This is a genomic window from Candidatus Symbiopectobacterium sp. NZEC127 (assembly GCF_025962675.1).
Lineage (GTDB): Bacteria > Pseudomonadota > Gammaproteobacteria > Enterobacterales > Enterobacteriaceae > Symbiopectobacterium.
Window position 1 is genome coordinate 2069006 of the sequence record NZ_JAGFPG010000001.1, and the last position, 115343, is coordinate 2184348.

At 54.7% G+C, this 115343-nt stretch carries 97 protein-coding genes and 1 riboswitch (2 of these 98 running past the window's edge); of the genes, 41 read left to right on the top strand and 56 right to left on the bottom strand.

Features of this window, described 5'->3' with window-relative positions; all coding sequences use genetic code 11:
- Positions 1-1183, bottom strand: partial view of an ABC transporter permease subunit gene (locus J5069_RS09530; RefSeq protein WP_264643575.1) — the 5' portion only. It extends 1001 nt beyond the left edge of the window; the window shows 1183 of its 2184 coding nt (coding positions 1-1183); its start codon is at positions 1181-1183; its stop codon lies beyond the left edge, outside the window.
- Between the two features lie 388 nt (positions 1184-1571).
- On the opposite strand from J5069_RS09530, the gene ppk1 reads away from it, so the two are divergent.
- Entirely contained in the window at positions 1572-3635 is a 2064-nt protein-coding gene (ppk1, locus tag J5069_RS09535; RefSeq protein ID WP_264643576.1) for a polyphosphate kinase 1, read from the top strand.
- A 9-nt stretch (positions 3636-3644) separates the two neighbouring features.
- The gene (ppx, locus tag J5069_RS09540) at positions 3645-5177 is read left to right on the top strand and encodes an exopolyphosphatase (RefSeq protein WP_264643577.1); all 1533 of its coding nucleotides are present in this window, start codon (positions 3645-3647) and stop codon (positions 5175-5177) included.
- A gap of 191 nt (positions 5178-5368) precedes the next feature.
- Here ppx and J5069_RS09545 read toward each other — a convergent pair whose 3' ends face one another.
- The gene (locus J5069_RS09545; protein WP_264643578.1) at positions 5369-7321 is read right to left on the bottom strand and encodes a methyl-accepting chemotaxis protein; all 1953 of its coding nucleotides are present in this window, start codon (positions 7319-7321) and stop codon (positions 5369-5371) included.
- A gap of 636 nt (positions 7322-7957) precedes the next feature.
- On the opposite strand from J5069_RS09545, the gene J5069_RS09555 reads away from it, so the two are divergent.
- Together J5069_RS09555 and mgtE are read left to right on the top strand one after the other, a co-directional pair.
- Entirely contained in the window at positions 7958-8422 is a 465-nt protein-coding gene (locus J5069_RS09555) for a DUF1456 family protein (protein ID WP_264643579.1), read from the top strand.
- Positions 8423-8534: 112 nt separating this feature from the next.
- Entirely contained in the window at positions 8535-9959 is a 1425-nt protein-coding gene (gene mgtE / locus J5069_RS09560) for a magnesium transporter (protein ID WP_264643580.1), read from the top strand.
- Here mgtE and galK read toward each other — a convergent pair.
- Both galK and galT read right to left on the bottom strand, forming a co-directional pair.
- Positions 9948-11123, bottom strand: coding sequence for a galactokinase (galK, locus tag J5069_RS09565; protein ID WP_264643581.1), 1176 nt, complete (start codon positions 11121-11123; stop codon positions 9948-9950). The genes mgtE and galK overlap by 12 nt on opposite strands.
- Positions 11110-12171, bottom strand: coding sequence for a galactose-1-phosphate uridylyltransferase (gene galT / locus J5069_RS09570; protein ID WP_264643582.1), 1062 nt, complete (start codon positions 12169-12171; stop codon positions 11110-11112). Before galT ends, galK begins: the two co-directional genes overlap by 14 nt.
- A gap of 236 nt (positions 12172-12407) precedes the next feature.
- Here galT and galR point away from each other — a divergent pair, with 236 nt between their 5' ends.
- From galR to baeR, 8 genes are all read left to right on the top strand, one after another.
- On the top strand, positions 12408-13418 hold the full coding sequence (gene galR, locus J5069_RS09575) for an HTH-type transcriptional regulator GalR (protein ID WP_264643583.1): 1011 nt from the start codon (positions 12408-12410) through the stop codon (positions 13416-13418).
- Between the two features lie 220 nt (positions 13419-13638).
- Positions 13639-14829 carry a NupC/NupG family nucleoside CNT transporter gene (locus tag J5069_RS09580; RefSeq protein ID WP_264643584.1) on the top strand — a complete coding sequence of 397 codons (1191 nt, stop codon included), beginning with the start codon at positions 13639-13641 and terminating at the stop codon, positions 14827-14829.
- Positions 14830-14985: 156 nt separating this feature from the next.
- On the top strand, positions 14986-16239 hold the full coding sequence (locus J5069_RS09585) for an MdtA/MuxA family multidrug efflux RND transporter periplasmic adaptor subunit (protein ID WP_264643784.1): 1254 nt from the start codon (positions 14986-14988) through the stop codon (positions 16237-16239).
- Entirely contained in the window at positions 16239-19358 is a 3120-nt protein-coding gene (locus J5069_RS09590) for an MdtB/MuxB family multidrug efflux RND transporter permease subunit (protein WP_264643585.1), read from the top strand. Before J5069_RS09585 ends, J5069_RS09590 begins: the two co-directional genes overlap by 1 nt.
- Positions 19355-22438 (top strand): multidrug efflux RND transporter permease subunit MdtC, encoded by a 3084-nt coding sequence (gene mdtC / locus J5069_RS09595; RefSeq protein ID WP_264643586.1) that lies wholly within the window; start codon positions 19355-19357, stop codon positions 22436-22438. The genes J5069_RS09590 and mdtC overlap by 4 nt, the downstream gene beginning before the upstream one ends.
- A 51-nt stretch (positions 22439-22489) precedes the next feature.
- Entirely contained in the window at positions 22490-23917 is a 1428-nt protein-coding gene (gene mdtD, locus J5069_RS09600) for a multidrug transporter subunit MdtD (RefSeq protein ID WP_264643587.1), read from the top strand.
- A gap of 7 nt (positions 23918-23924) precedes the next feature.
- Positions 23925-25295 (top strand): two-component system sensor histidine kinase BaeS, encoded by a 1371-nt coding sequence (baeS, locus tag J5069_RS09605; RefSeq protein WP_264643588.1) that lies wholly within the window; start codon positions 23925-23927, stop codon positions 25293-25295.
- Between the two features lie 7 nt (positions 25296-25302).
- Positions 25303-26031, top strand: coding sequence for a two-component system response regulator BaeR (gene baeR / locus J5069_RS09610; RefSeq protein ID WP_264643589.1), 729 nt, complete (start codon positions 25303-25305; stop codon positions 26029-26031).
- A 42-nt stretch (positions 26032-26073) separates the two neighbouring features.
- On the opposite strand, the gene J5069_RS09615 is transcribed toward baeR, so the two are convergent.
- Both J5069_RS09615 and J5069_RS09620 read right to left on the bottom strand, forming a co-directional pair.
- Positions 26074-26901 carry an isochorismatase family protein gene (locus tag J5069_RS09615; RefSeq protein ID WP_264628171.1) on the bottom strand — a complete coding sequence of 276 codons (828 nt, stop codon included), beginning with the start codon at positions 26899-26901 and terminating at the stop codon, positions 26074-26076.
- 36 nt (positions 26902-26937) lie between these two features.
- Positions 26938-27570, bottom strand: coding sequence for an NADPH-dependent F420 reductase (locus tag J5069_RS09620; RefSeq protein WP_264643590.1), 633 nt, complete (start codon positions 27568-27570; stop codon positions 26938-26940).
- 160 nt (positions 27571-27730) lie between these two features.
- Here J5069_RS09620 and J5069_RS09625 point away from each other — a divergent pair, with 160 nt between their 5' ends.
- The 4 genes from J5069_RS09625 (at position 27731) to yegS (ending at position 32563) form a co-directional block, all read left to right on the top strand.
- Positions 27731-28663, top strand: coding sequence for a LysR family transcriptional regulator (locus J5069_RS09625; RefSeq protein ID WP_264643591.1), 933 nt, complete (start codon positions 27731-27733; stop codon positions 28661-28663).
- Between the two features lie 153 nt (positions 28664-28816).
- Entirely contained in the window at positions 28817-29758 is a 942-nt protein-coding gene (locus tag J5069_RS09630; protein ID WP_264643592.1) for a glutathione S-transferase family protein, read from the top strand.
- 150 nt (positions 29759-29908) lie between these two features.
- Positions 29909-31273, top strand: coding sequence for a tRNA 5-hydroxyuridine modification protein YegQ (yegQ, locus tag J5069_RS09635; RefSeq protein WP_264643593.1), 1365 nt, complete (start codon positions 29909-29911; stop codon positions 31271-31273).
- Positions 31274-31663: 390 nt separating this feature from the next.
- Positions 31664-32563: a lipid kinase YegS gene (gene yegS, locus J5069_RS09640; protein ID WP_264643594.1), complete on the top strand. Its 900-nt coding sequence runs from the start codon at positions 31664-31666 to the stop codon at positions 32561-32563.
- Between the two features lie 7 nt (positions 32564-32570).
- On the opposite strand, the gene psiE is transcribed toward yegS, so the two are convergent.
- The 5 genes from psiE to J5069_RS09665 all read right to left on the bottom strand — a co-directional run bounded on the left by psiE (position 32571) and on the right by J5069_RS09665 (position 40401).
- Positions 32571-32978 (bottom strand): phosphate-starvation-inducible protein PsiE, encoded by a 408-nt coding sequence (gene psiE / locus J5069_RS09645; protein WP_264643785.1) that lies wholly within the window; start codon positions 32976-32978, stop codon positions 32571-32573.
- Positions 32979-33265: 287 nt separating this feature from the next.
- Positions 33266-36340 (bottom strand): efflux RND transporter permease subunit, encoded by a 3075-nt coding sequence (locus tag J5069_RS09650; protein WP_264643595.1) that lies wholly within the window; start codon positions 36338-36340, stop codon positions 33266-33268.
- On the bottom strand, positions 36340-37425 hold the full coding sequence (locus tag J5069_RS09655; protein WP_264643596.1) for an efflux RND transporter periplasmic adaptor subunit: 1086 nt from the start codon (positions 37423-37425) through the stop codon (positions 36340-36342). The genes J5069_RS09650 and J5069_RS09655 overlap by 1 nt, the downstream gene beginning before the upstream one ends.
- Positions 37426-37599: 174 nt before the next feature.
- Complete coding sequence (arcA, locus tag J5069_RS09660; RefSeq protein WP_264643597.1) at positions 37600-38874, bottom strand: arginine deiminase; 1275 nt, start codon at positions 38872-38874, stop codon at positions 37600-37602.
- A 15-nt stretch (positions 38875-38889) separates the two neighbouring features.
- Positions 38890-40401 (bottom strand): amino acid permease, encoded by a 1512-nt coding sequence (locus tag J5069_RS09665; RefSeq protein WP_264643598.1) that lies wholly within the window; start codon positions 40399-40401, stop codon positions 38890-38892.
- 420 nt (positions 40402-40821) lie between these two features.
- On the opposite strand from J5069_RS09665, the gene J5069_RS09670 reads away from it, so the two are divergent.
- Positions 40822-41790, top strand: a complete 969-nt coding sequence (locus tag J5069_RS09670; protein ID WP_264643599.1) for an acyltransferase family protein — start codon at positions 40822-40824, stop codon at positions 41788-41790.
- 57 nt (positions 41791-41847) lie between these two features.
- On the opposite strand, the gene thiD is transcribed toward J5069_RS09670, so the two are convergent.
- Positions 41848-42663, bottom strand: a complete 816-nt coding sequence (thiD, locus tag J5069_RS09675) for a bifunctional hydroxymethylpyrimidine kinase/phosphomethylpyrimidine kinase (protein ID WP_264643786.1) — start codon at positions 42661-42663, stop codon at positions 41848-41850.
- The gene (thiM, locus tag J5069_RS09680; RefSeq protein ID WP_264643600.1) at positions 42660-43463 is read right to left on the bottom strand and encodes a hydroxyethylthiazole kinase; all 804 of its coding nucleotides are present in this window, start codon (positions 43461-43463) and stop codon (positions 42660-42662) included. The genes thiD and thiM overlap by 4 nt, the downstream gene beginning before the upstream one ends.
- Before the next feature lie 37 nt (positions 43464-43500).
- Positions 43501-43597: riboswitch (TPP riboswitch) on the bottom strand.
- A gap of 561 nt (positions 43598-44158) precedes the next feature.
- Here thiM and J5069_RS09685 point away from each other — a divergent pair.
- Positions 44159-44557, top strand: a complete 399-nt coding sequence (locus tag J5069_RS09685) for an H-NS family nucleoid-associated regulatory protein (protein WP_264643601.1) — start codon at positions 44159-44161, stop codon at positions 44555-44557.
- Between the two features lie 256 nt (positions 44558-44813).
- Here the strand turns inward: J5069_RS09685 and J5069_RS09690 are convergent, their stop codons facing one another.
- Together J5069_RS09690 and J5069_RS09695 are read right to left on the bottom strand one after the other, a co-directional pair.
- Entirely contained in the window at positions 44814-45212 is a 399-nt protein-coding gene (locus J5069_RS09690; protein ID WP_264643602.1) for a VOC family protein, read from the bottom strand.
- 175 nt (positions 45213-45387) lie between these two features.
- On the bottom strand, positions 45388-46302 hold the full coding sequence (locus tag J5069_RS09695) for a DMT family transporter (RefSeq protein WP_264643603.1): 915 nt from the start codon (positions 46300-46302) through the stop codon (positions 45388-45390).
- Between the two features lie 120 nt (positions 46303-46422).
- On the opposite strand from J5069_RS09695, the gene J5069_RS09700 reads away from it, so the two are divergent.
- Positions 46423-46980, top strand: a complete 558-nt coding sequence (locus J5069_RS09700) for a helix-turn-helix domain-containing protein (protein ID WP_264643604.1) — start codon at positions 46423-46425, stop codon at positions 46978-46980.
- Positions 46981-47030: 50 nt separating this feature from the next.
- On the opposite strand, the gene J5069_RS09705 is transcribed toward J5069_RS09700, so the two are convergent.
- Together J5069_RS09705 and J5069_RS09710 are read right to left on the bottom strand one after the other, a co-directional pair.
- Positions 47031-47807, bottom strand: a complete 777-nt coding sequence (locus J5069_RS09705) for a DUF3750 domain-containing protein (RefSeq protein ID WP_264643605.1) — start codon at positions 47805-47807, stop codon at positions 47031-47033.
- Positions 47808-47991: 184 nt separating this feature from the next.
- Positions 47992-48210 (bottom strand): helix-turn-helix domain-containing protein, encoded by a 219-nt coding sequence (locus J5069_RS09710; protein WP_264643606.1) that lies wholly within the window; start codon positions 48208-48210, stop codon positions 47992-47994.
- A gap of 106 nt (positions 48211-48316) precedes the next feature.
- On the opposite strand from J5069_RS09710, the gene J5069_RS09715 reads away from it, so the two are divergent.
- The 3 genes from J5069_RS09715 (at position 48317) to J5069_RS09725 (ending at position 50641) form a co-directional block, all read left to right on the top strand.
- Entirely contained in the window at positions 48317-48571 is a 255-nt protein-coding gene (locus J5069_RS09715) for a helix-turn-helix domain-containing protein (protein ID WP_264629206.1), read from the top strand.
- Between the two features lie 171 nt (positions 48572-48742).
- Positions 48743-49132, top strand: coding sequence for an SHOCT domain-containing protein (locus J5069_RS09720; RefSeq protein ID WP_264643607.1), 390 nt, complete (start codon positions 48743-48745; stop codon positions 49130-49132).
- Between the two features lie 198 nt (positions 49133-49330).
- On the top strand, positions 49331-50641 hold the full coding sequence (locus J5069_RS09725; RefSeq protein ID WP_264643608.1) for a glycoside hydrolase family 28 protein: 1311 nt from the start codon (positions 49331-49333) through the stop codon (positions 50639-50641).
- 48 nt (positions 50642-50689) lie between these two features.
- Here J5069_RS09725 and J5069_RS09730 read toward each other — a convergent pair whose 3' ends face one another.
- Positions 50690-51460 carry a YdcF family protein gene (locus J5069_RS09730; protein WP_264643609.1) on the bottom strand — a complete coding sequence of 257 codons (771 nt, stop codon included), beginning with the start codon at positions 51458-51460 and terminating at the stop codon, positions 50690-50692.
- 99 nt (positions 51461-51559) lie between these two features.
- On the opposite strand from J5069_RS09730, the gene J5069_RS09735 reads away from it, so the two are divergent.
- The 7 genes from J5069_RS09735 to J5069_RS09765 all read left to right on the top strand — a co-directional run bounded on the left by J5069_RS09735 (position 51560) and on the right by J5069_RS09765 (position 58691).
- Positions 51560-52435: an AraC family transcriptional regulator gene (locus J5069_RS09735; RefSeq protein ID WP_264643610.1), complete on the top strand. Its 876-nt coding sequence runs from the start codon at positions 51560-51562 to the stop codon at positions 52433-52435.
- 36 nt (positions 52436-52471) lie between these two features.
- Entirely contained in the window at positions 52472-52879 is a 408-nt protein-coding gene (locus J5069_RS09740) for a DUF2000 domain-containing protein (RefSeq protein WP_264628323.1), read from the top strand.
- A gap of 196 nt (positions 52880-53075) precedes the next feature.
- Entirely contained in the window at positions 53076-53711 is a 636-nt protein-coding gene (locus J5069_RS09745) for a glycoside hydrolase family 25 protein (protein ID WP_264643611.1), read from the top strand.
- A gap of 527 nt (positions 53712-54238) precedes the next feature.
- A complete protein-coding gene (locus J5069_RS09750; protein WP_264643612.1) occupies positions 54239-55348 on the top strand; it encodes an FIST N-terminal domain-containing protein in 1110 nt (369 codons plus the stop codon).
- Between the two features lie 43 nt (positions 55349-55391).
- On the top strand, positions 55392-56468 hold the full coding sequence (locus tag J5069_RS09755) for a sensor histidine kinase (RefSeq protein ID WP_264643613.1): 1077 nt from the start codon (positions 55392-55394) through the stop codon (positions 56466-56468).
- On the top strand, positions 56459-57556 hold the full coding sequence (locus J5069_RS09760) for a response regulator (protein WP_264643614.1): 1098 nt from the start codon (positions 56459-56461) through the stop codon (positions 57554-57556). The genes J5069_RS09755 and J5069_RS09760 overlap by 10 nt, the downstream gene beginning before the upstream one ends.
- A complete protein-coding gene (locus J5069_RS09765; RefSeq protein ID WP_264643615.1) occupies positions 57549-58691 on the top strand; it encodes a response regulator in 1143 nt (380 codons plus the stop codon). The genes J5069_RS09760 and J5069_RS09765 overlap by 8 nt, the downstream gene beginning before the upstream one ends.
- 28 nt (positions 58692-58719) lie before the next feature.
- On the opposite strand, the gene J5069_RS09770 is transcribed toward J5069_RS09765, so the two are convergent.
- The 3 genes from J5069_RS09770 to guaB all read right to left on the bottom strand — a co-directional run bounded on the left by J5069_RS09770 (position 58720) and on the right by guaB (position 63033).
- Positions 58720-59709 carry a DUF6896 domain-containing protein gene (locus tag J5069_RS09770; RefSeq protein ID WP_264643616.1) on the bottom strand — a complete coding sequence of 330 codons (990 nt, stop codon included), beginning with the start codon at positions 59707-59709 and terminating at the stop codon, positions 58720-58722.
- A gap of 171 nt (positions 59710-59880) precedes the next feature.
- Positions 59881-61458, bottom strand: a complete 1578-nt coding sequence (gene guaA, locus J5069_RS09775; protein ID WP_264643617.1) for a glutamine-hydrolyzing GMP synthase — start codon at positions 61456-61458, stop codon at positions 59881-59883.
- Positions 61459-61569: 111 nt separating this feature from the next.
- Positions 61570-63033 (bottom strand): IMP dehydrogenase, encoded by a 1464-nt coding sequence (gene guaB, locus J5069_RS09780; RefSeq protein WP_264643618.1) that lies wholly within the window; start codon positions 63031-63033, stop codon positions 61570-61572.
- Between the two features lie 181 nt (positions 63034-63214).
- Between guaB and xseA the strand changes: the two genes are divergently transcribed.
- Positions 63215-64591, top strand: coding sequence for an exodeoxyribonuclease VII large subunit (gene xseA, locus J5069_RS09785; RefSeq protein WP_264643619.1), 1377 nt, complete (start codon positions 63215-63217; stop codon positions 64589-64591).
- Here the strand turns inward: xseA and J5069_RS09790 are convergent, their stop codons facing one another.
- The 11 genes from J5069_RS09790 to ndk form a co-directional block, all read right to left on the bottom strand.
- Positions 64592-64822, bottom strand: coding sequence for a zinc ribbon domain-containing protein (locus J5069_RS09790; RefSeq protein WP_264643620.1), 231 nt, complete (start codon positions 64820-64822; stop codon positions 64592-64594).
- 19 nt (positions 64823-64841) lie between these two features.
- The gene (locus tag J5069_RS09795) at positions 64842-65801 is read right to left on the bottom strand and encodes an AEC family transporter (protein ID WP_264643621.1); all 960 of its coding nucleotides are present in this window, start codon (positions 65799-65801) and stop codon (positions 64842-64844) included.
- Positions 65802-65891: 90 nt separating this feature from the next.
- Positions 65892-67376 (bottom strand): ribosome biogenesis GTPase Der, encoded by a 1485-nt coding sequence (der, locus tag J5069_RS09800; RefSeq protein ID WP_264643622.1) that lies wholly within the window; start codon positions 67374-67376, stop codon positions 65892-65894.
- Positions 67377-67520: 144 nt separating this feature from the next.
- Positions 67521-68702: an outer membrane protein assembly factor BamB gene (gene bamB, locus J5069_RS09805; protein ID WP_264643623.1), complete on the bottom strand. Its 1182-nt coding sequence runs from the start codon at positions 68700-68702 to the stop codon at positions 67521-67523.
- A 10-nt stretch (positions 68703-68712) separates the two neighbouring features.
- Positions 68713-69333 (bottom strand): YfgM family protein, encoded by a 621-nt coding sequence (locus tag J5069_RS09810; RefSeq protein WP_264643624.1) that lies wholly within the window; start codon positions 69331-69333, stop codon positions 68713-68715.
- A gap of 13 nt (positions 69334-69346) precedes the next feature.
- A complete protein-coding gene (gene hisS / locus J5069_RS09815; RefSeq protein ID WP_264643625.1) occupies positions 69347-70621 on the bottom strand; it encodes a histidine--tRNA ligase in 1275 nt (424 codons plus the stop codon).
- A gap of 118 nt (positions 70622-70739) precedes the next feature.
- Entirely contained in the window at positions 70740-71861 is a 1122-nt protein-coding gene (ispG, locus tag J5069_RS09820; RefSeq protein ID WP_264643626.1) for a flavodoxin-dependent (E)-4-hydroxy-3-methylbut-2-enyl-diphosphate synthase, read from the bottom strand.
- Between the two features lie 40 nt (positions 71862-71901).
- A complete protein-coding gene (rodZ, locus tag J5069_RS09825; RefSeq protein WP_264643627.1) occupies positions 71902-72888 on the bottom strand; it encodes a cytoskeleton protein RodZ in 987 nt (328 codons plus the stop codon).
- Entirely contained in the window at positions 72878-73669 is a 792-nt protein-coding gene (pilW, locus tag J5069_RS09830; RefSeq protein WP_264643628.1) for a type IV pilus biogenesis/stability protein PilW, read from the bottom strand. The genes rodZ and pilW overlap by 11 nt, the downstream gene beginning before the upstream one ends.
- A 188-nt stretch (positions 73670-73857) precedes the next feature.
- Complete coding sequence (locus tag J5069_RS09835; protein WP_264643787.1) at positions 73858-75066, bottom strand: bifunctional tRNA (adenosine(37)-C2)-methyltransferase TrmG/ribosomal RNA large subunit methyltransferase RlmN; 1209 nt, start codon at positions 75064-75066, stop codon at positions 73858-73860.
- 190 nt (positions 75067-75256) lie between these two features.
- Positions 75257-75688 (bottom strand): nucleoside-diphosphate kinase, encoded by a 432-nt coding sequence (ndk, locus tag J5069_RS09840; RefSeq protein WP_264643629.1) that lies wholly within the window; start codon positions 75686-75688, stop codon positions 75257-75259.
- 380 nt (positions 75689-76068) lie between these two features.
- Between ndk and J5069_RS09845 the strand changes: the two genes are divergently transcribed.
- The 4 genes from J5069_RS09845 (at position 76069) to J5069_RS09860 (ending at position 80769) form a co-directional block, all read left to right on the top strand.
- A complete protein-coding gene (locus J5069_RS09845; RefSeq protein ID WP_264643630.1) occupies positions 76069-77625 on the top strand; it encodes a PTS transporter subunit EIIC in 1557 nt (518 codons plus the stop codon).
- 13 nt (positions 77626-77638) lie between these two features.
- Positions 77639-79018 (top strand): 6-phospho-alpha-glucosidase, encoded by a 1380-nt coding sequence (locus J5069_RS09850; protein WP_264643631.1) that lies wholly within the window; start codon positions 77639-77641, stop codon positions 79016-79018.
- Positions 79019-79104: 86 nt separating this feature from the next.
- On the top strand, positions 79105-79956 hold the full coding sequence (gene sseA / locus J5069_RS09855; RefSeq protein WP_264643632.1) for a 3-mercaptopyruvate sulfurtransferase: 852 nt from the start codon (positions 79105-79107) through the stop codon (positions 79954-79956).
- A 21-nt stretch (positions 79957-79977) separates the two neighbouring features.
- The gene (locus J5069_RS09860) at positions 79978-80769 is read left to right on the top strand and encodes a MurR/RpiR family transcriptional regulator (protein WP_264643633.1); all 792 of its coding nucleotides are present in this window, start codon (positions 79978-79980) and stop codon (positions 80767-80769) included.
- 35 nt (positions 80770-80804) lie between these two features.
- Here J5069_RS09860 and sseB read toward each other — a convergent pair whose 3' ends face one another.
- From sseB to trmJ, 11 genes are all read right to left on the bottom strand, one after another.
- Positions 80805-81605, bottom strand: coding sequence for an enhanced serine sensitivity protein SseB (sseB, locus tag J5069_RS09865; protein WP_264643634.1), 801 nt, complete (start codon positions 81603-81605; stop codon positions 80805-80807).
- A gap of 29 nt (positions 81606-81634) precedes the next feature.
- Positions 81635-82933, bottom strand: coding sequence for an aminopeptidase PepB (gene pepB / locus J5069_RS09870; RefSeq protein ID WP_264643635.1), 1299 nt, complete (start codon positions 82931-82933; stop codon positions 81635-81637).
- Between the two features lie 115 nt (positions 82934-83048).
- Positions 83049-83249, bottom strand: coding sequence for a Fe-S cluster assembly protein IscX (gene iscX, locus J5069_RS09875; protein WP_264643636.1), 201 nt, complete (start codon positions 83247-83249; stop codon positions 83049-83051).
- Positions 83250-83261: 12 nt separating this feature from the next.
- Positions 83262-83597 (bottom strand): ISC system 2Fe-2S type ferredoxin, encoded by a 336-nt coding sequence (gene fdx, locus J5069_RS09880; RefSeq protein ID WP_264643637.1) that lies wholly within the window; start codon positions 83595-83597, stop codon positions 83262-83264.
- A 2-nt stretch (positions 83598-83599) separates the two neighbouring features.
- The gene (hscA, locus tag J5069_RS09885; protein WP_264643638.1) at positions 83600-85450 is read right to left on the bottom strand and encodes a Fe-S protein assembly chaperone HscA; all 1851 of its coding nucleotides are present in this window, start codon (positions 85448-85450) and stop codon (positions 83600-83602) included.
- 88 nt (positions 85451-85538) lie between these two features.
- Positions 85539-86057, bottom strand: coding sequence for a co-chaperone HscB (gene hscB / locus J5069_RS09890; protein WP_264643639.1), 519 nt, complete (start codon positions 86055-86057; stop codon positions 85539-85541).
- An 88-nt stretch (positions 86058-86145) separates the two neighbouring features.
- Positions 86146-86469: an iron-sulfur cluster assembly protein IscA gene (gene iscA, locus J5069_RS09895; RefSeq protein ID WP_264643640.1), complete on the bottom strand. Its 324-nt coding sequence runs from the start codon at positions 86467-86469 to the stop codon at positions 86146-86148.
- Between the two features lie 72 nt (positions 86470-86541).
- Positions 86542-86928, bottom strand: coding sequence for a Fe-S cluster assembly scaffold IscU (gene iscU / locus J5069_RS09900; RefSeq protein WP_195315164.1), 387 nt, complete (start codon positions 86926-86928; stop codon positions 86542-86544).
- A 24-nt stretch (positions 86929-86952) separates the two neighbouring features.
- Positions 86953-88167, bottom strand: a complete 1215-nt coding sequence (locus tag J5069_RS09905) for an IscS subfamily cysteine desulfurase (RefSeq protein ID WP_264643641.1) — start codon at positions 88165-88167, stop codon at positions 86953-86955.
- Positions 88168-88241: 74 nt separating this feature from the next.
- Complete coding sequence (gene iscR / locus J5069_RS09910) at positions 88242-88736, bottom strand: Fe-S cluster assembly transcriptional regulator IscR (protein ID WP_222157767.1); 495 nt, start codon at positions 88734-88736, stop codon at positions 88242-88244.
- A gap of 164 nt (positions 88737-88900) precedes the next feature.
- Positions 88901-89635, bottom strand: coding sequence for a tRNA (cytosine(32)/uridine(32)-2'-O)-methyltransferase TrmJ (trmJ, locus tag J5069_RS09915; protein ID WP_264643642.1), 735 nt, complete (start codon positions 89633-89635; stop codon positions 88901-88903).
- Positions 89636-89767: 132 nt separating this feature from the next.
- On the opposite strand from trmJ, the gene suhB reads away from it, so the two are divergent.
- From suhB to J5069_RS09935, 4 genes are all read left to right on the top strand, one after another.
- On the top strand, positions 89768-90571 hold the full coding sequence (suhB, locus tag J5069_RS09920; RefSeq protein WP_264643643.1) for an inositol-1-monophosphatase: 804 nt from the start codon (positions 89768-89770) through the stop codon (positions 90569-90571).
- A gap of 183 nt (positions 90572-90754) precedes the next feature.
- A complete protein-coding gene (locus J5069_RS09925; RefSeq protein WP_264643644.1) occupies positions 90755-91879 on the top strand; it encodes an ABC transporter substrate-binding protein in 1125 nt (374 codons plus the stop codon).
- 3 nt (positions 91880-91882) lie between these two features.
- Positions 91883-92959, top strand: coding sequence for a FecCD family ABC transporter permease (locus tag J5069_RS09930; RefSeq protein WP_264643645.1), 1077 nt, complete (start codon positions 91883-91885; stop codon positions 92957-92959).
- The gene (locus tag J5069_RS09935) at positions 92956-93759 is read left to right on the top strand and encodes an ABC transporter ATP-binding protein (protein ID WP_264643646.1); all 804 of its coding nucleotides are present in this window, start codon (positions 92956-92958) and stop codon (positions 93757-93759) included. Before J5069_RS09930 ends, J5069_RS09935 begins: the two co-directional genes overlap by 4 nt.
- Positions 93760-93951: 192 nt before the next feature.
- On the opposite strand, the gene J5069_RS09940 is transcribed toward J5069_RS09935, so the two are convergent.
- The 8 genes from J5069_RS09940 to glyA all read right to left on the bottom strand — a co-directional run bounded on the left by J5069_RS09940 (position 93952) and on the right by glyA (position 105784).
- The gene (locus J5069_RS09940; RefSeq protein WP_264643647.1) at positions 93952-95082 is read right to left on the bottom strand and encodes an ABC transporter substrate-binding protein; all 1131 of its coding nucleotides are present in this window, start codon (positions 95080-95082) and stop codon (positions 93952-93954) included.
- A gap of 129 nt (positions 95083-95211) precedes the next feature.
- Positions 95212-96270, bottom strand: coding sequence for a nickel/cobalt transporter (locus tag J5069_RS09945; RefSeq protein WP_264643648.1), 1059 nt, complete (start codon positions 96268-96270; stop codon positions 95212-95214).
- A complete protein-coding gene (locus tag J5069_RS09950; RefSeq protein WP_264643649.1) occupies positions 96261-96935 on the bottom strand; it encodes a DUF1007 family protein in 675 nt (224 codons plus the stop codon). The genes J5069_RS09945 and J5069_RS09950 overlap by 10 nt, the downstream gene beginning before the upstream one ends.
- A gap of 207 nt (positions 96936-97142) precedes the next feature.
- Entirely contained in the window at positions 97143-98291 is a 1149-nt protein-coding gene (locus J5069_RS09955; protein WP_264643650.1) for a 3-phenylpropionate MFS transporter, read from the bottom strand.
- A 134-nt stretch (positions 98292-98425) separates the two neighbouring features.
- Positions 98426-99304, bottom strand: a complete 879-nt coding sequence (locus tag J5069_RS09960; RefSeq protein WP_264643651.1) for an alpha/beta hydrolase — start codon at positions 99302-99304, stop codon at positions 98426-98428.
- On the bottom strand, positions 99298-101250 hold the full coding sequence (locus tag J5069_RS09965; RefSeq protein WP_264643652.1) for a tetratricopeptide repeat protein: 1953 nt from the start codon (positions 101248-101250) through the stop codon (positions 99298-99300). Before J5069_RS09965 ends, J5069_RS09960 begins: the two co-directional genes overlap by 7 nt.
- Positions 101251-101325: 75 nt before the next feature.
- Positions 101326-104217, bottom strand: a complete 2892-nt coding sequence (locus J5069_RS09970) for an autotransporter outer membrane beta-barrel domain-containing protein (protein WP_264643653.1) — start codon at positions 104215-104217, stop codon at positions 101326-101328.
- A 313-nt stretch (positions 104218-104530) separates the two neighbouring features.
- Positions 104531-105784 (bottom strand): serine hydroxymethyltransferase, encoded by a 1254-nt coding sequence (gene glyA, locus J5069_RS09975; RefSeq protein ID WP_264643654.1) that lies wholly within the window; start codon positions 105782-105784, stop codon positions 104531-104533.
- Between the two features lie 325 nt (positions 105785-106109).
- On the opposite strand from glyA, the gene hmpA reads away from it, so the two are divergent.
- From hmpA to pemA, 3 genes are all read left to right on the top strand, one after another.
- Complete coding sequence (gene hmpA, locus J5069_RS09980; RefSeq protein ID WP_264643655.1) at positions 106110-107300, top strand: NO-inducible flavohemoprotein; 1191 nt, start codon at positions 106110-106112, stop codon at positions 107298-107300.
- 333 nt (positions 107301-107633) lie between these two features.
- Positions 107634-109271 (top strand): pectin acetylesterase PaeY, encoded by a 1638-nt coding sequence (paeY, locus tag J5069_RS09985; RefSeq protein WP_264643656.1) that lies wholly within the window; start codon positions 107634-107636, stop codon positions 109269-109271.
- A 96-nt stretch (positions 109272-109367) separates the two neighbouring features.
- Positions 109368-110468, top strand: a complete 1101-nt coding sequence (pemA, locus tag J5069_RS09990) for a pectinesterase PemA (protein ID WP_264643657.1) — start codon at positions 109368-109370, stop codon at positions 110466-110468.
- Positions 110469-110514: 46 nt separating this feature from the next.
- Here the strand turns inward: pemA and glnB are convergent, their stop codons facing one another.
- The 5 genes from glnB to purL all read right to left on the bottom strand — a co-directional run.
- A complete protein-coding gene (gene glnB, locus J5069_RS09995; RefSeq protein WP_195315181.1) occupies positions 110515-110853 on the bottom strand; it encodes a nitrogen regulatory protein P-II in 339 nt (112 codons plus the stop codon).
- A gap of 103 nt (positions 110854-110956) precedes the next feature.
- Positions 110957-112294 carry a two-component system response regulator GlrR gene (gene glrR, locus J5069_RS10000; RefSeq protein ID WP_264643658.1) on the bottom strand — a complete coding sequence of 446 codons (1338 nt, stop codon included), beginning with the start codon at positions 112292-112294 and terminating at the stop codon, positions 110957-110959.
- 14 nt (positions 112295-112308) lie between these two features.
- Positions 112309-113016, bottom strand: a complete 708-nt coding sequence (gene qseG, locus J5069_RS10005) for a two-component system QseEF-associated lipoprotein QseG (RefSeq protein ID WP_264643659.1) — start codon at positions 113014-113016, stop codon at positions 112309-112311.
- 3 nt (positions 113017-113019) lie between these two features.
- On the bottom strand, positions 113020-114456 hold the full coding sequence (locus J5069_RS10010; protein WP_264643660.1) for a sensor histidine kinase: 1437 nt from the start codon (positions 114454-114456) through the stop codon (positions 113020-113022).
- Between the two features lie 662 nt (positions 114457-115118).
- On the bottom strand, positions 115119-115343 hold the 3' portion of the coding sequence (gene purL / locus J5069_RS10015) for a phosphoribosylformylglycinamidine synthase (RefSeq protein ID WP_264643788.1). Its footprint extends 3660 nt past the window's final position; only the last 225 of its 3885 coding nucleotides appear in the window; its start codon lies off the right edge, out of view; it ends in the stop codon at positions 115119-115121.

Sequence of the window (115343 nt, forward strand, 5' to 3'; positions counted from 1 at the left end):
AGCCGATATCGGGGTAAGGATTATCGACACGATAGGCATACCATTGCGTTGGCGTCTCAAGCAGTAGCGCTTTGCCGTGCGCCGAAAACACCATGCGCTGTGCCTGTGCGGCAACCTGCTGGGTTAATACAGCGGCAGATTGCTTGCTGGCAAACAGTGAAAGCGCCCCCTGCGGCGTCAGGGTGGCAAATACCCGACGCAAGGCTTCCGGCACCAGTTGCATGCCTTGGGTTTCGCGCTGAGGAAAATCTCGAATCTCGGTCAGGCGCAGACCATCCGCGCCAGGCACGTCAAACCACTGAAATATTTTACCACTCTCGGTATACACCAGCAGTGAATAACCGCCGGAGAACAGCGCCAGCCGCCACGGCCCGGCAGAGGGCAAAGTCGCCGTGCCTGAAAGCGTCAGCGTCTCGCCACTGACGCGCCATGAGCTCAGTTGGTTGCCGCTTAAGCTGTAGATAACATCACCACGGGGCGTCAGCACCAGGTCGTCAACCGGCGTATCGCCGAGTGCCACACTGGCGACAGGCTGCACACTGTCAGCGGAAATGCGGCCCATGGACAAGCGGTTATCCTGCGTCACCCACACGGCGACCGCGTCCACCACCGTGGCGGCAGCGTTAGCGGCCATCGGCGGTGTGGTTTCGCGCAGTGCCAGCGCCAGATGACGTAGCGGTGTGCCATCCGCCGTCAACGGCAGGGGCGTCTTGCCAAACGGATAGCGCCAGGCAGGCTGTGCATTACCGGCGAGCGGAATAAAGGGAGCGACAATCGTGATGTGGCCGGTGGCAGAGAGCAGCGCGTAATGGGGCCGCCCTTCGCCGAAGGCGACGGCACGGGTAATGGGCGTAACGCTCAGTGCGGTGCGCGGTAGAGATTGCGCGCCAGCAAACACCATAAACTCGCCAAAGCCACGTTGATCAATGCGATAGCCTAAGGAACCGTCATCGCTGATCCCGACCGCGGCAGACGGCGCCGACGCCACGCGCGGCGACGCGGCGTACTGTGTCACCGAGGGGGAAACAAACAGCGGTGCAACCACGTACAGCAGATAGAAAAAGATCAGCACCAACGCCATCATCACCAGCAGGCCACTGCCAACCACGATATGCTGCGTTACGCGATCCAGACGCCGCCGTCGGGCATCCTGATAGGCAAATCTGCTGTCTGTTTCTGCCATTATCCCTACACCACCCGTCAGGTTCTGTTAGTGAATGGCGAACAAAAAGCCCTGCGTCGCCCATCCCGCACGATTGAGGTTGTCTCAAACACCGTGGCGGATTGCTTTTCTCTTCCCCATGATGAAATCGGGGTAGCATATGTTGCCTTTACACTCATAATATGACAATGGTAAGACGTTCTGTAAGAACGATTTTAATGCACGTCCACACCGGACGCGGCATCCAGGTCATTTTGTAAACAAAATAACCGTAATCCTTCAGCAATGAGACGGCGTCGCGTAAAAAATGGGTTGCAAAGAACAAGATAGCGCCACGTCGTCATAAATCCGCCATCATTGGCGTGTAGAGAGTGGGTGCAGCGTCAGTAAACGATTTAACGGAGTGACAATGAGTCAGGACAAGCTCTTCATTGAGAAAGAACTAAGTTGGTTATCCTTCAACGAACGCGTGCTGCAAGAGGCAGCGGATCAGAGTAATCCGTTAATTGAGCGCATGCGCTTTTTGGGCATCTACTCCAACAACCTCGATGAATTTTACAAAGTGCGCTTCGCCGATCTGAAAAGACGGATTCTGATCAACGAGGAACAAGGCTCCGCCGGCGGTTTACGCCATTTGCTGAGTAAAATTCAGGCACGCGTACTGAAAACCGATCAGGTGTTCGATAATCTGTACAACGAACTGCTGTTGGAGATGGCGCGCAACCACATTTTCTTGGTGAATGAGCGTCAGGTCTCCCCGCTTCAGCAGGAGTGGCTGCGCGACTATTTTCGCCAAAACCTGCGTCAGCACATCACGCCGATTCTGATCCTGCCAGAAACCGATCTGGTGGAGTTTTTGAAAGATGACTACACCTATTTGGCGGTAGAGATTATTCGCGGCAACGAGATTCGCTATGCGCTGCTGGAGATCCCGTCGGACAAGGTGCCGCGCTTTATCAACCTGCCGTCAGAATCATCGCGCAGAAAAAAAACCATGATTTTGCTGGATAATATTCTGCGCTACTGCCTGGATGATATCTTCAGAGGCTTCTTTGACTACGATGCGCTCAATGCCTATTCCATGAAAATGACGCGCGATGCCGAGTACGATCTGGTCACGGAAATGGAGTCCAGCCTGCTGGAATTGATGTCTTCCAGCCTGAAACAGCGCCTGACCGCCGAACCGGTGCGCTTTGTCTATCAGCGCGATATGCCGGATGCGATGGTGGACATGCTGATGCAGAAATTAGGCATCTCCTCCTACGATTCCATCATTCCCGGCGGGCGTTACCACAACTTTAAAGACTTTATCAGCTTCCCCAATATTGGCCGCCCGAATCTGGAAAACAAGCCGCTGCCGCGCCTGCGCCATACCCGCTTCAGCCATTTTCGCAACGGGTTTGATGCCATTCGTGAACGTGACATATTGCTTTATTACCCGTATCACACCTTTGAGCACGTACTCGAGCTGCTGCGTCAGGCGTCGTTCGATCCGAGCGTACTGTCGATCAAAATCAATATTTATCGCGTAGCGAAAGATTCGCGCATTATCAACGCGATGATCCACGCTGCACACAACGGCAAAAAAGTCTCCGTGGTGGTGGAATTGCAGGCGCGCTTTGATGAAGAAGCAAATATTCAGTGGGCCAAGCGCCTGACGGAAGCCGGTGTACACGTGATTTTCTCGGTGCCGGGGCTGAAAATTCACGCCAAGCTGTTCCTGATTTCCCGCCGTGAAGGGGAAAACATCGTGCGTTACGCCCACATTGGCACCGGCAACTTTAACGAAAAAACCGCCCGGCTTTATACCGATTATTCACTGCTGACCGCCGATGAGCGCATCACCAATGAAGTGCGCAGCGTGTTCAACTTTATCGAGAACCCTTATCGCCCGGTCAGCTTTGAGTATTTGCTGGTATCACCGCAGAACTCACGCTCCCGGTTGCGCAAACTGATCGATAACGAAATCGCCAACGCGCTTGAGAACATTCCCGCAGCGATTACGCTCAAGGTCAACAATCTGGTCGATAAAGATCTGGCCGAAAAACTGTATGAAGCCTCTGCGGCAGGTGTAAAGATCAACCTGCTGGTGCGCGGCATGTGTTCGTTGATCCCCTCACTGCCCGGCATCAGCGAGAATATTCAGGTCATCAGCATTTTGGATCGCTATCTTGAACACGATCGGGTGTATGTGTTCCATAATGGAGGAGACGACAAAGTGTATATCTCCTCAGCGGACTGGATGACACGTAATATCGATTACCGTATCGAGGTGGCAGCAGAAGTGCTCGATCCTGCGCTGAAAAAACAGATATTGGACACGCTGGATCTGCTGTTCAGCGATACGGTTAAAGCACGTATTATTGATAAAGAGCTGAGTAATCGCTATGTTGCACGCGGCAACCGGCGTAAAGTCCGCGCGCAGACGGCCATTTACGAGTACCTCAAGGCCCTTGAGCAACCCGACGAATAGGCAAGAAAAATGCCCCTGATACAAACCGATACCGATAAAGAAACACCGCAGGAATTCGCCGCGGTTGACCTTGGTTCCAACAGTTTCCATATGGTGGTTGCCCGTGTGGTCAACGGTGCATTGCAGGTGTTGAGCCGCCTTAAACAGCGGGTGCATCTGGCGGATGGTCTCGACAGCAACAATATGCTGAGCGAAGAGGCGATGGAGCGCGGCTTAAGCTGTCTGGCGCTGTTTGCTGAGCGGCTGCAAGGTTTTTCGCCTGACAACGTTTCCATCGTGGGCACCCATGCCCTGCGTGAAGCCGCCAATGCGCAAACCTTTTTGCGCCGCGCGGCCGACATTATCCCTTATCCGATCGAGATCATTTCCGGCCATGAAGAAGCGCGCCTGATTTTTATGGGCGTTGAGCACACTCAGCCGGAAAAAGGGCGCAAGCTGGTGATCGACATCGGCGGCGGCTCCACCGAGTTGGTTATCGGGGAGAATTTTGAGCCGATTCTGGTCGAAAGCCGGCGTATGGGCTGTGTCAGCTTCGCACAGCAATTTTTCCCGAACGGTGAGATCAGCGAGCAGAATTTCCGGCGCGCGCGTTTGGCAGCGGTACAAAAGCTGGAAACCCTCTCCTGGGAATACCGCATTTATGGTTGGGATTACGCCTTGGGCGCGTCCGGCACCATCAAATCCGCCCATGAAATTCTGGTGGAAATGGGTGAGAAAGACGGTCTGATCACCCTGGAACGGCTCAATATGCTGCGCGATCAGATATTGCAGTTTAAGACCTTCAAATCCCTGAGTTTGCCGGGCATGTCGGAAGACCGGCAATCGGTGTTGGTGCCTGGACTGGCGATTCTGTGCGGGGTTTTCGATGCGCTGGCCATCAAATCGCTGCGTCTGTCGGACGGCGCGCTGCGCGAAGGGGTGCTGTATGAAATGGAAGGCCGTTTCCGCCATCAGGATATTCGTATCCGCACCGCGCTCAGTCTGGCTAGCCACTACAATATCGACAGGGAACAAGCGCGTCGGGTACGGGAAACCACCGAGTTGCTGTTTACCCAATGGGCGGCGCAAAACCCGTCGCTGGTGCATCCGCAGTTAGAAGCGATCCTGAAATGGGCCGCCATGCTGCACGAAGTCGGCCTGAGCATCAACCACGCGGGCATGCAGCGCCATTCCGCCTACATTCTGCAAAATACCAACCTGCCCGGCTTTAATCAGGAACAGCAGTTGATGCTGTCATTGATGGTGCGCTTGCAGCGCAAAGCCATCAAGCTGGAAGAACTGCCGCGTTTTAACCTGTTCAAGAAAAAACAGTATTTGCCGATGGTGCAGATTCTGCGGCTGGCAAGCCTGCTCAACAACCAGCGGCAGGCAACCACGCCGCCGGATTCGCTGCGCCTTGGCACCGATGATAACCACTGGACGCTCACCTTTCCGCAGGGCTATTTCGCGCAGAACGCGCTGGTACAGCTCGATCTGGAAGCCGAGCAGGCGTACTGGCTGGATGTCACTGGCTGGAAATTGCTGATCGAAGAAGCGAACTAACGCCCTGCGCTCCCTTTAGGGGGAGGGAATCAGACTGATGTCCAAGTCACTTCCTTCCTCGTCATCCTCGGCGAAAGCCGGGGATCTCTGCGAGAGGAAACGCGTTTCACCTGCATGAGATTCCCGCTTTCGCGGGAATGACGGTGAAAGTAGGCTGTTTTTCAGCAATCGCGCAGGCGTTTCCCACTGCGCTAAGCGTCAGCCAGAAGATAAGGGGTATTTTCAGCAACCGGTTCAGCAACGTCTACGCGAAAACGCCCGACCAGTTCTGTCATATCCGCCACTTGTCCATCCAGCATCTGACTTGCCGTCGAGGCTTCAGCCACCAGCGTGGCATTCTGCTGGGTGACCTGCTCCAACTGGCTCAATGCCACGTTGATCTGGGCGATTCCCAGAGATTGCTCGCCCGCCGCGATGGCGATATCCCCCACCAGCGCTTTTACTTTGCTGGTGCCGTCGATAATCTCATGTAAGCCGCGATGCGACTGCGACACCAGCGCACTGCCCTCCTCCACGCTGGAAAGGCTGTCGGCGATCAGCGCCCGGATTTTATTGGCTTCATCGACGCTACGCTGCGACAGTTGGCGCACTTCGGTTGCCACCACCGCAAAACCACGCCCGTGCTCTCCCGCTCTGGCCGCTTCCACCGCCGCATTGAGCGCCAGCAGGTTGGTCTGAAACGCGATGGCGTCAATCCCCGTGACGATTTCGGTAACGCGTTGACTGGTTTGCTGGATCTTGCTCATGGCGTCGCGAGCTGATGAGGTAATATCACCAATAGTGCGCACCTGCTCATCGACCGTGCTGGTCAGTTCGCGTGCCTGAGCAGCAAAATCGGCGGTCTGCTGTACGGTGGCGGTAATCTGCTCCATGCTGCTGGCGGTTTCCACCAGCGAAGCCGCCTGCTGCTCCGTGCGTTGCGCCAGATTATGATTGCCGTAAGCAATTTCATTGCTGGCCCGTCCAATGGTGGTAGCGCTGTTTTTGATTTTTATCACCAGATTCGCGATGCTCTCCAGCGATTGGTTATAGGCTCCATTAAGCCGTGACAGCTCATCGGTTCCCGGCACGGACAGGCGCTGCGTCAAGTCTCCGCCCATCTCGGCGATGGTGGTTAAGGTATCCTGCAACTGTCGGTTGATGCTGCGCATAATCACCGCCGCCAGCGCCAGCGCCAACCCGATCGCCAGCAGCGTGCCGCTCAGGTAGATGATCCAGGCCCGCTGTGCAGTAGCAGACAAGCGCTGGACATCGCCAAGCAGCGTGGTAACCGCCTGTTCTTCGATACTTTTAAGCTGTTCGATTTTCTGTGTTTGCAATGAAAACCACTGAGCCCCATCGATATTCCATTCCCCTTGCGGTGCGGCGATCGCTCGTTGGCGCAGTGCCTGCGCGTCTTGCGCCAGGCTGGAGCTTATTGCACGGTCAAACGCCTGGCGCAGTGATTCCGATGCCAGGGTTCTGAAACTGGCAATATAGGCATCGCCGCGTCCTACCAATTGGTTCAGGCGAACAAACATGCCCTCACCAAAACGGTTGGCAGAAAAAACGTTAGCCAGCACCGCGCGCTCAATCCCCGCCTGCTCCTTGGCATTCAGCAGGCTGTAATACGCGGTAATTTGCTGGGTGATCCCTGCATCGCGCACCAAATGCGCCATCAGTCCAATCCCTTCCAACAGCGCCGTCACTTTTTCGCTATAGGCACCCAGCGCGGCATTCACCGGTATCGACATGCTGTTTACCTGACCCCGGAGCGTCTCCAGTGTGTTGAGCGAATCCGCCACCTGGGTAAAGTTTTTAGCCACATCGCCGCCTAACCAGGTGGTATCCATGTCGCGGTAACGCTGCTGAAAAGCGGTAGCGGCTTTGTCCGTGTCCTGACGCTGCGTCTGCAACTCGGGGCCAAAAGCGTTGCCCTGACTGCCAAAATAACCGGCGCTCATCCCTCGTTCCCGTTGCAGTTGATGCACCAACTCTCCCGCATCTCGCGCTAATTGGATCTGCTTTTCCATCCGGTTCATTTCACGTTCTGTCTGACGACGCTCATTCATTCCCAATGCGCTGAGCCACAGCAATGCCAGTACCATGGGTAACAGCGCGAGGAGGAATTTATTACGTATCGAAATGCGGTGAAGTATCTGCATTATTAAAAGCCGCTCCGTATTCCCTTTAAGGGCAGGTTTACTGTGTCAAAACAACGAACATCACGCCTGCCCATCTGCGTCGATAAGCAAGGCTTATTCTTTAGTGTCGGTATCGATGACCGGCGTTGCGCCGATTTATTATGTATGGCACAGAAACCCTAAATATTCACGATGGCGCGCGCGGCGAAATCCATCAGGATCACAAAAGTAAGTCTAAGGATTGACCAACTTCATCAATTATGAATAAATAGAAACAGCGCATAAGCGTGGATACGAGAGTGATAATAATGGCTACCCTGATTCACAAACGACGACCCTCCCTGTCAACCCTGTCCCACAAGCGACGATCGTCCCGAGAGAGACGAAGCGGTTCGCGGATTGCGCAAGCGATTCTCCTGATCAGTTTCTTTATCCTCGTAGGCCGTTTCGCTTACTCCTCCGTTAGTGCCTTTTTCCATCATCAAGATAAACAGCAACGTATCGAACAAACGCTGAAATCATCGCCGGTCAACCCCACACTGTCCTTCGTTAAAAAAGAGTAACGCAGACGCGGTTTCAACACTTCAGTGTCACATCTTACGCGATCCCTTATACTCTCCAACAATAACCAAAACGAATGGCGAGAAAAAACCGGTAATGATGAACAATGATGTCTTGCGCAGCGTGCGCTATATGCTGAATTTCAATAATGACCACCTGCTGAAGATTCTGGCACTGGTGGAGATGACCGTCCCTCCCCAGCAGTTGGCGAGCTACGTCAAAAAAGAGGGAGAGGAAGGCTATCAGCCTTGCCCGGACATCGTGATGAGTTATTTCCTGACTGGGCTGATTCTGCAAAAACGCGGTCAAGATGAAAAACAGCCTGCGCCGCAGTTTGAACGCAAGGTGACCAATAATATTATCCTGAAAAAACTGCGCGTCGCTTTCTCATTAAAAACGGATGATATTCAGGCGATTCTGCTGACACAAAATTTTCGCATTTCACTGCCGGAAGTCACCGCAATGATGCGCGCACCTGACCACAAAAACTATCGCACCTGCGGCGATCAGGTTATCCGCTACTTTCTGAAAGGGCTGGCGGCGCGGGTACGCAAAGGATAAGAGCGCCCCGTCAATGAAAAGGCGTGAGCGTTGTCTGACTATCCACCGTAAAAGGCACTGACAACGCTCGATTTCTAGTACGTGCACGTGATAACCACTGAGAAAAACGATCATGCCAAGCGTCAAAAAACTCTCGGCCATTCGCCGCCGCATTTCACTGTTGCTGCTCGATGATCCTGCACTGGTGGAAAGCATCATTACTCAGCAGCCTCCGGTTGCTGAGGATGAGAAAACGCGGCTTCTCGACCACACCGCTGAAATCTGTACGCTGCTCACCGAATTACACGCTGCTGACCTTGCTGACCTGCTGGAATCGCTGCCGCCCGAAGCGCGGCAGGCGCTGTGGTACCTGACCCCGCTCGATAAGCGCGGCTTTGTGCTGTATGAGGCCTCGGACACCATTTCTGACGGCCTGATCGCCCAGATGAGCGACAAAGATATTCTGCGCGCCATCCGCCCGCTGGATATCGATGAGCAGGCGCAGTTAGCGCGCCGTCTGCCACGCCATCTGCTGGGCCGTATTCTTACCGCACTGGAACCGCGCCAGCGGGCGCAACTGCGAGAAACCATCCAGTACGATGAAGAGTCTGTCGGCTATCTGGTTGATTTCAATCTGCTGACAGTACGACCGGACGTTACGCTGGCCGTGGTACAACGTTTTCTGCGTTGGCGTAAAGTGATCCCCGACGCCACCGACAAGCTGTTTGTCACCGATCGCAAAAACCGCCTGCTGGGTGAACTCACGCTGACCAATATTCTGCTGCACAGGCCAAACACAACGGTTGAGCAGGTGATGAATTCCGAACCGATTCTGTTCGAACCGGAAACAGAGACCGATGATGTCGCCAGCGCGTTCGAACGCTACGATCTGATCTCCGCCGCCGTTGTGGACAGCAAAGGCAAGCTGTTGGGACGCGTCACCGTGGAAGATATTCTGGACCGGGTCAACCGCACCAGCGACCACCATCTGCGCCGCTCGGGCGGGTTGACGGCGTCAGAAGATGTCTATGCGCCGGTAGCCAAAGCGGTAAAAAACCGTTCGGGCTGGCTGGCCATCAACCTGTGCACCGCCTTGATCGCATCCAGGGTCATTGGCTTGTTCGAAGACACGCTGGCGCATTTGGTGGCGCTGGCGACGCTGATGCCAATCGTCGCCGGCATCGGCGGCAATACCGGTAACCAAACCATCACCATGATCGTGCGCGCGCTGGCGCTGCACCAGTTGGATCACGGTAAAAAATCGGCATTATTGCTCAAAGAGTTGGGCGTTGCCGTTGTCAATGGTCTGGTGTGGGGTGCCGTGCTCGCCGTCATCACCGTGCTGCTGTACGGCAACATCGCCATGGGCGGTGTCATGATGTTGGCTATCATGCTCAACCTGCTGCTGGCCGCCACCATGGGGGTGACGATCCCGTTAGCAATGGTAAAACTGGGCCGCGATCCCGCCATCGGCTCCAGCGTGATGATCACGGCGATCACCGATACCGGCGGCTTTTTTATCTTCCTCGGGCTGGCGACCCTGTTTTTACTGCCCTGATGCAGGTAAAACCCCTGCCCCGGCTGACGGCTGGCAGATATGAAGCGTAGGTGGCAAGCCGGTACGAGCCGGATATTCCCGCGCCACCCGCTCACACACCTCTGCCGTTAACGCGGAAGGCAACAGCGCAACCACACAGCCGCCGAAACCGCCGCCGGTCATGCGTACCCCGCCGCGCTCACCGATATAGTCGTCAATCAACGCAACCAGCGTGTCGATGGGCGGCACGGTAATAGCAAAATCGTCACGCATTGAGCGGTGCGATTGCGCCATCAGACGGGAAAGACGCGGGATATCGCCCGCCGTGAGCGCCGCAGCGGCTTCCAGCGTGCGCTGATTTTCGGTAACGATATGGCGCGCGCGCTGCGCCACTACTGCATCCAGCCCCGCACGATTGGCCTCAAACTGTGCCAATGAAACATCGCGCAGCGCCTTCACACCAAAATGCCGCGCTGCCGCCTCACACTGCGCGCGCCGGGTGTTGTATTCACTGTCCACCAGCCCGCGCCGCACGTTAGAGTTAATGATCAGCACATCCAATCCCGGCGGGATCGGCACTGCCGTGCCTTGCAACGAACGGCAATCAATCAGCAACGCATGGCCTGCGACGCCCTGCGCGGAAATAAACTGATCCATGATGCCGCAGTTGCAGCCGACAAAGTGGTTTTCTGCCTGCTGGCCGTTAAGCGCCAGATCCAACGGGCTGAGCGCTAATCCATAGAGCGTTTTAAACACCTGCCCGACCGCCACTTCCAATGACGCCGAGGAACTGAGCCCGGCACCGGTTGGCACGTTTCCGGCAATCACCATATCCACGCCGCCCAGGGTCAATCCGCGTGCCAGCAGATATTTCACCACGCCGCGAATATAGTTCGGCCAGAGATACTGGGGATGCGGTTCAATGGCCTGCGTCAGGTCAAAGCTGTCCTGCTGCTCTTCCATATTAACAGCCACCACCCGAACCAGACTGTCGGCGCGCGGGGCGGCAGCAATCACCGTGTGGTAATCGATGGCACAGGGCAACACAAACCCGTCGTTGTAATCCGTGTGCTCACCGATCAGGTTGACGCGTCCGGGAGCCTGCACCTGCACGGTCGGCGCATAGCCAAAGGTGGCATTGAACACCGCATCTACCTGTTGCCGCACGCTGTTAATTCGTCCCATCGTTCACCTCATGCTGTTGCCGAAAATGAATATCGCTTACGCTGCGCAAGCGCTCTGCCGCCTGTTCCGGCGTCAAATCACGCTGCGGCTCCGCCAGCATCTCGTAGCCCACCATAAATTTCCGCACGCTGGCCGAACGCAGCAGCGGCGGGTAGAAATGCGCATGCAGTTGCCAGTGGGGGTTATCGCCTTCAATAAACGGTGCACCGTGCCAGCCCATGGAATAGGGAAACGCGCACTGAAACAGATTATCGTAACGGCTGGTCAGCTTTTTCAGCGCCAGACACAAATCGCTGCGCTGCGCGGCTGTCAGTTGCGGCAACTGCTTCACCGCACTGCGCGGCAATAGCAGCGTTTCAAACGGCCACGCGGCCCAGTAGGGCACCACCGCCAGCCAGTGTTCCGTTTCCACCACACAGCGCACCTGCTCCGCCTGTTCGCGCTGGGCATAATCCAGCAATAGTGGCGTGCCATGACGCTCAAAATAGGCGCGCTGCTGCCCGTCTTCTTTCACGATATCGGTCGGTAAAAAGCTGTTGGCCCACACTTGCCCATGCGGATGCGGGTTAGAACATCCCATCATCGCGCCTTTATTTTCAAACACCTGAACCCACGGGTACTGTTTTCCCAGCGTCTCGGTTTGTTCGCACCAGGCCGCAACTACGTGCGCCAATGCCGCCAGCGAGAGTTCCGGCAATGTTTTACTGTGGTCCGGCGAGAAGCAGATAACGCGACTGGTGCCCTGCACGCTTTGGGTTTGAAACAACGGATCATCGCTTGCCGCCAGCGCGGGGGTTTGCTCCATCAGCGCGGAAAAATCATTGCGAAACACATGGGTGTGGGTGTAATTCGGATTCACATCGCCGGTAACGCGCCGGTTGCCTGCGCAGAGAAAGCAATCCGGATCGTGAGCCGGTAACTGACGCCTATCCGGCTCATCCTGCTGGCCCTGCCAGGGGCGTTTCGCACGGTGGGGAGAAACCAACACCCATTCGCCGCGAAGCGGGTTGTAACGACGATGCGGGTGCTCTGTGGGATCGAATGACATTCCTGACACTCCTTAAACAGCAGCGATATCTTTGGTGCGTTGACGGGTGCATGGAGGTGTAACCCGTTTTCACGCAGCGCGATAAAAATCGCAAAAAAGCCAGTTGCAAACGCTGTGTAAACGATTACCCTCATTGTAGGCAGTAAGCGTGATAAATGAGAATAGCGACGCACGCGATTGATATTGATACCGATCACATAAACCGATAACCATCAACACAGACAGGGAAACCACCGATGGCAACCATAAAGGATGTTGCGCGCCTGGCCGGCGTCTCCGTGGCAACGGTTTCACGGGTCATCAACGACTCGCCGAAAGCCAGCCAGGCATCGCGGGATGCGGTGCATAGCGCCATGGCAGAACTGCGCTATCACCCCAACGCCAATGCACGCGCACTGGCGCATCAGCATGCAGAAACCCTGGGGCTGGTGGTGGCGGATGTTTCCGATCCGTTCTTTGGTGCGATGGTAAAAGCGGTCGATAGCACCGCCAGAGCGACGGGCAATTTTTTGTTGATCAGTAACGGCTACCATGACGCGGAAATGGAGCGTCAGGCCATCGAACAGTTGCTGCGCCACTGCTGCTCGGCGCTGGTGGTGCACGCCAAAATGTTGCCCGATGCAGAACTGAGCGCGTTTATGCACCACGTCCCCGGCATGGTGCTGATCAACCGCATTCTGCCCGGATTTGAGTCGCGCTGTGTGGCGCTGGACGATCGCCACGGCGGCTGGCTGGCAACCCGGCATATGATTCAGGAAGGGCATCGTGCCATTGCCTTTCTCTGTTCCGATCACCGGATTTCTGACGCCGAGGATCGCTTACAGGGCTACAGCGCCGCCCTGCACGATCAAGGCATTGCGCTGGATAACCGGCTGATCGCCCGCGCCGCGCCGGATGAAGCCGGTGGCGAGGCAGCGATGCGCGAACTGCTGAGCCACGGCGTGCCTTTTAGCGCCGTGGTGTGTTACAACGATTCGATGGCGGCGGGCGCATTGGCAGTATTAAGCGACAACGGCATTGAGGTGCCACAGGCTGTTTCTCTGATAGGTTTTGATGACGTGCTTATCGCGCGCTACTTGCGCCCACGATTGACCACGATCCGCTACCCGGTGATAGCTATGTCGACGCAAGCCGCCGAATTGGCCATTGCGCTGGCACAAGGCCAGGCGCTGACGGCGGTCACCAACACTTTTACGCCGACGCTGGTGCGTCGCCACTCGGTGCAGTCCCTCACCCGCACAGGTTAACCCTGTTAGCCGAGGATACGGGCATCTCAGAACCGAGTTGTCCGCTCACTTATTGGTTACGTTTGCTTACCATCCCCACTCAACTCCCTGCGATAAGCTATTCAACTTAGCGCTATTCCCACGATATAATTATACTTTTGCGTATTTTATCGCATTTTTAGCTTTTTCGTTACCTAGAATGGCGTGGGAAACGTTACCCCGCCTACTATTCGGAGCTCTCATGACCCATATTGCGCAATTTGCGTTGGCATTGCTTGTCGTTGCCGGTTTAGCGCTGCTTGTCTGCCGCGACCGTAAAAGCATTCGTATCCGTTTTATCATTCAGCTGTTAGTGATTGAAATTTTGCTCGCCTGGTTCTTCTTGTATTCCAACGTGGGCTTGGGCTTCGTAAAAGGGTTTGCCGCCGTCTTTGATAAATTGCTGGGGTTTGCCGGACAAGGGACCGATTTCGTGTTTGGCGATATGATCAACCACGAAAAGAATCTGATTTCCTTCTTCTTCAAAGTGCTGTGCCCTATCGTGTTTATTTCGGCATTGATCGGGATCCTGCAACACATCAAGGTGCTGCCTATCGTGATTCGCGCCATCGGTACGGTGCTGTCCAAGGTGAACGGCATGGGGAAACTGGAGTCGTTTAACGCGGTCAGTTCACTGATTCTGGGGCAATCGGAAAACTTCATCGCCTATAAAGATATTCTGGGCAAGATGTCGGAAAAACGCATGTACACCATGGCAGCCACCGCGATGTCGACGGTGTCGATGTCTATCGTCGGTGCTTACATGACCATGTTGGATTCCAAATATGTGGTGGCGGCGCTGATCCTGAATATGTTCAGCACTTTTATCGTGTTGTCATTGATCAACCCGTACAAAGTCGATGCCGAACCTGAGTTGCAACTGCGCGATTTGCATGAAAACCAAAGCTTTTTTGAAATGCTGGGGGAATATATTCTCGCCGGTTTCAAAGTGGCCTGTATCGTCGCGGCCATGCTGATCGGCTTTATCGCGCTGATTGCCATGGTTAACGCCATCTTCAGCGCCGTGTTCGGTATCAGCTTCCAGGAAATGCTGGGCTACGTGTTCTTCCCCTTTGCCTGGATTATGGGGATTCCCGCTAACGAAGCGTTGCAGGTCGGCAGCATCATGGCGACCAAGCTGGTGTCCAACGAATTCGTTGCCATGCTGGAACTGCAAAAAGTGGCGAGCCAGCTGTCACCGCGCAGCGTCGGGATCCTCTCCGTGTTCCTGGTGTCGTTCGCCAACTTCTCCTCTATCGGCATCATTGCCGGGGCTATCAAAGGGTTGAACGAAAATCAGGGTAACGTGGTGTCCCGCTTCGGCCTGAAGCTGGTCTACGGCTCTACACTGGTCAGCATTCTCTCTGCCTCAATCGCCGGGCTGGTGCTGTAATTTGCCATAACGATCGTCAGGGCGGCCAGACGGCCGCCCACTATCCGCTACAAACCCTGACATTTCTTCCACATTTCCTTCATTATTATTTGAGTAAAACACAGTAGACTACCCTCATTGTGTTAATACTGGCTGCCACTCGATTCGTAAACCATGATGAATACCACTCGTCTTTTTCGTCTGCTGTTGCTTGCGTTCGCGGTTATCGCCGCTGTTGTCATCTGGCGTTACTTGCGCCCTGCCGATTCTCCGACGGCGGCCCCAGCAGCCCGTCAGGAAGCCAGTAGCAACGCGGCTCCCGCACGCAATGCGGGCGGTGGCGGCGGACGGCGTTCTGCCATGCGCACGTTGCCGCCCGTGCAGGCAGCGACCACGCGCGCTGCGGCGGTGCCGTATTACCTTTCGGGTTTAGGCACCATTACCGCGGCCAGCACCGTGACGGTGCGCAGCCGGGTTAACGGCGAGCTGATGGCGCTGCATTTTCAGGAAGGACAACAGGTCAAGGCGGGCGATCTGCTGGCAGAAATTGACCCACGCCCTTACCAGGTGGCGCTGACACAGGCACAAGGACAACTGGCGAAAGATCAGGCCGCGCTGGCCAATGCGCGTCAGGATCTGGCGCGTTACCAACAACTGATTAAAACCAACCTGATTTCCCGTCAGGAACTGGATGCGCAGGCGGCACAGGTGCATCAGTCTGAAGGCACGGTCAAGGCCGATGAAGGTTCGGTCGCCAGCGCCGAATTGCAGCTCACCTATAGCCGTATCACTTCGCCGATCAATGGCCGCGTGGGGCTTAAACAGGTGGATGTGGGCAACTACATCACCAGCGGCGACAGCACCGGTATTGTGGTGTTGACCCAAACGCATCCGATTGATGTCATCTTCACGTTACCGGAAGGGGATATCGCCACGGTGCTGAGCGCACAAAAATCGGGCCAAGCCGTGCCGGTTGAGGCCTGGGATCGCGCCAACCAGCACAAGCTGTCACAAGGCAGCCTGCTCAGCATGGATAACCAGATTGACGCCACCACCGGCACCATCAAGCTGAAAGCCCGTTTTGAAAACAGCGACGACGCCCTGTTTCCCAACCAGTTTGTCAATGTGCGCATGCAAGTCACCACCTTGCAAAATGCGCTGCTGGTGCCACTGTCTGCCATTCAGATGGGCAGCGAAGGACGTTTTGTCTGGGTGCTGAATGACAAAAATCAGGTCAGTAAACACAGCGTGACCGTCGGTATTCAATACGGCCAGGAGATGGTGGTGACGGCGGGCCTGAATGAGGGCGATCGCGTGGTCACCGACGGTATCGACCGCTTAACCGAAGGGGCTCAGGTGGAAGTGATTAGCGCCGCTAACACCACCACCACACCGCCGTCCAAACACGCCACACGCGGGGAGAAACCCTGATGCAAGGGGAGATTCCGGCAGGCGGAGGCCCATCCCGCCTGTTTATTCTGCGCCCTATCGCCACCACGCTGTTGATGTTGGCGATCCTGCTGGCGGGGATTATTGGCTATCGGGCATTACCGGTCTCTGCGCTACCTGAGGTGGATTACCCGACCATTCAGGTGGTAACACTCTACCCCGGTGCCAGCCCGGATGTGATTGCGTCGGCGATTACCGCGCCCCTTGAACGCCAGTTCGGGCAAATGTCCGGGCTGAAACAGATGTCGACGCAAAGTTCCGGCGGCGCATCGGTGATCACCCTGCAATTCCAGCTGACGCTGCCGTTAGATGTCGCGGAGCAGGACGTGCAGGCCGCGATCAACGCCGCCAACAATTTGTTGCCCAGCGATCTGCCCTACCCGCCGATTTACAGCAAGGTTAATCCAGCCGATCCGCCGATCATGACGCTGGCGGTGACGTCCACCGCCATGCCGATGACGCAAGTGCAGGATATGGTGGAAACCCGTATCGCGCAAAAAATGGCGCAGGTCTCTGGTGTCGGTCGTGTTTCGCTGGCGGGCGGGCAGCGCCCATCGGTGCGGGTCAATTTCAACGCCAACGCGCTGGCCTCTTACGGGCTGGATAGCGAAACCCTGCGCAGCGCCATCACCAGCGCCAACGTCAATTCCGCCAAAGGCAGCCTGGACGGCCCGACGCGCGCCGTGACCTTGTCAGCCAACGACCAGATGAAGTCAGCGGAGGATTATCGCCAGTTGATCGTTGCCTGGCGCAATGGCGCACCGGTACGGCTGCGCGATGTCGCCAGCGTAGAACAAGCCCCGGAAAACACCGCGCTGGGTGCCTGGGCTAACCGTGAACAGGCGATCATCATCAACATCCAGCGCCAGCCGGGTGCCAACGTGATCACCACCACGGACGGCCTGCGTAATCTGTTGCCGACGTTAACCGCCAGCCTGCCGAAATCGGTGACCGTCACCACGCTGACCGATCGTACCGCCAGTATCCGCGCATCGGTGAAGGATGTGCAGTTTGAACTGATGCTGGCGATTGCGCTGGTGATCATGGTGATCTACCTGTTTTTGCGCAACGCCATCGCAACGCTGATCCCAAGCATTGTGGTGCCCCTGTCGCTGGTCGGCACCTTCGCCGCCATGTATTTCCTTGGTTTCTCGATCAATAACCTGACGCTGATGGCACTGACCATCGCCACCGGCTTTGTGGTGGATGACGCCATCGTGGTGATCGAGAATATTTCGCGCTACATTGAGAAAGGGGAGAAACCGCTGCACGCCGCGCTTAAAGGCGCGGGGGAAATTGGCTTCACCATTATCTCACTCACCTTCTCGCTGATTGCGGTACTGATCCCGTTGCTGTTTATGGGCGATATCATTGGCCGCCTGTTCCGCGAGTTTGCCATTACGCTGGCGGTCGCGATTCTGATCTCCGGCATCGTTTCGCTCACGCTGACCCCGATGATGTGCGCCCGGTTGCTCACCCATCAGAGCCTGAATCGGCAAAATGCCTTTACGCGCGCCAGCGAACGCTTTTTCTCACGGCTGGTCGCGCTGTATGGCAAAGGCTTACGCCGGGTGCTGAACCACCCGTGGATTACGCTCAGCGTGGCAATCGGCACGCTGGTGCTTACCGTGCTGCTTTATCTGTGGATCCCCAAAGGCTTTTTCCCGGTTCAGGATAACAGCATGATTCAGGGCACGTTGCAGGCACCGCAAAGCGTCTCCTATGCCGATATGGCGCAGCGCCAGCAGCAGGCGGTATCGCTGATCATGCAAGATCCGGCGGTGCTGAGCGTCTCTTCATTTGTCGGCGTGGATGGCACCAACGCGGCGCTGAACAGCGCGCGTTTACAGATCAACCTCAAACCGCTCAGTGAACGGCGCGATCGCCTGACGGACATCATCACCCGCTTGCAGGAAAAAACCGCGCAGCTCACCGGCATCACGCTCTATCTGCAACCGGTGCAGGATCTCACCATCGATACCCAGGTCAGCCGTACCCAGTACCAGTTCACGTTGCAGGCGATGTCGCTGGAGGATTTGAGCCACTGGGTGCCGCCGCTGATGCGTGAACTGCAACAGCTGCCGCAGCTCCAGGATGTGAGCAGCGACTGGCAGGATGATGCGGCGGTGGCTTATGTCAACGTCAACCGCGATGCGGCCAGCCGCCTTGGGCTGACCATGTCCGCCATCGACAACGCGCTGTATAACGCCTTTGGGCAGCGTCTGGTCTCAACGGTCTACACCCAGTCGAATCAATACCGCGTGGTGCTGGCGCAACAGACGGCGCACACCACCGGGGTCGGCGCACTGAATGAAGTGCACATTAAAAACAGCGATGGCAACAGCGTGCCGCTGAATGCCGTTGCCACGCTGGAAGAGCGGCGTGGTCCGCTGGCCCTGAACCGTATCGATCAGTTCCCGGCCACCACCATTTCGTTCAACGTTACCCCCGGTTATTCCCTTGGGGAAGCGGTGCAGGCGATTACGGCGGCTGAGCAACAGTTGCAGATGCCGACGGATATCGTCACCCACTTTCAAGGCAGCGCGCTGGCGTTTCAGGCGGCGCTGAGCAGCACCGTGTGGCTGATCGTGGCGGCGATTGTTGCGATGTACATTGTGCTCGGCGTGCTGTACGAAAGCTTTATTCACCCGATTACCATTCTTTCCACGCTGCCGACCGCCGGCGTCGGTGCGCTGCTGGCACTGATGGCGGCGGGCAACGAGCTGGATGTGATCGCCATCATCGGCATCATTTTGCTGATCGGCATCGTGAAGAAGAACGCCATCATGATGATCGATTTCGCGCTGGCGGCAGAACGCGAGCAAGGCATGACCCCTTACGATGCCATCTATCAGGCGTGCCTGCTGCGTTTTCGCCCGATCCTGATGACCACCCTGGCGGCGCTGCTGAGCGCCGTGCCGCTGATGCTCAGCAACGGCGTCGGTGCCGAACTGCGCCAACCGCTCGGCATCTGCATGGTGGGGGGATTGATCATGAGCCAGATTCTGACGCTGTTCACCACGCCGGTGATTTACCTGCTGTTTGACCGACTGGCACACCGTTTGCGTCGCGCCGAGCAGCCCGAGGAAGACCTACAGTGAAGTTCTTCGCGCTGTTTATCCACCGCCCGGTCGCCACCGCGCTACTGACGCTGGCGATTGCGCTGTGCGGCGTGCTCGGCTTCCGTCTGCTGCCGGTCGCCCCGCTGCCGCAGGTGGATTTCCCGGCGATTGTGGTTTCCGCCTCGCTCTCCGGGGCCTCGCCGGAAACCATGGCGACCTCCGTCGCCATGCCGTTGGAACGCTCGCTCGGGCGCATCGCCGGGGTGACAGAGATGACCTCAACCAGTTCGCTGGGCAGAACCCGGATCATATTGGTGTTCGATTTCTCGCGTGATATCAACGGCGCGGCGCGCGATGTACAGTCGGCGATCAACGCCGCGCAGAACCTGCTGCCCTCTGGCATGTCAAGCCGCCCGACCTATCGCAAGGTCAACCCGGCCGACGCGCCGATTCTGGTGCTGACGTTGACCTCCGACACCTATAATTCGGGCCAGCTATACGACTTCGCCACCAATCAACTGTCGCAGCGCATCTCCCAAATGGACGGCGTGGGTGATGTGACGGTCAGCGGTGCTTCGCAGCCCGCCGTGCGCGTTGAGTTGAACCCTCAGGCGTTGTTTAATCAAGGTATCGGATTGGATGCGGTGCGTCAGGCGATTGCCAAAGCCAACGTAAAACAGCCTTTGGGCAACATCGATAACGGGCAAGCGCGCTGGCAGGTGCAAACCAACGATGCATTGAAAACGGCGGCGGATTACGCACCGATCGTGGTTCATTACAACAAGGGTGCGCCGGTACGATTGAGCGACGTGGCGCAGGTCAAAGACGGCGTGCAAGACACGCGCAACGCCGGGATGGCAAACGGCAAAAGCGCCGTGCTGGTGGTGGTGCAACGCGCCCCCGATGCCAATATCATCGCCACCGTGGATAACGTGCGCGCCGCGCTGCCGGACCTGGGTGCCAGCCTGCCCGCCGCCATTCAACTGAATATCGCGCAAGACCGCTCACCCACCATTCGCGCCTCACTCGCCGAGGTGGAACAGTCGCTGGTGATTGCCGTGGCGCTGGTGATACTGGTAGTGTTCTTGTTCCTGCGCTCCGGTCGCGCCACGCTGATCCCGGCGATTGCCGTGCCGGTGTCATTGATTGGCACCTTTGCGGCCATGTATCTGTGCGGGTTCAGCCTGAATAACCTCTCGCTGATGGCACTGACGATTGCCACCGGGTTTGTGGTGGACGACGCCATCGTGGTGCTGGAGAACATTTCGCGCCATATTGAAGCAGGGATGAAACCGATGCAGGCCGCGCTGAAAGGGGTGCGCGAGGTCGGCTTTACCGTACTGGCGATGAGCCTGTCGCTGGTGGCGGTGTTCCTGCCGCTATTGCTGATGGGCGGATTGCCGGGGCGCTACTTTCGCGAATTTACCGTTACGCTGTCTGCGGCGATAGCCATTTCGCTGATCATTTCTGTCACCCTGACGCCGATGATGTGCGCGCGCCTGCTGCGCAGCCATGAAAAACACAGCCAGCCGCGCAAGCGCGGTTTTGGTCGCCTGTTAGTCGCGTTGCAACAGCAGTATGGCCGTTCGCTGCGCTGGGTGTTGCAACATGCACGCTGGGTGCTGGTCATTCTGATTGGCACCATCGGACTCAACGTGTGGCTCTATATCTCGATTCCCAAAACCTTTTTCCCGGAACAGGATACCGGCCGCGTGATGGGCTTTATTCAGGCCGATCAGAGCATTTCATTTCAGGCAATGCGCAATAAGCTGCATGATTTTATGGTGATCGTCAGCGCCGATCCGGCGGTTGATAACGTGACGGGCTTTACCGGCGGCTCGCGCACCAACGCAGGTTCGATGTTTATTACGCTCAAACCGCTGGCAGAACGCAAGATGAGCGCCCAGCAGGTGATTGCCCGCCTGCGCGGCAATCTGGCGCAGGAGCCGGGGGCCAACCTGTTTCTGATGCCGGTGCAGGATATTCGTATCGGCGGACGAGAGTCCAATGCCGGCTACCAGTTTACCTTGCTGTCCGACGATCTGAACGAACTGCGCGCCTGGGAGCCGAAGATTCGCCTCGCGCTCAGCCAACTGCCCGAACTGGCTGACGTCAATTCCGATCAGCAGGATAAAGGCTCGGAAATGGCGCTGACCTACGACCGGGATACCCTTGCACGCCTCGGTATCGGCGTCTCCAGCGTCAATGCCTTGTTAAACAATGCGTTCGGGCAGCGGCAAATTTCCACCATCTATCAACCGCTCAACCAGTACAAAGTGGTGATGGAGGTAGAATCCAAATACACTCAGGATGTTAGCGCGCTGGATCAGATGTTTGTGCTCAACAGCGCCGGCGAGCCGATTCCCCTTTCGGCGTTCGCCAGTTGGCGGCCGATTAACGCCCCGCTGTCCGTCAATCATCAGGGGCTGTCAGCGGCGTCAACCGTGTCGTTTAATCTGCCGGAGGGGGTATCACTCTCTGACGCAACGGCAGCCATTGAACGCAGTATGACCGCATTGGGGGTACCCTCCTCGGTGCGTGGACAATTTGCCGGTACGGCACAGGCCTATCAGCAATCACAAAGTGCGCAGGTACTGCTGATCATTGCGGCGATCGTCACCGTCTACATCGTGTTGGGGATCCTGTACGAGAGCTATGTGCATCCGTTGACCATCCTGTCGACGCTGCCGTCTGCCGGGGTTGGTGCGCTGCTGGCGCTGAAAGGGTTTGGTGCCCCCTTTAGCCTGATTGCCCTGATCGGTATCTTGCTGCTGATCGGTATCGTGAAAAAAAATGCCATCATGATGGTGGATTTTGCGCTGGAAGCGCAGCGCGGCGGGCAGTTAACTGCGCAAGAGGCGATCTTTCAGGCCTGCTTGCTGCGCTTCCGTCCCATTCTGATGACCACGCTGGCCGCGATTTTTGGTGCGCTACCGCTGGTGTTGACCAGCGGTGACGGCGCTGAACTGCGCCAACCGCTCGGCATCACCATCGTCGGGGGGTTAGTGATGAGCCAGTTGCTCACGCTCTATACCACACCGGTGGTGTACCTTTATTTTGATCGTCTGCGAGGCTGGCTGGCACGGCGGCGTAACCTAGCCAACGTCACGTCGTCTTGACGTGCAGCGAGTGAACAAGAACAACCCTGATTTCGTGAGGCCCGTTATTTCATGCGTTTTTCGTCCACCCCGTCAACGGCCCAACCGGCTTCCGTGCGCTGGCAGCTTTGGATTGTCGCATTTGGCTTTTTTATGCAAACGCTCGATACCACCATCGTCAATACAGCACTGCCGACGATGGCGCTCAGCCTGAATGAAAACCCGCTGCGCATGCACTCGGTGGTGGTGGCCTATGTGCTCACCGTGGCGGTGATGCTGCCTGCCAGCGGCTGGCTGGCGGACAAATTGGGGGTGAAACGGGTCTTTTTTGCCGCCATCATCATTTTTACGCTGGGATCGCTGCTGTGCGCACGTTCAGAAACCTTGAATGCACTGCTGATCTCGCGGGTGATTCAGGGCGTGGGCGGTGCCATGATGGTGCCGGTCGGTCGTCTGACGGTGATGAAGATTGTGCCGCGTGACCAGTTTATGGCCGCCATGACCTTTGTCACCATTCCCGGCCAGATTGGGCCGTTGCTCGGCCCGACGCTGGGCGGGCTGCTGGTGCAGTACGCCAGTTGGCACTGGATTTTCCTGATTAACCTGCCGGTGGGAATTATCGGTGCTATCGCCACCTGGTTGATCATGCCGAACTACACCACCGAAACCTCGCGCTTCGATCTTCGCGGTTTTCTCTGGCTCGCCATTGGCATGGCAACATTGACCTTAGCCCTGGACGGACACAAAAGTCTGGCGTTGCCGCCGATTGCCATTGTCGGTTTGATTGCTGTCGGGATTATTGCACTGCTGAGCTACTGGCTGCATGCGCGTCACAATGAAAACGCCCTGTTCAATCTGAATCTGTTCAACACGCCCACCTTTTCCATTGGCATCAGCGCTGGTTTTCTGGCGCGTATCGGCAGCGGCATGCTGCCCTTTACCACACCGCTGTTTTTACAGCTGGGCATGGGATTCTCGCCGTTTCACGCCGGATTGATGATGATCCCGATGATTATCGGCAGCATGGGCACCAAGCGTATCGTGGTCAGCATCGTTAACCGCTTGGGCTACCGCACCGCACTGGTAGTTTCTACCCTGGCGCTATCGCTCAGCACCCTGCTGTTTGCCACCGTCGCGCTGTTGAACTGGCTGTGGCTACTGCCACTGGTGTTGATACTGGTAGGCGTTGCCAACTCAGTACGTTTTTCCACCATGAACACCCTGACACTGAAAGACCTGCCGGACAACATTGCCAGCGGAGGCAACAGCCTGCTGTCGATGACCATGCAGCTTTCCATGAGCCTCGGCGTGAGTCTGGCGGGCATTCTGCTCGGTATTTTTGCCCAGCAGGGGACGCTGGACATCGCCAGCCCGGCAACCGCCGAGGTATTCCGCTATACCTATCTGAGCATGGCCGTCATATTGGCGCTGCCCGCCCTGCTGTTCCTGCGCGTGCCGCCGGACCAAATCAGGCAGAACGTGCTGCCGGGAAAAAGGTGAGGATACGATGAGATTCGGCATTACCGCTAAACTGTTTCTCGCCATTTTTGCCACCTGCATGCTGGTGCTGATCACCATGCATTGGGGCGTGCGGATGAGCTTCGAACGCGGCTTTGTTGATTACATCAAGCAAGGCAATGCGCAGCGCGTCGAGCAGTTGCGTGATGCATTGCAGGAACAATACGCGCAGTACGGCGATTGGACATTCCTGCGTAACAATGAACGCCTGGTGTTCAAACTGCTGCACACCATGGACCAAAATGAAGATGACGGCAACAGCATGCGCGGCTGGCGAGTCCGGCTCTGGGTGCTGGATGCCCAGCGTAACCGACTGTTTGGTTCTCCCGCGCCGATTGCCGCCGAAAGCACCTGGCAAGCCATTCGCCATCAGGGCGTGGTGGTCGGTTGGGTGGTGGCATCCCCCAGTGAACGCCTGACGCGCGATGCGGATATCAATTTCGACCGGCAGCAACAGCGCACCAGTTGGTTTATTGTCGGGCTGTCAACGCTGCTCGCCATCATTGTGACCTGGCTGATGGCGCGCGGCCTGCTAGCACCGGTAAAACGGCTGATGCAGGGCATTCACCGTCTGGCAGCCGGGGAGTTTACCGCTCGCGTGCCGGTCAATACCCGCGATGAGCTAGGCCGACTGGCGCAGGATTTTAACCAACTCGCCACCGCACTGGAAAAAAACGAGCAGTCGCGCCGCGCCTTTATGGCCGATATTTCCCATGAGCTGCGCACGCCGTTGGCGGTACTGCGCGGCGAACTGGAAGCCATACAGGATGGCGTGCGCAAAGCGGATTCAGGCTCCCTGCTCTCGTTGCAAAACGAAGTCTCCACGCTGACCAAGCTGGTGGATGACCTGCACCAGCTGTCACTCTCCGATGTCGGCGCGCTCGCTTACCGCCGGGTTTCCGTGGATTTGATCCAACTGCTGCATATCAGCGTTGCATCCTTCAACGAGCGCTTTCAGAAAAAACACATCAAGGTCATCACGCAGTTGCCAGAGCGCGCCAGCGCCTTTGGCGATCCGGACCGACTCAGCCAGCTGTTTAACAACCTGTTGGAGAACAGCCTGCGCTACACCGACAACGGTGGACAGTTACAGATTCGAGCCCATACTGAAAATGGCGTGTGCACCCTGATATGGGAAGACAGCGCACCGGGCGTCGACGCCGAGCAACTGGCGCGGATTTTCGATCGCTTCTACCGCGCAGAACGGTCACGCAATCGCGCCAGCGGCGGTTCAGGGCTGGGATTGGCTATCTGCAAGAATATCGTTGAGGCCCACGGGGGACGATTGTATGCTAGCGCTTCCTTACTCGGTGGTTTGCAAATGACCGCCGAATTCCCGCTTCATCCACCGGAATCCTGAAACGCCGATGAACGAAACCTTATCGAACGAGACGCTGCCAGAGCAGGTGCTGATTGTTGAAGATGAGCCCAAGCTCGGCCAGCTTTTGGTGGACTACCTTCAGGCCGCAGAGTACCACACACACTGGATTACTCACGGCGATGAGGTGTTGCCCTGGGTGCGTGAGCACTCACCGTCGTTGATTCTGCTGGATTTGATGCTGCCAGGCACCGATGGCCTGACGCTGTGCCGCGTCATCCGCCAGTTTTCCAATGTGCCGATTATTATGGTTACCGCGCGCAGCGAAGAGATTGACCGGCTGCTGGGATTGGAAATTGGTGCGGATGATTATATCTGCAAACCCTACAGCCCACGGGAAGTGGTGGTGCGGGTGAAAACCCTGCTGCGCCGTTGCCGCTGGCAGTCTGCGCCGCCGCCCGAAGCGGGGCTGGAAGCCGCCTTGCAGATCGATAACCGCCGTTTTCAGGCCAGCTACCTCGGGCAACCGCTCGATCTGACACCGGCAGAGTTTCGCCTGCTGAAAACCCTTTCGGCAGAGCCCGGTAAGGTTTTCTCGCGCGAAGCGCTGCTGGATAAGCTCTACGACGACTACCGTGTCGTCACCGATCGCACCATTGATAGCCATATCAAAAATCTGCGACGCAAGCTGGAGCAACTGGACGAACAGACATCGTTTATCCGCACCGTTTATGGCATGGGATACCGCTGGGAAGCCGGCTCCTGTGAAGTGGTCTAGCGCACTGAGGCTCCCGACCAGCGGGAACCCGTTAATGACCGCTTACTTCACCACACCAAACGGATCCGGCACGGTGTGTTTGTTGGCGTTGTTCCAGTAATTCTGCACGATCCAGCCGTATTCCGGCAATCCGTCGATAAAGGGCTTCAACATGGCATCGGCTGAAGGTTTCTTCCAGTCGGCTTGAAGCTCTGCCCCTAACGCGTAGACCGTTTCCAACTGCGCGCCCGCTGCCGTCATGCGTTGCATCGCCGCATCCGCTTCATACTTACTCCAGGCACCGGAGGCATCCACCACCGGATAAACCTGATAGCCGTCATTCAACATGGCGAGCGTCGGGAAGGCAACGCAGGTACCCAGCGTTACCCCAGAAATGATGATGTGGGTACGACCGGTCTTCTTCACCAGATCTTCCAGTGCTTTACGGAATGACGGATCTTCATAGGCATTGATGATCCCGGTGCGACGGTAAATGGGTTCATCTTTAAAGATCTCTTTCAGTTCCGGCAGGGTGTCGCCGTTTTGCCATTGCGCATTGGACGAGGTGATCAACACCGGAATCTTTAACGCTTTCGCCATTTCGGCCAACGCGACCACGTTGGCTTTATAGCCGGATGCCTGATTGAAATCACGCGTACTGGCCATCAAACCCACCTGCTGATCGATAAACAGCATAATGGTGTTTTCGGGGGTTGGCTTGTCGTAGGCCACGCGCCCGGCTTTACGCGCGTCGGCGGTGCTAACCTTGTTCGGCAAAATCTGATCGGCTATCGGGCTGATGATGTCGGCCGGACGATCCTGAGCAAACGACGGAGCGCAAACCCCAGCCATCAACAGCGATGCGATCGCGACGCTAAGTACCTTTTTCATTCCATTCTCCTGTTTCGTCAATGTAGTAGTTGTTGCTTATGCGCGGCTCAGCCAAGCCGGAACGACATCGGTGCCTAACCCCGCGCCGTAGCCAAAATAGATATTCAAACCGGCTAACGGTTCGAGATAACGGGCGTTGCGCAGCGTGCCGGCATCCACCGGTTTGAAGCCGGTACTGGCAATCAAGGTCTGCACAGTGGCTTTGGCTTCCGCGTCATCCCCGGCATAAAACACGGGCGCAACCTGCCCTGCGACAAAGGCTGGGCCTTCTGCTACCACCTGGGCAAACGTGGTGTTAAACGCTTTGACGATATGCGCCGTCGGGAACGCTTTGGCGATCTCTTCCGCGGCTGACGTGCTGTGGCCGAGCGTCAGGCTCATGTAATCAGCCGACAGCGGGTTGGTAATATCAATCACCACTTTGCCGCTGATATCGCCCAGTGAAGAGAGTGCGCTAACCGCATCATCGTAGGCGGTCGCCAGCACAATCACCTGCGCACCTTGCGCGGCAACCGTGGCAGGCAGCGCCTGTGCACCGCTAAACTGCGCGGCTAATGCCTGTGCTTTGTTAAGGTCACGCCCTGTCACGCGAACCTGATGCCCTGCCAGCGTAAAACGCTTAACAAAACTGGACCCCATATTGCCAGTGCCTACAACGGTGATGATCATGATGAAACTCCTGGTTAATTAGCTGATATGTATATAGTTAGTGAATGAAACACAGGTTTCGCTTCATGGTTTGGGAGTTTACAAGTCTTATAATCAGAGATATATACGGTGTTTAGAGATGAATTGTCTCTGATATAGAAACAATCATGCGGAGTGCAGAATGGACAAGTTTCAGGCGATGAATACCTTTGTGGCGGTCGTTGAGGCAGGCAGTTTTGTCGGGGCTATGGATACCGTGGCGTTGTCTAAGCCGGTGGTGTCACGTCACGTTGCCGAGTTGGAGGAGTACCTCGGTGTGCGTCTGTTGCAGCGCACAACGCGCCGATTGTCGTTGACGGAGGAAGGGCAAAACTACTATCTGCGTTGCAAAGAATTGTTGGCATCGGTAAAAGAGGCCGAATCGGAAATTACCGCCTGCTCGGCGGAGGTTCATGGGCGATTACGCGTCGGTGCGCCGCAAACCTTCGGCGTGAAATACCTTGCGCCGCTGTGGGGTAAATTTGTGGAAGAGAACCCGCAGGTAAAACTCGATATCATTCTGTCCGACCGCGTGGTGGATCTGGTGGAAGAAGGCTACGACGTGGTGATTCGCATCGCACAATTGCCTAACTCGATGCTGGTGTGTCGTCCGCTCGCCAAAACACGCATGGTGCTGTGTGCCTCACCGGCCTATCTGGCGCAACAGGGTACACCGCAACATCCGCAGGCGCTGCGCGATCATCGCGTTATCTCGTACAGCTATTGGGCACCGGGCAATGAGTGGCACTTCTCTCCCAATGACGGCAGTGAAGCTATCACGGTGAAAACTCAACCGCATATTCATGCCAACAACGGGGATACCTGCCGTTATGCCGCGCTGGCGCATCAGGGCATTATTCTGCAACCGGATTTTCTGGTGGGTGAAGATTTACGCGCAGGTACGCTGGTCGAAGTATTGCCCGATTACACCACGCTGGAGCTGAATATTTACGCCGTCTACCCAACGCGCAAATTGCTGCCGCTGAAGGTAAGACGCTTTATCGATTTTCTGGCCGAACAGCTCAGCACTCCCCCCTGGTACGGCTGCACGGGCACGTCGGGAAATCAGCGTTAAAGCCAGCTCGTCAAAAAAACTGTTCGACTTGATGAAAAATCTGCCCTGTTTCGTATTGCTCCGGCTGTTAACATGGATAACGTCACAACAATAACTATGATTATTTTTTAGGTTTGTCTCACCGACAACAGGCAAGATGGGGAACGCTATATCATGTCAGGTTTAGTCAACGGCCAGTGGGTCAATGGCGATGTCGCCGCAGAAGAGATCAAAAATGGGGCTTTTCAGCGCCAGGAAACGCTGTTTCGCCAAACAACACTGATCCCAGAAGCGGGCCGCTATCAACTTTTTGTTTCTTATCTCTGCCCGTGGGCGTCGCGCACCTTGATGTTTCGCAAGCTTAAGGGGTTGGAAAATATTGTTTCCCTGTCCATTGCGCAACCGGTGATTGCAGATAACGGCTGGGAGTTTACCACCCCGCAAGAGGCGGGCGAGCACGTTGCCCCCGTACGTTACCTGCATCAGTTGTATACCGCCAGCGATGCCCATTACACCGGTAAAGTTTCAGTGCCAGTACTGTGGGATCGCATTGAAGGGCGCATCGTTAATAACGAATCGGCCGATATCATTCGTCTGTTCAACAGCCAGTTTGATGCCTTGACCGGTAACCACGAGGATTATTATCCCCTCGCCCTGCGCCCCACCATTGATCAATGGAACGAGTTGATTTACCACAACATCAACAACGGCGTGTACAAAACCGGCTTTGCCAAAACCCAAGAGCACTACGAAAACGCCGTGACGACACTGTTCGATACGCTGGACCGCGTTGAGACGCATCTGGCGACGAATCGCTATATTGCCGGTGATACCATTACCGAAGCCGACTGGCGACTGTTTGTGACTTTGGTGCGTTTTGATGTTGCCTATCACGGTGCGTTCAAATGCAATATCCGCCGCATTGAGGATTACCCTCATCTGTCGAACTACCTGCGTGAGCTTTATCAGTGGCCGGGCATCAAACAGACGGTCAACATCGACCACATTAAAGCGGGTTATTACGGTATCCGCTGGCTGAACCCGACCGGCATTGTGCCGCTCGGTCCACAGGTTGATTTACAACGTGCGCACAACCGCGCCAGCCTCGGGAAGTAATCCTCGTTGCCCACGCCAGCGTGCGCGTGGGCAATAGCCACACTTTTTCTGCGTCGTTAGCTGATTTTTACCGACATTAGCGCTAGAATCCCCCTCCTTTACTGTTCCCCCGGGGAACAGCCTGACTTGTGATCAGACCAGAGAGACACCATGTTTAAACCGGAACTGCTTTCTCCGGCCGGTACGCTGAAAAATATGCGCTACGCCTTCGCGTATGGCGCTGATGCGATCTATGCCGGTCAACCCCGTTACAGCCTGCGGGTGCGCAATAACGAATTCAACCACCAGACGCTGGCGCTCGCTATCAATGAAGCCCACGAACTGGGGAAAAAATTCTACGTGGTGGTGAACATCGCCCCGCACAACGCCAAGCTGAAAACCTTCCTGCGCGATCTTCAACCCGTGATTGATATGGGGCCGGATGCGTTGATCATGTCCGATCCTGGCCTGATCATGCTGGTAAGAGAAAACTTTCCGCACATGCAGATTCACCTTTCGGTGCAAGCCAACGCGGTGAACTGGGCGACGGTGAAATTCTGGCAGCAGATGGGACTGAGCCGCGTGATCCTGTCCCGCGAACTGTCACTGGAAGAGATTGCCGAAATCCGCCAGCAGGTGCCGGAGATGGAGCTGGAAATTTTCGTGCACGGTGCGTTGTGCATGGCCTACTCTGGCCGCTGCCTGCTTTCCGGTTATATCAACAAGCGTGACCCCAATCAGGGCACCTGCACTAACGCCTGCCGTTGGGAATACAAGGTACAGGAAGGCAAGGAAGACGATACCGGCAATATTGTTCACCTGCACGAACCGATTCCGGTCCAGAATGTAGAACCCACGCTGGGTATTGGTGAGCCGACCGACAAAGTGTTTATGCTGGAAGAGAACCTGCGCCCCGGTGAATACATGAGTGCCTTCGAAGATGAGCACGGCACCTACATCATGAACTCGCGCGATCTGCGCGCCATTCAGCACGTGGAACGCTTAACCCAGATGCACGTGCACTCGCTCAAGATCGAAGGCCGTACCAAATCCTTCTATTACTGCGCACGCACGGCACAGGTTTACCGTCAGGCGATCGACGATGCTGCCGCAGGCAAACCCTTCGATCCGACGTTGCTGCAAACGCTGGAAGGCCTGGCACACCGTGGCTACACCGAAGGTTTCCTGCGTCGCCACGTTCATGAAGATTACCAGAACTACGAATACGGCTATTCGGTATCGGATCGTCAGCAGTTTGTCGGTGAATTTACCGGTGAGCGGCGTAATGGATTGGCTGAAGTGGCAGTGAAAAACAAGTTCTCCCTCGGGGACAGCGTGGAGATGATGACGCCGAACGGCAACATTCAATTCACGCTCGATGCGCTGCAAAACGCCAAAGGCGAAGCCATCGATGTCGCACCGGGCAACGGGCATATTGTGTACCTGCCGGTGCCGGATGACGTGGCGCTGGAGTTTGCGTTATTGCTGCGTAACCTGCCGAGTGACGTGACCACCCGTAACCCCAATGCAGCGTAAGGCGGCGTAAACCCCCTTATGTGTCGTCCTCGGCGAAAGCCGGGGACCTCTTGCAGAAGAAACGCGTTTAGCCTGTAAGAGATTCCCGCCTGCGCGGGAATGACCGAGGAGCAAGATCAACCTGCGACTTTTCGCAAATTTTAGAAACAGATCACATCAATACCCCTACTATCTGGTTAGTATTGCCTCGCTGAGAAAATCTAGAACGAAAAATAAGCGTAGTGATACTACTAGGAACCACCTCCTTGGCCAGCCCAATCTCCCTTGGGCTGGCTTTTTCTTTGGCTTTTTTCCTGCTTTATCCCTTGTTCTGATACCGTTCACGGCCATTTCTGGCTACGCTGTTTATACTTGCAATTGCCTCTTTTCAGCGCAAAAAAGGAGCACGCCATGAGCCAACACCCCGTATCCCTGCTGATTCTCAATGGTAAAAACACCGATAACGATACCTTGCGCAACGCAGTGCAACAGCACAGAGAAGCCGGGTTTACGCTGCATGTGCGCGTGACCTGGGAACACGGTGATGCCAAACGCTACGTCGAGGAGGCCGTACAGCTTAAGGTGGATAATGTGATTGCTGCCGGTGGCGATGGCACCATCAATGAGGTCGCCAGCGCATTGGTGCAATGTGGGCCAGCCCAGCGCCCAGCACTCGGGATCATCCCGCTTGGCACCGCGAATGATTTTGCCACCAGTTGCCAGATCCCGCTTGATATCGAACATGCACTCGCATTGGCGCTGAAAGGGCACCCGACGCCTGTCGATGTTGCCTGCGTCAATGACAGCCATTATTTCATCAATATGGCGACCGGCGGCTTCGCCACACGCATCACCACAGAAACGCCCTCGAAGATGAAATCCGCACTGGGCGGTGCTTCCTATGTGCTGCACGCCCTGCTGCGTATGGATATGCTGACCGCAGAGCGCTGCGACATTCGCGGCCCGGACTTTCAATGGTCAGGTGATACGCTGGTGATCGCCATTGGTAACGGACGGCAGGCGGGTGGCGGCCAACCGCTGTGCCCGGAGGCGCTGATTAACGATGGGCAGTTGCAACTGCGCGTGCTTTCGGCCAAGGAGTTACTGCCCAATATGCTTCAGGCACTGTTCACTGGCAGCGAAAATCCAAACGTGATCGCTGCAACCTTGCCCTGGCTGGAGATCGTTGCGCCTGACGACATCACCTTTAACCTGGACGGCGAGCCGTTAAGCGCCAACCGGTTCCGCATTGAGATCCTGCCCGCCGCCTTGACTTGTCGGTTACCACCACAGTGTCCGCTGCTGGCATAACGCGCTGTCACTCCCGCATAAGCCGTTTGCTGTTAGCCAGATAAAGCGTCACCACCAGCACCAGAATAGCGGCAGCATAAGCCAGAGTATCCAGCGGATCTTTGTGGTCTACGATGATCAGGCGAATAATCGCGGTAATGCCGATATAGACAAAATAGCGCAGCGGGAAATGGTAGCCCGATTGAAAATACTTCACGATGAGCGCGATAAACTCAAAATAGAGAAAGTAGATAACAATCCCTTCGATGAGCTGAAAAGAAGAGTCTTGTTCACTGCTGATCAGCAACACTTTCGCCAGATGAAATGTCTCTTTCATCAGGAAAATCACCAGAATGGTCGCCAGCAATAATAACCCAACATTGAGTATCGTCTGAAGCATTTGGGCCACTTTAAGCCCGCGCGCAGAACCCGGCATATGCAGTCCTTTATCCATAGAGAATTACCTTACATCATCATCAACGCACCATGCAGCACAGTGGCATGGTCCTGCAAGGGTACGGCAGGCAAATGTCGTTATTATGTCGCTGAGGCTTATGCCGTCAGTCGTTATCATGTCATCGTTCTGTTTTTACCACACTCTCCGCCACTTTCACTCATAACGTTTTGGCATTATTTCATTACGTCACTGACACCATGGGGAGAAATGACATAGCCAGGCAGCACGCTACCTGGCTATGAAGACAAGCGGAGTCGCCAGAATCCTCAGGAGGCCACTGGCACGGTTTTCTCGTCGCGGTTCATACAACTGTAGATCACCGGCAATACCAATAACGTCAACACGGTGGCAAAACCCAGACCAAACATGATAACCACCGCCATGCTTTGGAAGAAGGCATCGCTCAGTAACGGGGCCAACCCCAGTACCGTGGTAAACGCCGTAAGCAGGATAGGACGCAAACGGGAGGTCGATGCATCGATGATGGCGTCACGCAGCGGTTTTTGCTCGCGTTGCAGACCGATCTCCTCCACCAACACAATACCGTTACGAATCAACATCCCGCTCAGGCTAAGCAGACCAATCAACGCCATGAACCCAAACGGAATACCCGTCAGCAGAAACCCGACCGTGACGCCGATCAACGCCAGCGGTACGGTAAGCCAAATGGCGATAGCATGTTTCACCGAGCTGAACATCAATACGGTGATGATAAACATCACGATAAAGGCAATGGGTAGGCTGGTGAGCAGCCCTGCCTGCGCCTCTTTGGTGCTTTGATAGTCACCGCCCCATTCGAGACGATAGCCATGCGGCAGCGCGATGGCATCAATATCAGGCTTAATGCGCCCCAACAACTCGGCGGAGGTTTCACCACTTTGTGAGGCGGGATCGGCCTGTACCGTCAGCGTACGCGTGCGATCGCGACGCATAATCAGCGGATCTTCCCACTCGGTCGTGAAGCGGTTAACCACGTTATCGATCGGAATAAATGCCTGTCGCGCCTGACTCCAGATCATCACGTCATTGAGCCGGTCGGCATTCAACCGCTCCGCATCCGGGGTGCGCAATACGATAGGCATCAGCCGTGTCCCGTCACGGTACAACCCCACATTGATGCCGCCAAAGCTCATCCGCAACGCGTTGTCGATCTCACGCTTGTCGACCCCCAACTCACGCCCAAGATAATCCGAGAACTGCGGGCGAATCACTTTGCTGCTCTCCTGCCAGTCATGCATCACGCCATCCGAATCCGGATCGGCACTCGCCACCTGCTCTGCCGCGGCAGCCAACGAACGCAGAATCTCCGGATCGTTGCCAATAAATCGCGCCTCAATGGAGCTGTTATTGGACGGGCCAAACATGATGCGCTTCGCCTGCCCTTTCACCGCCGGATAGTTATCACGCACATAGGCTTCAATGTCTCGAATTAATGTAGGGATCTGATTTAGCGCATCGGTACGCACCAGTATCTGCGCATAGTTGGCGTATTGCCGCTGGGCGTTGTAGGTCAGCATAAACCGCAACGCCCCCTGTCCCACCGTCACCATGGTGTTGTCAACACCGGGCTGCTCACTGATGTGCTTTTCGATTTCCGCCGCAATCTTCTCGGTATAGGCGATATCGGTGCTGTAGGGCAGCCAGAGATCGACAAAGAAGATAGGCGTATTCGACGGTGGGAAAAAGCTTTGCCGCACGCTGCCAAAACCCACCACAGCGGCGACGAGCAAGCCGGCCAGCAGCGTTAAGGTCAGGGCGCGCTGGTTGAGCAATTTACTCAACAGGGAACGATAGACGCGAAATAGCCAACCATCGTAGGGATTTTTCACCGGCTCATCCGGGTTCTGCGCTGCCACCTTCTGCTTTTCAAACGCCCACTTGGTGAAAGCGGGGGTTAATGTCAGCGCGGTAAACCAACTCAGCATCAGCGAGATAAGCAGTACCTGAAACAGCGATTTACAATACTCACCGGTGGAGTCGTTAGACAAACCAATAGGCGCAAACGCCAGCACGGCAATGATGGTTGCGCCCAACAGCGGGAACATGGTCTGCTTCACCACGCGGTTGATCGCATCCATCGCCGTGGCACCGCGTTGCCGACCGACCAACACCCCTTCAACGATCACGATGGCGTTATCGACCAGCATACTGAGTGCGATCACCAACGCCCCAAGCGAGACGCGCTGCAATTCGATATTCAGCAACTTCATGATCAGCAGCGTGCCCAACACGTTCAGCGCCAGTGAAGCCGCAATCACCAGGCCGCTGCGTACCCCCATAAAAATCAGCAGCGTACCAATGACAATCGCCAGCGCCATCAGGAAGTTCATGATAAAACCATTCACCGCCCCCTCGACTTCATGGGACTGGTCGTAAAACACATTCAACGCCATACCTGCCGGTCGCTCGGCTTCCAGTTGAGCCAGCCGTGCCTTGATAGCCTTACCCACCACAATCACGTTTACGCTGGGGGCGAAGGAGACACCGACGGAGAGCGCCGCCTGCGTGTTGGCGCGGTAAATATTGTTCGGTGAGTGCGTCACGCCCTGGCTGATAGTGGCAATATCACGCAGGTAGACGCTACGCGGGCTGCCCGGTTCGCTGATCAGCAGGTTGCCCAGCTCTTGCACGCTGTCAAACTCACCGGTGGGGTGCAAGCGGATCGATTCGCTACCGACCAAGAGTTCACCGGCATTGGACACCACATTTTGCCGACTGAGCAAATCATACAAGCGCTGCGGCACAATATTGGCCGCGGTCATCTGAGCACGGGAGATCTCTATCTGCACCTCTTCCGGCAACACCCCGACGATCGCCACTTTCCCGACACCCGGCACCACTACCAGTTCGCGGCGCAATACCTCAGCAAAGTTACGCAACTCCTGATTGGAATAGCCATCGCCATACAGGGAAAAGAAGTAGCCATACACATCGCCAAAATCATCGTTGACGAAAGGCGGGCTGGCACCGGGCGGCAGTTGGCGTGCCGCATCGCCAATACGACGCCGCAGTACGTCCCAGATTTGCGGTAAATCATCCGGCCCGTACTGGGCTTTGATATTGATAGTGATTTGCGACAGCCCCACGCTGGAGATCGAGGTGATGTTATCGATATAGGGCAGTTGCTGAATGGCATTCTCCAGCGGTAAGGTCACCTCTTCTTCGACCTGCTGCGCGGAAGCGCCGTCATAACGGGTAACCACCACCGCCGTTTTGATGGTAAACGCAGGATCTTCCAATCGGCCAATATTCAGAAAGGCAATGACGCCCCCCAGACCTAACAATAAAATCGACAGCCAGATGCGAGTGCCGTTGTTGATAAAGTTCTCTGTCAGTTTCATTAGAGACCTCGCTCACGAACCCATGCTCGCACTTCCTGGTCTGGCGCTAATTCACGGGTGCCGGCTGCCACAATCCGCTCGCCTTGAGACAACCCGGAAACGACCTGAATGCCGTTCGCCGTCAGTTGACCCAGTTCAACCTGGCGTGAGGTGACAAACAGCTTGCCATCACGTTCATTAACCACCCACACATGCGGTTTATGCTCGGCGCTGGTATCCGGATTGAATACCGCCTCCACCGGAACCACCACCGCCATCGCAGCCGTGCTGCCGGGGAGATTCCCCAGATTGATCTTCACCCTACCGCTCATGCCCGACAACAACGGGATATCTTGCGGACGTGGCATGGTCAGCACCATACGATAGGTCAGCGCGCCCGACACCGTTTGTGCGGTGTGCTCTTTATAGCTGGCGACAAACTCACGTCCCGGCAGGTTGTTCAATTCAACCACTGGCTGATATTTGACGTTGTTGGCATCGATAATAATAAAAAGGCTTTCGGGGATACTGAATTCCACATCCAGCAATTCCAACGCGTTCAAGGTGGCAATAGATTGTCCTGCCGCGACAATTTGATAATTGCGGGCGTTGACCATGGCGATAACACCGGGAAACGGAGCCCGGATTACCGTGTCGTCCAGCTCTTCTTTCGCCAGTTTCAGCGCCGCCTGCGCCGAGTCGCGTGCAGCACGCTGCACGTCCAGTTCGGCACGCGCCACGATGTGGCGCTCGCTCAATGCCGCGTAGCGGTTGAACTGGGTTTGAGACAGGTTAAAGGTGGCCTGGCGATCCTGTAGCCGCAGTCGTGCATCGTTGCTGTTAAGCTCCGCGATCGTCTGCCCTTGTGTGACCGATTCTCCTTCACGCACCAGCAACCGTTCTAACTGACCGGGACGTTTAAACGCCAACTCGGTTCTATCGCCAGCAATAATTCTGGCGGGAAAGATACGCACCCCTTGCTGCGCGCTGTTGCTCACTTCCAGAATACTCACTGGCCGTACCGTAATACTTTTTTCGGTCGCCTCCCTGTCACAGGCAGAAATAAAAAACGCGATAAACGTAACAACGATTAATTTTATTTTCACGATGCAATCTCTTCGGATCAGATTCACGCGCCGCTGCGTCATCGCCATAACCATTACAGCGGTAAACGCCATCGCAGCAAGGTGAATCAGGCCTGGCACCTGGTTAGCATAAACATCTCGTGCACTGACAGTGCGTGTTCATCAGGCGCTCGGTGAGAGCGCCTGATGGGAGCATCAATAATCCACAGGTTCACGAATGATCGGGCACGTCATACAGTGACCGCCGCCGCGTCCACGGCCCAGTTCACTGCCAACGATCTCAATGACTTCCACCCCTTCCTTGCGCAGTTGGGTGTTGGTCTTGGTATTTCGATCGTAGGCGAGCACCACGCCGGGAGACAGGGCGACCATGTTGTTACCGCTATCCCACTGCTGGCGTTCGGTGTCGTAATCGTTACCGGCCGTTTCCACCACGCGCAGTTTTTTGAGGTTCAACGCGCCCGCGATGGCTTCGGTGAAGGTGCCCTTGTCACGATACAGTTTCATCCCGGTTGGGCCATCATCCGGACGCAACGAGAAGGTGCGAATCTGGTTCACAATGGCAGGGTAAAGGGTGACCACATCGCGATCGCAGAAGGTAAACACCGTGTCCAGGTGCATGGCAGCGCGCAATCTCGGCATCGCTGCAATCATCACCCGCTCAACGCCCGAGGCTTTATTGGCAAACAGGGAGGCCGCCAGTTGGGTGATGGCTTGATGCGACGTGCGCTCACTCATACCAATTAGGACGGTTTTATTGCCAATCGGCATCACATCGCCGCCTTCCAGCGTGGCGGTGCCGTGGTGTTTGGTGGGATCGCCGTACCAGATATTGATATTGGCATTGGCAAAATCCGGGTGGAATTTGTAGATGGCGGTCGTCAGAATGGTTTCTTCATGGCGAGCGGGCCAGTAGAGCGGGTTTAACGTTACGCCACCGTAAATCCAGCAGGTGGTGTCGCGGGTATACAGCGTATTCGGCAGTGGCGGCAGCAAATATTCGGTAATGCCCGCCGCGTCGCGGATCAGATTGAGCTCTTCGTGGTCGGCATAGCCCTCTTTCGCCAGTTCGGTGGTCGACAAGCCGCCAATCAACACTTCAGCCAAGGCGCGCGGTGCCAATCCGTCCAGGAAGCTGCGGGTTTCTTTCAAAATGCCCAGAGAGACTTCATCCGGCACAATCTGCTGATCCAGAATCCACTTTCTCGCTTCCGGCAGTGCCACCGTTTCCGCCAGCAGATTATGCATTTCCACCACATCGACACCGTGTTCACGCATTTTGGTCATAAAATCAAAATGGTCGCGCTTGGCACGTTCAACCCACAACACGTCATCAAATAACAGTTCATCGCAGTTGCTCGGCGTCAGCCGATTGTGTGCTTTGCCCGGTGCGCACACCATAACTTTATGCAATTTACCGACTTCCGAATGCACGCCATATTTCTTTTCGGACTTCTTTTTTGTCGACATAATAAGCAGCCTCACTTAGATAGTAATAATGCCTGTCGCAATGCTGTAGATTGCAACAATGGCGGCGACCATAACGATAGCGAAAATCCCAAGTTCGGTTTTATTGAACAGCGCAACCCGCTGTTCGCGTTTGGCCATGATGTACAGCACGGTGCCCGGCCCATAAATCACGGCCGAGAGCAGCAGGTATTTCACCCCTCCGGCGTACAACATCAACAGGGCGTACAGGGTGGCGAGCAGCGCAAACGTGAGATCTTTGCGGTGATCGCGTTTGTCGGTTTCATACGTTTCCCCCGTCCAGGCCAGTTTCAACCCGTAAGCGGCGACCAATAAATAGGGGATAAGGGTTAAGGAGCTGGTCAACTCGATCGCCAACTGAAAGGCATACTGGCTGAACAGCATCAGGATCAAAAATACCTGAATGGTGATATTGGTGAGCCAAACGGCGGCAGAGGGAACGTCATGCTTGTTCTCGGTCATGAAGATTTTCGGCATGCTTTGGTGCTTGGCGGCGGAGAACAGCACTTCGGCAGCCAACAATGACCAGGACAGGTAGGCACCCAGGACAGAAACGATCAAACCAACGCTGATAAAGACGCGTCCCCACGGTCCCACCACGGCTTCCAGCACGCCCGCCATGGATGGTTGGCGCAGGCCAGCCAATTCAGGACGCAGCAACACGCCGTAAGAGAGCAACGTCACCAGCACCAACAGCCCTAATACGCCGATAAAGCCCATCACGGTGGCAATCCCCACATGACGGCGCTCTTTGGCATAGCGGGAATAAACGCTGGCCCCTTCAATTCCCAGGAACACAAAGACAGTCACCAGCATGGTGCTGCGGATCTGGCTGAACAGAGATTCAGGTTCCTGCGCTGGCATAATCGCTGCCGCCGCATGACCGGCATAACCATAGTCGTTAAGGTGCTCAAGATCGGGCGTTACGGCCGCTGTCACAGGCGAACCCCAGAAATTTTGCATGAAAATGTCGCTTTGAAACGCGAAGATCAGCACCCCGACAAAGGCAATAATCGGGACAATTTTCGCCACCGTGGCAATGGTGTTAATGGTGGCGGCGTTTTTGACGCCATTGAGTACCAGGAAATGGAACCCCCACAGGATGATTGACGACACCACCAGTGCAGAGATAGTGTTACCATCGCCAAAGACCGGGAAAAAAGCCCCCAGCGTGGATTTGATCAGCACGAAATAGGAGACGTTGCCGATACAGGTTCCTGCCCAGAATCCTAATGCAGAAGCAAACCCCAGATAATCACCAAATCCCTCCTTCGCATAGATAAAGACCCCGGAATCAAGATCGGGTTTACGTTGCGCCAGAGATTGAAACACAAATGCCAGCATTAACATGCCGCCACCCGCGATGCACCATGCGATAATGGCACCAAATCCCCCGGTTGCGCGTCCAAATGTCGCCGGTAATGAAAAAATTCCCGCGCCAATCATGGATCCCACGACCAACGCCGTGAGAGACCATAAGGACAGCTTATTTACTGATGAGCTCGCCATGGTATTCCTTCCTGACACAAGGCCTTTGATGTGATGGGCTAATGAAGAGTATTAATTTTCTGACCTACTCTTATTCTGTAAGGATACAAACAACAAGATTTCGTAAAGGGAAATATCCGATTTGAGAGTAGTGAGTGGCACTCACTCCTATTTATTGTGGCTATCACTTCAATAATATTATAAAAAGTCGCAATATCCAGACGACACCCATCAATCGTAAAGAATTAGGATATTGATTACGCCACACTGCTAAAAACATTAAATATCATGAAGTAAAATAAGGAAAAAAGGGAGAGAAACGGAGTGGCAGCGCATCCGGCACGGACAATGCGCTAGGCGGGAAGCCCTTTTAACACTACGCTTATCTTCATGAAAAACAGGGATATAACCATAGGACTTACGGCCAAAGGTGAATGTGCCATGATCAGAGATGTCAGCCAACACGCCTTGAAAAGTTTGAGTTGTTTTGCCGCCGTCACATTTTACTCAGCCAGTCAACTTTGCGTTAACGAATGTTTTATTAATGCTAACGCCATGAGCATTCTCTACTTTCTCTCCACAATAGCTAAGCCATTGTTTTTCATTCTTATTGGATATTTTGACAACATCGACAACCTGACAAAAAAAGAGGTCAGGATAAAAATAAAAAACGTGGTATTCATCATCGTCTTTTGGAATATTATCCTGTCATTGATTACATTCCAATATATTCAACAGGGATACATACTACAAAATGGAATAATGTTAACCATTGGCGTAATTTACATTATCTACCCCCTTATTATTAAAGCGATGCGTAATGTAAAAATGACATTGGCATTTTTTGCGAGCTTGTTCGCTATTATTTTTCTCTTCGATATATTCAGCCCATTAGATATGCGCGATGATCCACTCTTTATACACAGCTATTCATTTGTCTGGGTATGGGGGGGTTACTATCTTGTAGGAAGAATGCTGGGAACCTCTGCGGGCAGGTTGTTTACCCACCAGCCCGGCATCATCTGGCTGGCTCGCATGATGGTGGTGCCGGTAGGTATCTCGATGTTCTTTTACGAACGCTTTCTCTCAACCCACGCTCAAAATATTGTCACGCCGTGGCTGATGCTTGAGCATCTGCATCTGCTGACCATGTGTTTGGCATTATTCATTGTGTTTGAAAATATCACTATAAAAAACAAAATTATAACTCACGTCGTCGAGTTTATTGGCCCGGCAATGATCGGTGTCTATATTGTGCATTACAGTGTGTTCTATTTCATTAGCACACTCTATGACTTTAACTACGTCAACCTGAAATTTGTTCTGCTGGTCTTGGTGTTTATTGCATCAGTGCTGTTGTGCCGTTTGCTGCTGCTCAACAGGTTTACCGCCAAGATCATCTCTTTCTGACACCACAGGCGTCAAACGGCACTGTCGGCGGCGTAGCGCCGCCGACCGCTTAACGGTCTACCACCATTGATGAAAATGATGTACCGGCCCAATCCCCTGACCCACTTCCAGTGAATCTGCCGCCAGTAATGCATGCTGGAGGTAATGCTTCGCCGCTTGAACCGTATTTTCCCAATCGGGGTGCCGGGGGCGCAGTGCCGCCAGCGCCGCAGACAGCGTGCATCCTGTGCCGTGGGTGTGACGAGTCTTTACCCGTGGCGCGCAGAAACGTTGCGGTGCATGCCCACGTTGAAACAGCCAGTCCGGGCTCTCCGCGTCACTCAAATGGCCCCCCTTGATCAGCACCGCCCGGCACCCCATCTCCAGCAGCCCTTGCCCTTGTGCTTTCATCTCACTTTCTGTGGTTGCCGCATTGCACGCCAACAGCGCCGCCGCCTCCGGCAGATTAGGGGTTATCAGTGACACGCGCGGCAGCAGCGTCTCACGAATCGCGGCGACCGCTTCAGGCGCCAATAGCGGATCGCCGCTTTTCGCCAGCATCACCGTATCCAACACAATATAAGGTACGGCATAGCGTTGCAGGCGCTCGGCGACCGCTTCGACAATATCACTTTGCGCCAGCATGCCGATCTTCGCACTGTCGATACGCACATCGCTCAGCACGGAATCCAGTTGAGCCGCCACAAAATCAGGTTCAATACGATAAACCGACTGAACCCCCTGCGTATTCTGCGCCACCAGCGCAGTGATCACACTGGTGCCATAGGCGCTTAGGGCAGAAAACGTTTTCAGATCGGCCTGGATCCCTGCTCCACCGCTAGGATCGGTGCCTGCGATTGTTAACGCATTTATTCGGGGAACCTGCTCTTTCATAAGGTGCATGTCTGTGCCTCCTGGCGCAATAGCGCAAGCGCATCCAAAAACGCAGGCGTAAAACTGCCCGGCCCGTTGGCTTGCGCGGCGGCACGCTCCCCTGCCTGTGCCATTACGGCACAGGCTGTCGCAACCTGAGATAATCGGTCCGCACCGCGCGCACAGAATGCCGCAACGACGGCGGAGAGTGCGCACCCGGTACCCACCACGCGCGTCATCATCGGATGACCGCCCTTTACCGCCCAGACGCGCACACCGTCCGTGACGTAGTCCACCTCTCCCGTCACCGCCACCACCGTTGACCAACGCGCCGCCAGTTCGCGTGCGGCAGGGATGGCCGTGAAGGAAGCGTCCTGGCTATCAACGCCTCGGCCCTGCGAATTGACACCAGACAGCGCGATAATTTCCGAGGCATTGCCGCGAATCGCCGCCGGTTTGCAAGGCAGCAATTCGCGCACAAAATCGGTACGAAAGCGCAACCCGCCAACCGCGACGGGATCCAGCACCCAGGGCTTGTCCGCCTGGTTAGCGCTATGCACGGCGGCCAGCATCGCATCGGCACGCGTTGCTTCTAAGGTCCCCACGTTGATCAGAAGCGCATCGGCCAACGCGGCAAACTGTGCCGCCTCGCCCGGATCCACCACCATCGCAGGAGATGCACCGAGCGCCAGCAAGACATTGGCGGTAAAAGACTGGACCACATCGTTGGTCAGGCAATGGACTAACGGCGAAGCCGTTGAGAAATCGTGCAACGCTGCCGCCGCGTGGGCAGCAGAAAAATCGGTGGGCAGGTCGTTCATTATCACTCCCAACCGGCGTGTAAGAAGACGGTAGCCGATCGGAATACCGAGACTTCCCTACGCTGGCATTATCCAGATCAGGTGGTACGGGTATTTCTCAGCCTTCACAAAGAAGGGCACCCCGAGTCATCGCAACATCAATTTACTGTGTGACTGCCACAGCAAAACATATTCAGGATAATCATCAAACCACAGTGTGTAAATTGATTTGTATTCGCCTACCGTCAAAGGGCGGCTGCCTGACAGGGCATTCATTCGCCGCTGAATGAAAGGAACGCTAAACGGTACGGTTTTTCACTCGTTCCCCCCAGATCCCTTCGCCTGTGCGTATGCCACGCTGGCATTATATTCTTCCCTGTTACGCTTATACCCTTAAATAATTAGCGTTATGCGCAGGGAGAAAATGAGCGCGCCCCGATAAGTTGACACGGGTAAGGGATTAGGGATGTCAATGCCGCTAACAGACAACCCCGCTTAAGTATCGATTGATGAATTAATAAATAGCGGCAACCGCGAGGCGTTGCGTTATTAACCAGCTAACGATTAACGCTCCTGCTTTACCCACGCCGCCTGTTACGCATTTTTTTACATAAGGCGCTATAAAAAAATATTTCATGCCGACGTATCTGGTGTATATTGGAAAATCAAAAAATATCTTGTAAGCTAATAATGTCTCTTCTTTTTAAAGGAACACCATGATGAGTTTTGACGTGCTAAGTAATATTCGTTCTCTTCGCGCTCAGGCCCGAGATACCGATCTTGAAACCCTGGAAGAGCTGTTAAGCAAATTCACTGCAATTGTGGAAGAGCGCCGCGAAGAAGACAGCAAAATTCAGAAAGAGCAGGCAGAACGTTTGGCAAAACTGGATGCCATTCGTGCTCAGCTTCTTGAAGACGGTATTGATCCGGCTGAACTGCTGGAAAGCGTGAAATCCAAACCGGCCAAGACCAAACGCGATCCTCGTCCGGCGAAATATAAATATATTGATGAGAATGGCACCGAACAAACCTGGACCGGCCAAGGCCGTACGCCTAAAGCGATCCGTGAAGCCATTGATGGCGGAAGCAAAACGCTGGAAGATTTCGAGATTTAATTTGTTCTCTTCCTTGCCGTATTAGCGCGCATCACTTGTCTTGTTATGCATGGAGTAACGTTGTACTCCATGCATATCTTTTCTAATCCGCGATCGTTATCACCACCCGTGTTTCGCCGTCCTTAAGAAAAAGTTTTCATCCCCCAAGACCCGATTAAAAATGGCGAAAAATTAATACCGCAGGTGTATTAGCGTGCGTATCAATCAGGATCCGATTTTCTTTGATCGTTTGCAGCCAGCAAAAGAAGTGATATCCCTAAGGTGCAATGCTGCGATGAAAGACGGCTTCGATGTTATATCCATCAGGATCGCGCACAAATGCCGCATAATAATGGGCATGATACAGATCTCGAATTCCCGGCTTTCCGTTATCCTGTCCGCCCGCCGCGATTGCCGCATGATAAAAAGCATCTACAACGTCACGCGTCTCAGCACTAAATGCAAAATGCGTCGCCGGACAAGGTAATGCTTTTCCCTGATAGATCCAAAATTCGCCGCCCGGATCGCTGGACTTTCCATATCCTTCCAACACGCCAAAACTTATCGCATGATTAAAATCTTTGATCAGACGATAACCTAACGGTGCCAGTGCACTTTCATAAAACTGCCGACTGCGATCAATATCTGTCACCGGAACACTTAAATGATCTAACATTGAACGTTCCTTCTGTTATAAACATGAAACCGCTTGCCCATTGATGCTTCCTGTTTTCATCCTGAAAACAGATCTCGTTTAGCGAAAGCCTATGACAACGTTGCCGCATCGTAGCCTGAACCCGCCCTATCGGATGCTGACCCTGGTCAATATTAATGCAGGACAGCATAACGCGTTAATGCCGGAGAGTAGCGCTGTTGTCTTTTTGAAAAAAACGACACCGGACATTAATGCCGGCAACCGCCGCCAGAACGATCAGGGTTCCCGTCAACTGCCACCCATTCAATGGGCGATGCAACACCCAGGCATCGACTAAAATGGCTACCACCGGGTAGATAAAAGCGAGCCCGCCGACCACTATCGTCGGAATTTTTTGTACCGCACTATAAAGTAGCACTGACATCAGGCCAGTGTGCACAAAGCCAATCACTACCAGCAACCCCCAAACGTAGCTGACAGAGGATGCTGTAGGCAGCGAAACAAAAGGCAGCAGCATCACGCAGCCAACCCCTAACTGAATAAACACCATCAGGCAAGGAGATACATCGCGCAATGCCTTGGTAATCGCCGCTGTAATGGCGTAAAAAAAGGCGGCAGCCAATGCAAACCCTATCCCATAGACGTATTGGACAGAATCCTGATCCTGTTGCTGACCGCCCAACATAATCAGCGTCACACCGGAGAAGGCAATGACCATCCACCCGAGCTTATAACGTGTCAGTGTTTCATTGAACAACACCGCCCCTAGCGCAACCAAAATAAACGGCTGTACGTGATAGGTTATTGTTGCGACTGCAATAGAGGTCTGTGCGTACGCGATGAACAAACAAACCCAGTTAAGCGTCAGCGTAATGCCGCCTAAAACAACCGCGTAAAACTGCCTGCGCGACAGCATGCCTCGACGTAAAAGGCCTTGCGCAGCACAGACCAGCGCCATGGCTAACGCGCCGAAAGCGCAGCGCCAAAAGACCACCGTTAACGCGGGTAAGTCTGTGGCTAACACAAACCACCCCACCGTTCCTGAAATGACCATGGCGATCACCATCTTCAGCGATCCCGCCCCCCACTCAGCACGTTGATCGAATGCCATACCTATACCCCACACAATAAATAACATAACGAACGATTGTTCGACAAAAAGAACACGTGGTATAATGGCCATCTCAGTATTGACTGTCAAACAGAACGATCGTTTTTTATGGAGAACGATATGCAACCCTCGTCAACGCCGATCGGTATTCTCGCCATGGCGGTAAAACGTGAACGCGAGCGGATAGGTATTTCCGTCAGTGAATTGGCCAAACGTGCCGGTATCGCAAAATCTACGCTATCCCAATTGGAATCAGGCAGCGGTAATCCCAGCCTGGAAACGCTGTGGGCGCTGGCGATGGCGCTTGATGTGCAGGTAACGCAGTTGATTGCAGCACCCCAGCCCCGGGTACAGGTGATCCGTGCGCATGAGGGCGACATCGTAGCTGCTGAACAGGCACACTATTTTGTGACACTGCTCGCCGTCTGTCCGAGGGGGATGCAACGCGATATCTACCGCGTGACCGCGCAGCCGGGAAGTGTACGCCGTTCTATCCCTCATCAAACCGGTACGCTGGAACATGTCATGATCAGCAGTGGGCGCGCCCTGCTTGGACCTGAGGGGCATGAGATTACGCTTAACGCTGGTGACTACATCAGCTATGCCGCAGATGGGCCGCACACCTTCGAAGCATTGGAGAAGGATACTTGCGCGGTAATGATTATTGAGCACCCATAGCGAGGCGCTCTTCGCAGGGCGCATTGGCTAACGCACCGCGCCTTTCACCATCAGCGTTCTTGCTGCTGATCGACATTGTCAAAACCTAACCGGCCGATAAAAGGCAGCCGTAACGCCGGTGGATTCATATCGATGCCCAGGTTCATACCCAGCAGGTTCACTTCCAGGCCTTCTTCCAGCGCCAGCGTAACGCCCAGCGCCCCCAGAACCGAAATCTGAACGCCGCTGCCCGAGGGAGCCAACCCCACCGGGTTCACGATTGAGCGATAGTCTTTACCAATGGCGTTAGCCGGCATATCAAGCTGTAATGCAGGCACTTCACGACCGATGTGCGCGAGAAAGGTATTGCTGTTCGGTCCAGGCCAGGCACGATAGGTCTGCGGCCAGGGATAGCTTTTGATCGCGGCATCGATCTGCGGGATCATCGCCTGCGCCGCCTCACCGCGATGTTCAACCAGCAGTTTCGGCGTTGCACCGTACCAAAATCCGTCAGGTAGCGTGTAATTCAGGCGTACCACATTGTCGCTTCCCCAACTGATCACTTCATAGCGCCGGTAGCGCGTTTCTCCTTTGGCTTTCAGGATAATCCAAGGGTGAACCGCCACCAAACCACGCCAGCCGTAGGTCGGCGCCGCATACACCTGAACAATGGCGGTATCGCGCCAACGCATGGGATCGGGTGCGACGCCGGCGGAGTCACGCCGAGCGGACCACCATCCCTGGCCGCTCAGCGCTTCACCACCGCGCGTCGAGTGTGCCCAGCTTTGCCAGAATGACAGCAGCAATATGCTGACGATGGTCACACCTACGATCTTGGTAAACTTCATCAACCCCATCCCGTTAATGCCAGCAACAAATAACGCTTCATTGTTGCATCATCAAAGAAATCAAGGCGGTCAGCAATACCTTTCGCCGTAAAAACGTTCAGAGTGACCATGATGCCAAACCTGTGCCGAACATCAGGCAATATCAGTCACCCGCACAGGGCGGATGACGACTCAGCCGCCCCTCTCAGCGGCGATTATTCAGGTAGCGTGAAGGCCAGATCTCTTCCGGGCTCACGTTTATCGCTTGTGCGATAAGCCGCTCCCCCTTGGGCCAGCGCCGCGTTAGCGCATTCGCCAGCGTTGATGATGCCAACCCAGACGCCCGAGACAACGCCGCCAGCGATGTCCCCTTCCTTTTTATGGCAGCAATGATATCTGCTGGGTGCCAATCCTGTTTTTCCATGTACGCCTCCGGTTCGATGACTATGAGTCACTACGTTACCACAAAACTTTACCGTTGTGACTAATAGTCCGTGGACTGATAAGCATCAAAAAACAATGCTTACTCCATGAAAATACCCAATTCCATCAAAGCCCGTTTGGGGCAGCGCGTAAGATCACTCAGGTTGCAGGCTAATCTGTCGCAAGAAGCTTTTGCTGAAAAATGTGGGTTAGACCGCACATATCTCAGTGGTGTTGAACGCGGCGTGCGCAATCCTACGCTGGAAGTGCTCTATATCATCGCCGTTGGGTTTCAAATCGATCTGGTTACACTGTTTGCTTTTGACGATGACGCCCAAGCGCCATCATCTGTAGATCAATAGCGCGCAATGTCTGTGGCGATTATTCCTCGCCTGTTATTCATCAATTCTCCCCAATAGTCCCCTCGGTTCTGTTTTCCCCCTGCTGTGTGGAAAAAACAAATCTGTGCTATACCTTTATTATGTTTATCCCGGCACCTGATTTAATTCGTTAAATCCTAAGGAAACACAACAATGGCAACGCATTTACTGACGCTGTGGGATATATTGGTCACGGCATTTTCACTGTTCTTTTTTATTGCCTATCTCTTTATTCTTTTCCAGGTGGTATCCGACCTGTTTCGCGATCAGGAAGCCAGCGGCCTTTACAAAGCGGCGTGGATTGTTTTCTTACTTTTTATTCCGCTCCTTACCTCTCTCATCTACCTTATCGTGCGCGGCAAGGGCATGGCAGAGCGACATCGCGCGCAGGTGAAAAAATCAGTCTCAGCAACTAACGAATATATTCGTGAGGTCGCGGGGAAATCGCCCGCCGAGCACATATCAGAAGCTAAGAAGTTGTTAGATGATGGCATCATTACTGAAGAGGAATACCAAAAACTCAAAGCGAAAGCCCTGGCTTGATTGATAGAGATTAGCTACACGCCGATATTTATTCTTCTGCAACAGCGGAAAAGGGACGGCGATGGCGATAAAATGAAGTATAACTTTGTGACACTTTCTTACGCGGCAACGAGAGAGCGGCGTTTGCGGTTCTGTTTTAATCATCGTCTGGATGAAAACAACGTAACTATCGTGGATGATGGTTAGCAGGCTATACCGATGAACGCAAAAACACTCACAACGTTACTGTCTCTTTGCCCGGCATTTTTATTAAGCATCGCGCACGCAGCCGATCGTCGTCTGGTACAGGAACCCGCTTATCCGCAGCACATTTGTTCCACCCTGACGCCCGAACCGGGAAATAATCAGCAACGGATTCAGCAGGCCATCGAACGCTGCCCTGCGGGTCAAGCCGTGAAATTAATCGCCGCCAACGGCCACAATACCTTTCTAAGCGGCCCGCTGAGTATGCGTTCCGGCACTTGGCTGTGGGTAGATAAAGGTGCCGTGCTCGCGGCCTCCGCCAACCCCGCTGATTACGACAAAGTCAATGGAATGTGCGGCACGCTCAGCAACCAGAAGGGGCAATGCCAGCCTTTTATTCATATTGATAACGCACAGGGCGGCGGTATTGTCGGCGAGGGCACGATTGATGGAGGCGGCAATCAGATAATGGAAGGCAAAACTGAAACCTGGTGGCAGCTGGCGCGACGCGCGCAAAAGGAAGGGGGTAACCAGAACGTGCCTCGTCTGATTCAGGTGGATAACGCCAAAAATCTGACCTTTTATCACATCCGTCTAACCAACTCGCCTAACTTTCATCTGGTGCTGAATAAGGTACAAGGGATCACAGTGTGGGGAATTGTTATTGATACGCCAGCGGATGCGCGTAATACCGACGGTATCGATCCGGGTGCGGCAACCGATGTAACAATAGCTAAAAGCGTTATCCGCACCGGTGATGACAATATTGCGATTAAAGCAGGCAACAGCGGGCCAACGCGTTTTATCTCGATAGTAGATAACCACTTCTATTCCGGTCACGGCATGTCTCTCGGCAGTGAAACCAACAGCGGCATCAGCGATATTCTGATTAAAGATCTTACGCTGGATGGCACAACCTCAGGCATCAGAATTAAAAGTGATTCGAGTCGCGGTGGAATCGTCGAAAACGTCCACGTTGAGAATGTGTGTTTGCGCAATAATAAATGGCCGATTACGCTGGATACGGCTTATGAAGGCAAAAAGGGCAACCTTATTCCCTGGTATAAACATATTTCGCTGAAAAATGTGTCCGGGAACAGCGGCAAGGTGGTACTCAACGGCTATGACAGCGAGCATCCCCTTGATGTGACCTTTGACGCTGTAAAAATCGATAATCTTCAGGGCTGGCATCAACAGAACGCCATTGTCCGTGTGGCCGAAGGCGGCTTGACCCCAACGCCATCGACCATCGCCAACGCAACAGCGGTGAAAACGGCGTATGCCTGTGAAGGCAAATGGCTGCCTTTCCCGGCGATGCGCCAATAACCAAACCTGACAGAGCAACTCTGCCGTCGGCACAATCTGACGGCAGATTTATCTGACGCTCACCAACAGTTCATCGTTTTCAGTAAGCCGCCGCCAGGCATTTTCGACCTCAACAGGAATATCAACATGGCCGATAAAGCCAGCCCCTGCTGGCCCGTAGCCGGTTTCATCATCGCGCAGGCGTTTGACCTCACCGAATATCATGGAGATATAGCGTTCGAGCGTCCATATGCCCGCACGTTGTCCGCCAGTAATCATCAGGGAATCGCCCACGTTGACTAAACGCGGCACAAACACCGGCCAGTTGATAAATCGACCGGTTAAATTTTTCTGTCGCCAGCTGTGCTGAAAAGATTCGAAGGTTCTGCGCTGCATGAGCGGGTCCTGAACCAGCAATATCGTGGTGGGGAAAGATGACTGGGCCAACAGCCGGTCTCTGCTGAAATCCGCATTTTGACCACAGTTGGTCGAGCGGTTTTCTATCTCTATTTTTTCCCAGGGGATGGCAAAAACCTGATGCGCTATCTCGGCGAGAATATCCGCTTCCCCCTTCCCCTCGGTCTCAATGGCAGCCGTGAGCGGATCCTGTTTTACCGCCTGCTGTAGCAGCGCGGTGGAATGGCCGATCCCCCCGCTCAGTAACACAGGAACGCCGGTTTGCGCAGCAAAATCAAGCGCGCCGATAATGTTCGGCATGATGGCGTGACCCGCCAAAATCAGCAGGTCCGGGCTCAGACGTTCATGGTCGCCGAGATCGTCAAGGGCGAGCCAATCCGCCAGCGTATTCAAATCGCGAATGGCTTCATCAGAGATATGCATTGTGTTTTCTACCTTATCGAATGCACTGAAAGCGGCATCGTCGGCAACAAGATGATAATTTAAGACAGGGGTACTATAGACTATGACGGAGCTTGCCCAATGACAACGCCCATTAAAGAAACGGCCAGCAGAGATTGGGTTAATCTTCGTCGTGATGACGAAACCGGCATAGAGAGCTTACATGCCCATTTTCGCGGTCATGCCTATGATTCCCATGACCACGACGAAGTGTTAGTCGGGGTAACACAACAAGGGCTACAACAGTTTACCTGTCACCGTTCGATGCATACCAGTCATCCAGGGCGAGCCATCCTGATCGAACCGGGGGCTGTGCACGATGGGCATGCCGTACACGCTGAGGGGTTCACCTACGCCATGCTTTATCTCCCTCAGCGCTGGGCGACAGGTATGATGCAACAACGCGGGTTATCCGACGTGTCCGCATTGGAAGCCGCGTTTAAAAATACCCTGACGGACGATCCGAGGTTAATTTTTGCAATCCAACAGGCCTTTTTCGCCATCCATCACCACGAAGGCCGACTCGCTCGCGACCAGAGTCTGGATCATCTGCTTTCGCTACTCGCTCGACATGTTGTGACCCGGCCAGCGTCCGTTTCCAACGATTCTCTGCGCCAAATATACCAACTCAAAGATCATCTGCACGACAACATGCATCTGGATATCGGGCTAGATGAACTGGCTCGTCATTCGGGGATCGACCGGTTTCGCCTAAGCCGCCAATTCAAAAAAGCGTTCGGTCAATCTCCTCATGCTTATCTGGTTCGACTCCGTCTGCGCACCGCGCGCACCTTGCTTGCCATGGGAAATGAGCCCGCCAAGGTTGCCTCTCTGGTGGGCTTTTCGGATCAAAGTCATATGGGCCGCTGGTTTCAGCGTGCCTATCGGCTTTCTCCGGCCGCTTACCAACGCCAATGCACAAACGTTCTAGACGGAGGTCGCTCCCATCTCCGATGATTGCCAATGAAAGCAATAATCGGAGAGTGATGGCTGATGTTTGATACAAAAATCGTGTTTGTTGTGCGCAATGATTTACCCACTTGGCAGCGGTTAAACGTAGTGGCTTTTCTGGCGACAGGAATCGCCTCGGCTCACCCCGATATTATGGGATCACCTTATGTGGACGCGCAGGGGCACCATTATGGCAATATGTCTGGGCAGCCGATGCTTATTTTTGAAGCCGACCTCAGCGGACTGCAAACGGCGCATCGTAAAGGGCTTGAGCGTGAACTGATACTGATTCCTTACGTACACGCCATGTTCTCGACTGGCCATGACGATGCTAACCGAGCGGTATTTATGGCTGAAGATACTAATAACCTTAATCTTGTTGGCCTTGCAATGCGCGGTCCGAAAAAAACAGTGGATAAGGTAATAAAGGGACTATCGTTGCATCAATAAACCGCGATATATCCGATAAATAGCGGATGCCTCAGTAGTGAGGCACCGCTTTATTTCCTGGTGGTTTATATACAGTTTAATGAAATTCTCTCTCTGCGTTGTCCAAAAATGAGGTGTCATTACCTGAACAGGGTAGCGCCTTATCGTTTTGACACCCAAAGGACTATTATCTAAGCACAAATAGAGAGGAATGATTATGAACAATAACGTTATTGCCATCTCCAGATTCCAGGGAACCATTGAATGGGATAAAGTTAAAGAAGATGGTGTCAGCATGGCGTTTTCTCGCCTGGGAGAAGGTGAGACCTATATTGACCCAACGTTTTCTGAAAATTTCCGAAAATCCAGAGTGGCAGGCATCCCTTCTGGGGCCTGGCATATTTTCCGAGCCAAATCCAGCACGCCAGAAGCACAGGCAAGAACCATAGTAAACACGCTGAAAGAGGCAGGATTTACTAACAAAGATGCTTTTGCCTTTGAAGTCAATAATAAAGCCGGAAGTAACAAGACAGCCACCAAAAATGAAATGGCGAATAACCTCTTTAATCTGATACAGCGTATTATTGATTCAGACCTTCCTATCTGTACCAATAATTTATATATCAAAACTAATATTGACACCTGGAAGAACAGCGTTGCATGGGAATTGCATGATGATTTCTTTCAGAAAATAAAAATTTGGCCGGAACACTGGAGAACGCAACCGGACTATCCTGATACGCTTTACCCTTGGGGCAAAGGAAACTGGAGTTTCTGGGAATACTCATCTCAAGGGACGGTAAATGGCATTAATGGCAACGTCTTGATCAGTAAAATCAATCCGCTTCTCTAAGGCTTGAATCGCGAAACGCGCTAAAACCAGCGGAGAATATCGCAGGATATTCTCCGCTGAAGTCGATGAAGAGGATGTCATCGGGCTTAGCGCCACAACCCGGAGTGTAAGCATCCCGCTAAAACGAACCATTCACTTTAAAGATCTTTCGACACACTGGTTATGTCCCGTTCTAAAGAGCGCTAAACAGTAGATAAAGTCATAAAGGGGGCTGTAGCGGCATAAATAGTCTGTAAAACACTGGGCAAGGCACATACATGCATAGCGTGCGGTCGTGACGACAAGGCAAGGACAGCGAGCATTCCTTTATAGCACCACCTACAAGCCGATATAAAAGCGTAGCTAGGGCACTTTCATCAGTGCTTCACTTTTTAAATGCCTTAGCAAAATAAAAAGAAGCGATATTTGCAATTAAAATAAAATACTGACTATTTACTATTTGATGTCCTGGTCTATTTTCAAAGAGATAACCGAATATTGCAGAAATTCATGCAAAAATTTCTACTCAAAAGCGAGGGAGTACTCTCATGAATTTCCAACTTAAATATGCAAATAGCACATCACCAGATCCCGTCCAGGCTGTTGCCGATTTTGCCAGTAAGATTAGTCATGAAGATATCAATACGGTCATTTTTTTCTGTTCTCCTGACTACGATTTAAACATTTTAGGCAGAGAACTAAAAAAATCCTTTTCCTGCGCGTGTATAGGTTGCACAACTTCAGGGCAAATTGGTGCACAAGGGTTTCAACGTACAGGCTTAGTGGGGTTGGGCTTAAACAAAAATTTTAGCGCTCACACATTTACGATCCACCCTTTGGAGAACTATGCAGAAATAGCCGCTGAAATTGCTGAAGCTATTCACCATGATAGTAAAGATAGACCCGCACTTAACCGTTTTAGTCTGTTGCTGGTCGATGGCCTCTCAATGATTGAAGAGCGTCTGGTCGCAAGCCTTTATCAACAAATAGGTAATATTCCGATTATTGGCGGTTCTGCTGGCGATGACTTACGTTTTGAAAAAGCGCATGTCTATGATGGGGATGGTCATTTTATCTCTAACGCAGCTATATTTGCGGTCATTGAGACCAAATCGACGGTCGTCACGTTTAAAGTTCAGCATTTCAATCACAGCGAGATCGAATTGGTTATTACTGAGGCCGATCCAGAGAAACGACTTATCTTTGAGATAAACGGTGAACCAGCGGCACTTGCTTACGCGGAAGCCTTGGGGTTAACCGTATCTGAATTAACCCCAACCATCTTTTCCAGTAACCCGCTTGTGCTCTCCTTGGGCGACGATCCCTACGTTCGAGCCATCCAAAAATGGAATGCCGATTTTTCTCTTACCTGTTACTGCGCTATTGAAGAAGGGCTTATCGTTTCTATCGCTAAAGCGGAGGATCCTGTCCAAACGCTAGAACGGGCCTTCAACAAGGTTAAAGAGACGCTAGCGGACCCCGTCATTATCGGTTGTGATTGCATCCTGCGTCGCCTCCAATTTGAACAAGAAGGACTCGACCAACAGATTGCCAACATCATGGTGAAAAACCGCGTCGTAGGGTTTTCCACTTACGGTGAGCAATATAACGGATTGCATGTGAATCACACCTTCACCGGCATAGCCATTGGGGGATAGTGTGTTGAGCGAAAGAACCCATTCCACGCCCACGGTATCAGGCATGTCCAACGCTGAGTACGAACGTAAGCTGGCGGCCAGAGATAAAACGATCGATGTATTAAAGCGCCGTATCATTCGAGAGAAGGCACAAGAGCATGCAACACCTTTCGCTATTCTCAAACAAAACGTGCGCTTGGAAAAAGTCGTCTCTCATAAAACCTTGGCATTAGAAAATGAACGCGGTGAGTTGGAAAAAGCACTCAAAGAGCTACGGTTGGCTCAAGCGCAACTCCTTCAAGCACAAAAGATGGAATCCATTGGTCAACTCGCCGCAGGCATCGCCCACGAAATAAACACGCCTACGCAATATGTCTGCGATAATGTGGGCTTCGTGAAAACCGCCGCGTCGTCGCTTATTAGCCTACTGGAAACGACGCAAATACTGTTCGATGCCATACGAGAAAAATGTGCAGAAGAGCCCGCCGTGGCCGCATTCGACACAGCGCGTAAACAGTTGAAAGTGGATTTCTTGTGTCGGCAAATCCCTGGGGCGTTAGACGAATCCCTTGAAGGTCTTGCTCATATCGCAAAAATCGTCGCCGCCATGAAAGAATTTTCTTACCCTTCTCACAACGAAAAAGAGCAGGTGGATGTACGCGATATTATCAACACAACAGTTACCGTCGCACGCAACGAGTGGAAATACGTTGCTGAACTTGAGACTCATTTCGAGGATAACTTACCTCCTCTTCCCTGCCTGAGAGATGCCATTGGCCAGGCAATTTTAAATCTGGTCGTCAATGCCGCTCATGCGATTGCTGACACTATCCAGCAAACCGTTAAAGAAAAAGGCCATATCGCTATCTCTGCTGCTCGATGCGGTGAATACATGGAAATCCGTGTGCAAGACGATGGTACTGGTATTCCTGCTAGTATTCGTGACCGCATCTTCGATCCCTTTTTTACGACTAAGCCCGTAGGTAAAGGGACAGGCCAAGGCCTTGCTATTGTTTATTCAATTATTGTGGATAAACATCAAGGACAGATCCGGTGCGAGTCGGAAGAAGGTGTGGGTACAACATTTATCTTACTGCTGCCGCTTAACGCTCCCCCTGAGGACCCTCCTGCATGCAAGTGATGTTCGTCGACGACGAAAGCAGAGTGCTCTCCGGCATTGAACGCGCGCTGATGATGCAAAACATCGAATGGGAATGTCGATTTGCCAACAGTGGGCAACAGGCACTCTCCATGCTGGAAGAAAAACCGGCAGACGTCGTGATATCCGACATGCGCATGCCCTTTATGGATGGCGCTGAATTACTCTCACAAATACGTACACACTGGCCTGGTACCATACGAGTCATCCTGTCTGGCTATTCTGACCCGGATGCCACTGAACGTATGCTGGACGTCGCTCACCGCTTTGTCTCTAAACCCTGTGACAGCAATATGCTGATAGGCATGGTAAAAAACACGTTGTTACTGCGCGATATGCTTCAGGATCCCGCAGTCGTCAATATCATAGGTCATGCGAGTCACTTGCCAACAGCCTCAAGCGTGTTTGTCGAAATAGGTCATCTTCTCGCGCATTCTGACAGCGATACACGGCACATTACACGACTGCTAAGCAGTGACCCTGCTTTAAGCGCAAAAATTTTACAACTTGCCAACTCGACCTATTTCTCCAGAGGCAGCCACATAACGAATATCGCAAACGCCATCGGCCATTTGGGGTTGGATCACGTTAAGATTCTCATCCTTGCATCGCAAGTATTTTCAGACGCCAAAACAGATCCCCATATAGCGCAATTACAACAAAGCGCCCTGCTGGCCTCAACGTTAGCAGCCCAAATATCGGGTCATCAAAGTACTGCACAAGTCGCCGCACTGCTTGCCAATATCGCACAACTGATACCTGAAATCAGACAACACCATGGTCTGACAGCCACAACACGCAGTAACACCACCGTTAACGCAGCCGTAAGCGCCTATCTCTTGTCATTATGGGGATTGCCCCTAGATATTGTGGAAGCCGTTGCGTACCACGAGCAGCCCTCTCTCATCACAGACACTGAATTCTGTGTAGTCGGTGCCGTGCATGTCGCTGTTGCTCTCGCTAATAGCACCCCCCTTGACATGGACTATCTTGAACAAACCGGCATGCTTAGCAAGCAACCGTTATGGCAAAACATGCTCGCCCATATACAGGAATGCAATCATGACTGAAATAGCGCATCCCCGCGTGCTCTGTGTAGACGATGAACCCAATGTACTCTCAGCGATGGAACGAAATCTTTATGGTGAGTTTGACGTTACAACCGCACGCAGTGGTGAGGCAGGACTGGATGCCGTTCGTTGGGGAGCATCGTTTGCCGTGATCGTGTCAGATATGCGAATGCCTGGTATGGATGGCGCAACCTTCCTCGAAAAAGCACGAGAAATCGCCCCCGACAGTGTACGCATCCTCCTGACGGGTCAAGCTGATATTGAATCGTCTATCGCGGCAATCAACAAAGGCGCAATCTTTCGTTACCTTTGTAAACCTTGCTCGAAAGAAGAACTGGTTTTGGCACTCAACGATGCCGTTGGGCAGTATCAGCTTGTTCGTCTGGAAAAAGAATTATTAGAAACCACACTCAGCGCATCTGTAAAAACGATGACAGAAGTACTCGCTATGGTGGCCCCCTGGGCCTTCCAGCGCTCAGCCTTTGCCCAATCCGGCGTGCAACATGCGCTGAAAAAACTCGCGTGGCCTGATGAATGGATATACACCATCGCAGCGGCATTGAGCCAGATCGGCTGTGTTGGCATTCCAATCGATATCGTTCAAGCTGATGCAGCGCAACGCCCCCTTTCTGAAGAAGAAAAAAAACTGCTAGAAGAACATCCTAATGTTGCCGCTCGGTTAGTGACAAACATCCCGCGGCTTGAGAAGGTCGCCGATATTATCCGTTACCAAATGACAGCGGCTCCCGTCGATGCGCCTGTTGAAGTCATCAGGGGCGCACAACTGTTACACGCAACGCTACTGTTAGAACGCCATGCAGCCAGAGGGTTAAGTCTGGATCATCCGAGAGAAATTCTGCGTGGTGCACACCCCGCCATTCCTGAATACATCATTAAAAGTCTGACAGATTTTCGCGCTAATCTGGCGGGTATCCGCACGGTACGGATTGGTGAATTAAAAACCGGTTGGATAATTGATGAGGATATCCGTACCAACAATGATTTGATGGTGCTGACCAAAGGGCATGAACTCACCGATACCGCAATATCCGCATTGCAACGGCTCCTCAGTCTGGGCGCTATCGAAGAGCCTATTCAAGTTTGTGTCACCCGTGAGACTGAAACGCACTCGTGATGCGTTGAGGCAGTGTAGATAAGAGCGCTTAAAGTGCCCTTTTTTTACGACGGAGGCGTTGGTGCCTTAAATCACTCTCTCCTTTGCGTCCATTCATCAGGTAGTGTACCTCGCAGAGTACACGGTATCGGGAAAAGAACGCGGCAAGCGCGCCATGTAACTCATGAGCCCAAGTAAGGCGATCCATGCCAAGTTCAAAGAACTGACGTACTGCTGAGGCATCTTCACGGCGGTGGAAAACATCATTTCTCAACTCTCGGAGAGGATCGGCATGTTTCTTCATCATCCTTCCTAGCTTATCCGACATTGGGATGAGCTCTTTGAACGTTGCAGGCCGATTTTCTCCAAGCAAAAGGCGCATTTTAAGATCCCCAAATCCCTCGCAAGTGGCTCTTAAAAAACCAAGCCACGTCGAAAGATAGATCCGGTGGTTGACCTTTTCTCGTTGACTAAGGTAATTGTTTTTATCCCACTTTTTACTGAGCGACATATAATTTTCAAGCATAAGATCTGCTGCCTGGAAAGTATGAGCGTAAAGTGTGAAGACAGGATCTTGGTTACGACTTGGAAGCTCATCACCGGGAAGGCGTGAATCAATATCAATAGCAAACATACGAGGCTTGTTTGCCAGATAACACAGGTCATACCTTACACAAACTAACTCCCCCATAGAGAGTGCGTTCTTGAGACTCTCGGCAAGCTCAGTTTCACTAACAAAGCCATACGTTGCGAGTTCATTGCTGGCAAATTGGGAAAGCCACCATAAATTGAATCCCCCAATTTCCCCGTGTTCACCAAAATCGAAATCAATGCATCCCTGCTCAAAGCTCACTGCGCACCCAGCACCGTGTTTATAATATTCCCCACCGCCATCGAGCGTTCCACGAACAGGAATATCCATTTTAATCCAGTGATCACAACTGGATGGTAAAGGAATGCCTGACCGATACATTAATTGAACCGCAGCCATAACGTTTTTTTGAAAATCCGAAATCAAATGCGCGAGTCCATCATCCATATTTTCTCCGGCTATATCATAACGGTGTTACACCATAAATTTATTTCTGCATTAATGTGATTATTAATAATTGCGCGATGACAAACCATGATCAAAATAAAAAAGCCCTCAATGATGAGGGCTTAGCGATGTTTTACTGCTTTTACGTGCCGGCTGTTGCCAGACGCGAAATCATTCCCACTCAATCGTAGCAGGCGGCTTGCCCGACACGTCATACACTACGCGGGAAATGCCATCGACTTCGTTGATGATGCGGTTGGAAACGCGACCCAGGAAGTCATAAGGCAGGTGTGCCCAGTGTGCAGTCATAAAGTCAATGGTTTCGACGGCACGCAGAGAGACCACCCAGTCGTATTTACGACCGTCGCCCATCACGCCGACCGAACGCACCGGCAGGAACACGGTAAACGCCTGACTTACCTTATGGTACAGATCGGCATTGTGCAGTTCTTCGATGAAGATCGCATCGGCACGGCGCAGCAGATCGCAGTACTCTTTCTTCACTTCGCCCAGCACGCGCACACCAAGGCCCGGACCGGGGAACGGGTGACGGTACAGCATGTTGTACGGCAAGCCCAGTTCGAGACCAATTTTACGCACTTCGTCTTTAAACAGTTCTTTCAGCGGTTCAACCAGACCCAGCTTCATCTCTTTCGGCAAGCCACCCACGTTATGGTGAGACTTGATGACGTGCGCTTTGCCGGTCTTGGACGCCGCAGATTCAATCACGTCAGGGTAAATGGTGCCCTGCGCCAGCCATTTCACCTCGGCTTGCTTACTCGCTTCTTCATCGAACACTTCGACAAACACGCGACCAATGATTTTGCGTTTAGCTTCCGGATCGTTTTCACCGGCCAATTCAGACAGGAAACGCTCTTCCGCAGCCACGTGTACGATATTCAGACCGAAGTGATCGCCGAACATTTCCAGCACCTGATCCGCTTCGTTCAAACGCAGCAGGCCGTTATCCACGAACACACAGGTCAAACGATCGCCAATGGCACGGTGCAGCAGCATCGCGGTAACGGAGGAATCGACACCACCGGAAAGGCCCAGGATCACGCGATCGTTACCAATCTGTTCGCGCAGGCGCACTATCGCATCATCAATGATTTTTGCCGGTGTCCAGAGCGCATCACAGTGGCAGATGTCGCGCACAAAGCGTTCCAACATGCGCTGTCCCTGACGGGTATGCGTCACTTCCGGGTGGAACTGTACACCGTAAAAACGTTTCTCTTCGTTCGCCATAATGGCAAACGGGCAGGTATCGGTGCTGGCAACGGTAACAAAATCAGACGGAATGGCTGTCACTTTATCGCCGTGACTCATCCATACGTCGAGCAACGGCGCACCGCTTTCACTCAGCGTATCCTGAATATCACGCAGCAACGCGCTTTCCACTTTGATTTCAACCTGGGCATAACCAAACTCGCGCTCGCTGGAGCTTTCCACACGTCCACCCAGCTGCATTGCCATGGTTTGCATGCCGTAGCACACGCCCAATACCGGTACACCGGCCTGGAACACATATTCCGGCGCGCGCGGACTGTTGTGCTCGGTGGTGCTTTCCGGGCCACCGGAGAGGATGATGCCGTTCGGGTTAAATTCGCGAATCTGTGCTTCGGTAACGTCCCATGCCCAGAGCTCGCAATAAACGCCCAGTTCACGCACGCGGCGCGCGACCAGTTGCGTGTACTGCGAACCAAAATCCAGAATGAGTATGCGGTGTTGATGAATATTTTCTGTCATGAGAGGCGTATTCCAAAATACGTAAGAAGCAAAAAATAAGAGAACCCGGCGAAGTTTACCGGGTTTCTGTCAAATCAGCCATCACATCGGCAGATTGGCCTGCGGGCCAAATCAACCCATCCGATAGTTCGGAGATTCCTTGGTGATGGTCACATCGTGCACGTGGCTTTCCTGAATGCCTGCACCGCTGATGCGGACAAATTCGGCCTGAGTGCGCAATGCGTCAATGGTGCCGCAACCGGTCAAGCCCATGCAGGAACGCAGGCCACCCATCTGCTGATGCACGATCTCTTTCAGGCGGCCTTTGTAAGCTACGCGCCCTTCGATCCCTTCCGGCACCAGTTTATCCGCTGCATTATCGCTCTGGAAATAACGGTCAGAAGAGCCTTTGGACATGGCACCCAGCGAGCCCATCCCACGGTAAGATTTAAAGGAACGGCCTTGATACAGCTCGATCTCGCCCGGCGATTCTTCTGTCCCTGCCAGCATCGAACCTACCATCACACAGGCGGCACCGGCAGCGATGGCTTTGGCGATATCACCGGAGAAACGGATGCCACCATCGGCGATAACCGGAATGCCTGTGCCTTCAAGCGCTTCTACCGCGTCGGAAATCGCGGTGATCTGCGGTACACCCACGCCGGTAACGATACGGGTGGTACAAATAGAGCCAGGGCCAATACCGACTTTCACTGCGCTCACGCCCGCGTCAGCCAGCGCTTTGGCGCCGGCACCAGTGGCAACGTTACCGCCGATGATTTGCAGATCGGGGTATTTGGCACGGGTCTCACGAATGCGCTGTAACACGCCCTCAGAGTGGCCGTGCGAGGAGTCGATCAGCAGCACGTCAACACCGGCAGCAACCAGCGCATCGACGCGCTCTTCATTGCCCGCACCCGCGCCAACCGCCGCGCCGACGCGCAGGCGACCGTGTTCGTCTTTACAGGCGTTAGGTTTACGCTCTGCTTTCTGGAAGTCTTTCACGGTGATCATGCCGAGCAGATGGAAGCTGTCATCCACCACCAGCGCTTTCTCAACGCGTTTCTCGTGCATTTTTTGCAGCACCACGTCACGCGCTTCACCTTCACGCACCGTTACCAGCCGGTCTTTCGGCGTCATCACGGCGCTCACCGGGCGTTCCAAATCGGTCACAAAACGCACGTCACGACCGGTGATAATGCCGACCAGTTCGTTATCGTCGGTCACTACCGGGTAACCGGCAAAACCGTTACGCTCGGTCAGCGCTTTGACCTCACGCAGCGTGGTGGTTGGCGTCACGGTTTGCGGATCGACAACCACGCCGCTTTCATGACGCTTCACACGGCTGACTTCTTCCGCCTGGCGTTCAATCGACATGTTTTTATGGATGAAACCGATGCCGCCTTCCTGCGCCAGTGCGATAGCCAAACCGGATTCCGTCACGGTATCCATGGCAGCAGAGAGCATAGGAATATTCAGGCGAATCGTTTTTGTGAGCTGAGTGGTGAGATCGGCAGTGTTCGGCAGAACGGTCGAGTGAGCTGGGATCAGGAGGACGTCATCAAACGTCAGTGCTTCTTTGGCAATACGTAGCATGGGCAATATCTCATGTGGGGATGCGATAAAATATTGCCGTGGCATTATACAGAGCGTAATCGGTTGCCTCCAGCTTTTTTTATAAAAAAACTTGATTAACCTTTCAGGCAAGGTAGTATCGGTTAATTAACCCTCTGTTTTAAAATTTGATCTCGCTCACTAAATCGGGTTAGCCAACGCCATGTCCCAAGCGCCTTCATCCGCTATTTTTACCGTCAGCCGCCTCAATCAAACCGTCCGGCAACTGTTGGAAATGGAAATGGGGCAAATTTGGCTGTGCGGCGAGATATCCAATTTCTCCCAGCCCGCGTCAGGCCACTGGTACTTTACCCTGAAAGATGAGCGCGCCCAGGTGCGCTGCGCTATGTTTCGCACCAGCAATCGTCGCGTGACGTTTCGCCCGCAAAACGGACAGCAGGTGCTGCTGCGCGCCACGATTACCCTGTACGAGCCGCGCGGTGATTACCAACTGCTGGCAGAGAGCATGCAACCCGCAGGCGATGGCCTGTTGCAACAGCAGTTCGAACAGCTTAAGCAGCGGTTAGCGTCAGAAGGGTTGTTCGATCAGTCGTTCAAGCAGGCGCTCCCCCGCCCCGCCAACAGCGTCGGCGTGATTACTTCACCCAGCGGCGCGGCGCTGCACGATATTCTGCATGTGCTACAGCGGCGCGATCCGGCACTGCCTGTGGTGATTTATCCGAGTCAGGTGCAGGGCGAAGAGGCCCCGGTGCAGATTGTTCGCGCCATTCAGCTTGCCAACCAGCGGCAGGAGTGTGATGTACTGATCGTCGGGCGCGGCGGCGGTTCGCTGGAAGACCTCTGGAGCTTTAACGATGAACGGGTGGCGAGAGCCATCTTCGCCAGTCGTATTCCTATCGTGAGCGCGGTCGGCCATGAAACCGACGTCACCATTGCCGACTTCGTGGCGGACTTACGCGCCCCCACCCCGTCGGCAGCGGCAGAGTTGGTCAGTCGCGATCGCAACGAACTGCTGCGCCAACTACAGGCACAGCGTCAGCGGCTGGAGATGGCGATGGACTATTCACTGGCCCAGCGCCAGCGTGATTTCTCCCGGCTCTACCACCGTTTGCAGCAACAGCATCCACAGTTACGGTTGGCGCGCCAGCTTAACCAATTGATCACCCTGCGTCGCAGGCTCGATGAAAGTATGCAACAGCAACTTCGTCGCGCGACCCTGCGCAGTGAACGGTTGCAGCAGCGACTGACGCAGCAGCAGCCGCTGTCACGCATTCACCGTGCGCAGCAACACCTGCAACAGATGCAGTATCAATTGCAGCGGCTAATCACCCGGCAACTGAGTGAGAATAAACAGCGGTTAGGTGAGGTCTGTTCCCATCTGGAAGGGGTCAGCCCGTTAAAAACGCTGGCTCGCGGCTATAACGTGACCACCACGCTCTCCGGGCAGGTTCTACGCGCTACAGCTCAGGCCGCACCCGGCGACACGCTAAAAACCCGGTTACAGGACGGCTGGGTTGAAAGCCAGGTTACGCAGGTCACGCCGGATGCCAAGAAACGCGCACGCAGGAAATCGCCTTAGCTATTCCTGCACCGGAAGGTAACGGAACAGCACGCGTTGGCGTGAAATCAAACCGTGGCCGCGCTGACAGAAATAACTCACCGAACCACAGGCAGATAAGGTTTGCAGAGGCTGTTGACATTCCGGGCAATGTGCGTGTTGCTGAAAATGTTGATGGCATTGCGAACACTGAAACTGGCTTGCCTTCAGCCAGTGCAGGGTGTGTTGGCAATGCGGGCACAGAATCTCCATGAGCTCCTCCCTTTCAGGCTTAAGCGATGCCCCAGGCGCGTAACAGATAAACCCCGAACGCCGTGGCAAAAAACGAGCCTACCGTGGTCATGGCGATAATATTGGCCGCCAGCGTAGCGTTCCCCCCCATGGCCCGCGTCATGGCATAGCTGCCCGCCGCCGTCGGGGTTGAGGCAAAAAGAAAGATGATCCCCAACTGCACGCCGCGAAAGCCTACCAGCCAGCCGCCGAGCGTCAGCAAGCCTGGCACTACCACCAGTTTGGCAACGGTGGAGAGCGCCGCGACGTTACTGGTGCGCAACATGGTTTTGAGATCCAGACTCGCCCCGGCACACAGCAACGCCAATGGCAATGCCAGTCCAGAGATCTGCTGACCCGTTTGCCGCACCACGTCGGGCAGCGCCAAGCCAGACTGAGAGTAGCCCACCCCCAGTAATAGCCCAATAATCAGCGGATTGGTCGCGATGCTGGTCAACAGCGCTTTTTTACTGACGCTGCCGCCATCCTGCCCTCGCCGTAAACTGCGCGTTAAGGTGATAACCGATAGCACATTGAACAAGATAACGGTGATGGTCAGGTAGAGCGAGCCTATTGCAATCCCCTGCTCGCCATAAGCGCGCACCGCAAACGCCAGCCCCATGATGCCAGTGTTGGATCGAAATCCGCCCTGCACGAAAATACCGCGCTCACGGGGATCTTTCACCAGATAAACAGCCGCATACTCTAGCAATAAAAACGTGGTTACCGTGCCCACGGCACCATACAGGATCATCGGGAGATGCGTGGCGATAGACTGTTGGCTGGTCGCCACGCTGAAAAACAGCAGGAAGGGCAGCGCCAGATTAAACACCAGCTTCATTGCCGAATCGCAAAAGGTGTCATCCAACTGCCCCAAACGGCGCAACCCCATGCCAATCAACAGGATTAACAGGTTGGGCATGGTGACATTAAAGGCAAAACTCCAGGTTTCCCAAGACATAGCGTACGCTTTCACACAGGGTTGACGGTCATTACTGATTCACAGGCCATAATAAAAATGGGGCGAATCATCGATTCCGCCCCATTCTGGTTACTTGCCTTTCTTGATGTGCTGCATCAAGCGCTTACGCTTACGCAACTGATTGGGCGTGAGGGTATTGCGCTTCTCGGCAAAGGGGTTTTCCCCCTCTTTAAACTGAATGCGAATCGGCGTGCCCATCACGTTCAGCGAACGGCGGTAGTAGTTCATCAGGTAGCGTTTGTAGGAATCCGGCAGGTCTTTGACCTGATTACCGTGGATCACCACAATCGGCGGGTTGTAGCCCCCGGCGTGAGCGTATTTCAGCTTCACGCGACGGCCCTGAACCAGCGGCGGCTGGTGATCGTCAACGGCCATCTGCATGATGCGCGTCAACAGCGAGGTGTTCACACGCTTGGTCGCACAGGTATAGGCTTCATGCACTGACTCGAACAAGTTACCGACGCCGCTGCCATGCAGCGCAGAAATAAAATGCACGCGCGCGAAATCGATAAACCCGAGGCGCAAGTCGAGCATGTCCTTCACCTGATCTTTGATCTCTTGCGACAGCCCATCCCATTTGTTCACTGCGATAACCAGCGAACGCCCGGCATTAAGAATAAAGCCCAACAGCGAGAGATCCTGATCGGAAATACCGTCGCGCGCATCGATAACCAGCAGCACCACGTTGGCATCTTCAATCGCTTGCAGCGTTTTGATCACCGAGAATTTTTCGACGGTTTCCGTGACTTTGCCACGTTTACGCACGCCCGCGGTATCGATCAGCACGTACTCGCGGCCATCGCGCTCCATCGGAATGTAAATGCTGTCACGGGTGGTGCCCGGCATGTCATACACCACCACACGATCTTCACCCAGAATACGGTTGGTCAGGGTGGATTTGCCCACATTGGGGCGACCGACAATAGCCAGTTTGATGGGCATACTTTCCGGATCGAAGTTATCTTCGGCATCCTCTGGCTCATCGGTATTTTCGCCGAGCTGCTCCGTCCAATAGGCGGCGTTAGCCTCTTCTTCGGTCAGTTCAACCGGTTCATCTTCCTGCTTGGCGTAAGGCAACAACACGTTTTCCAGCAACGAGGTGACGCCGCGCCCGTGGGAAGCCGCCATGGGATAGACTTCACCCAGCCCCAGCGAATAGAAATCCGCCATCGCGATATCCGCATCCACACCATCAATCTTGTTGGCGACCAGGAAAGTGGATTTCTCGCGGCTGCGCAAATGCTGTGCGATGCCCAGATCGGCAGGCATCAGCCCGGCGCGCGCATCCACCATAAACAGCACGATATCCGCTTCTTCGATGGCGAGCAGCGACTGCCCCGCCATCCGGGTTTCCACGCCTTCTTCCGAACCGTCGATACCGCCGGTATCAATGATAATGAACTCCTGCCCTTCCACTTCAGCACGGCCGTATTTACGGTCACGCGTCAGCCCAGGAAAATCCGCCACCAGGGCGTCACGGGTACGCGTCAGGCGGTTAAACAGGGTAGATTTTCCCACATTCGGGCGCCCAACGAGCGCGACGACAGGTATCATTTCACAACCTCATTAATTATATTTCAATATGTTACAGCAAATCGACTCGCTGACATTTAAAAGACGAAACGGCCCCTGATGCGTTCAGGAGCCGTTTCAAGGCTCACACCGCCTGCGCGGTGCAGCCCAGATACATTCTGTTTTCTAGCGGGTAAACGCGTATACGTCGCCGTTCTTAGCCTGAATCAACAGCTTATCGCTGGCCACCACCGGGTCGCTCAGGAAACCGGCGCTGTCCACTTTATGCTGCGCCACGAAACGGCCATCCGCAGTATTGATCCAGTGCAGATAACCTTCGGAGTCACCCACTACCAGATAGCCATTATACAACGCCGGACCGGTCAGGTTACGGTGCAGCAGATCGCTTTGTCGCCACAGATTCACGCCGCCGTTGGTGCTGAGTGCTACCACGCGATCGTTTTGATCCACGACGTAGATGCGATCGCCATCAATGACAAAATCCTGCACGCTGCCCAGCTCGCGTTTCCACACGATCTGGCCGGAGCGCAGATCGAGCGCCGTCATGTTGCCGTTATAGCCGAGTGCATACACCAGTTCACCGGCCACAACCGGCGTCGTATCCACATCGTTCAGGCGATCGATTTCGGTCGCGCCGCTCGGTTGAGAAATACGCTGCTGCCAAATCAGTTGCCCTTGGTTGATCAGCACGGCGTTCACACGACCGTTGTCACCGCCGACAATGGCAGCACCAAACGCCGTTACAGGCGCAGATTCACCACGCAGAGAAAGCGTCGGGATATCCAGGTTTACGGTCCACTTGATGGCACCGTCGATTTCATTCAGCGCTTGCAGCATACCGTTGCTGGTGTGCACCAGCACTACGCCATCACTCACCACCGGGCGTGATAACACTTCACCCGCTGCCGTGGCTTGCCATGCGAGGGTACCGTCTGCCGCATTAAGTGCAAACACCTCTGCACGCTCGCTGCCGACATACACACGATCGCCAGAGACCGTCACGCCGCCGGAAAGCAGCGCGGATTCACGCGACGAGAGCAGCCCACGTTTGGTCGACAGATCGGCGCGCCACAGCTCTTTGCCGTTTGCCAAATCCATCGCCTTCACCAGACCTTTGCGATCGGCGGCAAAAACGCGATCGCCCTGCCAGGCTGGACGCAAATTGGAGTAGTGCCCTTCCAGGCCGCTCCCCACAGAACTGCTCCAAACTTTGGTTGGCGTAAACTGATTCTCAACCTTGGGCAGCGGCGACATGGTCACCACGTCTTCTTCGCCGCTGAACAGCGAACATCCGCTCAAAAAAGCCAGAGAAAGCATCCCAACCACAAGTGTTTTACGCAATTGCATGACGTTCCTCTTAGCCCGGCAGATTATTTAATTTCATACGCAGCAACGCCTGCAATGCCTGTGGCGGATTCGCCGCCACCCCTTTATCGTAAGCCGCACGCGCAGCCGCGTTATCGCCTTTGCTCACCAACGCATCGCCGCGCACGTCTGCCACCATGGCAGCCCATCCCGCCTGTTTGATGGTATCCAGCGTTTTCAATGCGTCATCGGCCTTACCCTGCTGCACCTGAACGCGCGCCAAACGCAGCGCGGTCAATGCTTGCAGATCGACATCTTTGGTTTGCGTCAACGCCGTGCGCAATTGGGTTTCCGCCTGAGCGAACTCCCCTTTGTCGGCGTGATAGCGTGCCAGTTGCAAGGAAGACAACACGCCGTAGCTGTTTTTATTCTCAACCGCGAATTTTTCCGCCGCCGAAACGCCCGGTGCATCACCTTTCGCCAACGCCTCACTGGCCTGCTGGTAAGCCAACGAAGAAGACATGGCACCTTCAGACTGATGATTCTGCCAGTAACGCCACCCGACCAGGGCACCGATACCCAGCACAATCCCCACCACCAGCGCTTTACCGTTTTCAATTAAAAAGCGGCGCAACGCATCAACTTGCTCATTCTCAGTGGTATAGACTTCCACGGTGTCTCTCTCCTCAATCCAGTAACGTTGCCAGACGCGCGGCAACGTCCGCCTGCGCCAATGTATCCTGCTCGCCGCTGCTCAGATTTTTCACCACCACCTGACCGGAAGCCACTTCGTTCTCGCCCAGCACCAGCGCGATACGAGCACCCCATTTATCCGCGCGAGCAAACTGTTTCTTGAAATTACCGCCGCCGTAGTTGGTCATCAATTTCAGCTCAGGCAGTGCATCACGCAGCGTTTCAGCCAGTTGCATGGCCGCTGACTGTGTGCCGACGCCGGAGGAAATCAGATACGCATCCACGCCGGGTAGTGCGGCGAAATCCGGATTAACCGACTGCACCAACAGCACTAAACGCTCAAGCCCCATGGCAAAACCGACAGCAGGCGTGGCATGTCCGCCGAGTTGCTCCACCATGCCGTCATAGCGGCCGCCCGCACACACGGTGCCCTGCGAACCCAGACTGGTGGTAACCCACTCGAACACGGTGCGATTGTAATAATCCAGGCCGCGCACCAAACGCGGATTCACCGTAAATGGGATACCCGCTTGCGTTAAAAGTTCACCCAATTGTTCAAAGTGTTGGCGAGATTCATCATCCAGATAATCCGTCAGCACCGGCGCATCATTGAGAAGCGCCTGTACCTGTGCATTTTTGGAATCCAGTACGCGCAGTGGGTTGGTGTACATGCGACGCAAGCAATCTTCATCCAACTGATCTTTGTGTTGCTCCAGAAACGCGATCAACGCGTCACGGTAACGCGCCCGCGCCTCCAGCGAACCGATGGAGTTCAGTTCCAACGCAACGTGTTCGGCAATGCCGAGCTCACGCCACCAGCGCGCGCTGAGCAGAATCAGCTCGGCATCAATATCCGGCCCTTGCAGACCAAACACTTCGCAACCTAACTGATGGAATTGACGGTAGCGCCCTTTTTGTGGACGCTCGTGACGAAACATCGGCCCCATGTACCATAACCGCTGTTCCTGATTATAGAGGATGCCGTGCTCAATACCGGCACGCACGCAGCCTGCGGTCCCTTCCGGGCGCAGTGAGAGGCTATCGCCGTTACGGTCGTCAAAGGTGTACATCTCTTTTTCGACCACGTCGGTCACTTCGCCAATCGCCCGTTTAAACAACGGCGTCTGTTCAACGATGGGCAGCCGAATTTCACTGTAACCGTAACTGCGGAGTACTTTTTTCAGGCTATCTTCAATACGCTGCCATAGGGCCGTTTCGGCAGGCAGATAATCATTCATGCCGCGTATGGCTTGGATATTTTTTGCCACGTCAGTTCTCTATGCGTTGTAAATGTTCCATGGAACCCGATTATAGGGGGTTCAAGGCGCTCTGTTCAATGTTAAAGCCAGCGCCGGATTTAACGACCACTGGCGATGCGAGAGCAGATTACTTGTCCACCACGTTGACCGTGATGCGTTTATTTTCATCCAACATCGCCGCTTTGGCGCGAATTTTCGCTTCCAGTTGGTCAATCATGTCGTCGTTGTCAAAGCGCTCTCTCTGGCGCACGCCATCTTCATAAAAGCCGCTTTTCTTGCTACCGCCGGTCACGCCCAGCGTTGAGACCAGCGCTTCGCCCGGCCCGTTGACCACGCAACCGATAATGGAAACGTCCATCGGCGTGATGATATCTTCCAGACGCTGTTCCAGCGCGTTGACCGTGCCGATAACATCGAATTCCTGACGAGAGCAGGTCGGACAGGCGATGAAATTGATACCACGCGCGCGAATACGCAGCGATTTGAGGATATCAAAACCGACTTTGACTTCTTCAATCGGATCGGCCGCCAGTGAAATGCGCAGGGTGTCGCCAATGCCTTCCGACAGCAACAGCCCCAGACCGATGGCCGATTTGACCGCGCCGCTGCGTGCGCCGCCTGCTTCCGTAATCCCCAGATGCAGCGGCTGATCGATACGCGCCGCCAGCAAGCGATAAGATTGCACTGCCAGAAACACATCCGACGCTTTCACACTCACCTTGAACTGATCGAAGTTGAGGCGATCGAGGATGTCCACATGACGCATCGCGGATTCCAACAGCGCTTCCGGTGTAGGCTCGCCGTATTTCTCCTGAATGTCTTTCTCCAGAGAACCGCCGTTTACCCCGATGCGAATCGGAATGTTTTTATCGCGCGCACAATCGACCACGGCGCGAATACGCTCTTCGTTGCCGATATTGCCGGGGTTGATACGCAGACAGTCCACGCCGTACTCCGCCACTTTCAGCGCAATACGGTAGTCAAAATGGATATCGGCCACCAGCGGAACGTTAACCTGCTGTTTGATCAGTTTAAACGCTTCCGCCGCGTCCATGGTGGGCACGGAGACGCGAACAATATCCACGCCAACGCGTTCAAGAGACTTGATCTGTTTTACCGTGGCGTCCACATCGGTGGTTCGGGTGTTAGTCATCGACTGCACAGCAATCGGTGCGCCGTCACCAACAGGCACCTTGCCGACGTAAATGCGCGTTGATTTGCGACGGACGATGGGTGCTGGGTTATGCATTACTTCTTCTCCACATTTACAGCATCACCGGCACCGGAAATTACTCCGCCGCCAGCGTCAGACGAGCAATCTGGTTGCTTCTTACAAACCGGGTCAAATCCACCGGTTTACCTTGATACTGGATATGTACTGCCGCCGGTGCGCCGATCTTCAAGCGATAAGGCGCCTGACCGCTCAGGTTTAACACACTGCCGCTGCGCTGTACGCCGCTGTAGAGTTTTTTGCCAGCCGCATCTATCACTTCCAGCCAGCAGTCGCCGCTAAAGGTCATGGCAATGGTGTTGCCATTGTCACTGGCAGGCGTTGCGTTCGGTGCAGCAACGGGCTCGGTAGCGGTAGCCGTAGACGAGGGCGTGGTAACCGGAGCAACAGACTGATGCCCATTACCGGCCTGCGCTGGTACACCCGTGGTCGTTGCTGTATTTGCAGCAGGCGTATTCACCGACGCCGAATTCGCGGGGGTGTTTGCCCCTTCCGGCGCGGCTGGCGCCATCTGCGTCAGATCGATGGTTTGTGAACCGGTAGTGGCAAGCGGAACGGCCGTTTGCCCCTCAGCCTCATCCGGTGAATTAGCCGCAGCGTGATCGACCATAGAGCTGATCTCTTGCTGCTGCACCTGATAATTCTGCCACCACCACGCGCCGGTTAACCCGAGCACGATAAGCACGACCAGCCAGGTAAAGGTCATCAACCAGCCGTCGCGTTTTTTGCGGCTTTTTCCCAAGGCAAAGCCTTGCATTGAAGCCACGTTGGCGATTCTCGGCACCACGTGTTTATCCAATGCTGGCAGCAGTTCGCTTTCCGGCAAATGCACCAGCTTGGCGTAAGAGCGGATATAACCGCGCAAAAAGGTAGGTGCTAAATCGGGAGAGGTGCTGCCCTCTTCGATCTCTCGCACGGTGGTCACTTTGAGGCATAAACGTTCAGCGACAGTTTGCTGTGTCAATCCCATATGCTCACGCGCCTGACGCAGACGCTCGCCAGGAGTGGCAGGGGTGGTATTTTCTAGAGTGGCTTCAGTATTCATTCGCTAAGAACTGCTGGTACTGTTTAGAGTGTGGAAAACTTCGCGCCAGCCTGTCGCCATGATAGTTACGCTCATCATCACGGCCCGCCAACGCGGCGAAACGAATCTCTAACCATAGACTCTCAGCGCTGGCTGGAAGGCTATGGTGATAAATATCCAAAAGGTGCCTGGCTTCGTTAAATTGTTGGGCAGTCAGTCGATGCCCCACTTCACTGAGCACCCTGTCGCCTTTTGTCGGGTCATAGTGTAGCGCCCGAACTAAAAATGTGCGTGCCTCATCACATTTTCCCGCTTTGAAATGGCAGTATCCCGCGTTTTCCAAAGCCTGCGCAACTTCCCGATAATCAGGATGTTGCGCCGCAGCGCTGAACTGTTTCTGCGCCGCTACATACTGCCCTAAACTACAGAGAAACGCACCGTAATTATTCATTACGCTGGCATTTTCCGGTGCCTGACGCAATGCGGTTTGATAGCGCCGTTCCGCCGCGCCGTATTCACCGATACGCTGTTCGTACAACGCCATGCCCAGTTGGGTACGATAATCGTCCGGAGCGGCCTCGACAGCACTCGACAAGTTACGCCGCGCCGCATCAAGGTCATCGCGTTTCAGGTATGCCATTCCCAGTTGCAACCGCGTGGTGACAAATGCGTCAGTCGCCGACGGGCGCTGCACCTTGGCACACCCACTCAACAGTGGCAGTACAATGCCGAGCGCGAATAAAACACCACGCGGTACATACTGCTGACGTGGTACATACGCTTGCTGAATACGAGGTGTCATCCTGACCCTCCGCTGATAAACGGATTCCCTGTCCGCACGCTGAATCCCGCGTTGCCGTTATTGCGGCAAGTACCCTCGCGCATTCAGCCAATACGCGCTAACCCTTGCGGACGCCATCATATGCCGATGAACGGCGTTTGGCACCCTGATTCGATGTCAAATGCCATTTCACCAAGCACATTAAGACATTAGACCGCTTTAACCTGAATTGGTTCACCTGCACGTTTGGTGCGCAGCGTCCGCTTGGTGCGATCGACCACTTCGCCCGCCAATTGACCGCACGCTGCATCAATATCGTCACCGCGCGTCTTACGCACGATGGTGGTGAAACCATACTCCATCAGCACCTTGGAGAAACGGTCTACGCGGCTGTTGGAACTGCGACCATAGGGTGCGCCCGGGAACGGGTTCCAGGGAATCAGGTTGATCTTGCAGGGGGTATCTTTTAAACACTCGGCAAGCTGATGCGCATGTTCGGTGCCATCATTGATGTGATCCAGCAGCACGTATTCCACCGTAACGCGCCCCTGATTGGCATTGGATTTCTCCAGATAGCGACGCACAGCGGCTAAAAAGGTGGCGATGTCGTACTTTTTGTTGATCGGCATGATTTCATCACGGATATCATCCGTCGGCGCGTGCAGCGATATCGCCAAAGCGACATCGATCATATCACCCAATTTATCCAGAGCGGGCACCACGCCAGAGGTAGAAAGCGTCACGCGGCGCTTGGACAGACCAAAACCGAAATCATCCAGCATGATCTCCATGGCGGGCACCACGTTGTTCAGGTTGAGCAACGGCTCACCCATGCCCATCATCACGACGTTAGTGATCGGGCGCTGGCCGGTGACTTTCTGGGCACCGATAATTTTCGCAGCACGCCACACCTGACCAATGATTTCCGACACGCGCAGGTTACGGTTAAACCCCTGCTGCGCGGTAGAGCAAAACTTGCATTCAAGGGCGCACCCCACCTGCGAGGAGACGCAGAGCGTGGCGCGATCCTCTTCCGGGATGTACACGGTTTCGACCCGTTGCCCACCGACCAGAATCGCCCATTTGATGGTGCCGTCCGAAGAGCGTTGTTCAGCCACCACCTCCGGTGCACGGATTTCGGCTATCTGCTCAAGCTTCTGACGCAGCACCTTGTTGATGTCCGTCATGTCAGCGAAATCATCGCTACAGTAGTGGTACATCCACTTCATCACCTGATCGGCACGGAATGGCTTCTCGCCAATCGAGGCAAAAAAGGCGCGCATTTGCTGACGGTTTAAATCCAACAGGTTGATCTTTTCACCGTCGGTTTTCACGACAGGTGCAGCATCAGCAGCAGTGGAGGAACAGGTGGTGGCAGACAGGGTGGTGCTTTCCGCCAAAGACGGGGACTGGGACATGCTCATAATGGTAACTCTGGCCTCGTTGTTACACGTTGTGGCGCGACAAATGACGATAATATGAATAGGAAACGCCCCGGACAAACAGTGCGTGCTCATCCGGGGCGCGGCATTGTACAAAGTTTAAAACAGCGATGCTACCGCCGTCGCGTTTTTTTACGTTTGGCGCAAGAAAAACCGCCGCAACGCATCAACGTAGACGCGGGCAGATCTCTTCGGCGCTGAAGAAATACGCAATTTCACGTGCTGCGGATTCCGGGGAATCAGAGCCATGTACCGCATTTTCGGTAAAACTGTCTGCGTAGTCAGCGCGCAGCGTACCTGCCAGCGCGTTCGCCGGATTAGTCGCCCCCATGATGTCACGGTTACGCTGAATGGCGTTTTCCCCTTCCAGCACCTGCACCATGATTGGGCCAGAGGTCATGAAATCTACCAGGCCATCAAAAAACGGCTTGCCTTGATGCTCGGCGTAGAACCCTTCCGCCTGTGCACGGGTGAGTTGCACCATTTTGGCGGCTACCAGCGTGAAGCCAGCGCTTTCAAAACGCGCGTAAATGGCACCGATGGCATTCTTGGCTACGGCATTGGGTTTTACGATGGAAAAGGTACGTTCTACCGTCATATTGACCTCATTATGTCACACGCTAATAACGACCGGATTAAAAGAATTATCATACCAGTCAGTGAAAGTGGCGCCGATTATAGGGTGGCTGCATTCCCTTGCCTATCGGCTTATATAACATTTTCTTAAAAAAATCGTATCTTTTTGTCTCGCCATTATGCACATCACCACACCGGAGGGTGCATACCGGTGTTACCGCAATCGCCGCGCGATCACACTTCCCAGAGTCATTTGTTACCTTTTGGGTAATTTGTTTTTAAAACAATAAGATAACTAGAACTCTTGCACGATTCACTGCTAGGCTTTACCCGTACGCTACTCCTTCTCAGGTGATACCTGACAGACGTTACCCTTAACAATAGCCACGAAGAGGGCAAAAAATGAAAAGAGCCGTCAATGCGTTGCAGAACTTCGGCAAATCGCTGTACGGTCCGGTGCTGATCCTGCCAATCGTCGGGTTGTTTATCGCGTTTGGTAATGTGTTCGGTAACGGCAACCTGGCCGAATACCTGCCTTTGCTGCACCACCCCATTATTCAGAGTTTTGGTCAACTGATCGCCAAATCCGCCGTTGCCATTCTGGCCAATCTGGCGCTGGTGTTTGCCGTTGGTATTCCCATCGGCCTTGCCACGCGTGATAAAGGCTATGCCGCGCTGATCGGGCTGGTGACCTTCATCATTTTTATCAACGCGATGAACATTACGCTGCAACTTCAGGGCAAACTGGTGCCCGCAGCGGAGATGCGTCCTGCCGGACAAGGCATGGTGCTGGGCGTGCAAGTGCTGGAAATGGGCGTGTTCGCCGGTATCCTCATCGGCGCGTTTGCCGGTTATCTGTTTAACCGTTATTCCAGCAAACAGTTTAACGGCGTGATGGCTATCTACTCTGGCCACTGTTTTGTCACCATTCTGGCGATCCCCAGCGCAATATTGCTCGGTTTTGTCATGAGCACCGTCTGGCCCTATGCCCAGCACGGCATTAGCGCACTGGCCTTTGCGATTAAAGGCGCAGGCCCGTTTGGGGTCGCTATTTACGGCTTCCTTGAGCGTATTCTGATCCCAACCGGGCTGCATCATCTGGTCTACACCCCATTCCTGTATACCGAACTGGGTGGAACCGCCGAGGTGTGCGGCAAGCTGTATCAGGGTGCACGCAACATTTATTTCGCTGAAATGGCCTGCCCCAGCGTCACACAGCTGAGCCCGACCGTCGCCTGGGACGCACGCGGTATCAGTAAAATGTTTGGCCTGACTGCGGCGGCACTGGCGATGTACGTCACGGCCAAGCCAGAAAAACGCATTGCCGCCAAGGCCATCCTGATTCCCGCCGCCTTTACCTCTTTCCTGCTCGGCGTCACCGAGCCGCTGGAGTTCTCCTTCCTGTTCGTCGCGCCGTTACTGTTTGTGGTGCACGCGGTGTTAACCGGATTGGGGATGATGCTGTTTTCAGTGCTTGGCGTACATGCCATTGGCGCTAACGGCGTGATCGATTTTCTGCTGTATAACCTGCCGCTGGGCATCGCCAAATCCAACTGGCCAATGTACATCGCGGTCGGTCTGACCATGTCGGTGATCTACTTCTTTGTGTTCCGCACCCTGATCCTGTACTTCGACATGCCGACACCGGGACGTGAAGCGGATGAAGACGAGACGCGGCTCTACTCCAAAACCGACTATCAGAGCAAAGCGCAGGAAAAAGGCAGTAACGTCCCCGACGGTGCCACCGTTATCGCCGGACTGGGCGGCAAACCCAATATTGAGGTGGTCGACAACTGCTACACCCGATTGCGGGTGACAGTGAAAGACACCGCGCTGGTTGACGACCAGCAGTTGAAAACCACCGGTGCCAAAGCCGTTATCCGCCAGGGCAACAATGTTCAGGTGGTGTATGGCCTGCATGTAAAAACCGTTCGTGAAGCCGTAGAAAATGCGCTTTAAAAGGAGACAGACGATGACCAAACCCCCTTTCATCCTGACCATTGCCGGTGGCGGCAGCACCTATACGCCCGGCATCGTGAAAAGCCTGATGGTACGCCTGGCCGATTTCCCGCTGGCTGAAATCCGCTTGTACGACATCGACAGTCAACGTCAGGACACCATCGCGCCGGTGGTCGAAAAGGTGATTCGCGATCACAGCGACAGTATTCGTTTCTGCGTCACCACCGATCCGGAAGTGGCCTTTTCCGGCGCGCATTTTGTGTTTGCACAGATGCGCGTTGGACAATACAAAATGCGCGAGCAGGATGAGAAGATCCCGCTGCGTCACGGCGTGGTTGGGCAGGAAACCTGCGGCCCCGGTGGATTGGCCTACGGCCTGCGTACCATCCTGCCGATGGTGGAACTGATCGATCTGGTTGAACGCTTTGCACATAAAGACGCCTGGATTGTTAACTACTCCAATCCGGCGGCCATTGTCGCGGAAGGGATCCGTCGCCTGCGCCCTGATGCCCGGGTACTCAATATCTGCGATATGCCAGTGGCAGCGATGCGCAATATCGCCGCCGTGCTGGGCGTAAAACGCGAAGAGATTACCGTCGATTACTTCGGTCTGAATCACTTTGGCTGGTTTACCCGCGTGCTGGTCGAAGGGGAAGATCGTTTACCGCAGCTGCGTGAGCACATCGCCCGTTATGGTCTGCTGACGGCCAATGCCGCGGACACCGATCCGCAGCATGCCGATCCGTCCTGGGTGAAAACCTGGCGCAATATCAAACCGGTAATGGATCATTTCCCGGAGTTCGTGCCGAATCCCTATTTGCAGTACTACCTGATGCCTAACGATATCGTCGCGCATCAGGACCCCAACTACACCCGCGCCAATGAAGTGATGGATGGGCGTGAGAAGAAGCTGTTTGCCGCCGCCGCCACCTACAAACAAACCGGGATTTTGCCGGACGCGTTCCACGTTGGCGTGCACGGTGCGTTTATTGTCGACGTTGCCTGCTCGCTGGCGTTCGACCTGCGCCAGCGCCATCTGGTGATCGTTGAGAACAAAGGGGCGATTGCCAATCTGCCCTATGACGCGATGGTGGAAGTGCCCGCGTATATCACGGCTAACGGACCGGAGCCGGTTCGTATGGGCAATGTGCCGACGTTCCACCGCGCGCTGCTGGAACAGCAGTTGGCCTCCGAGCAATTACTGGTGGAAGCGACCCTTGAAGGCAGCTACGAGAAAGCGTTACAAGCGTTTACACTTAATCGCACCGTGCCCACTATGCAGCATGCCAAAGCAATCCTCGATGAGATGATCGCAGCAAACCGGGAATATTGGCCGCAGTTGAAACAGGCCTACCGTGACGGCGTGGCGGTCAACGCAGGCAAATCCGAATAGCTGCTTGTCGGAAAAGGAAAAATGGCTGACAATATTTACCACTGTTTCACTCAGGGCGGCATGCACTGCCCGTGCGTGGGGTTTATATGTCAGCTTCCTCTTCCCGTTTGTTTGTTTCTGCCGACTGGCTCGCGGAGCATCTGGCTTCCGATGACATCACACTGATCGATGCGCGCATGTTACCCCCGGGTGAAACCAGCCGGGATATCCATGCTGAATACCGCGCGGGGCATCTGCCCGGCGCGGTTTTTTTTGATATTGAAGCCCTGTCCGATCCCAACACGTCGTTACCCCATATGATGCCCAGCGCAGAAGCGTTCGCCAACGCGATGAGTGAATTGGGCATCAGCGATCAGCAGCCGCTGGTGATTTACGATGAGGGTAATCTGTTTTCCGCCCCACGAGCCTGGTGGATGCTAACCCACTTCGGCGCTCGCCAGGTGGTGATTCTTTCCGGCGGACTGGCGGAGTGGAAAGCGCAGGGTTATCCCATCGAGCAGGGAGAGGTGCATCCCGCGCACGCGCATTTTAATGCAGTGTTGACCCAAGGAGCAATCCGCTCTCGGGAACAGGTATTGGCGATCAGTCGCGATGGCTCGGCGCAAATCGTCGATGCGCGCCCCGCCCCGCGTTTTCGCGGGGAAGTGGATGAACCGCGCCCCGGTCTGCATCGCGGCCATATTCCCGGCAGCCTGAACGTACCCTGGGGCGATCTGGTGACACAGGGTACCCTGAAACCCAGCCCAGAGCTGGCGACGATCCTGCACAAAGCGGGCATGGATTTCAGCCGACCGATTGTTGCCAGTTGTGGCTCCGGCGTTACCGCCGTGGTGGTGATCCTGGCGCTTGCGCAGTTGGGCGTGTCCGATGTCACGCTGTATGACGGTGCCTGGAGCGAATGGGGCGGCCGTGATGACACCCCTATCGCGTTAGGCTGATTGCCACGCAGGAGCAGCACCATGGATAGCCGGTTGACTTCACTGGTTCACCACGGCCGAGACTTGACGCGCGCGGAACACCGCGTGCTGGTGTTTATCGCCGAGCATGCATCGCTGGTCGGCAAAATCACTGTGCGTGAACTGGCGCAGCAAACCTATGTCTCGACGGCAACCATCATGCGCCTGTGCCAAAAAATGGGGTTCAGCGGCTACAGCGAATTTATCTATCACTGTAAGCAATTGCTCGCAGACGTGCCGCGTTCGTTTCCGGCAAACCCCACGTCCGTTACCAGCGACGGTATCCCCGAAGCCTATCGCCATTTTGTCGCCAATTACGAAAAAACCTTTACCTACGTAACGCCTGCGCTGATGGACGCCTTCTGCCATATTCTGCGTCACGAGAGCCATTTTTTTCTTTACGGTGCCGGGTTCTCTCACCTGTTCACCGAGTATTTCGCCAAAAAGCTGCAAATACTGGGTAAAGATGCGTTTGTTTCCGGTCTCGGGGACAGCAAAGGGATTTTTCTCAGCAACGCGCCCAAATACCGCATCTTTATCGCTATCTCGCGCAGCGGTGAAACCGAGCAGGTGATTGAAAAAGCGCAGATCGCCCGAAACATCGGCATGACTGTGGTCGCCTTCACCCGTGCGTCGTTTAATCCGCTAGCCAACGTGGCGGATTTACACTTTCGCTTGCATGATGATGCCATTCATTTTGCGGCCGAAGCGGGAGAGATTAGCTCGTTCGAGTCTAATTTGGTGTTGCTGATTGATTTACTACTGCTGCGGGCGACCACGGGCAACCCGGCCTAGATGGCATCCCCTCGGCAGGGGATGCACAAGGTCAGTTACGCGTTGCCTGTCTGTTTGAACTCGCGCAGGAAGCTGCCCCACTTACGCTCATAAAACGGCGTGGCGTGGTGCAGAAAATAGTGGCTGACGCCGCCCTTTTCTTCCTTATCGACGATACAAATATCCACCGGCTGATCGCCGACCACCGTATCGCTGGCAACGGTGCCCACCGCCTGGACCACCGCATCTACCTCATCCATATCGACCAGTTCCAGACCGATCAGCAGATTCGGTTGCGCTTCACCTTCCTGGATCTGTACCACCCACGCGCGACGTACCGGCCGGTGTTTGGCAAGCAGTTGCGTCAGTGAATCGATCATTTGATCCGGCGACGGTTCCGGCAGACTGAGATGCACTTCTACTGGCTCATCTACCACACGGCTTTGCACAAAGCCATTGCCCTCTCCCGCCAGCATGTGTTCCACCTCCTGCGGCAGGAACTCTTTGCCATAGGGGAGTTTAGGATTAAGGAACAACGTCTGCCCCTGCGTTAATTCAAACAGTGAGCGGGCTGGCAGCGCCAGAAAAGCGGCTTCCGTTGAGATAGCCATCTGCAAGGCATCCAGCGACGAGAAAAATGGGATAGCGGTGCTGCCATCGGGTTTTTCCCAGTGCTGAATCTCAACCTGGCTGCCCACAGGCAGGGTACTGGCGCCCTGTTCACTGGCGTCATCGCTGTTGCCGATGATATAGACGGTGGCGTCCATCAGTTCGGTGAAGAACTCAGGCCGATGGGCGGGCTCAGTCGCCGCCTTCATCAGCACCTCTTCCAGCTTGTTTTGCGGTGTAAATGTCATACTGTTGTTATCACTCAAGCCTTATTCACTCAATGCTGGTCTTCGCTCAGCAGCAGATTGGCCAGCGTACGTACGCCCAAGCCGGTCGCGCCGGTCGCCCATTGATCCACCGCCCCTTTACGGTAGGTGGCGGAGCAGTCGATATGCAGCCACCCTTTCTGATAGGACGAGACAAAGTGCGACAAGAACGCCGCCGCCGTGCTGGCACCCGCGCTATGCGCCGCACCTGCAACGTTATTCAGCTCGGCAAAACTGGACGGCAGTTGTGAACGGTGAAACTCTTCCAGCGGCAAGCGCCAGAACGGTTCGTTTTCCTGTTTTGCACTGGCGAGCAGGCGTTCAGCAAAGGCATCATCAAAGCTGAACAGCGCGTGATAGTCGTTACCCAACGCCGTTTTGGCCGCACCGGTCAGCGTGGCACAGTCGATAATCCACTGTGGCGCTTGCGCACTGGCATCGATCAGGCCATCTGCCAGCACCAGACGCCCTTCCGCGTCGGTGTTCATCACTTCAACGGTTTTACCGTTGCGGTAGCGCAAAATGTCGCCGAGACGGAAAGCGTTGCCGCTCACCATATTGTCAGCGCAGCACAGATAGAGTTTAACGCGACGGGTTAACCCTTGAGCAATCGCCAGCGCCAGCGCACCGGTAACCAGCGCCGCACCGCCCATATCGGATTTCATCGAATCCATGAAGCCACTCGGCTTCAGGCTGTAGCCGCCGCTGTCAAAGGTGATGCCCTTGCCCACCAGACAAGCAAACACCGGCGCATCCGGGCTGCCCGTCGGGTTAAAATCCAACGCCAGCAACACCGGCTGGCGTTCAGAGCCGCGCCCTACCGTATGCAGCCCGATATAGTTTTGATCGCGCAGATCTTCAGCCTTGGTGATGCGATAGTTGACCGCATTGCCGCCCACATCGTGCAGCAAATCCACCGCACGCGTTGCCAGTTGTTCTGGCCCGAGATCTTCGGCGGGCAGGTTAATGGTGTCGCGTACCCAATCGACAACTTTCAGGCGCAGATCCAGCGCTTTGCGCTGCGCCTCTTCCAACGGTGCCCATTCGACAGTACGCTTGCCTTTTGGTGCGCGGTAGCCTTGCCAGAACGCCCAGCTGGTTTCCAGATCCCAGCCTTCGCCCACCAGTTTGACGTGTTTGATGCCTTGCCCGTCAATCTTGCGCGCCGCACGCTGAATGATGCCCAGCGCTGCCGCTTCGGGCAGATGAATGGTGAATCCCTGTTCGTTCGCGCTCAATGACGCTTTTTCTCCCCAACGTGCATCGGCAGGCTGGGTGGAGAGTGAAATCTGCATAGCTTCGCTTGTCATATCAGCTCCGTGGATATTATTTTCAACAGCAGCCTATACCCGTCATGTTTCAATTCGAATTATTCAGGGTGAGGGGGCTGAAAAAAAGGGCCGCCCGTCAGGCAGCCCCGAATCATCATTCTGCTTCGTCTAACCACACCAGCAGTATTGCTTCCAGGATTTTTTCATTGGAAGCGTCCGGCGCGTCATCAAAATCGTCCAGTTCGCAAATCCAGCGATGCAGGTCGGTAAAACGCACGGTTTTCGGATCCGTGTCAGGAAACGCGTCATACAGCGCTTCACCAATGGCACGGCTGTCAGTCCATTTCAATCCCATGTTCTGCTCCTGTTAATGCTCGCGGGCATGGTTAATGGTGTAACGCGGGATCTCAACCACCAGATCGTCGCCCGCGACACGCGCCTGACAGCCCAGACGACTTTCGGGCTCCAGCCCCCAGGCTTTATCCAGCATGTCATCTTCATCTTCTGTGCTTTCCGCGAGAGAATCAAACCCTTCGCGCACAATGCAATGACAGGTGGTGCACGCACAGGACTTCTCGCAGGCGTGTTCGACTTCAATACCATTGCGCAGGGCGACGTCCAGAATCGTCTCGCCCACTTTGGCTTCCAATACCGCGCCTTCAGGACACAAATCCTGATGCGGCAAAAAAACTATCTTAGGCATGCTCACACCTCGTCCACAGAGTGTCCTGCCAGCGCCCGACGAATGGAAGCATCCATACGACGTGCAGCGAACCCCTGGGTTTGTTGATCTACTGTTTTTATTGCGGCTTCAATCAGCGCAACGTCATCACCGGCACTCACCTGTTGCAGTGCCGACACCGCCTGAACGATAGCCGCCTGTTCTTCACGACTCAGCAAGTCCGCATCGGCGGCCAGCGCGCTTTGCACACTTTCCAGCACCCGAGCAGCTTCGACTTTCTGTTCCGCCAGCATGCGCGCAGCGACATCACCCTGCGCATTCTGCATCGAATCGGTGATCATCGCGGCAATCTCATCATCGCTCAACCCATATGACGGTTTGACCTGAATCGCGGCTTCCACACCCGTGGATTTCTCCATTGCCGTGACGCTCAGCAAGCCATCGGCATCCACCTGGAAGGTAACGCGAATATGCGCGCCGCCCGCGGGCATGGGCGGAATGCCGCGCAGCGAGAATCGCGCCAACGAGCGACAATCCTGCACCAGCTCACGCTCACCTTGCAGCACATGGATCATCATGGCAGTCTGACCGTCTTTAAACGTGGTGAACTCCTGTGCGCGCGCCACCGGGATGGTGGTGTTACGCGGAATCACCTTCTCGACCAGGCTCCCCATGGTTTCCAGACCGAGCGACAGCGGAATCACATCCAGCAGCAGCATCTCGCTGTCTGGCTTGTTTCCCACCAAGATATCTGCCTGAATGGCCGCGCCCAGCGCCACCACTTTATCCGGATCGATGGCGGTCAACGGCGTGCGGCCAAAGAAATCACCGACGCGGGTGCGCACTAATGGCACGCGGGTCGAGCCCCCCACCATCACCACTTCCTGCACTTCATCCGCCTGAACGCCCGCGTCTTTCAGTGCCCGACGGCAGGAAAGCAGCGTGCGTTTCACCAATGGCTCGATAAGCGCATCAAACTGTTCGCGGCTCAGTTCACTCTGCCAGTTGCCAACCTGCACCGTCACCGACGGTGCGGCGCTAAGCGCAACCTTGGCATGCAAGGCCGTTTCAATCAATTCACGCTGCACCCGTGCATCAGACCGATCGTTGACGCCTGCCTGCTCACGCAACCATTCCACCAACAGGTGATCGAAATCGTCGCCGCCGAGCGCCGAATCACCGCCGGTCGCCAGCACTTCAAACACCCCGCGGCTTAAACGCAGAATGGAGATATCAAAGGTACCGCCGCCCAGATCGTAGACGGCAATCACCCCTTCCTTGCCCGAATCCAGCCCGTAGGCGATAGCTGCCGCCGTTGGCTCATTGAGCAAACGCAGCACGTGCAGCCCGGCCAGACGCGCCGCATCTTTGGTGCCTTGACGCTGAGCGTCGTCGAAATAGGCAGGAACGGTGATCACCACGCCATCCGGCACGCCTTCCAGCGCCGCTTCAGCACGCGCCGCCAGCGCCGACAAAATATCAGCAGAAACCTGAATCGGGTTTTTATTACCTGCCGCCGTTTGCAGCACCGGTAAGCCGTTGTCGCTGGCCTGAAAATGGTACGGCAAATGGGGATAGCGTTGTTGAATATCGGCCAGAGAACGGCCCATCAGTCGTTTAACGGAACTGACGGTGTTGGCGGGATCGTTCACCGCCTGCGCCTGCGCCGCCCAACCGACATCAATGCTTTCTGCGCCATAGCGCACCACCGACGGCAGCAGTTCGCGCCCTTCGGCATCTGCCAGCGGCTGTGCTTCACCGCTGCGCACCGTTGCCACCAGCGAATTGGTGGTACCGAGATCAATACCCACGGCAAGACGGCGCTGATGTGGTGCTGCGCTGAGGCCGGGTTCACTAATTTGTAATAGGGCCATATTGAGCTTCCATCAATTGGCTGTCAGCGCCACCGTTGCGCCGACGAAATAAAAAGACGTTATTCGATTATGTGCATCACTGCGCAGATTAGCGATCCAGCAGTTGTTCTTCGAGTTGTTCCACCTGCTGTTGCAGCTTATCCAAAAAGCGGAGTTTACGCACCGTATCTGCGGCCGCAGACCACGCTGCCTGCGCCAGCTCAGACTGCATCTGCGTCGTGCGCTGCCGTGTCATGGCCGTTAACTGGTCAGCAAAATCAGCCAGCGCGGCGTCGGGATCGGCCTGATGCGAAATCGCATCCAACCGTTCGCGCAGTTCCAGTTGCTCCATCAGAAAGGCGGTATCGCGCATCGTATGTTGCTCGTTACCCAGATCAAAACCGTGCAACGATAACATATATTCTGCGCGTTTCAGCGGATGTTTCAGCGACTGGTAAGCATCATTAACCGTCGCCGCCTGCTGTACGGCCAGCAGACGCTCGCGCTCGGGGTGCGTGGCAAAACGATCGGGATGGAACTGGCGTTGCAGTTCCTGATAACGAGAAAGGAGCAGGCTGCCATCCACATCGTAGTGAACCGGCAGCCCGAACAACGTAAAGTAATCCATAGTGCGCTCGGACAGTGTGGCGCTAACGGGTAGCCGCCCTGCGCCAATGCGTCACGAGCATGCCCCCCGCTAACACGGGCAAAACGAATCAGACCGTAAAGCTTTCGCCGCAGCCGCATTCGCCGTTAACGTTGGGGTTATTGAACTTGAAGCCTTCGTTCAACCCTTCTTTGACGAAATCCAACTGCGTGCCGTCGAGATAAACCAGGCTCTTGCCATCGATGATGACTTTTACCCCTTTATCTTCAAACACCACATCGTCGTCATTAAGGTCGTCAACAAACTCAAGCACATAAGCCATACCTGAGCAACCCGACGTCCGCACGCCCAGACGCAGGCCAACGCCTTTGCCTCGATTTACCATAAAAGCGCTGACACGTTGTGCTGCGCTATCGCTAAGAGAAATAGACATACACCAACCTCGGTATCGTTAGCACGCCTACTGCCCAACGCATACACGCCGGGCAGTCGGTTCGCCGACCCATTATTTCGCTGTGCGTTTGCTTTTGTAATCTGCGATCGCTGCTTTGATCGCATCTTCCGCCAGAATAGAACAGTGAATTTTCACCGGTGGCAGTTCCAGCTCCTCGGCGATCTGGGTGTTCTTGATCGCCTCGGCTTCGTCCAGAGACTTGCCTTTCACCCACTCAGTGATCAGCGAACTTGAAGCAATGGCGGAGCCACAACCGTAGGTTTTGAAACGTGCGTCTTCGATAATGCCGTTGTCGCTGACTTTGATCTGTAATTTCATTACGTCGCCACACGCCGGTGCGCCCACCATGCCGCTGCCAATCGAAGGATCGGCGTTGTCAAAGGAGCCGACGTTGCGCGGATTTTCGTAATGATCAATAACTTTTTCGCTGTATGCCATGATTAACGTTCTCCGTGCTGCGAATTAATGATGAGCCCATTCGATGGTGGTCAGATCCACGCCCTGCTTGAACATCTCCCACAGCGGAGACAGGTCACGCAGACGTCCGATGGATTTCTGTACCAGATCGATGGTGTAGTCGATCTCTTCCTCGGTGGTGAAGCGGCCGAGAGAGAAGCGGATCGAGCTGTGCGCCAATTCATCATTCATGCCCAGCGCACGCAGCACATAGGATGGCTCCAGGCTCGCAGAGGTACAGGCAGAACCGGAGGAGACAGCCAGGTCTTTCAGCGCCATGATCAGGGATTCACCCTCAACATAGTTAAAGCTGACATTGAGGATATTCGGCGCGCCCTGCTCCAGGTCGCCGTTGAGGTACACCTCTTCAATATCCTTGATACCGTTCCACAAGCGATGGCGCAGCGCGCTCAGGCGAGCCATTTCCGCCACCATCTCTTCTTTGGCAATACGGTACGCTTCACCCATGCCGACGATCTGGTGCACCGGCAAGGTGCCGGAACGCATACCGCGTTCGTGACCGCCGCCGTGCATCTGCGCTTCAATACGGATACGGGGTTTACGACGCACATACAGCGCGCCAATGCCTTTCGGACCATAGATTTTATGACCGGAGAAAGACATTAAATCGACTTTGGTCTTACTGAGATCGATAGGCAGTTTGCCCACGCTCTGCGTCGCATCAACGTGGAATACGATACCACGGCTACGGCACATCTCGCCGATAGCGGCAATATCCTGTACCACACCGATTTCGTTGTTCACGTGCATGATGGAAACCACAATGGTGTCTTCACGCATTGCCGCTTCGAGTTCATGCAGATCGATAATGCCGTTGCGCTGCGGCGCGAGGTAAGTGACCTCGAAGCCTTCACGCTCCAACTGACGGCAGGTATCCAGCACGGCCTTGTGTTCGGTCTTGCTGGTAATGATGTGCTTGCCTTTCTTCTGATAGAAGTTAGCGGCACCTTTGATAGCCAGGTTGTCGGCTTCGGTCGCGCCGGACGTGAACACAATTTCACGCGGATCGGCACCCACCAGATCGGCAATTTGGTTACGCGCGATATCCACTGCCTCTTCCGCCTGCCAACCAAAGCGGTGAGAGCGGGAAGCCGGGTTGCCAAACGTACCGTCCAGGGTCAAAAACTGCATCATTTTTTCAGCCACGCGCGGGTCAACCGGCGTCGTGGCTGAATAGTCTAGATAAATGGGTAACTTCATTGCTCATAAACTCCGTACATCACTTCAAAACGTACAATGCGTTTTGATTTTATTATTCCTGCGAGGATGAACTATCAGGCGCGCAGATTGACATTAATGGTTTCTTGAAAACGTCCGTTAGCGGTGCGGCGCGTGTCGGCATCTTGGCGATCCGCCACGTCCAGCACTTCCTGATTATTCACCAGTTCGTCCAGCGTGATATTGTTCAAGAAATCGGTGATACGGTCGCTGAGATCGCGCCACAGCGTGTGCGTCAGGCAGCGATCGCCACCCTGGCAGCCTTCACGCCCCTGACAACGGGTCGCATCGACGGACTCGTCGACGGCAGAGATCACGGCACCAACGGCGATTTCATTGGCGTTTTTGCCTAGCAGGTAACCACCGCCCGGCCCACGGACGCTGGAAACCAGCCCGTTTTTGCGCAAGCGAGAGAACAGTTGCTCGAGATAGGACAGCGATATTCCCTGTCGCTCGGAAATATCCGCCAAAGGAACCGGCCCTTCTTTGGAGTGCAGCGCCACATCAAGCATGGCGGTAACGGCATAACGGCCTTTTGATGTCAGTCTCATAATAGTGGTACCTGTAGATAAAACAGCTTATTATCGAACACGGTTATTATAACATGCACTGTAAATGCATGTACTTACATAGCACCCTTCGAGTCTGACATTCCCGAGTGTTTTAGTCAACTATTTAACCGAGTAATTCACTCAAGTATTTACGCTATGCTTTTCTAGTCCTGACCGTCATGCCGGTTTTTTTGTACCGAGCTCAAAATGCCGCGCAGAATGGCCAACTCCTGCTCTTCCGGGCGCGCACGGGTGAATAAGCGACGCAGCTTGTGCATCACCTGCCCCTGATGGGCCTTACGAATAAAACCGGTGTAGTGCAGCGTTTCTTCCAGATGGGTATAGAAACGTTCCAGATCGTCAACCAGCGGGTAAGGTTCTTCTGCGATCTGGGGTGCCCCCTGCGCCAGCAAATCCAGATGCGCAACGCGAACTTCATAAGCGATCAGCTGTACTGCCATCGCCAGATTCAACGAGCTGTACTCGGGATTGGCGGGAATACAGACGTGATAGTGGCATTTTTGCAGTTCGTCGTTGGTCAACCCCACGCGTTCACGGCCAAACACCAGCGCCACCGGTGCGTGCTGCGCTTCGTGCGCACTGCGCACGCCGCACTCGCGCGGTTCGAGCATCGGCCAGGGCAGCGAACGGGAACGCGCGCTGGTACCCACCACCAGGTTACACCCGACCAACGCCTCATCCAGCGTATTGACCAGCGTAGCGTTTCCAATAATATCGCTGGCACCTGCGGCCAGTGCGATCGCCTGTGAATCCGGTTTGATCAGTGGGTTCACCAGATAGAGGTTCTTTAACCCCATGGTTTTCATCGCTCTGGCGGTGGACCCCATGTTGCCCGTGTGCGAGGTTTCCACCAGAACGATACGAATATTCTCTAACATGTTGACTCGGCAGTAAGAAAGAAGAAAAAGAGTGAAAAACAGGATTAGTGTATCACAGACTTCGCTATTTTCTCTTTCCCCTGCTATACTGCGCCTCGCTTTCTGTTCTTTAACATCCTAGTGGACGATACCATGCATCCGATGCTTAACATCGCTGTGCGCGCTGCGCGCAAGGGCGGTAATTTAATTGCCAAGAATTATGAAACCCCCGACGCCGTTGAAGCGAGCCAAAAAGGCAGCAACGATTTTGTCACCAACGTTGACCGCGACGCCGAACGCCTGATTATTGAGGTGATCCGCAAATCCTACCCCCAGCACACTATTATTGGTGAAGAGTGCGGCGAAATAGTCGGTGAAGACGATGCAGTGCAATGGATTATCGATCCGCTGGATGGCACCACCAACTTCGTAAAACGTCTCCCCCATTTTGCTGTTTCCATTGCGGTGCGCATTAAAGGCCGCACTGAAGTCGCTGTGGTTTACGATCCGATGCGCAATGAACTGTTTACCGCCACGCGCGGTCAGGGCGCACAGTTGAACGGCTATCGTCTGCGCAGCGGCAACGCGCGCGATCTGGAAGGCACGATTCTGGCAACCGGCTTTCCTTTCAAACTGAAACAGCACGCTACCCCATACATCAATATGGTGTCAGCCCTGTTTACCACCTGTGCCGACTTCCGTCGTACCGGTTCTGCCGCGCTGGATCTGGCCTATGTGGCAGCAGGCCGCGTAGACGGTTTCTTCGAGATTGGCCTGAAACCCTGGGATTTCGCCGGTGGCGAACTGATCGTGCGTGAAGCGGGCGGTATCGTGACTGACTTCGTTGGCGGCCATAATTACCTCTCTTCTGGTAACCTGGTGGCGGGCAATCCGCGCGTGGTGAAATCCATTCTGTCCACCATTCGTGAACAACTTAGCGAAGCCCTGAAACGCTAAGGCTGTCTTTTGTCCCGTTCGCCGTCGGTGGCCGGGACAACATCTGATATTTTTCCTTACATTGCGTTCCTGTTAAGTTTTGGCGTATGGTAATACGATAATGATTATCAAATGCATTACATCTGTCTGATTTGTATTAGGAGAGGCTTAATTCATCAGGGCAGATGGTAACGGGACGACACCATGTTTAAAAAATCCATCAACTCGCTGTTCTTCACGGCACTCCTTACTACACCACTTTTCAGCCACGCCACGCAGTATCCCTTAACCATCACTGATATGGCGGGCAATACCGTCACGCTGCAACACGAGCCGAAGCATCTGGTGCTGCAAGACGGGCGCGATATTATGGCGCTGGCACTGCTGGATCGCGACGATCCGTTCCAGCGGTTGGTGGCGTGGAACAACCTGCCGAAAAAGCAGGATACCGCTACCTGGAATCTGTTGAAGGGCAAATGGCCGGACGCAGAAAACATCCTTGATATGGGCTTTGGCGACAAAGGTGATATCGAGCTGGAAAGCGTGCTGGTGAAAAAACCGGATTTGATGGTAGCGCAGCTGCGTGCCAAGGCGTCGCTGGAAGGCAATGGCGTGGTGAACAAGCTGAATGAACTGCACATTCCGCTGCTGTTTGTCGATTATGAAATCGATCCGGCCAAGAACACCGCAGACAGCATCGACCTGCTCGGCAAGGTGCTTAACCGCGAAGAGAATGCCAAAGCCTATACCGATTTCTACCGTCAGCACGCCACCGACATCCAGCAAAAAACCGCAGCCATTACCCCCAAACCGCGCGTGTTTATCGAACCTATCGCGGGCAACAGCGATGCCTGCTGCTTTAGCCATAAAGATAACGGCTGGGGCGGTTTGCTAAGAGCGGTTGGGGTGACCAACATCGCCGCCGATCTGCTGCCGGGTGCCACCGGTTTTATCTCACTGGAAAAAGTGATTGCGGAAAAACCGGATGCCTACATCATGACCGGTTCCAAACGCGGCAACAGCGCCAACAAAATTCTGTCGTTCGGCTATGGCGCCACCGCTGAGGATATTCAGGCCAAAGCCGATGTGCTGTTAAGCCGTCCGGGTATCGATCAGGTCCCCGCTATCAAGGCCGGTCAGGTTTACGGGGTGTATCACCACTTCTATAACCATCCGTATAACATTGTCGGCATGGAATATCTGGCGAAAATTGCCTATCCGCAAGCCCTGGCAACGTTAAATCCGGATCAAACCTACCACGATATCGTGCGTCGCTTTACCACGCTTCCGGACACGCCGTTTATTTTCAGTCAAAAGTTGGCCAAGTAGTCGATGAGTACAACCACTGACATCAGCCGCCAAAAGGCGGCTGAATCGGATATCCTCCGTCACTATCAAGATATTCTGCGCCACCGGTTGCTGATCATGCTGCTGCTGGTCGTCGCCATTGTTGCCTCCCTGCTGCTGGATTTCACCATGGGGCCGTCTGGGCTTTCGCTCGACGTGCTGTGGCAAACCCTGACCAACCCGGCACAGGCCGATGCCGGCACGCGCGTGATCGTGTGGGATATCCGCCTGCCCTATGCGCTGATGGCGCTGATCGTCGGGCTGGCCTTAGGGCTGGCAGGCGCAGAGATGCAGACCATCCTGAATAACCCGTTAGCCAGCCCGTTTACCCTGGGCGTCTCCTCGGCCGCCGCCTTCGGTGCTGCCTTGGCGATTGTGTTGGGGATTGGTATCCCCGGTATTCCGGCCCAGTGGTTTATCTCCGCCAACGCCTTTCTCTTTGCGCTGATGGCCGCACTGCTGCTCGATGGCATTACCCGCTGGACCAACGTTGCGACGTCCGGCGTGGTGCTGTTCGGCATCGCGCTGGTGTTCACCTTCAATGCGCTGGTCTCCATGCTGCAATTCATTGCCAATGAAGATACCTTGCAAGGGCTGGTGTTCTGGACCATGGGCAGCCTGGCTCGCGCCTCATGGGAAAAGCTGGGCGTACTGCTGTTGGCACTGGCGGTATTGATGCCGCTGTCGTTTATGAGTTCATGGAAGCTGACCGCCCTGCGCCTTGGAGAAGATCGCGCCACCAGTTTTGGCATCAACGTGCGCCGTTTGCGTCTGACGACGCTGTTGCGCATCAGTATTCTCTCCGCGCTGTCGGTGGCATTCGTCGGCCCGATCGGTTTTATTGGCTTGGTCGCGCCGCACATTGCCCGCATGGTCTTCGGCGAAGATCACCGCTTCTATCTGCCCGCCAGCGCGCTGATTGGTGCGTTGGTGTTGTCGCTGGCGTCGGTAGCGTCTAAAAACCTGATCCCCGGCGTGATTATTCCGGTTGGGATCGTGACATCGCTGGTTGGGGTGCCTTTCTTCCTGAGTATTATTCTGCGCCACCGGGGGAATGTATGAACCAGACGCTGTCTCACGCCGGTTTGCGCATCTCCCGTTTCGAGGCTGGTTACCCGAAACGACAAATCATTCACAACCTCAATGTGCCGCTGCTGCCGCGCGGTAAAATCACGGTACTGCTCGGCCCGAACGGCAGCGGCAAATCAACGCTGCTGCGCGCACTGGCCGGACTGGGCAATGCCCAGGGTGAGCTGCATCTGGACGATACCGAACTGATGCAGTTGCCGTTCGCCAAGCGCGCGGAACAGGTGGTTTACCTGCCACAATCTCTGCCTGCGGGCGTGCATCTGCACGTGCTGGAATCGATCATCGTGGCGCAGCGAGCTTCCGGCGGTTTGAACTCGCGCGAGAAAGAGAATGAGGTGTTGACGCTGCTGCGCCAGCTCGGCATTGAACATCTGGCGATGAGCTATCTGGACCAGCTGTCCGGCGGCCAAAAACAGCTGGTGGGGCTGGCGCAATCGCTGATTCGCCAACCTTCCCTGCTGTTGCTGGATGAACCGTTAAGCGCACTGGATCTCAACTACCAGTTTCACGTGATGGATTTGGTGCGTAAAGAGACGCGCAAGCGCAATATCGTTACGCTGGTGGTGGTGCACGACATCAATATCGCCCTGCGCCATGGCGACCATGTGCTGATGCTGAAAAACGGTGAACTGATTGCCGATGGCGCACCCGCCGAGGTGATCAGCGCTGACAGTTTGGCACAGGTGTACGGCGTACGCGGACGCATTGAGCGCTGTTCGCAGGGTATACCGCAGGTGATGATCGATGGGTTGGTGTCTGAACCGACGATTTGATTACTGACGATCCCATCTTAAAACGGTCATTACCGTCCACCTCCGTCATTACTGCTCCTACACTGCTCCTACTCCGTCATTCCCGCGCAAGCGGGAATCTCTCGCAGAAGAAACGCGTTTCTTCTCACAGAGATCCCCGGCTTTCGCCGAGGATGACGAAGGGGAAAATGACTTTGCCATAAGCCTAACAGGCTATTTCTGCTGCGGCGGCAGTGTTACCCAATATCCCGGTTGATACGGCAGCGGCAAGAATTTCTCATGGAAGGTTCTGAATGTCGCATCCGGATCGATATCCTTAAACAGATCCGGATGCAGCCATTTCGCCATCGCCTGAATCGCGACAAACTGATACGGGCTATCATAGAACTGGTGCCAGATGGCGTGCGCCTTGCCGTTGGTCGCCACCGGCAAGGTTTTGAACGCAGAACGTTGCATCAGCGCAGCCAGACGTTTAGTGGCTTCCGCCGTATCCGCCCCCGGTCCCACGCCCACCCACTTGTTCGCCGTGTTGTAGTTCTTCCAGTTAGCCCCCGTGACAATCACCACATCGGGGCGAGCGCTGATGATAAATTCTGGGTTCAAGGTGCCAAAGGTGCCGGGGATCGCCGTTTTGGCGATATTGCTCCCGCCAGCGACTTCCACCATTTTGCCAAAGTTTTCATCACCAAAGGACATGCAGCACTCGTCATCATAGCCGCCAGCGCGGTCGATCATGACTTTCGGACGCGGCCCCTGATAGTTTTTCAGGCGATCTTCCACCATGGCGATCTGCTCACGGCGGAACTGAACGATCTCCTCGGCACGCTGCGGCTTGTTCAGTAGTTGCCCCATGATACGGATGCTCTTTTCCGCATTCTCAAACGGCTTCTCGCGGAAATCAATAAACACTACCGGAATACCCAACTGATCCAGCTTTTCAATCAGTTTGCCTTCATCCGTTGCCGCTTTCGATTCCAGGTTCATCAGCACCAAATCGGGTTTGAGCGTTAACGCCTGCTCAACGTTAAAGGTGCCGTCTTTCGCGCCGCCAAACGTTGGCAACGCGGTGATGCTCGGGAACTGTTTTTCATAGGCCTTGTAGCCATCAAAATCCGCTTTGGGCAGATCGTCGCGCCAGCCGACCACGCGTTTAAACGGGGCCTCGGTGTCAAAGGCCGCCAGCAGGTAGATCTGCCGTCCTTCGCCCAAAATGATGCGTTTGGCTTCAGCCGCAATTTCAACTTTACGACCACTGACATCTTCAATAACGATCGGGGCAGCATACGATAGGCAGGTAACACTCCATAGCGCGATGGCGGCTATCCAATGTAGCGTTTTCTTCATTTTTATCCCTGATTTTTATATGGATAATGAGACTCATTATCATCTTTGAAATGATATGCTGCGCGCCAGAGCAGACGCAATGGCTTTTTGACATCAGGCACGTTCAGAGAGAAAAATCAGAAAGGCGTGTCAGGAGAACGGGCGGATACCACCGGTGATGGCAGGCTGCGCCGTGAGGTAAAGCAGAACGCCCATGCCAAACAGCACCATGCCACCCGTCAGCGCCAGCGTGCTCCAGGCGGTCTGTTGCCACAGCGCAGGCGCGCGTGAGCGCCCCATACGTTCAATCACTCGGCGGCAAAAGAACACCAGCAGCGCCAACGCCGAGAGGGTAATGGCCGTGCCCAGCGCCATAGCGAGCGCGGAAGCCACGCCCCAGGCAAACACGCCGATCACTTTGGAGAACAGCAGCACCAGAATGGCCCCCGAGCAGGGACGCAACCCCATGGCACACACAATCGCCAATCGGGTACGCCAGCCATCACCGCGTTGCAATTCTTCCTGGGAAGGAAGATGGCGATGACCGCAACCGCATACGCCATCATCAGTCACTGGCAAGGAAGGCGCTAACGGTAACGGTCGCGCCTGTGCGGTGAACACCTGCATACGCCGAATGTGTGGCCTGCTGGCATGCCGGGCATGGGTAACCGCCGCCCACAGGCGTTTGAGGGCCCGCCCGCTGAGCCACAATCCCAATAGCGCCACCAGCATAAAACTGGCCTTTTCCATCCAAAAACTGCTGGCGTGCAGCGCCCGGCTGGAGAGTTGCAGAACCCCCAACGTGACGCTCACCAGCGCAATCGCCATCATGCCTTGTAGCAGCGATGATGCCAGCGTCAGTTTCAGACTGCTTTTAAGCTGTGCCGGATGGGTGGCAAGATAGGTGGTAATCACCACTTTACCGTGCCCCGGCCCCACCGCGTGCAAGATGCCGTAGACCAGACTGAACGCCAGCAGGCTCAGCCCCGCCTGATGCGGCTGTTCTTGCACCGCCTCGAGCAGCGCTGACATCTGCTGATGCATCACCTTCTGCCAGGCAACGCTTTGCAGCAGAATATCCGGCCAGTAACGCAGCGCTACCTGAAAGCCTACCGCCAGCAGCAATAAAAAAGCCGCTAACGGCCACAGGCCAAGGCACAGTCTCACGATGCGGTTGCGTTTTCGTTTTTCAAACACAGTCAATGGCATTCCAGCGTAATTCGTTGTGCAAACTGTTTGCCCAGCGCCAGATCCTCATCGGGGGCATCGGCTTTATCCAGCGACAGCGCATAAGAGCGTAAATCTGCGCTGGGTTTCGGGGTAAACAGCGCTGTTTTACAGTGTTCCGCCAGCGCGGGCGCAAGGCGGACAGCGTTTTTATCCTGATAGGACATATCGACAAAATAGGTCGGGTCATAGGTAGAAATCTGTAGCGGCGCGCCTTTCAAAGCCTGCGGGTGCGCCAGCGGCAACACAAATTCCAGCACCGCTTTGTTGCCCTGGCGCGACAAATGATATTCGGTCGGCATCGGTTGAAACTTCACCGCCGCGTTATCCCGGTAGATCTCGGTGAAATAATGCTGGCCCAACACGTTTGCCATCACTTCAGCCGCCAGCTTTTTCCAGATTTCTGAGTCACTTTTCGCCTTGCCCGCATCGTAAAGCAGGTCTGCCGAGGTAATCGGATCCATCGTCCAATGCATACGCAACCCGGTAATGGTGTCGTTCTCACCTTCAACCGTGGTTTGGATATCGATAAAACTGTGGGGATGCGCCCACACCGCAGGCGAGGCAAGCGACAGCAGCGAGAACAACACGCCCCGACGCCACCCTAACCGAGCACCACCGCGACCGAAAGTGTTATAAAGTAACATAATGTATCGTCTCTTGACGCAGATAATGGCACCCAGATTTTCCGGGTGACAGACTGATGACAAAATCACTTTACCTCGTCATCCTCGGTTTCCCTCTCGTCATCCTCGGCGAAAGCCGGGGATCTCTGCCAGAAGAAACGCATTTCACCTGCAAGAGATTCCCGCCTGCGCGGGAATGACGGGGAGAGTTGAACGTGATACCCGGTTTTATGAGCGTTGAACCGGGGTAGCGGGTCGCAAAAACAGCGCGGGAACCACCAGCGCCGCCATTACCCAGAATGTACCGTTCTGGAGATGTTCAAACAAAAAGCCCGACACCACCGTCATCACCGCGATACTGCCGCCCATAGCCAGTGCCGAGTAGACGGCCTGCAAACGCAGCACGTCGCCACCGCCACGCGCAGAGATAAAGCGCATCGCGGCCAGATGGCACAGGGTAAAAGTACCGCAGTGCAATATCTGTATCACAATCAGCCAGGGCAGCGCTACGGTGGCCCCCATCAGGCTCCAGCGTACCATGCCCGCCAACGCCGACAGCAGCAGCAGATCGCGGGCGCTGAAACGCCCGAACCAGCGCTTGCTGAACATAAACACCACCACCTCAGCCACCACCCCCAGCGACCACAGATAGCCAATCACCGCTGGCGAATAGCCCGCATCCTGCCAATAGATAACGCTAAAACTGTAATAGGCCGCGTGCGCCCCTTGCAGCAGCGCCACACACAGCAGAAAGCGCCACACGCCCGATTCACGCAGTAATTGCGGCCAGGGGGTTACGGGCGCGGTATGTTCGCCGCCCGCGCTGGCCTGTGGCATCACAGAAGGTCGCAGCAACATGCCCAACAGCATACAAACCAACCCGGCGGTCAGCGTTGCCAGGATTGCCGTGTGTCCCCAGGCGGCCACCAATTCACCGGTTACCGCGGAGCCAATCACAAAGGCTATCGATCCCCAGACGCGCACTTTGCCATAATCCATGGCGATCTGGCGTTGCCAGGTGGCGGCCAGCCCATCGTTGAGCGGCACCAGCGGCGAAAAGAACAGATTAAAACCGACAATCACTAGCAGCAGCCACGCCCAGGCATTTCCCAACCAGAAACCCAGCGCAAGGATCAGTGACAGCAGCGCCAAAAGACGTATCGCATTAATAAGATGAGCGGGATTTTTTACACAAGGCGTAATGAAGAGACTACCCATACAGCGCGCCACCAGTCCGGCACCGAGCAGTAAACCGATGTTTTCCGCGCTAAGACCTTCCCCTTTTAGCCACCCGCTCCAGAACGGCAGGAAAATACCGTAGCAAAAAAAGTAGGTGAAATAACTGAGCGCCAGCCAGTAGGTGGATTGCAAAACCATCGTCTCTCCTTGTAAGCCATGCAGCACCTGGTGCCGCCACTCGGCCACAGACCATCATTGCGCCCCAAAAAAGGCGTCTTAGCCTAACAGGTAAGGCGGAGGCTTCCCAGCGCGGGCTCGCAAAATTCAGTTTATCAGGCGCGGAGCAAAGACCGTTGCGCCGGATCCTCACAGGGGACGCGCATCTGTAACAACGCAGACCACAGCGCGGGCCAATCGCCCTCATGATCCACGTCGTGCACTTCACGCACATCGGCACAGCGCCCGACGGCAGCAACAAAAAAGTGAGCGATAACCGAAGGGACAATGCGATCGCTATCGCCGCTGAAATGCAGTTGCGGCACAGCGGCAACCTTGCTCGCGACATCAGCCGGGTTGAGCGATTCGGGCATGGTGGCGACACGGTGTAAGCGATTAACGGCGACGTGGTCGAGATTGCCCGCCACCGTGCGCAGCAGGGCAATGTCGTTACGCCGCGCCGCAATCAACACCGCAATAGCGCCGCCGCCAGAATACCCGGTCAACACCACCGGTTGCCCCGGTGTCTGGCGCAAATAGTGCGAAATAGCCGCATCCATCGACGCAACAACGTCGGGTGCAAAGCGTTTGCCTGTCCAGTATTCAGGCTGACAGACTGAAGCGTGCTCGGCGGCGGTAAATTGGCAGGGGCGCGCCAGATAAACCACATTGGCCGCCGTATCCTCCGCCGCCAATGCCAGCCCCATCGCTCGTCGCGGCGTGGGATCGTGCGCTACCCGGTAGCGATCGCGCCAGGCGCGACCATCGCCCTCGATGTACACATGCAAAGGCCTGTCGACACGCGTAATGCGCACGTAGGTGGTTAAGTGAAAGGGAGCGACCCACAGCGTGCCATGTTGCAAATCACCGCGCAGCGCCAACTGATCGGCATGAGCGCGCGGATCGGAGTGGCATCCCGTCAAACTGGTGGTCAGTATCCACAGCAGCATGCTGAATGGCACAAGTAGTGGCGCAAAGCACGCACGGATCAGCATGGCGTCTGCCGAGGCCACTGAGCCAGTTGCTGGGCCATTGCCTGCACCACGGGAGTCCACTGCCCGTGCTGCGGTTGACGAAACAGCGTGACGGAGGGATACCAGGGCGAGTCATCACGTCCCAGCAGCCAGCGCCACTCCGGCTCGTAAGGCAGCATCACCCAGGCGGGTCGACCCAACGCACCGGCCAGATGCACCGGGGAAGAGTCCACCGAAATCAGCAGATCGATGACGCACAGGATCGCCGCCGTGTCGTCAAAATCAGTGATGTCATCACTCAACGATAACAGATTGATACCAGCAGGCGGTTCCTCGGCTTGTAACGCGGCAGTGCCTTTTTGCAGAGCAAGAAAACTGACGCCGGGCTGTGCCAGCGGCGCAAGATCGTTCAGGGTCATGGAGCGATTTTTATCATTGTTGTGTTCGGGTCGCCCTGCCCACACCAGCCCCACCAACGGGCGCGGTAAATGCGCCAGACGCTGTTGCCAGACCTCAACACGCTGGGGATCGGCAAACAGATAAGGAACAGAGCCGGGCAAATCCGTCAGTTGCAGGCCCAACGCCATCGGCAGGCTCATCAGTTCACAGTGATAATCAAAGGGTGGCGGTAAGTTCCCACGCACCACAATCTCATCCCAACCTGCACAGCGGCGTGCCAGTGCCAGACAGTCGTTGTTCACTTGTAAAATGATGCGCGCACCGCTGCGCTCGCGGGCCGCTTGCACCAGACGTAAAAACTGAAAGGTGTCGCCGAAGCCCTGTTCGTCGTGAATCAGCAAACATTTTCCGGTAAGCAACTGCCCTTCCCAGCGCGGTTTTTGCACATGGCGACACACTTTGGCCGTGTGTTCCATCTGGTAGCGAAAGCGGTATTCGCGCCAGCCGCGGGTAAAATCGCCGGTCACCAACAGCAGTGAAGCCAGATCGAAACGGGCCGTCATCTCACCGGGCCGGACCCGCACCAGCATGGTCATAATGCGCAACGCGGGTTCCATTTTTAACTGCGCGCGCAGCGCCCGCGCCAGCAGATGCCACAGCGTCGGCGGCCCGTTGCCGTTCGCCAGCGTTTGCGTCAGCAAGGCTTCCACCTCGGCATGGCGGCCTTCGGCAGAAAGGTCGAGCACTTGCTGATGACAAGCAGCAATCACCTCGGCGGACAGCGCCGTGCCGGACGTCGCGCCCTGCGCGTCAACCCTGTCCGGTGCAAAGGCGCGTAATGCGTCCAGCCAGCGGCTAGCCTCTTCCGGCCGTTGGCGTACTCTCGCCAGATCGGCAAGGTTAAGATAGGCTTCTGCGCAGCGTGGCTCGAGGGCTATCGCCTGCTCAGCCAACTCGGTAGCGCGATCTAGATGACCGAGTTCGCGTAACAGCGACGATTGATTGATACATGCCTGAACAAACTGAGGGTCGTGTATCAGCGCCTGCTGATAGTGATGTAATGCTTGCTGGCTCTGGCCTAAACGGCGCAGCGTGTTCGCCAGATTACTGTGGGCGTGTGGACTGACGGGGCGAGCAGCCAGCACCTTGCGCAGACAAGTTTCGCTGAAAGGCAGATCGCCACACTCTTGCGCGATGATACCAAGGTTATTCCACGCATCCATCAGGTGCGGATCGGCAGCAACCGCCTTGCGCGCCGACTGCTCGGCCTCCTTTAGCCGCCCCTTTTGACGATACATCTCCGCCAGATTGCTATGAAACAGCGCAGGGGCTTGCGGCGAGCGGGTCGCCGTCTCCAAATAGGTCACCGCACGTTCTTGTAAACCATAGGCATGGGCCATAACACCGAGTAAATGCATGGCGCCGGGCTGTTGAGGGGCTACACGTAAAATGCGCAGACAGAGTTGCTCTGCCTGCGCCGCCTGACCAGCCCGCCAGTGTGCATACGCGCGCCGCAAGGCCGTTTCCACGGTTAACGGTGCCGCCACTGGGTGAGTCGGATTGAGCACAAAAATCTCCCTGATGCCAGCACATGAACTGAAACAATGCGCCAGAGGTGTGATCACACCGCTGGCGCAGGGGAATCAGAACTGCCAACGCAGTTGCAGATTACCGGTGTGACTTTGATAATGTCGGGCCGCTTCGCCGGTATATTTTATCGTTACGCTGAGGTCACGAGAGCCGACGAGAGAAACCCCCGCCGAGAACACCCCGGTATCCACAATCGGCTTCGAACCACGAGCCACGAATGAACTTGCGCCAGTGCTGTCGGCAGAGAAACTGGCTACCGATTGCAACGCATCGTCATGGTATTCATGACGCCATCCGCCCTGGATAAACGGCTGAATTTCACCGTCTGACATTTTGAAGCGGTGATCCAGTTTCAACGCCAGGTCGCTTTTCAGCGAGGTTACCGTGGTGTCGTCAACCCGCAATCCCGCACCGTTGCCGCCAGATTCGGTGTAGCCGTCCTGACCCAGTTTGCTGTAGGTCAAGGCAGCGATCGGCGTCAGTCGGGTCCACAGGGTTCCCATCGAGAGGGGATACCCCACCAGACCGGAGGCAACAAACTGATTGCCTTTGAAGCCCGCCGTGGCATTACCGTTAAAGCCGGTGAAATCAATCTGACGTTTAGTGCCGTAATGGTGGAAGATACCGCCGGTGGTCAGGTTGACGTACCACGGATCGCCTTCATAGTTGGCATAGCCGAACACGCCGTAAGATTTGACATGCGCCGAGCTGCCCAGATTATCGCCGCTACTGTTCACCATCGTGGTGGTGTAGCTGCCTAATCCCCCCAGACGCCAGTTGTCGTTGACCTCACCATCGCCCCCTAACATCACGCCAACGAAGTGCCCGTCGTAGCCCGCGATATCCCCTTGCTGGCCTCGGTTAACTTTGCCGCCAAAACCCTGCCCCCAGGCAACCGGGCCGTCATCATTTTCCCCGGTCGAAATACCGCTGCCCGCTCCCGCCAGACGAATGGCTTCGCCGCGTTGCGCCAATACGTCCAACACCGACATGGCGGGCAGTGCTGCCGCCTGTGCCGAGGCGGAGGCGATCGCCGCCGGACTCAGTTGCGCACCCGCGCGGTTGGCTTCTGCGGTATTGCCTACCGCAGCACCGGCATTAAACAGATTGAGCAGCGACGATTCCGTACCGCCATAGTTGAACAGGCCGTTCAATGAGGAGACGGCGTTTGACGTCGTCGCGTAACCGACCGGCTTGTAATCGCCATTACAGTCACCCAGCGTCACCACCAGGTCACTGGTGCTGCCGTGCGTTACCGTATTACCGGTCAGCATCCCGGTGTAATTATCAGCCCAGTAATCCAGTTTGTCGGCGTTGTAGTCGGTGCCATCACTGTTTGCCCGAATTACCACATAGCGCTGCCCTTGTGCGAAGGCATATTGGCCGTTACTCATCAGCCCCACGTTAGATCCGCTGGTAATATTGGCGCTGCCGGACACCACCAGGCGGCCATACCCGTTGTAGGAGTTGATATCACCGTTGGTGGCAAGGTAGTTATTTACACCAAACAGCAGGCTGGCACCGCCCCCCTGTTGATAGTCGCCATCGATGGTGAGCACATTGTTGATCATCAGCTGGGCTGAGCCATTCACCAACTGGCCTTCTCCCAGAATGACGTTGTCATTCAGCAGCGTGCTGCCTGTAACAAAGGTCAGGTCACCGGCCGCAATGGAAATGGTGCCGATACTACCCTTGTCATACCCGGTCAGGGTGCCGATGTCCTCGTCTTTGCCGCCAAAGAAGGTCAGACCGCTGGTGGAGTAGATATTCCCGGCAATAACCCCGTCGTTATAAATCGACCCGATACTCCCGCCATCAATGGAGAGCGCGGCTAACTCACCGCCGATAATGCCTTCATTACTGAGCGAGCCAAGGGTGCCGCCGTCGTAAATCCCCATGGCGATATTGGTGTCGATGGAGCCAGTGTTGAAAAACGTCCCGACATAGGAACCGCCTGCAACCACCAGCCCCTCCTCTGCATCAATCAGCCCGCTGTTGTGAATGGCGGTGATGGTGTTGACAGCATATTCCGGGTTGCCAAACGCGCCGATGGCCAGATTGGCACTCAGGGTGCCCGAGTTGAAGAAGGTGCCGACATATCCGCCACCCGCTACAATCAGCCCGTCTTCAGCATCGATAAGACCGGTATTGGAGATAGACCCTATCGAACTCATCTCTTCGACATTGTCACCAAACACGCCAATACCCAGGCCAGCACTGATGGTACCGCCGTTAATTAACGACTCTATGCTGGCGTCATTTTCCAGCACGATCCCCTCATCGCCGGTGATCAATCCGGTATTACTGATGGAATAGATACTGGAACTGTTGAGCAGGATAGCGGCATCGTTCTCAGAGGAGATCGTACCGGAGTTGACCAGTTCATACAGCATGGAGTCATTTTCCAGCACCACGCCTTGGTCACCGTAGATTTCGCCAGAGTTCTCGAAATAGCACAGGTTACTGGCGTTGACTAAAACGGCAGTATCTTCATCACCTTCGATATATCCGGTGTTTTTGAACTCCCCCATGAAGCTGTTGTTCTCGAGGTAAACGCCCTTATGTCCGGTGATGGTGCCCGTGTTAAACAGCGAATCAATGTTACCCGCATCACTCCACAGGCCAATATTGTCACTGGCAGAAATTAAACCGGAGTTGGTTATCGGACCGATTGACCCGGTGTTGTAAATCCCATCATTGCCTGTGATAACGCCGGCATTGCTGAGCGAGCCAATGGTCGACGTATTGGTAATGCCAAAATCGGTTCCGGTGAGGGTACCGGTATTGGTGATACTCAGATAATCCTGTGCTGTTGTAATGCTCAGACCACCTTGGCTGGTGGAAACATCGATCGATGCAGCGGATGATGGGTAAGTAGAAAGAACGCCTAGTACGGCACTTACTGCCACCACCAACGGTTTGACTTTGAATGACGAAGACCTCATCCGGCACTTCTCCCAAATAGTATAACTCATTGATATTTCATCATTCCGCTGATATCGATAGCATTTTAATTAATAACGGTGAATAAACATGATTTACCGTTATTGATTAGAAGCAACCTTCCTGGAAACAACGTCTTTGCGATAAGAACTGTCTCAAAGGGTAGACGGGGCGTGGCAGAAAACTTTCATATTCTGATTGTTGCTTTAGGCGCATCAGAGGACGGATATCAGAGGGTTACGCGGAGATAGTGAGGAAGAGCGATAAAAAAAACGCCAGCCCGAAGGCTGGCGTTGGCATACAGGTTACTGGCGATCAGGCATAAACCGGGAAACGCTCGCAAATAGCGAGTACTTTTTGTTTCACGCGTTCAATGGTCGCTTCGTCATTGATGTTATCCAATACGTCACAGATCCAGCCTGCCAGCTCACGCACTTCCGCTTCCTTGAAACCACGACGGGTTGCCGCCGGAGTACCGATGCGGATACCGGAGGTAACAAACGGGCTCTTCGGATCGTTCGGCACACTGTTTTTGTTAACGGTAATGTTAGCGCGACCCAGAGCGGCATCGGCTTCTTTGCCGGTCAGGTTTTTGCTCACCAGATCGAGCAGGAACAGGTGGTTACTGGTGCCACCAGACACCACGTTGAAACCGCGCGTCAGGAAGACCTCAACCATGGCCTTGGCATTCTTCGCCACTTGTTGCTGGTAAACTTTGAACTCAGGTTCCATCGCTTCTTTCAGCGCGACCGCTTTACCGGCGATAACGTGCATCAACGGGCCACCCTGGCCGCCAGGGAAGACGGCAGAGTTCAGTTTTTTGTACAGATCTTCATCACCGCCTTTCGCCAGAATCAGGCCGCCGCGCGGACCCGCCAGCGTTTTATGGGTGGTGGTGGTGACGATATGCGCATGGGGAACCGGGTTAGGATAAACGTCAGCCGCGACCAGACCCGCAACGTGCGCCATATCGACAAACAGATAAGCACCGATGCTGTCAGCGATTTCACGCATTTTTGCCCAGTCAACCACGCCTGAGTAGGCAGAGAAACCGCCTACGATCATTTTCGGTTTGTGGGTTTGCGCCAGTTCAGCCATTTCCTGGTAATCAATTTTACCGCTTTCATCGATACCGTAAGGAATAACTTTGTACAGCTTGCCAGACAGGTTAACCGGAGAGCCGTGAGTCAGGTGGCCGCCGTGTGCCAGGTTCATCCCCAGAATGGTATCACCCGGTTGCAGCAGCGCGGTATACACGGCAAAGTTAGCCTGAGAACCGGAGTGCGGTTGCACGTTGGCGTAGTCGGCGCCGAACAGCGCTTTAGCACGGTCAATCGCCAGTTGCTCTACGATGTCAACGTATTCGCAGCCGCCGTAATAACGTTTGCCAGGGTATCCTTCCGCATATTTGTTGGTTAACTGAGACCCTTGAGCCTGCATAACACGTGGGCTGGTGTAGTTTTCTGACGCAATCAGTTCAATATGTTCTTCCTGACGCACCACTTCTTGCTGCATCGCGTGCCACAGTTCGGCATCGTAATCGGCAATGTTCATTTCACGCTTTAACATCCGCATCTCCTGACTCAGCTAACTATATGTACAGTAAAAATGCCCGCAACGGGTATTGGCCTATAGTGTAAACCGTTTATCCCCTTGCATGATAGGGCTTGACAGAGGTTTTTACGCAAACGATTAGCTTCAAGCAGCACAAGGCTTAGCGGCCTAATGACTTCATGCGCTGGCAAGGGAGTTTTCTTCATCTGCATCCTGCATTTTCTTCATTTTGTGTTCCCGTCGACACAATAAACACCAACACCAAGCAGGGATTTACAATGCGGCAACGCTCGAATAAGATGCATTAAAAATACATCTTATAAAACCACCTGGAGTCACCATGCTAGACGCAAAAACCATCGCTACCGTAAAATCAACGATTCCCTTGCTGGCACAAACCGGCCCGGCACTGACCGCCCACTTCTATCAGCGCATGTTCACTCACAATCCTGAGCTGAAAGACATTTTCAACATGAGCAATCAGCGCAACGGCGATCAGCGAGAAGCGTTATTCAACGCTATCTGCGCCTATGCGGCCAACATCGACAATCTCTCGGCACTGCTGCCTGCGGTGGAGCGTATTGCACAAAAACATGCCAGTTTCTCTATCCAGCCCGCACAATATGGCATCGTTGGCGAACATCTGCTTGCCACGCTGGATGAATTGTTTAGCCCCGGCGAAGAGATATTGGATGCCTGGGGTAAGGCCTATGGCGTGTTGGCTGATGTTTTTATTCAGCGCGAACACGCCATTTATCAGGATGCAGCTAGCCAGCACGGCGGCTGGGAAGGCACTCGCCCCTTCCGTATCGTGAAAAAGCAGGCGCAGAGTGCGCTGATCGCCAGTTTCACGCTGGAGCCGGTCGATGGCAAACCGGTGGTGGATTTTAAACCCGGCCAGTATTTAGCAGTCTATGTTCGCCACGACAGCCTCACTCACCAAGAGATTCGCCAATATTCTCTGACTCACGCCCCCAATGGCCGCACCTACCGCATTGCGGTGAAACGCGAGGATCAGGGGACGGTCTCCGGCTATCTCCATGACATTGCACAGGAAGGCGATATCATTTCACTGGCAGCGCCCCACGGGGATTTCTTTTTATCGGCCTCTCCTACCACGCCGGTCACGCTTATCTCTGCGGGTGTAGGGCAAACCCCATTGCTCAGCATGCTGCACCAGTTAAAAGATCAAGCACATGGGGCGGACGTTCTGTGGTTGCACGCCGCTGACAACGGCGATGTGCATGCCTTTGGTGATGAACTGGCGCAGATTAGCCAGCAATGGCCCGCATTGACACGTTACGTGTGGTATCGCGAACCCGGCAAAGACGATCGTCCCGGCGAAGATTTCCACCACCACGGCGTAATGGCGTTGGACACACTGGCGTCACGTCTGACCGATGTGACCATGCATTTTTATCTGTGCGGCCCGGTGGCCTTTATGCAATTCGTCGCTCGTCAACTCCTCGCATTGGGCATCGCGCCCTCACAATTACACTACGAGTGCTTTGGCCCGCATAAAGTCGTGTAATACACCGACTCGCAAGCCCCTACCGCGCGGACAAACGCACGCGCGGTAATCTTATCCACGATCACAAATTTATGCTCCCGCCCGATCCGGTAATGATAAAAAACGGTATCGATCACAAAAATCCTCTACGCCATAATTAAAATAACGTTTCATTTTATAAAAACGCGGTTTTAGCTTCTTAATGCGCTCCGCGGCCTACCTGCATCCCACTTTTTTGGCCGAACTAACAAGGAGTTTGTGTAAGAATCAGTAGCACTGCGGCAAGCCTGTTGCACACCACCCAAACGACGTCGTCTTTTTTACTACTTTTCGCTACAAGGGATGTATCTGACCATGTCTACACGATTTTCTCACCGCATTACGCTCGCGCTGCTGATTAGCGCTTCCGTGGGCTATGCCCATGCACAAAAGAATGCTGCACCTGCTAGCGAAACGCTGCCCGCCACGGTGTTGGGAGAACACACCACGCTCGAAGGCATCGTCGCACACCGCGATGCGCGCTTGCCCGCCACCATTATTGTGCGCGACCAGCAAGGGCACCGTCGCCAGACGCAAACCGATGAGCAGGGCCACTATCAGTTGGATGTGTCTGAATTGACGGCACCGCTGCGCCTTTCTGCGGTAGAGTCCGGCGGCAATAACTGTTTGCTGAACAATCAGGCGCGCGCCATCTGCCTGAGTGCGTTGTTGCCAACCGCCCAATCGGGTAAAGGCAACACCGCCAACATCAACCCGTTTACCGATCGCATCGCCTCCGACATGGCTGCGGCGGCAGGTTATATCGGCCCGCAGCAACTCTCCGATGACGCAGGCACGCCAGCACTCTCAGCGGCAACCTGGAAACAGGCTAACGCAGTGTTTCATGCCGGTTTCGGCCCCGCGTTAAAACAGGCGGGTATCACCAACCCGGCACAGTTTGATCCCCTGCACTACCCGGCCGCGCAGCAAAAAGCCGTTCACCAGTTGGTCGAGGTGATCAATCACAACCGCAACTACCATAACGACAGCGGACAAGCGGGCCACACCGTGCTAACGGACAGCGTGTTCCGGCCGATTGTCGGGCTTAGCGCCGATGGCAGCTACGAAGGACTGGATTACGGCTACGCGCGTCGTCAGTTGGATGAGATCAAAAAGGCCAAGACGCGCATCTTTATCGTCGGTGATTCCACCGCCGCCAACTATGAGAAACTGCGTTTCCCACGCATGGGCTGGGGACAGGTGTTTGAGCAGCAATTCCGCCATGACGGTAGCGTCAAAGTGATCAACGGCGCCCGTGCCGGACGCAGCTCGCGCGATTTCTTCTATGAAGGCTGGTTCCGCCAGATGCAGCCGCTGATGCAGCCCGGCGACTACATTTTCATTCAGATGGGCCACAACGATCAGAACTGTAACGGTGCCAGAGCGGTACGCGGCGCGGCGGATGTCGGCAACCTGTGTACCTACCCCAACGATGCGGCAGGCAAGCGCCAATTCCCGCAGGGTAAACCTGACATGTCATTCCAGAACGCGCTGGAACGTTACATCACCTATGCCCGCCAGCACCAGATGATCCCGGTACTGTTGACACCGACCACCCGCGTGAAAGATGCACAAGGCAAAGATGGCACTCCGGCCGTTCACAGCCACTTCACCCGTCAAAATGCTGAAAACGGCTTTGCCTTTATCGGCGACTACAGCCAAACCATCAAGGACACCGCGAAAGCCAACAATGTCCCGTTACTGGATGTTGAACCCGATACCATTGCGCTGGCTAACCGGGACAACGGACATCACTGGAAACAGTATTGGCTGGTGATCGATCCTAAACGCTACCCGTACTACAAAGATCAGGGCGGCAGCATCACCAAACCGGATACCACCCACTTCCAGCAAAAAGGCGCGATTGCCGTAGCCGAGATCGTCGCCGACAGCATTCGCGCCGACGAGGCGCTGCGCCCGCTGGCCGATTATCTGCTCAAGAAAAAACACTAAGGCTTTACTCCCCTGAGCGTTTGCTCAGGGGCGCTTTCCCATCGTGCGAACGGATGGGCTTTACCTCTCGGACACTACAGTTAAGGAATGATCGGTATGCTTAAACCTCTCTCAGGCGCGATTGCGCTGGCCGTTCTGGTGGCAGCCCCTTGGCAGCACGCCGTCGCCAGTACGGATGTGAACGCGGTGGTTTCTGCCACTGCACCGGCTGCACCCAATACCTTTAAAACCATTGGTGAGGCTATCGCCAGCGCGCCCGCCGATACCACGCCGTTTGTTATCTACATCAAAAAGGGCACCTACCACGAGCGTCTGGTGATTACCCGCCCTAACGTGCATTTTAAGGGCGAAGACCGTGACCACACCATTATTGCCGTGGATACCGCTGCTGGTGCATTGAAGCCTGATGGTTCCAAATGGGGCACCTCCGGCAGCTATACGGTGAAAATTGATGCACCTGATTTCAGTGCCCGCACGCTGACCATCCGCAACGATTTTGACTATCTGGGCAATGAAGCCAAAAAGAGCGATGACCCGACCAAGATAAAAGATACCCAGGCCGTGGCGCTGTTAGTGGCAGAGAACAGCGATCGTGCCTACTTCCACGATGTCAGCCTGGTGGGTTATCAAGACACGCTGTATGTCAAAGCGGGGCGCAGCTTGTTTGAGAAATGCCGTATCAGCGGCACCGTGGACTTTATTTTCGGTAGCGGCACGGCGCTGTTTGATGATTGTGATATTGTCGCCCGCACGCGCGTTAATCCCGGTGATGAATCCTACGGCTACCTGACCGCCCCCAGCACCGATATCAACCAAAAGTACGGTTTAGTGATCACCAACAGCCGGGTGTTCAAGGAAGGCAGCAATGTCCCCGCGAAAAGCTATGCGCTTGGCCGCCCCTGGCACCCAACCACCACCTTCCCCGATGGCCGCTATGCCGACCCTAACGCTATCGGACAAACGGTGTTTATCAACACCCAGATGGATGATGTGATCTACGGCTGGGACAAAATGTCCGGCAAGGATATCAAAGGCGAGAAAATCTGGTTCCAGCCGCAGGATTCGCGTTTCTTCGAATACCAATCAACCGGTGCGGGCGCAGAAAAAAATGACGGACGGCGTCAGCTCACCGCAGAGCAGGCCGCAGAATACAGTAAGGAAAAGGTCTTGGCGGGTTGGACACCTACCGCGCCTTGATAGGACGTTGCACGATCCCCGTCATCCGGGGATCGTGGCTTACGCATCAGATCGCCGCTTCGTCTTCTTCGCCGGTACGGATACGTACCACGCGCGCCACGTCAAACACGAAAATCTTGCCGTCCCCGATTTTGCCGGTCTGGGCGGTCTGAATGATGGTTTCGACACAGGTATCGACGATGTCATCGGCAACCACCAGCTCGATTTTTACCTTGGGTAGAAAATCGACCATATATTCTGCACCGCGATACAGTTCGGTATGCCCTTTCTGGCGTCCGAATCCTTTTACTTCCGTGACGGTCATGCCGGTGATACCCACTTCGGCTAACGCTTCACGCACGTCGTCCAATTTGAACGGTTTGATAATCGCATCTATTTTTTTCATGAAATAACCTTTGTGAACCTGTTTCTCTTCGACCGCAGTCGGGCATCAGTAACAAACATTCAGTGAAACGGTAACGCCAGGCGCAACAACGCGCAGCGCGCTGTCACTCTTTAAAATCGTTGGCATCCAACGCATGACGGCCAAGCAATTTATAGAATTCGGTGCGGTTACGCCCCGCCATTCTGGCCGCCTGCGTCACATTGCCTTTGGCAATTTGCAGCAGCTTGCGTAAATAGTTCAGCTCAAACTGGTGACGCGCCTCCACAAAGGTTGGCAACGCGGTATTCTCGCCTTCCAACGCCTGTTCTACCAGCGCATCGTTAATCACCGGCGCGCTGGTCAACGCCACGCAGCGTTCAATCACATTCACCAGTTGACGCACATTACCGGGCCAACTCGCCGTCATCAAGCGTTTCATTGCATCGCTGGAAAAACTGCGAACGAACGGCTTATGGCGATTAGCCGCTTCACGCAGCAGATGATTTGCCAGCAGCGGAATATCCTCGGCCCGATCGTGCAGCGCGGGCAATTTCATGGTCACTACATTTAAACGGTAGTAGAGATCTTCACGAAATTCGCCTTTTTCCATCGCGACCGGCAAATCACGGTGCGTGGCGGAGAGAATGCGCACATTGATATCAATATCCCGGTTGCTGCCCAGTGGGCGCACCTTGCGCTCCTGCAATACCCGTAGCAGTTTGACCTGTAGCGACAGCGGCATATCACCGATTTCGTCAAGGAACAGCGTGCCCCCTTCCGCCGCCTGAAACAGCCCCTCGCGGCTGCTGACCGCGCCGGTAAACGCGCCTTTGGCATGGCCGAACAGTTCAGACTCCAGCAACGGTTCCGGCAGTGCGCCGCAGTTGATAGCGATAAACGCGTTTTTTGCGCGCGGACTGGCACTGTGGATGGCCCGCGCCAGCACCTCTTTCCCGGTTCCGCTCTGCCCGTTAATCAGCACGCTGACGTCAGATTGCGCTACCAGCTTAGCCTGTTCCAACAAACGCAACATCACCGGGCTGCGCGTAACAATGGTTTCTCGCCAGTGGGATTCTCCGGCAGGGGCGCTGAGCGCTAACGCATCATCGATCGCTTTATAGAGCGCGTCGCGATCCACCGGTTTGGTCAAAAAGCCAAACACCCCTTGCTGCGTCGCGGCCACGGCGTCCGGGATCGATCCGTGGGCAGTAAGAATAATTACCGGCAGTCCTGGCTGCTGCTTCTGTATTTCAGAAAACAGCGCCAAACCGTCCATTTCATCCATGCGCAAATCGCTGATGACCAAATCAATGCTATCGCGTGCCAGCACGCGCAGCGCTTCAGCGCCGCTTTCAGCCGTCACGACATGAAACCCTTCACTGGTCAAACGCATACCCAGCAGTTTCAGCAAGCTGGGATCGTCATCGACCAGCAGCAAATCAGCCGTTTTTCGAATTGTCATGGGCGTGTAGGCTCCTATTTTGACGCCGCAGGCGCAGCGTGGCGCTCCGTCGCACCAGACTCATGCGAAGCCGCAGGCTCCGGAAGTTCACCGCTCATCGGCTTGCGCGTGGAAAGCTGACGCTCAATATCCGTCAGGTTTTCCAGTTTGCGCGTCGTTACATCGAGTTGATATTGCAAATTGCTCTGTTGAACCCGCATCGCTTCAAGCTGTTTGTCGTTGGCCTCCTGCAAACGCTGAGTACGTAAGCGTTCATCGGTCAGCGCCAGCCAGAACGTTTGCTTGTCCTGCCAGGTTTGCAGCAGCGGGCGCAGCGCCGCTGGAAAGTCAGTTTGAAAACTGTTCAGGCGATCGAGCGCCTGACGCCGTTCCGCCGGGGTGATTTTGACTTGATCGAGTAAAATGCTCTGCTTGAATGCCTGATCCCAGGTCCCGCTCCCCAGCGTTTGCACCGCCTCACGCGCCTGTTGCGAGGTTAACCGCTCCGCGCAATCCATCGCACGCAACCAATAAAGGGCGTTATTCACCGCATCGCGATCGTCAGTGCGCCACAGGCTATCGCACTGGATCAGACGGTAATCGCTCACTTGTTCTCTCGGCGTGACATTTTCAACATCGCGTATCGCAATACGGTGATGGGTGCTGTCAACGCAGCCCGCAAGCAGCGCCACGAGCGCCAACACCGATCCGCGAACCCTGCCGTCAGAGCACCTTGCTTTCATTTGTTATTCATTCTCAGCGGTTAAGGGCAATTCAATACGAAAACAGACGTCAGCATAATCCACCGGTATCAGACTCAGTTCCCCGCGCATGCGACGAATACAGTCGCGCGCAATGCTTAACCCAAGCCCGCTGCCTTTCACCGCGCCTTTGCGCTGGTGACTTCCCTGATAAAAGGGCTCAAAAATCATGCCTTGTTCTGCTTCTGGGATCGGCGCACCGTCATTGGCAACGTCAATCTGCACCCGGTGTCCGTGCTGGCGACTCCGAATCCAAATGTTACCGGATTCCTTGCCATAGTGCACCGCATTGGAATAGAGATTATCGATAACGCGCATCAGCAAGGTGGTCTCGGCCCAGCACTGGGTAACATCAAGCCGCGTTTCGGTGTGGATCGCCTTGGTGCGCGCAGGCAGGCTGTGCGAAGACATCACGATATCCACCACCTCATCAATGTCGACAGGCTCCATCTCCGTTGGGGTATCCGCCAGCTTGCGATTGTAATCCAACAGTTGATCGATAAGCTCCAACAGGTGCCGGCTGCTGTTATCCAGAATAGCGACCACGTCTTTTTGATCCGGCGTCAACGGCCCGACAACTTCGTCGGCCAACAGCGAGGTGCCTTCGCGCAGGCTCGCCAACGGCGTTTTTAGCTCATGGGAGATATGACGCAGAAATTCGTGCCGCTGCGATTCCAGCCAGGAGAGTCGCTCACTCAGCCAGATAATCCGCTGTGCCAGCGTGCGAATCTCTCGTGGTCCCTTAAAGGTACTGGTATTGCCGAGCGAGCGCCCTTCGCCCAGGCGTTTAATCATGCGCTCCACGCCGTTGACCGGCCCGATGATCATACGGGTAAACAGCACCACTAACAGCAGACTGACCATAAACAGTACCAGCGACTGCCAGCCGAAAAACTTACCGCGCTCGGCGATGCCCTGTTGCAATTGCTGCCCACGAGAAAACACCACTTCACGCGTCATTTGTAACAGTTGGGCATTGACCTGCGCAAACTGCGTCAGTTGTTCCTGCGCCGCGTTGGTCGGCGTGCTATTGGCACAATCAAGGGTCGCCAACGTGGCAAGGTGTTGGCTTAGCTGCTGGTAAGTACGCGGGTCGGGCAGGACATTGCGGTGCGCTTCCAGCATCTGCGCATACTGTTTGTGTTGGCTTTGGTAGAGGGTAGCCAGCGTGCTGTCATCCAGCACGCAGTATTGGCGATAGCTACGCTCCATCGCCAGTGCGGTGCCGCTCATCGCCTCACTGCGGCGCGCGTCCACCAGCATGGATTTGTTAATGTCCGCCGCTTGTTCGCTCAGGGTATCCAGGCTGTCATACGCCTGATAGGCCAGTACCAGCAGCGGCAAGAGCACCAGCAGGAACGCCATAATCACTAATTGGCGCAGAGAGCGCGGAAACAGACGCCAGCGTTTCAAGGAAATCATCTCGTTGTTTATTCATCCGTCATGATGCTAACGAAGTGGCATAAAAGCGCAATGTTTTTCCCATCCGCAAGCGGGTGATGAAATCAATCAAGACGTGGAGAAAAGAGAGTCAGTCGCTGCCCGGTTGCATCTCTGCTAACCGGGCAACTGAATAGGCGGTGCCTCACTCAACGTGTCGCCCGATGTTTGATAAAGCTGCATGGCAGACTGTTATCGGTGTAGTGGACGATAGGCACCCTTTCTTGTGGCGTCATTCGGGGTGTTATGAGCGCAAAGCAATATCATCAACAGCGCAATCATAACGAGGTGAATGAGCAACGCGTGACATTATGCACTAATCATGCCAGTTCGCAATATCGATTTTAATTGATTGATAAATAATAATTTAAATTTACATATATCGCTTTAAAGGCGATAGCGTGCCTTTATTAACATCATACTACGTCGCCGATCGCTAAAATCTGTCGCCAAAAAAAGACGCTTTATGCAACTCGGGATATCAACCTAATAAAATCATATAATTAAATGTCTCCAAATAGAGACATCAATAATGCCACTTGTCGCTGTATCGCGACAAATGTCGGTTTTGTAGAAAAAAACGCCTCGCCACCCAATAAAAAAGGGGCTCATCGCCCCTTTTATCGTCAATACCCGGCTACTCCTTAACCAAGCTGACGACGCGCGTTGCGGAACATGCGCATCCACGGGCTGTCTTCACCCCAGGTTTCCGGGTGCCAGGAGTTGCTCACGGTGCGGAAAACACGTTCCGGGTGTGGCATCATCACCGTAGCACGTCCACTGGCGCTGGTGACTGCCGTGATGCCGTTCGGAGAACCGTTCGGGTTCGCCGGATAGTTCTCTGTTACCTGCCCAAAGTTATTCACGAA

Coding starts and splice junctions, on each gene's coding strand:
- ppk1 (WP_264643576.1), top strand. CDS start 1,572: ATGAGTCAGGACAAGCTCTTCATTGAGAAAGAACTAAGTTGGTTATCC.
- ppx (WP_264643577.1), top strand. CDS start 3,645: ATGCCCCTGATACAAACCGATACCGATAAAGAAACACCGCAGGAATTC.
- J5069_RS09545 (WP_264643578.1), bottom strand. CDS start 7,321: ATGCAGATACTTCACCGCATTTCGATACGTAATAAATTCCTCCTCGCG.
- J5069_RS09555 (WP_264643579.1), top strand. CDS start 7,958: ATGATGAACAATGATGTCTTGCGCAGCGTGCGCTATATGCTGAATTTC.
- mgtE (WP_264643580.1), top strand. CDS start 8,535: ATGCCAAGCGTCAAAAAACTCTCGGCCATTCGCCGCCGCATTTCACTG.
- galK (WP_264643581.1), bottom strand. CDS start 11,123: ATGGGACGAATTAACAGCGTGCGGCAACAGGTAGATGCGGTGTTCAAT.
- galT (WP_264643582.1), bottom strand. CDS start 12,171: ATGTCATTCGATCCCACAGAGCACCCGCATCGTCGTTACAACCCGCTT.
- galR (WP_264643583.1), top strand. CDS start 12,408: ATGGCAACCATAAAGGATGTTGCGCGCCTGGCCGGCGTCTCCGTGGCA.
- J5069_RS09580 (WP_264643584.1), top strand. CDS start 13,639: ATGACCCATATTGCGCAATTTGCGTTGGCATTGCTTGTCGTTGCCGGT.
- J5069_RS09585 (WP_264643784.1), top strand. CDS start 14,986: ATGAATACCACTCGTCTTTTTCGTCTGCTGTTGCTTGCGTTCGCGGTT.
- J5069_RS09590 (WP_264643585.1), top strand. CDS start 16,239: ATGCAAGGGGAGATTCCGGCAGGCGGAGGCCCATCCCGCCTGTTTATT.
- mdtD (WP_264643587.1), top strand. CDS start 22,490: ATGCGTTTTTCGTCCACCCCGTCAACGGCCCAACCGGCTTCCGTGCGC.
- baeS (WP_264643588.1), top strand. CDS start 23,925: ATGAGATTCGGCATTACCGCTAAACTGTTTCTCGCCATTTTTGCCACC.
- baeR (WP_264643589.1), top strand. CDS start 25,303: ATGAACGAAACCTTATCGAACGAGACGCTGCCAGAGCAGGTGCTGATT.
- J5069_RS09615 (WP_264628171.1), bottom strand. CDS start 26,901: ATGAAAAAGGTACTTAGCGTCGCGATCGCATCGCTGTTGATGGCTGGG.
- J5069_RS09620 (WP_264643590.1), bottom strand. CDS start 27,570: ATGATCATCACCGTTGTAGGCACTGGCAATATGGGGTCCAGTTTTGTT.
- J5069_RS09625 (WP_264643591.1), top strand. CDS start 27,731: ATGGACAAGTTTCAGGCGATGAATACCTTTGTGGCGGTCGTTGAGGCA.
- J5069_RS09630 (WP_264643592.1), top strand. CDS start 28,817: ATGTCAGGTTTAGTCAACGGCCAGTGGGTCAATGGCGATGTCGCCGCA.
- yegQ (WP_264643593.1), top strand. CDS start 29,909: ATGTTTAAACCGGAACTGCTTTCTCCGGCCGGTACGCTGAAAAATATG.
- yegS (WP_264643594.1), top strand. CDS start 31,664: ATGAGCCAACACCCCGTATCCCTGCTGATTCTCAATGGTAAAAACACC.
- psiE (WP_264643785.1), bottom strand. CDS start 32,978: ATGCCGGGTTCTGCGCGCGGGCTTAAAGTGGCCCAAATGCTTCAGACG.
- J5069_RS09650 (WP_264643595.1), bottom strand. CDS start 36,340: ATGAAACTGACAGAGAACTTTATCAACAACGGCACTCGCATCTGGCTG.
- arcA (WP_264643597.1), bottom strand. CDS start 38,874: ATGTCGACAAAAAAGAAGTCCGAAAAGAAATATGGCGTGCATTCGGAA.
- J5069_RS09665 (WP_264643598.1), bottom strand. CDS start 40,401: ATGGCGAGCTCATCAGTAAATAAGCTGTCCTTATGGTCTCTCACGGCG.
- J5069_RS09670 (WP_264643599.1), top strand. CDS start 40,822: ATGATCAGAGATGTCAGCCAACACGCCTTGAAAAGTTTGAGTTGTTTT.
- thiD (WP_264643786.1), bottom strand. CDS start 42,663: ATGAAAGAGCAGGTTCCCCGAATAAATGCGTTAACAATCGCAGGCACC.
- thiM (WP_264643600.1), bottom strand. CDS start 43,463: ATGAACGACCTGCCCACCGATTTTTCTGCTGCCCACGCGGCGGCAGCG.
- J5069_RS09685 (WP_264643601.1), top strand. CDS start 44,159: ATGATGAGTTTTGACGTGCTAAGTAATATTCGTTCTCTTCGCGCTCAG.
- J5069_RS09690 (WP_264643602.1), bottom strand. CDS start 45,212: ATGTTAGATCATTTAAGTGTTCCGGTGACAGATATTGATCGCAGTCGG.
- J5069_RS09695 (WP_264643603.1), bottom strand. CDS start 46,302: ATGGCATTCGATCAACGTGCTGAGTGGGGGGCGGGATCGCTGAAGATG.
- J5069_RS09700 (WP_264643604.1), top strand. CDS start 46,423: ATGCAACCCTCGTCAACGCCGATCGGTATTCTCGCCATGGCGGTAAAA.
- J5069_RS09705 (WP_264643605.1), bottom strand. CDS start 47,807: ATGAAGTTTACCAAGATCGTAGGTGTGACCATCGTCAGCATATTGCTG.
- J5069_RS09710 (WP_264643606.1), bottom strand. CDS start 48,210: ATGGAAAAACAGGATTGGCACCCAGCAGATATCATTGCTGCCATAAAA.
- J5069_RS09715 (WP_264629206.1), top strand. CDS start 48,317: ATGAAAATACCCAATTCCATCAAAGCCCGTTTGGGGCAGCGCGTAAGA.
- J5069_RS09720 (WP_264643607.1), top strand. CDS start 48,743: ATGGCAACGCATTTACTGACGCTGTGGGATATATTGGTCACGGCATTT.
- J5069_RS09725 (WP_264643608.1), top strand. CDS start 49,331: ATGAACGCAAAAACACTCACAACGTTACTGTCTCTTTGCCCGGCATTT.
- J5069_RS09730 (WP_264643609.1), bottom strand. CDS start 51,460: ATGCATATCTCTGATGAAGCCATTCGCGATTTGAATACGCTGGCGGAT.
- J5069_RS09735 (WP_264643610.1), top strand. CDS start 51,560: ATGACAACGCCCATTAAAGAAACGGCCAGCAGAGATTGGGTTAATCTT.
- J5069_RS09740 (WP_264628323.1), top strand. CDS start 52,472: ATGTTTGATACAAAAATCGTGTTTGTTGTGCGCAATGATTTACCCACT.
- J5069_RS09745 (WP_264643611.1), top strand. CDS start 53,076: ATGAACAATAACGTTATTGCCATCTCCAGATTCCAGGGAACCATTGAA.
- J5069_RS09750 (WP_264643612.1), top strand. CDS start 54,239: ATGAATTTCCAACTTAAATATGCAAATAGCACATCACCAGATCCCGTC.
- J5069_RS09755 (WP_264643613.1), top strand. CDS start 55,392: ATGTCCAACGCTGAGTACGAACGTAAGCTGGCGGCCAGAGATAAAACG.
- J5069_RS09760 (WP_264643614.1), top strand. CDS start 56,459: ATGCAAGTGATGTTCGTCGACGACGAAAGCAGAGTGCTCTCCGGCATT.
- J5069_RS09765 (WP_264643615.1), top strand. CDS start 57,549: ATGACTGAAATAGCGCATCCCCGCGTGCTCTGTGTAGACGATGAACCC.
- J5069_RS09770 (WP_264643616.1), bottom strand. CDS start 59,709: ATGGATGATGGACTCGCGCATTTGATTTCGGATTTTCAAAAAAACGTT.
- guaA (WP_264643617.1), bottom strand. CDS start 61,458: ATGACAGAAAATATTCATCAACACCGCATACTCATTCTGGATTTTGGT.
- guaB (WP_264643618.1), bottom strand. CDS start 63,033: ATGCTACGTATTGCCAAAGAAGCACTGACGTTTGATGACGTCCTCCTG.
- xseA (WP_264643619.1), top strand. CDS start 63,215: ATGTCCCAAGCGCCTTCATCCGCTATTTTTACCGTCAGCCGCCTCAAT.
- J5069_RS09790 (WP_264643620.1), bottom strand. CDS start 64,822: ATGGAGATTCTGTGCCCGCATTGCCAACACACCCTGCACTGGCTGAAG.
- J5069_RS09795 (WP_264643621.1), bottom strand. CDS start 65,801: ATGTCTTGGGAAACCTGGAGTTTTGCCTTTAATGTCACCATGCCCAAC.
- der (WP_264643622.1), bottom strand. CDS start 67,376: ATGATACCTGTCGTCGCGCTCGTTGGGCGCCCGAATGTGGGAAAATCT.
- bamB (WP_264643623.1), bottom strand. CDS start 68,702: ATGCAATTGCGTAAAACACTTGTGGTTGGGATGCTTTCTCTGGCTTTT.
- ispG (WP_264643626.1), bottom strand. CDS start 71,861: ATGCATAACCCAGCACCCATCGTCCGTCGCAAATCAACGCGCATTTAC.
- rodZ (WP_264643627.1), bottom strand. CDS start 72,888: ATGAATACTGAAGCCACTCTAGAAAATACCACCCCTGCCACTCCTGGC.
- pilW (WP_264643628.1), bottom strand. CDS start 73,669: ATGACACCTCGTATTCAGCAAGCGTATGTACCACGTCAGCAGTATGTA.
- J5069_RS09835 (WP_264643787.1), bottom strand. CDS start 75,066: ATGTCCCAGTCCCCGTCTTTGGCGGAAAGCACCACCCTGTCTGCCACC.
- ndk (WP_264643629.1), bottom strand. CDS start 75,688: ATGACGGTAGAACGTACCTTTTCCATCGTAAAACCCAATGCCGTAGCC.
- J5069_RS09845 (WP_264643630.1), top strand. CDS start 76,069: ATGAAAAGAGCCGTCAATGCGTTGCAGAACTTCGGCAAATCGCTGTAC.
- J5069_RS09850 (WP_264643631.1), top strand. CDS start 77,639: ATGACCAAACCCCCTTTCATCCTGACCATTGCCGGTGGCGGCAGCACC.
- sseA (WP_264643632.1), top strand. CDS start 79,105: ATGTCAGCTTCCTCTTCCCGTTTGTTTGTTTCTGCCGACTGGCTCGCG.
- J5069_RS09860 (WP_264643633.1), top strand. CDS start 79,978: ATGGATAGCCGGTTGACTTCACTGGTTCACCACGGCCGAGACTTGACG.
- sseB (WP_264643634.1), bottom strand. CDS start 81,605: ATGACATTTACACCGCAAAACAAGCTGGAAGAGGTGCTGATGAAGGCG.
- pepB (WP_264643635.1), bottom strand. CDS start 82,933: ATGACAAGCGAAGCTATGCAGATTTCACTCTCCACCCAGCCTGCCGAT.
- iscX (WP_264643636.1), bottom strand. CDS start 83,249: ATGGGATTGAAATGGACTGACAGCCGTGCCATTGGTGAAGCGCTGTAT.
- fdx (WP_264643637.1), bottom strand. CDS start 83,597: ATGCCTAAGATAGTTTTTTTGCCGCATCAGGATTTGTGTCCTGAAGGC.
- hscA (WP_264643638.1), bottom strand. CDS start 85,450: ATGGCCCTATTACAAATTAGTGAACCCGGCCTCAGCGCAGCACCACAT.
- hscB (WP_264643639.1), bottom strand. CDS start 86,057: ATGGATTACTTTACGTTGTTCGGGCTGCCGGTTCACTACGATGTGGAT.
- iscA (WP_264643640.1), bottom strand. CDS start 86,469: ATGTCTATTTCTCTTAGCGATAGCGCAGCACAACGTGTCAGCGCTTTT.
- iscU (WP_195315164.1), bottom strand. CDS start 86,928: ATGGCATACAGCGAAAAAGTTATTGATCATTACGAAAATCCGCGCAAC.
- J5069_RS09905 (WP_264643641.1), bottom strand. CDS start 88,167: ATGAAGTTACCCATTTATCTAGACTATTCAGCCACGACGCCGGTTGAC.
- iscR (WP_222157767.1), bottom strand. CDS start 88,736: ATGAGACTGACATCAAAAGGCCGTTATGCCGTTACCGCCATGCTTGAT.
- trmJ (WP_264643642.1), bottom strand. CDS start 89,635: ATGTTAGAGAATATTCGTATCGTTCTGGTGGAAACCTCGCACACGGGC.
- suhB (WP_264643643.1), top strand. CDS start 89,768: ATGCATCCGATGCTTAACATCGCTGTGCGCGCTGCGCGCAAGGGCGGT.
- J5069_RS09925 (WP_264643644.1), top strand. CDS start 90,755: ATGTTTAAAAAATCCATCAACTCGCTGTTCTTCACGGCACTCCTTACT.
- J5069_RS09930 (WP_264643645.1), top strand. CDS start 91,883: ATGAGTACAACCACTGACATCAGCCGCCAAAAGGCGGCTGAATCGGAT.
- J5069_RS09935 (WP_264643646.1), top strand. CDS start 92,956: ATGAACCAGACGCTGTCTCACGCCGGTTTGCGCATCTCCCGTTTCGAG.
- J5069_RS09940 (WP_264643647.1), bottom strand. CDS start 95,082: ATGAAGAAAACGCTACATTGGATAGCCGCCATCGCGCTATGGAGTGTT.
- J5069_RS09945 (WP_264643648.1), bottom strand. CDS start 96,270: ATGCCATTGACTGTGTTTGAAAAACGAAAACGCAACCGCATCGTGAGA.
- J5069_RS09950 (WP_264643649.1), bottom strand. CDS start 96,935: ATGTTACTTTATAACACTTTCGGTCGCGGTGGTGCTCGGTTAGGGTGG.
- J5069_RS09955 (WP_264643650.1), bottom strand. CDS start 98,291: ATGGTTTTGCAATCCACCTACTGGCTGGCGCTCAGTTATTTCACCTAC.
- J5069_RS09960 (WP_264643651.1), bottom strand. CDS start 99,304: ATGCTGATCCGTGCGTGCTTTGCGCCACTACTTGTGCCATTCAGCATG.
- J5069_RS09970 (WP_264643653.1), bottom strand. CDS start 104,217: ATGAGGTCTTCGTCATTCAAAGTCAAACCGTTGGTGGTGGCAGTAAGT.
- glyA (WP_264643654.1), bottom strand. CDS start 105,784: ATGTTAAAGCGTGAAATGAACATTGCCGATTACGATGCCGAACTGTGG.
- hmpA (WP_264643655.1), top strand. CDS start 106,110: ATGCTAGACGCAAAAACCATCGCTACCGTAAAATCAACGATTCCCTTG.
- paeY (WP_264643656.1), top strand. CDS start 107,634: ATGTCTACACGATTTTCTCACCGCATTACGCTCGCGCTGCTGATTAGC.
- pemA (WP_264643657.1), top strand. CDS start 109,368: ATGCTTAAACCTCTCTCAGGCGCGATTGCGCTGGCCGTTCTGGTGGCA.
- glnB (WP_195315181.1), bottom strand. CDS start 110,853: ATGAAAAAAATAGATGCGATTATCAAACCGTTCAAATTGGACGACGTG.
- glrR (WP_264643658.1), bottom strand. CDS start 112,294: ATGACAATTCGAAAAACGGCTGATTTGCTGCTGGTCGATGACGATCCC.
- qseG (WP_264643659.1), bottom strand. CDS start 113,016: ATGAAAGCAAGGTGCTCTGACGGCAGGGTTCGCGGATCGGTGTTGGCG.
- J5069_RS10010 (WP_264643660.1), bottom strand. CDS start 114,456: ATGATTTCCTTGAAACGCTGGCGTCTGTTTCCGCGCTCTCTGCGCCAA.